The 103,652-nt window shown below is 42.5% G+C and carries 91 protein-coding genes, 16 tRNA genes and 1 pseudogene (1 of these 108 running past the window's edge); 95 read left to right on the top strand and 13 right to left on the bottom strand.

What is annotated here, in order from left to right:
• Positions 1-44: 44 nt before the first annotated feature.
• From MHZ95_RS05750 to fni, 28 genes are all read left to right on the top strand, one after another.
• A tRNA-Thr gene (locus tag MHZ95_RS05750) sits at positions 45-120 on the top strand.
• Positions 121-125: 5 nt separating this feature from the next.
• Positions 126-201 (top strand) — tRNA-Lys (locus MHZ95_RS05745).
• 32 nt (positions 202-233) lie between these two features.
• Positions 234-315, top strand: a tRNA-Leu gene (locus tag MHZ95_RS05740).
• A gap of 16 nt (positions 316-331) precedes the next feature.
• Positions 332-408 (top strand) — tRNA-Arg (locus MHZ95_RS05735).
• A 100-nt stretch (positions 409-508) separates the two neighbouring features.
• Positions 509-584: transfer RNA gene (locus MHZ95_RS05730), tRNA-Ala, on the top strand.
• Between the two features lie 22 nt (positions 585-606).
• Positions 607-680, top strand: a tRNA-Met gene (locus MHZ95_RS05725).
• A gap of 7 nt (positions 681-687) precedes the next feature.
• Positions 688-765 (top strand) — tRNA-OTHER (locus tag MHZ95_RS05720).
• Positions 766-780: 15 nt separating this feature from the next.
• Positions 781-873, top strand: a tRNA-Ser gene (locus tag MHZ95_RS05715).
• Between the two features lie 42 nt (positions 874-915).
• Positions 916-990 (top strand) — tRNA-Met (locus MHZ95_RS05710).
• 3 nt (positions 991-993) lie between these two features.
• Positions 994-1,069, top strand: a tRNA-Asp gene (locus tag MHZ95_RS05705).
• A gap of 22 nt (positions 1,070-1,091) precedes the next feature.
• Positions 1,092-1,167, top strand: a tRNA-Phe gene (locus tag MHZ95_RS05700).
• Between the two features lie 7 nt (positions 1,168-1,174).
• A tRNA-Gly gene (locus MHZ95_RS05695) sits at positions 1,175-1,248 on the top strand.
• A 1-nt stretch (position 1,249) separates the two neighbouring features.
• Positions 1,250-1,326 (top strand) — tRNA-Ile (locus MHZ95_RS05690).
• Position 1,327: 1 nt separating this feature from the next.
• Positions 1,328-1,402: transfer RNA gene (locus tag MHZ95_RS05685), tRNA-Asn, on the top strand.
• Between the two features lie 5 nt (positions 1,403-1,407).
• Positions 1,408-1,498, top strand: a tRNA-Ser gene (locus tag MHZ95_RS05680).
• A 9-nt stretch (positions 1,499-1,507) separates the two neighbouring features.
• A tRNA-Glu gene (locus MHZ95_RS05675) sits at positions 1,508-1,579 on the top strand.
• 493 nt (positions 1,580-2,072) lie between these two features.
• Positions 2,073-3,563, top strand: coding sequence for an aldehyde dehydrogenase family protein (locus MHZ95_RS05670; RefSeq protein ID WP_239389555.1), 1,491 nt, complete (start codon positions 2,073-2,075; stop codon positions 3,561-3,563).
• A 47-nt stretch (positions 3,564-3,610) separates the two neighbouring features.
• Positions 3,611-4,516, top strand: a complete 906-nt coding sequence (dapA, locus tag MHZ95_RS05665; protein ID WP_239389554.1) for a 4-hydroxy-tetrahydrodipicolinate synthase — start codon at positions 3,611-3,613, stop codon at positions 4,514-4,516.
• Between the two features lie 30 nt (positions 4,517-4,546).
• Positions 4,547-5,938 (top strand): flavin monoamine oxidase family protein, encoded by a 1,392-nt coding sequence (locus MHZ95_RS05660; RefSeq protein WP_239389553.1) that lies wholly within the window; start codon positions 4,547-4,549, stop codon positions 5,936-5,938.
• 428 nt (positions 5,939-6,366) lie between these two features.
• The gene (locus tag MHZ95_RS05655; protein ID WP_239389552.1) at positions 6,367-7,791 is read left to right on the top strand and encodes an MFS transporter; all 1,425 of its coding nucleotides are present in this window, start codon (positions 6,367-6,369) and stop codon (positions 7,789-7,791) included.
• A 196-nt stretch (positions 7,792-7,987) separates the two neighbouring features.
• Entirely contained in the window at positions 7,988-8,890 is a 903-nt protein-coding gene (locus tag MHZ95_RS05650) for a DMT family transporter (protein WP_239389551.1), read from the top strand.
• Between the two features lie 403 nt (positions 8,891-9,293).
• Positions 9,294-10,163: a MurR/RpiR family transcriptional regulator gene (locus tag MHZ95_RS05645; RefSeq protein ID WP_239389550.1), complete on the top strand. Its 870-nt coding sequence runs from the start codon at positions 9,294-9,296 to the stop codon at positions 10,161-10,163.
• Between the two features lie 158 nt (positions 10,164-10,321).
• Positions 10,322-10,555 carry a hypothetical protein gene (locus MHZ95_RS05640; RefSeq protein WP_239389549.1) on the top strand — a complete coding sequence of 78 codons (234 nt, stop codon included), beginning with the start codon at positions 10,322-10,324 and terminating at the stop codon, positions 10,553-10,555.
• 282 nt (positions 10,556-10,837) lie between these two features.
• The gene (locus MHZ95_RS05635) at positions 10,838-11,206 is read left to right on the top strand and encodes a hypothetical protein (protein WP_239389548.1); all 369 of its coding nucleotides are present in this window, start codon (positions 10,838-10,840) and stop codon (positions 11,204-11,206) included.
• A 173-nt stretch (positions 11,207-11,379) separates the two neighbouring features.
• The gene (locus MHZ95_RS05630) at positions 11,380-11,523 is read left to right on the top strand and encodes a hypothetical protein (protein WP_239389547.1); all 144 of its coding nucleotides are present in this window, start codon (positions 11,380-11,382) and stop codon (positions 11,521-11,523) included.
• 185 nt (positions 11,524-11,708) lie between these two features.
• Entirely contained in the window at positions 11,709-11,951 is a 243-nt protein-coding gene (locus tag MHZ95_RS05625; RefSeq protein ID WP_239389546.1) for a hypothetical protein, read from the top strand.
• Between the two features lie 525 nt (positions 11,952-12,476).
• Positions 12,477-13,289: a squalene/phytoene synthase family protein gene (locus MHZ95_RS05620; protein ID WP_239389545.1), complete on the top strand. Its 813-nt coding sequence runs from the start codon at positions 12,477-12,479 to the stop codon at positions 13,287-13,289.
• Between the two features lie 101 nt (positions 13,290-13,390).
• Positions 13,391-14,419 carry a type 2 isopentenyl-diphosphate Delta-isomerase gene (fni, locus tag MHZ95_RS05615; RefSeq protein ID WP_239389544.1) on the top strand — a complete coding sequence of 343 codons (1,029 nt, stop codon included), beginning with the start codon at positions 13,391-13,393 and terminating at the stop codon, positions 14,417-14,419.
• Positions 14,420-14,547: 128 nt separating this feature from the next.
• Here the strand turns inward: fni and MHZ95_RS05610 are convergent, their stop codons facing one another.
• Complete coding sequence (locus MHZ95_RS05610) at positions 14,548-14,931, bottom strand: RidA family protein (protein ID WP_239389543.1); 384 nt, start codon at positions 14,929-14,931, stop codon at positions 14,548-14,550.
• Positions 14,932-15,067: 136 nt separating this feature from the next.
• Complete coding sequence (locus tag MHZ95_RS05605; protein ID WP_239389542.1) at positions 15,068-15,388, bottom strand: winged helix-turn-helix transcriptional regulator; 321 nt, start codon at positions 15,386-15,388, stop codon at positions 15,068-15,070.
• A 1,011-nt stretch (positions 15,389-16,399) separates the two neighbouring features.
• On the opposite strand from MHZ95_RS05605, the gene allW reads away from it, so the two are divergent.
• The 4 genes from allW (at position 16,400) to allC (ending at position 22,034) form a co-directional block, all read left to right on the top strand.
• Positions 16,400-17,848 carry an allantoin permease gene (gene allW / locus MHZ95_RS05600; RefSeq protein ID WP_239389541.1) on the top strand — a complete coding sequence of 483 codons (1,449 nt, stop codon included), beginning with the start codon at positions 16,400-16,402 and terminating at the stop codon, positions 17,846-17,848.
• 186 nt (positions 17,849-18,034) lie between these two features.
• Positions 18,035-19,363, top strand: a complete 1,329-nt coding sequence (locus tag MHZ95_RS05595; RefSeq protein WP_239389540.1) for an allantoinase — start codon at positions 18,035-18,037, stop codon at positions 19,361-19,363.
• A 57-nt stretch (positions 19,364-19,420) separates the two neighbouring features.
• Positions 19,421-20,689, top strand: coding sequence for an MFS transporter (locus MHZ95_RS05590; RefSeq protein ID WP_239389539.1), 1,269 nt, complete (start codon positions 19,421-19,423; stop codon positions 20,687-20,689).
• A gap of 112 nt (positions 20,690-20,801) precedes the next feature.
• The gene (gene allC / locus MHZ95_RS05585; RefSeq protein WP_239389538.1) at positions 20,802-22,034 is read left to right on the top strand and encodes an allantoate deiminase; all 1,233 of its coding nucleotides are present in this window, start codon (positions 20,802-20,804) and stop codon (positions 22,032-22,034) included.
• 185 nt (positions 22,035-22,219) lie between these two features.
• On the opposite strand, the gene MHZ95_RS05580 is transcribed toward allC, so the two are convergent.
• Positions 22,220-23,131, bottom strand: coding sequence for a LysR family transcriptional regulator (locus MHZ95_RS05580; protein WP_239389537.1), 912 nt, complete (start codon positions 23,129-23,131; stop codon positions 22,220-22,222).
• Between the two features lie 180 nt (positions 23,132-23,311).
• Here MHZ95_RS05580 and MHZ95_RS05575 point away from each other — a divergent pair, with 180 nt between their 5' ends.
• The 8 genes and pseudogenes from MHZ95_RS05575 to MHZ95_RS05540 all read left to right on the top strand — a co-directional run bounded on the left by MHZ95_RS05575 (position 23,312) and on the right by MHZ95_RS05540 (position 33,188).
• On the top strand, positions 23,312-24,691 hold the full coding sequence (locus MHZ95_RS05575) for an aminotransferase family protein (protein ID WP_239389536.1): 1,380 nt from the start codon (positions 23,312-23,314) through the stop codon (positions 24,689-24,691).
• Positions 24,692-24,726: 35 nt separating this feature from the next.
• Entirely contained in the window at positions 24,727-26,148 is a 1,422-nt protein-coding gene (locus MHZ95_RS05570) for an NAD-dependent succinate-semialdehyde dehydrogenase (RefSeq protein ID WP_239389535.1), read from the top strand.
• Between the two features lie 143 nt (positions 26,149-26,291).
• On the top strand, positions 26,292-26,753 hold the full coding sequence (locus MHZ95_RS05565; RefSeq protein ID WP_239389534.1) for a GNAT family N-acetyltransferase: 462 nt from the start codon (positions 26,292-26,294) through the stop codon (positions 26,751-26,753).
• 3 nt (positions 26,754-26,756) lie between these two features.
• Positions 26,757-26,939 carry a hypothetical protein gene (locus MHZ95_RS05560; protein ID WP_239389533.1) on the top strand — a complete coding sequence of 61 codons (183 nt, stop codon included), beginning with the start codon at positions 26,757-26,759 and terminating at the stop codon, positions 26,937-26,939.
• Between the two features lie 165 nt (positions 26,940-27,104).
• Positions 27,105-28,799: an amidohydrolase gene (locus MHZ95_RS05555; RefSeq protein ID WP_239389532.1), complete on the top strand. Its 1,695-nt coding sequence runs from the start codon at positions 27,105-27,107 to the stop codon at positions 28,797-28,799.
• A gap of 163 nt (positions 28,800-28,962) precedes the next feature.
• Positions 28,963-30,303: an APC family permease gene (locus MHZ95_RS05550; RefSeq protein WP_239389531.1), complete on the top strand. Its 1,341-nt coding sequence runs from the start codon at positions 28,963-28,965 to the stop codon at positions 30,301-30,303.
• A gap of 107 nt (positions 30,304-30,410) precedes the next feature.
• A pseudogene (locus tag MHZ95_RS05545) lies at positions 30,411-31,706 on the top strand (APC family permease); the annotation flags it as partial.
• A 228-nt stretch (positions 31,707-31,934) separates the two neighbouring features.
• Positions 31,935-33,188, top strand: coding sequence for an ArgE/DapE family deacylase (locus tag MHZ95_RS05540; protein WP_239389530.1), 1,254 nt, complete (start codon positions 31,935-31,937; stop codon positions 33,186-33,188).
• Between the two features lie 156 nt (positions 33,189-33,344).
• Here the strand turns inward: MHZ95_RS05540 and gabR are convergent, their stop codons facing one another.
• Positions 33,345-34,760: a MocR-like transcriptional regulator GabR gene (gene gabR / locus MHZ95_RS05535; RefSeq protein WP_239389529.1), complete on the bottom strand. Its 1,416-nt coding sequence runs from the start codon at positions 34,758-34,760 to the stop codon at positions 33,345-33,347.
• 108 nt (positions 34,761-34,868) lie between these two features.
• On the opposite strand from gabR, the gene gabT reads away from it, so the two are divergent.
• Together gabT and MHZ95_RS05525 are read left to right on the top strand one after the other, a co-directional pair.
• Complete coding sequence (gene gabT, locus MHZ95_RS05530; protein ID WP_239389528.1) at positions 34,869-36,170, top strand: 4-aminobutyrate--2-oxoglutarate transaminase; 1,302 nt, start codon at positions 34,869-34,871, stop codon at positions 36,168-36,170.
• A 96-nt stretch (positions 36,171-36,266) separates the two neighbouring features.
• On the top strand, positions 36,267-37,676 hold the full coding sequence (locus tag MHZ95_RS05525; RefSeq protein ID WP_239389527.1) for an NAD-dependent succinate-semialdehyde dehydrogenase: 1,410 nt from the start codon (positions 36,267-36,269) through the stop codon (positions 37,674-37,676).
• 113 nt (positions 37,677-37,789) lie between these two features.
• On the opposite strand, the gene MHZ95_RS05520 is transcribed toward MHZ95_RS05525, so the two are convergent.
• A complete protein-coding gene (locus MHZ95_RS05520; RefSeq protein ID WP_239389526.1) occupies positions 37,790-38,944 on the bottom strand; it encodes an IscS subfamily cysteine desulfurase in 1,155 nt (384 codons plus the stop codon).
• 224 nt (positions 38,945-39,168) lie between these two features.
• Between MHZ95_RS05520 and nadB the strand changes: the two genes are divergently transcribed.
• From nadB to ypfJ, 4 genes are all read left to right on the top strand, one after another.
• Positions 39,169-40,761 (top strand): L-aspartate oxidase, encoded by a 1,593-nt coding sequence (gene nadB / locus MHZ95_RS05515; protein WP_239389525.1) that lies wholly within the window; start codon positions 39,169-39,171, stop codon positions 40,759-40,761.
• Complete coding sequence (nadC, locus tag MHZ95_RS05510; RefSeq protein ID WP_239389524.1) at positions 40,730-41,572, top strand: carboxylating nicotinate-nucleotide diphosphorylase; 843 nt, start codon at positions 40,730-40,732, stop codon at positions 41,570-41,572. Before nadB ends, nadC begins: the two co-directional genes overlap by 32 nt.
• Positions 41,573-41,585: 13 nt before the next feature.
• Entirely contained in the window at positions 41,586-42,695 is a 1,110-nt protein-coding gene (gene nadA / locus MHZ95_RS05505) for a quinolinate synthase NadA (protein ID WP_239389523.1), read from the top strand.
• A gap of 232 nt (positions 42,696-42,927) precedes the next feature.
• Complete coding sequence (gene ypfJ / locus MHZ95_RS05500; RefSeq protein ID WP_239389522.1) at positions 42,928-43,776, top strand: KPN_02809 family neutral zinc metallopeptidase; 849 nt, start codon at positions 42,928-42,930, stop codon at positions 43,774-43,776.
• A gap of 113 nt (positions 43,777-43,889) precedes the next feature.
• Here the strand turns inward: ypfJ and MHZ95_RS05495 are convergent, their stop codons facing one another.
• Together MHZ95_RS05495 and MHZ95_RS05490 are read right to left on the bottom strand one after the other, a co-directional pair.
• Positions 43,890-44,978: an isocitrate/isopropylmalate dehydrogenase family protein gene (locus tag MHZ95_RS05495; protein ID WP_239389521.1), complete on the bottom strand. Its 1,089-nt coding sequence runs from the start codon at positions 44,976-44,978 to the stop codon at positions 43,890-43,892.
• Between the two features lie 130 nt (positions 44,979-45,108).
• Positions 45,109-45,993: a LysR family transcriptional regulator gene (locus tag MHZ95_RS05490; RefSeq protein WP_239389520.1), complete on the bottom strand. Its 885-nt coding sequence runs from the start codon at positions 45,991-45,993 to the stop codon at positions 45,109-45,111.
• 124 nt (positions 45,994-46,117) lie between these two features.
• Between MHZ95_RS05490 and MHZ95_RS05485 the strand changes: the two genes are divergently transcribed.
• From MHZ95_RS05485 to MHZ95_RS05460, 6 genes are all read left to right on the top strand, one after another.
• The gene (locus tag MHZ95_RS05485) at positions 46,118-46,783 is read left to right on the top strand and encodes a class II aldolase/adducin family protein (protein WP_239389519.1); all 666 of its coding nucleotides are present in this window, start codon (positions 46,118-46,120) and stop codon (positions 46,781-46,783) included.
• A gap of 24 nt (positions 46,784-46,807) precedes the next feature.
• Complete coding sequence (locus tag MHZ95_RS05480) at positions 46,808-48,094, top strand: four-carbon acid sugar kinase family protein (protein ID WP_239389518.1); 1,287 nt, start codon at positions 46,808-46,810, stop codon at positions 48,092-48,094.
• A 42-nt stretch (positions 48,095-48,136) separates the two neighbouring features.
• Positions 48,137-48,916: a class I SAM-dependent methyltransferase gene (locus tag MHZ95_RS05475; RefSeq protein ID WP_239389517.1), complete on the top strand. Its 780-nt coding sequence runs from the start codon at positions 48,137-48,139 to the stop codon at positions 48,914-48,916.
• A 225-nt stretch (positions 48,917-49,141) separates the two neighbouring features.
• Positions 49,142-50,167: a Bug family tripartite tricarboxylate transporter substrate binding protein gene (locus MHZ95_RS05470; RefSeq protein WP_239389516.1), complete on the top strand. Its 1,026-nt coding sequence runs from the start codon at positions 49,142-49,144 to the stop codon at positions 50,165-50,167.
• 73 nt (positions 50,168-50,240) lie between these two features.
• Entirely contained in the window at positions 50,241-50,699 is a 459-nt protein-coding gene (locus tag MHZ95_RS05465) for a tripartite tricarboxylate transporter TctB family protein (protein WP_239389515.1), read from the top strand.
• Positions 50,700-50,710: 11 nt separating this feature from the next.
• A complete protein-coding gene (locus MHZ95_RS05460) occupies positions 50,711-52,237 on the top strand; it encodes a tripartite tricarboxylate transporter permease (protein ID WP_239389514.1) in 1,527 nt (508 codons plus the stop codon).
• 379 nt (positions 52,238-52,616) lie between these two features.
• Here MHZ95_RS05460 and MHZ95_RS20975 read toward each other — a convergent pair whose 3' ends face one another.
• Positions 52,617-52,673, bottom strand: coding sequence for a hypothetical protein (locus MHZ95_RS20975; RefSeq protein WP_370642918.1), 57 nt, complete (start codon positions 52,671-52,673; stop codon positions 52,617-52,619).
• Between the two features lie 234 nt (positions 52,674-52,907).
• Here MHZ95_RS20975 and MHZ95_RS05455 point away from each other — a divergent pair, with 234 nt between their 5' ends.
• From MHZ95_RS05455 to hemL, 20 genes are all read left to right on the top strand, one after another.
• On the top strand, positions 52,908-53,594 hold the full coding sequence (locus MHZ95_RS05455; protein ID WP_239389513.1) for an aspartate/glutamate racemase family protein: 687 nt from the start codon (positions 52,908-52,910) through the stop codon (positions 53,592-53,594).
• Positions 53,591-54,784 (top strand): iron-containing alcohol dehydrogenase, encoded by a 1,194-nt coding sequence (locus MHZ95_RS05450; RefSeq protein WP_239389512.1) that lies wholly within the window; start codon positions 53,591-53,593, stop codon positions 54,782-54,784. Before MHZ95_RS05455 ends, MHZ95_RS05450 begins: the two co-directional genes overlap by 4 nt.
• An 11-nt stretch (positions 54,785-54,795) precedes the next feature.
• On the top strand, positions 54,796-55,602 hold the full coding sequence (locus MHZ95_RS05445; RefSeq protein ID WP_370642917.1) for an SDR family NAD(P)-dependent oxidoreductase: 807 nt from the start codon (positions 54,796-54,798) through the stop codon (positions 55,600-55,602).
• An 89-nt stretch (positions 55,603-55,691) separates the two neighbouring features.
• The gene (locus MHZ95_RS05440; protein WP_239389510.1) at positions 55,692-56,681 is read left to right on the top strand and encodes a quinone oxidoreductase family protein; all 990 of its coding nucleotides are present in this window, start codon (positions 55,692-55,694) and stop codon (positions 56,679-56,681) included.
• A gap of 36 nt (positions 56,682-56,717) precedes the next feature.
• Positions 56,718-57,791, top strand: coding sequence for an Ldh family oxidoreductase (locus tag MHZ95_RS05435; RefSeq protein ID WP_239389509.1), 1,074 nt, complete (start codon positions 56,718-56,720; stop codon positions 57,789-57,791).
• 79 nt (positions 57,792-57,870) lie between these two features.
• Positions 57,871-58,677: a sugar phosphate isomerase/epimerase family protein gene (locus tag MHZ95_RS05430; protein WP_239389508.1), complete on the top strand. Its 807-nt coding sequence runs from the start codon at positions 57,871-57,873 to the stop codon at positions 58,675-58,677.
• 325 nt (positions 58,678-59,002) lie between these two features.
• Positions 59,003-59,752, top strand: a complete 750-nt coding sequence (locus MHZ95_RS05425) for a GTP cyclohydrolase II (RefSeq protein WP_239389507.1) — start codon at positions 59,003-59,005, stop codon at positions 59,750-59,752.
• Positions 59,749-60,852 (top strand): bifunctional diaminohydroxyphosphoribosylaminopyrimidine deaminase/5-amino-6-(5-phosphoribosylamino)uracil reductase RibD, encoded by a 1,104-nt coding sequence (ribD, locus tag MHZ95_RS05420; protein WP_239389506.1) that lies wholly within the window; start codon positions 59,749-59,751, stop codon positions 60,850-60,852. Before MHZ95_RS05425 ends, ribD begins: the two co-directional genes overlap by 4 nt.
• 12 nt (positions 60,853-60,864) lie before the next feature.
• Positions 60,865-61,434 carry a 5' nucleotidase, NT5C type gene (locus MHZ95_RS05415; RefSeq protein WP_239389505.1) on the top strand — a complete coding sequence of 190 codons (570 nt, stop codon included), beginning with the start codon at positions 60,865-60,867 and terminating at the stop codon, positions 61,432-61,434.
• A gap of 55 nt (positions 61,435-61,489) precedes the next feature.
• Entirely contained in the window at positions 61,490-62,464 is a 975-nt protein-coding gene (locus MHZ95_RS05410; RefSeq protein ID WP_239389504.1) for a tetratricopeptide repeat protein, read from the top strand.
• A gap of 110 nt (positions 62,465-62,574) precedes the next feature.
• A complete protein-coding gene (gene tig / locus MHZ95_RS05405) occupies positions 62,575-63,861 on the top strand; it encodes a trigger factor (protein WP_239389503.1) in 1,287 nt (428 codons plus the stop codon).
• A gap of 148 nt (positions 63,862-64,009) precedes the next feature.
• A complete protein-coding gene (clpX, locus tag MHZ95_RS05400; RefSeq protein ID WP_239389502.1) occupies positions 64,010-65,275 on the top strand; it encodes an ATP-dependent protease ATP-binding subunit ClpX in 1,266 nt (421 codons plus the stop codon).
• Positions 65,276-65,398: 123 nt separating this feature from the next.
• Positions 65,399-67,723 (top strand): endopeptidase La, encoded by a 2,325-nt coding sequence (gene lon / locus MHZ95_RS05395; protein WP_239389501.1) that lies wholly within the window; start codon positions 65,399-65,401, stop codon positions 67,721-67,723.
• Entirely contained in the window at positions 67,720-68,301 is a 582-nt protein-coding gene (yihA, locus tag MHZ95_RS05390) for a ribosome biogenesis GTP-binding protein YihA/YsxC (protein WP_239389500.1), read from the top strand. Before lon ends, yihA begins: the two co-directional genes overlap by 4 nt.
• Positions 68,302-68,572: 271 nt before the next feature.
• The gene (gene hemA / locus MHZ95_RS05385; protein WP_239389499.1) at positions 68,573-69,937 is read left to right on the top strand and encodes a glutamyl-tRNA reductase; all 1,365 of its coding nucleotides are present in this window, start codon (positions 68,573-68,575) and stop codon (positions 69,935-69,937) included.
• Positions 69,938-70,059: 122 nt separating this feature from the next.
• Complete coding sequence (locus MHZ95_RS05380; RefSeq protein WP_239389498.1) at positions 70,060-70,890, top strand: cytochrome c biogenesis protein; 831 nt, start codon at positions 70,060-70,062, stop codon at positions 70,888-70,890.
• A gap of 175 nt (positions 70,891-71,065) precedes the next feature.
• Positions 71,066-71,995 (top strand): hydroxymethylbilane synthase, encoded by a 930-nt coding sequence (hemC, locus tag MHZ95_RS05375; protein ID WP_239389497.1) that lies wholly within the window; start codon positions 71,066-71,068, stop codon positions 71,993-71,995.
• Positions 71,988-72,746 carry a uroporphyrinogen-III synthase gene (locus MHZ95_RS05370; RefSeq protein WP_239389496.1) on the top strand — a complete coding sequence of 253 codons (759 nt, stop codon included), beginning with the start codon at positions 71,988-71,990 and terminating at the stop codon, positions 72,744-72,746. Before hemC ends, MHZ95_RS05370 begins: the two co-directional genes overlap by 8 nt.
• A gap of 2 nt (positions 72,747-72,748) precedes the next feature.
• A complete protein-coding gene (gene hemB / locus MHZ95_RS05365) occupies positions 72,749-73,729 on the top strand; it encodes a porphobilinogen synthase (protein ID WP_239389495.1) in 981 nt (326 codons plus the stop codon).
• Positions 73,730-75,022 (top strand): glutamate-1-semialdehyde 2,1-aminomutase, encoded by a 1,293-nt coding sequence (gene hemL / locus MHZ95_RS05360; protein WP_239389494.1) that lies wholly within the window; start codon positions 73,730-73,732, stop codon positions 75,020-75,022. It abuts the gene before it with no gap.
• Between the two features lie 60 nt (positions 75,023-75,082).
• Here the strand turns inward: hemL and MHZ95_RS05355 are convergent, their stop codons facing one another.
• Positions 75,083-76,561, bottom strand: a complete 1,479-nt coding sequence (locus MHZ95_RS05355) for a protein adenylyltransferase SelO (RefSeq protein WP_239389493.1) — start codon at positions 76,559-76,561, stop codon at positions 75,083-75,085.
• Between the two features lie 244 nt (positions 76,562-76,805).
• On the opposite strand from MHZ95_RS05355, the gene MHZ95_RS05350 reads away from it, so the two are divergent.
• From MHZ95_RS05350 to MHZ95_RS05250, 21 genes are all read left to right on the top strand, one after another.
• The gene (locus MHZ95_RS05350) at positions 76,806-78,206 is read left to right on the top strand and encodes a plasmid pRiA4b ORF-3 family protein (protein ID WP_239389492.1); all 1,401 of its coding nucleotides are present in this window, start codon (positions 76,806-76,808) and stop codon (positions 78,204-78,206) included.
• Positions 78,207-78,494: 288 nt separating this feature from the next.
• Positions 78,495-79,055 carry an integrase gene (locus MHZ95_RS05345; RefSeq protein WP_239389491.1) on the top strand — a complete coding sequence of 187 codons (561 nt, stop codon included), beginning with the start codon at positions 78,495-78,497 and terminating at the stop codon, positions 79,053-79,055.
• Positions 79,056-79,186: 131 nt separating this feature from the next.
• Positions 79,187-79,756 carry a manganese efflux pump MntP gene (locus MHZ95_RS05340; protein WP_239389490.1) on the top strand — a complete coding sequence of 190 codons (570 nt, stop codon included), beginning with the start codon at positions 79,187-79,189 and terminating at the stop codon, positions 79,754-79,756.
• Positions 79,757-79,892: 136 nt separating this feature from the next.
• A complete protein-coding gene (locus MHZ95_RS05335) occupies positions 79,893-80,714 on the top strand; it encodes an alpha/beta fold hydrolase (protein ID WP_239389489.1) in 822 nt (273 codons plus the stop codon).
• A 451-nt stretch (positions 80,715-81,165) separates the two neighbouring features.
• Positions 81,166-82,035, top strand: coding sequence for a 5-oxoprolinase subunit B family protein (locus MHZ95_RS05330; RefSeq protein ID WP_239389488.1), 870 nt, complete (start codon positions 81,166-81,168; stop codon positions 82,033-82,035).
• The gene (locus MHZ95_RS05325; protein WP_239389487.1) at positions 82,032-83,030 is read left to right on the top strand and encodes a 5-oxoprolinase subunit C family protein; all 999 of its coding nucleotides are present in this window, start codon (positions 82,032-82,034) and stop codon (positions 83,028-83,030) included. Before MHZ95_RS05330 ends, MHZ95_RS05325 begins: the two co-directional genes overlap by 4 nt.
• Positions 83,023-83,277, top strand: a complete 255-nt coding sequence (locus MHZ95_RS05320) for an acetyl-CoA carboxylase (RefSeq protein WP_239389486.1) — start codon at positions 83,023-83,025, stop codon at positions 83,275-83,277. Before MHZ95_RS05325 ends, MHZ95_RS05320 begins: the two co-directional genes overlap by 8 nt.
• A gap of 27 nt (positions 83,278-83,304) precedes the next feature.
• Entirely contained in the window at positions 83,305-84,075 is a 771-nt protein-coding gene (locus MHZ95_RS05315; RefSeq protein WP_239389485.1) for a LamB/YcsF family protein, read from the top strand.
• A 19-nt stretch (positions 84,076-84,094) separates the two neighbouring features.
• On the top strand, positions 84,095-84,547 hold the full coding sequence (locus MHZ95_RS05310; RefSeq protein WP_239389484.1) for an SRPBCC family protein: 453 nt from the start codon (positions 84,095-84,097) through the stop codon (positions 84,545-84,547).
• Positions 84,548-84,646: 99 nt separating this feature from the next.
• Complete coding sequence (locus tag MHZ95_RS05305) at positions 84,647-85,156, top strand: (2Fe-2S)-binding protein (protein WP_239389483.1); 510 nt, start codon at positions 84,647-84,649, stop codon at positions 85,154-85,156.
• Positions 85,156-87,501 carry a xanthine dehydrogenase family protein molybdopterin-binding subunit gene (locus MHZ95_RS05300; protein ID WP_239389482.1) on the top strand — a complete coding sequence of 782 codons (2,346 nt, stop codon included), beginning with the start codon at positions 85,156-85,158 and terminating at the stop codon, positions 87,499-87,501. The genes MHZ95_RS05305 and MHZ95_RS05300 overlap by 1 nt, the downstream gene beginning before the upstream one ends.
• Positions 87,502-88,359 carry an FAD binding domain-containing protein gene (locus tag MHZ95_RS05295; protein WP_239389481.1) on the top strand — a complete coding sequence of 286 codons (858 nt, stop codon included), beginning with the start codon at positions 87,502-87,504 and terminating at the stop codon, positions 88,357-88,359. It begins immediately after the preceding gene.
• Positions 88,360-88,460: 101 nt separating this feature from the next.
• The gene (locus MHZ95_RS05290) at positions 88,461-88,781 is read left to right on the top strand and encodes an XdhC family protein (RefSeq protein WP_239389480.1); all 321 of its coding nucleotides are present in this window, start codon (positions 88,461-88,463) and stop codon (positions 88,779-88,781) included.
• A 75-nt stretch (positions 88,782-88,856) separates the two neighbouring features.
• Positions 88,857-89,666 (top strand): XdhC family protein, encoded by an 810-nt coding sequence (locus tag MHZ95_RS05285; RefSeq protein WP_239389479.1) that lies wholly within the window; start codon positions 88,857-88,859, stop codon positions 89,664-89,666.
• 40 nt (positions 89,667-89,706) lie between these two features.
• Positions 89,707-90,330, top strand: coding sequence for a nucleotidyltransferase family protein (locus MHZ95_RS05280; protein WP_239389478.1), 624 nt, complete (start codon positions 89,707-89,709; stop codon positions 90,328-90,330).
• Between the two features lie 225 nt (positions 90,331-90,555).
• Complete coding sequence (locus MHZ95_RS05275; protein ID WP_239389477.1) at positions 90,556-91,809, top strand: flavin-dependent oxidoreductase; 1,254 nt, start codon at positions 90,556-90,558, stop codon at positions 91,807-91,809.
• The gene (locus MHZ95_RS05270) at positions 91,802-92,095 is read left to right on the top strand and encodes a Dabb family protein (RefSeq protein ID WP_239389476.1); all 294 of its coding nucleotides are present in this window, start codon (positions 91,802-91,804) and stop codon (positions 92,093-92,095) included. Before MHZ95_RS05275 ends, MHZ95_RS05270 begins: the two co-directional genes overlap by 8 nt.
• 376 nt (positions 92,096-92,471) lie before the next feature.
• Complete coding sequence (locus MHZ95_RS05265) at positions 92,472-92,795, top strand: PadR family transcriptional regulator (RefSeq protein WP_239389475.1); 324 nt, start codon at positions 92,472-92,474, stop codon at positions 92,793-92,795.
• The gene (locus MHZ95_RS05260) at positions 92,792-93,664 is read left to right on the top strand and encodes a permease prefix domain 1-containing protein (RefSeq protein ID WP_239389474.1); all 873 of its coding nucleotides are present in this window, start codon (positions 92,792-92,794) and stop codon (positions 93,662-93,664) included. Before MHZ95_RS05265 ends, MHZ95_RS05260 begins: the two co-directional genes overlap by 4 nt.
• Complete coding sequence (locus tag MHZ95_RS05255) at positions 93,664-94,722, top strand: TolB-like translocation protein (protein WP_239389473.1); 1,059 nt, start codon at positions 93,664-93,666, stop codon at positions 94,720-94,722. Before MHZ95_RS05260 ends, MHZ95_RS05255 begins: the two co-directional genes overlap by 1 nt.
• A gap of 393 nt (positions 94,723-95,115) precedes the next feature.
• Positions 95,116-95,430: a DUF3870 domain-containing protein gene (locus MHZ95_RS05250; protein ID WP_239389472.1), complete on the top strand. Its 315-nt coding sequence runs from the start codon at positions 95,116-95,118 to the stop codon at positions 95,428-95,430.
• Positions 95,431-95,559: 129 nt separating this feature from the next.
• On the opposite strand, the gene MHZ95_RS05245 is transcribed toward MHZ95_RS05250, so the two are convergent.
• Together MHZ95_RS05245 and MHZ95_RS05240 are read right to left on the bottom strand one after the other, a co-directional pair.
• Positions 95,560-96,369, bottom strand: a complete 810-nt coding sequence (locus tag MHZ95_RS05245) for a S1C family serine protease (RefSeq protein WP_239389471.1) — start codon at positions 96,367-96,369, stop codon at positions 95,560-95,562.
• Positions 96,370-96,496: 127 nt separating this feature from the next.
• Positions 96,497-98,161, bottom strand: coding sequence for a ribonuclease J (locus tag MHZ95_RS05240; protein ID WP_239389470.1), 1,665 nt, complete (start codon positions 98,159-98,161; stop codon positions 96,497-96,499).
• Positions 98,162-98,334: 173 nt separating this feature from the next.
• Here MHZ95_RS05240 and sspL point away from each other — a divergent pair, with 173 nt between their 5' ends.
• Positions 98,335-98,469: a small, acid-soluble spore protein L gene (sspL, locus tag MHZ95_RS05235; RefSeq protein WP_239389469.1), complete on the top strand. Its 135-nt coding sequence runs from the start codon at positions 98,335-98,337 to the stop codon at positions 98,467-98,469.
• A gap of 69 nt (positions 98,470-98,538) precedes the next feature.
• Here the strand turns inward: sspL and MHZ95_RS05230 are convergent, their stop codons facing one another.
• Both MHZ95_RS05230 and MHZ95_RS05225 read right to left on the bottom strand, forming a co-directional pair.
• Complete coding sequence (locus MHZ95_RS05230; protein ID WP_239389468.1) at positions 98,539-99,186, bottom strand: hypothetical protein; 648 nt, start codon at positions 99,184-99,186, stop codon at positions 98,539-98,541.
• Between the two features lie 115 nt (positions 99,187-99,301).
• On the bottom strand, positions 99,302-100,219 hold the full coding sequence (locus tag MHZ95_RS05225; protein WP_239389467.1) for a Na/Pi symporter: 918 nt from the start codon (positions 100,217-100,219) through the stop codon (positions 99,302-99,304).
• Between the two features lie 173 nt (positions 100,220-100,392).
• On the opposite strand from MHZ95_RS05225, the gene MHZ95_RS05220 reads away from it, so the two are divergent.
• Positions 100,393-103,652 carry the 5' portion of an AAA domain-containing protein gene (locus MHZ95_RS05220; RefSeq protein ID WP_239389466.1) on the top strand. 601 nt of this gene lie beyond the right edge of the window, so 3,260 of the gene's 3,861 nt are visible here — the first part of the coding sequence; the start codon lies at positions 100,393-100,395; the stop codon falls past the right edge of the window.

The following is a 103,652-nucleotide window of genomic DNA, read 5'->3' as shown; positions in this document are numbered from 1 at the left end:
CAGGGGGTCGGCGGTTCGAGCCCGTCATCCTCCACCATTTATTTGCCGGTGTAGCTCAATTGGTAGAGCAACTGACTTGTAATCAGTAGGTTGAGGGTTCAAGTCCTTTCGCCGGCACCATTTTCGAGCCATTAGCTCAGTCGGTAGAGCATCTGACTTTTAATCAGAGGGTCGCAGGTTCGAATCCTGCATGGCTCACCATTTTCACGACTTGTTAAGTTGTGGCAAACAATGCGGGTGTGGTGGAACTGGCAGACACGCTAGACTTAGGATCTAGTGCCTTCGGGCGTGGGGGTTCGACTCCCTTCACCCGCACTTTCATTATTGTATAGCGCCCGTAGCTCAATTGGATAGAGCGTCTGACTACGGATCAGAAGGTTATGGGTTCGACTCCTGTCGGGCGCGCCATCAATATTATTTCGGGAAGTAGCTCAGCTTGGTAGAACACTCGGTTTGAAACCAAGAGGGCACAGAGGCAAAATCATTCTATATCACGACCATTTCTCATGGGGCCTTAGCTCAGCTGGGAGAGCGCCTGCCTTGCACGCAGGAGGTCAGCGGTTCGATCCCGCTAGGCTCCACCAACAAAATTTATATAAAAATCCTGGCGGCGTAGCTCAGCTGGCTAGAGCGTACGGTTCATACCCGTAAGGTCGGGGGTTCGATCCCCTCTGCCGCCACCTTAAAGAATCTTTAGCTTAATTCTTTAGAGCAGACGGTTCATAAACCGTCCGGTCGTAGGTTTGAGTTCTGCAAGGTCCACCAGTAACTATATTTCACGGAGGAATACCCAAGCCTGGCTGAAGGGATCGGTCTTGAAAACCGACAGGGGTGTTAAAGCCCGCGGGGGTTCGAATCCCTCTTCCTCCGCCATTTAAGTTAAATGGTGAATCTGAACAAACGAATTAATATTATCGCGGGGTGGAGCAGTGGTAGCTCGTCGGGCTCATAACCCGAAGGTCGCAGGTTCAAATCCTGCCCCCGCAACCAAATGGTCCCGTGGTGTAGCGGTTAACATGCCTGCCTGTCACGCAGGAGATCGCCGGTTCGATCCCGGTCGGGACCGCCATTTTTAAAAAATACATACATGTGGCTCAGTAGCTCAGTCGGTAGAGCAAAGGACTGAAAATCCTTGTGTCGGCGGTTCGATTCCGTCCTGAGCCACCATGATAATGCGGGTGTAGTTTAGTGGTAAAACCTCAGCCTTCCAAGCTGATGATGAGGGTTCGATTCCCTTCACCCGCTCCAAGGGCCTATAGCTCAGCTGGTTAGAGCGCACGCCTGATAAGCGTGAGGTCGGTGGTTCGAGTCCACTTAGGCCCACCATTCCGCAGTAGCTCAGTGGTAGAGCAATCGGCTGTTAACCGATCGGTCGTAGGTTCGAATCCTACCTGCGGAGCCAATCTCGGGGAAGTACTCAAGTGGCTCAAGAGGTGCCCCTGCTAAGGGCATAGATCGCGTAAGCGGTGCGAGGGTTCGAATCCCTCCTTCTCCGCCATGTTTTTATGGCCCCTTGGTCAAGCGGTTAAGACACCGCCCTTTCACGGCGGTAACACGGGTTCGAATCCCGTAGGGGTCATACAAGAAAAAATATCCTATCAAGTTATTCATAAACTTGATAGGATATTTTTTTATTTTTACAAAGTAAGAATATATCTTGTCGAACCCCGTCAATAGGTTTGTGAGGGAAAATGTCGCGACAATAAAGGTCATCTAAAACTTTGTTGAATGTTTTAGGTGTTTTTTTATTGTAGAGAAACTGGTTGAATTGATTTTGAAAAATAATTTTATGCACATTTATCTCCTTTGACATAGCAGTCAACACATGCGTAGAAAAGCAGGGTATCCCTTCATAGACAAGGTTTTCTATTTCGCTTGAAATCTTCTTCTACCCAGAATATCAGTATTAAGAATATTGGTTAAATGAATTATTTTGTTCCCTTTTATAAAAAATGGTTTACAACAATTCGTTTTTATGCTAATATTCAATTTAATAAATAGTTAGAAAAAATAGAACTATTTATCGTTTTGAAATTGAAAATATCAAAGATTGAAAAGGGGCGATAAATAAAATGGAGGCAACTGATTTTCGATTAAAACCGAAAGTGGAAAAGTTCTTGGATGAATGTATAGGTCTTTATATTAACGGGGAATACGTGCCAGCGATTAGTGGGAAAACATTCGATGTCATTAATCCTGCTACCGAAGAAGTCATTGCACAAGTGAGTGAAGCGCAAACGGAAGATATCGATATTGCCGTTCAAGCTGCAAGAAAAGCGTTTGACGAAGGTGAATGGTCAGAAATGGAAGCGGCTACACGATCACGTCTTCTTTACAAGTTTGCTGATCTTTTGGAGGAGAACCGTGAAGAGCTTGCACAACTTGAGACACTAGATAACGGGAAGCCCTATCATGTCGCTTTAACAGATGATATTGAAGGGTCCATCCAACATTTCAGATATTATTCGGGTTTTGCAACGAAAATACAAGGAAAAACGACACAAGTATCACCGGATTATGTGTGTTACACGACGCATGAACCTGTCGGGGTTGTAGGACAAATCATTCCATGGAATTTCCCTCTCTTGATGGCTGCTTGGAAGCTAGGCTCCGCCTTAGCCGTTGGTTGTACAGTTGTGATTAAACCGGCAAGTGAAACACCGCTTACGCTACTTTATATAGCAAAACTATTTAAAGAAGCTGGCTTTCCTGACGGTGTTGTTAACATCACACCTGGTGCTGGTCGTGTAATTGGAGATGCAATTGTCACGCATGAGCAAGTGGACAAAGTGTCATTCACAGGATCAACAGCTGTCGGAAAAGAAGTCATGAAGAAAGCTGCGGATCAAATCAAAGGCGTCACGCTCGAACTAGGTGGTAAATCACCTGCAATCATCTTAGAAGACGCCAATTTAGAGGAAGCAATTGAAGGGGCATTTAACGGCACAATGTACAACCATGGACAAAACTGTAGTGCATGTACACGAATCTACGTTCACCGCAAACATTATGAACGAGTAGTACAAGCATTGGCGGAACGTGTGAACAAGTTGAAACTAGGTCTAGGTTTGGATCCGGAAACAGAGATGGGTCCTCTCGTTTCGGCGAAACAGCAACAAGCAGTTCTTCGCTACATTGAGCAAGGAAAAAAAGAAGGTGCGCGTCTTGTGACAGATGAAAAAACATTTGATAAAGGTTATTTCGTCCAACCAACGATCTTTGCAGATGTAGAAGATGACATGACGATCGCACGTGAAGAGATCTTCGGCCCAGTTATGTCTATTTTGGTTTTTGATACGGTTGAAGAAGTCATTAAAAGGGCTAATGATAGCGATTATGGTTTAGCTGCTAGTGTTTGGACAGAGAATATAAAAACGGGTCATTATATTACTCATAAACTACAAGCGGGAACGGTTTGGATTAACGACGTTGGTCTTGAGTGGGAGACGATGCCGTTCGGCGGATACAAACAATCAGGTATTGGACGCGAAATGGGCGGAGAATATGGCTTGGAGAACTATACAGAAGTGAAAAGTGTCTATGTAAATATTAAACGAAAGTAATTTTTGAATTTTTTATACATTTAATCACAATTATGAGGGGGATAACTATGTATAAACCATTTGGAATGATTCCGGCTTTACCAACACCTTTGAATGAAGATAACAGTATTGACTTTAAGGGGCTTGAACAACTGATCGAACACTTGATAGATGGGGGCATGCACGGTCTCTTAGTGGGAGGAAGTACTGGAGAATACTCACTAATGAGCATGGAAGAACGAAAAGAAGTCATTAAATTTGTGTGTGAAACAGCAAACGGTAGAGTACCGGTTATGGCGGGAACAGGATGTCATCGTACAGCAGATACAATCAACCTGACGCAATATGCGGTTGAAGTGGGTGCGACTTCTGCTTTGGTTATTAATCCTTATTACATGACAACAAGTAGACAAGGAATTATTGATCATTACAAGGCGGTAGCTGAAAGCACAAACATTGGAATTGTTATTTATCATTATCCGGATGCGACGGGCGTTGAACTTGATCCGGAATTGATTCATGAAATCAGTCAAATAGAGGGCATTGTCGGCATTAAAAATACGGCGGACGGACAGCACACTTCCAAACTGCTTGCATTGACAAAAGATAATCCAAACTTTGCGGTATTGACAGGATTTGAACATTTAATCCTACCTACATTGGCATTAGGGGGACAAGGTGCTATTGGAGTGGTCCATAACTTGGCTCCGAAGAAACTGGCAAAACTCTATGATCTGATCGTGAATGAAAACAATTTAAAAGAAGCAACTACATTAAATCAGGAACTGATGGCTTTATATAATGTCATTGAAGAAGAAACGATTCCGGGAACAGTGAAGGCTGGCCTGGAAGCACTAGGATTACCAGGTGGATCGAGTAGATTGCCACTCGTATCTGCTTCCGAAAATTACAAATCAAAGATTAAAGCAGTCTTAAGTGAATTAGGGGAACTAAGATTGAAACAACTCAACTAAGTAAATGCACAAGGGATGGGAGGAAATCGAATGAAAGATGTCATTATCATAGGCGGCGGACTGGCTGGTTTGTCTGCTGCCTGGCGCCTGAAACACCATGATATTTTACTTTTAGAATCCGATAATCGGGTAGGTGGGCGTGTACGATCTGAACGCCGGGGAGATTATTGGTTAAATTGGGGCGGACATCTCTATGCGGGAGCTGGTTCAGCTACAGATGAATTATTTCAATCGGTTGGGACAACTGCATTACCTGTACCCGGAATTTTATCCGCCATGCATCTGAATGGAAAGTTGCTGTTAGGGGGGCGAGTTGAATTCTATCCATTTAGGGTCCCGATGTCATGGAAGTCTAGATTTGCGATGATACGCGCAGGTGCTAAAGTGCGTGCAGCTGTCGTCAAGTATAGCAAAATAGCAAAAAAACGTCCGGCGGAAGACTACCGAGTTCAACAACAACGAGTGTTAGAATTTATGAGTGATCGAACGTTTGCCGAATTTACGGGTAAATTACCGCCAGACGCAGATGCGATTTTTAGACCAACCGTCAGCCGTTCGACTGGCAGTCCGGAGACAATGACAGCTGGATCTGGTGTGGGATACTTCAACTTGATATGGGACAAGAGTGAAGGGTTATCGAGAAATATTGTTGGGGGTCCTTCGACGCTGACGAACACGATTGCAACAACATTAGGTGAACGAGTTCAACTCAATGCACAAGTGGTAGAGGTTCTTCAGAGAGAAGATTCAGTTGCCGTACGCTATCTACAACACGGCGTGGAGCACGTGGAGGAAGCGCATTATGCGGTCCTTGCAACGCCTGCTCCAATTACCAAAAAAATAGCGGTAAACATTGACCCAGAAATCGCAGATGCTCTTGGTCAAGTTACCTATGGTCCACATGTCAGTGCTGCATTTTTAACGAATGAAATAGGGCCTCAAGTTTGGGATGATGTATATGCCTTTGCTACGCCTAAAAGGTCATTCGACATTATTCTTCATCAATCTAATCTAGTCCGTTCAATGGAAACGAAGAGGCAACCAGGCAGCAGTATAATGACTTTTTCACCGGGGGAAAGTGGGCGACGACTACTTGATAAAACGGATGAGGAAATTATCCAAGTATATTTGAAAGATTTAAATGAAATTTTTCCTGGTTTTAGTGATCATGTAGTGGAGGCTCAAGTCAATAAATTTCCACTAGGATCCGCTTATATTTTTCCAGGACGTGAAAAAATACAGCCCATTTTAACAAAATCTGCGGGGCGGTTGTTCTTAGCAGGCGATTATTTAGGCACGCTATATACTGAAACAGCCATTCAAACAGGATTCACCGCAGCCCAAAATATTAACAGCCTACTAGATTTTGAATTTGACGGATCACAAAAAGAGAGGAAACTCGAGGTCTTGATTTCTAGTTAAGTTGATTCAGCAGAAGTCCCCACTTCCATAAGTGGTGAGATGAATGCCAGAATGCATTTCTAAAGGGGAGTCCAAACTTCCTGCTGATTAGAGGAACTCAGGCTAAGGCACCAGCCATGAGAAAGCGCAATTCAAAATCTGGACGCAATTACGCCAAGGCGTAATTGATTAAGCATAGTTTACTCTTCATTCAGCAAATGTTTTGTACTGAAAGCGAAGCGGCAGCTACAGAGAACTCCCGCTAATTGAATAGGATAAGGCAACCGTTGCCAATCGAACCATTCGCTATTCGATCGGCAACGGTTGCCTGTACCATCTCCTGTAGGCTGGCGGATGTCGTATGGAAAAAGACTGTAACCTCAAATAATGTAAACGCTTACCAATAAGCTGAATCGAAAAAATCACTTTAATAATTGGGGGAGAAGTTTATGAATAAGGTTCGAACAATGGAAGATCTGCCCATAAACAGATTCCATTATAAAATATTTGCCTACGCCAGTGGAAGTACATTCATAGATGGGTATATTATCGGGATTATAGCGGTAGCACTTTCTGTCATGCATACCCAGTTTGATTTATCTGTGACCATGACGGGCCTAATAGGGATGGCAACTCTAGCGGGTATGTTTGTAGGTGGGATAATAGGCGGCTATCTCACAGACATTATTGGTCGGAAAACAATGTTTCTCATTGATATGCTTGTCATGCTTATTGTGTCTATTCTTCAGTTTTATATCAATGATCCTAGTCAGTTGGTACTTTTACGATTTATTTTAGGGATTGCAATCGGGGCAGATTACCCAATTGCAGGAGCATTGATGGCAGAATTTTCACCGAAAAAAAATCGAGGTTCTTTACTTGGAGGACTTAATGGATTTTGGTATGTCGGTTACGCCAGTTCCTTTTTGGTCGGTTACTTGTTGCTCTCGTTAGGTGATACGAGCTGGAGATGGATGCTTGCAAGCAGTGCGGTTCCAGTAGCCATCATGCTTTTGGCACGTTTAAATATGCCGGAATCTCCGCTTTGGCTGGCTAGCAAAGGAAAAGAAAAAGAAGCAAACGCTCTTGTTCAGAAAATATTCGGGGAACATGTCATCATGTCGAACGAACCAAAGGCACAGAAGAAAACCACCTTTTTGGATATGTTCCGAAATGGATATGGAAAATGGATATTTTTTGTGTCGGCTTTCTGGTCGCTTTCAGTCATACCTACTTTTGGTATAGGAACCTATATCCCTGAAATCCTTGCACAATTTGGTTTTGCTGATGGTTCCAGAGAATATCTTGGATCAGCAATCATTAATATAGTCTATCTTATCGGCTTACTTCCTGCTCTTTATTTAGTTGAAAAATATGGAAGGAGACCTACGCTCATCTTGCCATTTTTAATATCTGGAATCGCTTTAATCGTACTTGGAGCAACCTCTGGATTGAATACACCATTTAGTCTAATCCTATTGCTCTTTATAGTCTATGGGACGTTTAATACGGCGATGGGAGCCCATCAATGGATCTATCCGAATGAGCTCTTTCCAACTCATATTCGCGGTACAGCAATGGGTTTTATCACAGGAGTGACTCGTTTTGCCTCTGCGATTGGAACGTTTGTCTTTCCGTTCTTTTTGGGGAATTTTGGTTTGGCCGCTACGCTATATATTTGTGGTGGTTTGCTTTTCCTAGGATTTTTAATTTCTCTTTTCATGGCTCCGGAAACTAAGAATATGAGCTTGGCACAATCCAGTTCCATCAACAAATCCGGACCTTTAAAGCAAGGTAGCTTTGTATCGAACAAAACTGCTAATGGTATAGGGGGAACTCTTAGTGCATCGGAAACGAGATTAAGAGAAAAATAATCGACATGTACTAAGGAGTAGTCATCTACCGGCTCATCGGATAGGTGACTTTCATTTTGTAGGACTGGTTATGACGCAAAACAATGAAAGATGAAAATGTTGTCTTGCTTTATTCATAATTATCCGGAAAAATAAATAAAATCATAACGTTTTGAGGAATGGATCTAGCGCATAACTGAATAGGGAAGTGAATGATATGGAAAAACTGTCGAGTTTGAAAGTTTATATCATGACAATTGCTGGTGCGGCATGTTGGGGGCTAATTGGTTTATTTATTGTGCCACTATATGATCGGGGTTTCACGGCTTGGGACGTGGTCGCCGTTCGGGCCATTTTCACCTTTGCAATCTTAATTATAATAATGGCTATATTTTATCGTGCTCAGTTGCGTACCAGATTAAAAGATCATATTTTCTTCGCGGGTGCGGGGATTTTTAGTATCGCTTTCTTTAATTTTTTTTACTTTGAAGTTTTTTCTCAATCGAGTATATCCCTCGCAGTAACGCTTTTATATACAGGTCCTTTGTTTGTAACCCTGCTATCGAGGCTCTTTTTTAAAGAACCGTTGACTATTCGTAAAGGTTGGGCACTTGCTCTTGCGATTGCAGGCTGTGCATTTGTTGTTGGTCTACTGCCACTCGGCCAAGAAAGTATACCTATGAAAACTTTATTAATAGGGATTTTATCTGGATTTTGTTATGCGTTGTACAGTATTTTTAGTAAACCTGTAACGAAACGGTATTCTGCTTTGACAATTACTACGTACACATTTCTTTATACGAGTGTTTTCATGTTATTAACAAGTGACATTGCCAGAAAGACTGATCAATTTCAATATGTTGACGTTTGGATATCAGCAGTATTGTTAGCGTTAGTTTCAACGGTTGCGGCTTTTGTGTTATACACTTCTGGACTAAAATATTTAGAAGCTAGTAAGGCTTCCATTCTAGCAACGATAGAACCTATCGTTGCAGTAGTCACTGGCGTACTTTTTTTGGGGGAACATTTGCTGGCGTGGCAGGTATTGGGAATCGCATTAGTTTTGTATTCCGCAATTCTTGTCGCAGGAGGAGGGTCTAAAAATAAGCTGATTAGATGAACGGATTAACCTTTTCATATGAACATTCACCATGTAGGAACATTGATTTTGAATCCGCAATGTTCTTAAATATAAGATATAATGGACCTTAGGTAGATTAACTTGCTTCAGCAGAAGTCCCCCAATTTTATAAATGGCGGGATGAATGCTAAATATGCATTCAATTCAGTGGGGGTTTCAACTCCGGCTGAATCAAGTTAAAGCCTCCGGCGGATGTCACAGATTTTGAAGGGAGTTAATTGCGCTTATCTAAGTGCCTTAATTTCTGCAAAAAACGCAGAAATTAAGGCAAATCGAACCCTTCGCTGTTCGATTCGCAATTCAAAATCTGGACGCAATTACGCCGAGGCGTAATTGATTTTTGTGGGATCATCTATATCTTGAAGGTGAGAAGGGGATTTAAATGAGTTTATCTAATGAAACAACAACCATTCATAAAATCGTTACGATCAAAGATTCTTTACCCAAAAAACAAAGACAGTTATGCGACTATATCTTGAAAAATTATCAGTCGATCGGCTTGATCACCGTTAAAGAACTTGCTGACAATGCCAAAGTTGGCATTTCAACTGTCATGCGAACGCTGGATGCTTTAGGATATGAAAATTTTAATAACTTACGAAAAGATCTTTATGATGAATCGGTTCCATCCGTCTCGAAATGGGCATTGAAGAAGTCTTTTACAGAAATACGAAATGAAGAAGGAAAGGTTCCAACTTTAGTGCAGGTTTGGAAAGAATCGGTTAACCTATTAAACAAATCACTAGACACAAATTTAGTGGAAAGTTTTGATAGTGCAATTGATTGCCTTTTAGAATCAAGTTATATCAATGTTTTAGGAACACGACCATATAAAGCGACAGCATTATATTTTGAACAGTTGCTTGGAGAATTCTACCCTAAGATCAGGCAACTAAGCCATGACACGGAAGTGATGTATGACAGGATTTTGCAATTAGAAAAGGATGAGACGTTAGTGGTTTTTGCATTTGAACCCTACACTGTTAGCATTATCGAAGCTGTTAAGTTGGCCCATGAATTAGGCAATCGCATCCTATTGATAACCGACCATATTTCATGTCCAATTATTTCATATGCATCAGTAACGTTAAAAGTGGAAGTTAGTAAAGAACAATTTTCAGTCATACCGATTATGGCATTGATAGATGCATTGGTCATCGAGATTGGGAAGCGGACAGCAGAACAATCGATTGAGAAGTTGAAAAGGCTTGAAAAAACACTTGCAGAAAAGAATATTACATTTACTTATTAATCCTAATAAGCATAATGAAAACATTTATTACCGACAAAAAATAATAAATAGCAGGCAATCTAAGTTCGCCAAAGTGTAATCGATATGGAGTAGTTTTTTTATGTCTCTACACAAGATGACATGCACCACCTGTTATTACTAGAAAAGTTGGTGAATCAATGGAACAAGTAATAAGAGAAATATGGTCTCCGAGTCATCAATATAAAGTACAAATTATCAAACGCAAAGATGGTCTTTTTACAACAGTAGTTTATAGGTGGACGTCAAACTGCGGATACGAATATTGGAATCCTATAAAAAAAGGATTATCGTTGATAGAGACAGAAGAAAATGCCGTGACGTTAGCTATAGAGCATTTAAGAGAGTATTCTGGTGAAAATAGCTGCCTCTGATAACGGGGTAGCTATACTAAGCTCAATGCCGACAAATATCTTATTGACAAAGGCAATGCCATGGAAAGTAGGCAAGGGTCAGGTAATCTATTTTTAGCAATCATATCGCAAAGCATGGATTATATAAAGGATAAATAATTACATACGTTTAGAAATTATTAGAGGAACGTCCATCCGGATGTTCTTTTTTATTTAGTTCTAAAATCCTTATTGCCTATTGAATATAGTTCTTTTTATCGTATACTAGTATAGTGTGATTAATAGGTCTAAGGAGATATTTAAATGGAGTTTCAAGAGTTATTGAATAAGATTCAACAAAGTATAGATAAAATGGACTTAGTTTCGGCTAGAAAATATATCGAGGGGAATATAGAGGAATTATCAGCTAACAGGCATAAACTTCGAAGAAATGCGAGAGAGCTGTTAGATTTTCTCTTAAGTAATTCGGGAGGAGAGGCTGAACCTTTAGGTCGTCAGGATCTGCATGCAATTAACATAATTAATACATATGCTACTAGATTCGACATCAGAAGTTTGAAGCGATCAGTCGAAAATAACCCAAATTTACTAATGAGGGAAGATATTAAATATTACTTGAATACAGACGCTAAAATTTTGCTAGAGGGAATGAATGCGATTCAGGTAAGCTAATAATTTTCTCATTTTAGCTCATTCAAATGTATTGGTTCTAGAGGTTTTGTTCCCATAAATCCGAACTGTTTCTGAGTTATTTCCACGCTGAAGAAAATAATAACGATGAATAAATTCCTGTGCTTAAGAGATAATAATACTGTTAGCAATATCATCCATTGGGGGTTTCTCAAATGAAAGGAAAATATTTAGCTTTGCCATTGGCGGTATTATTACTATTAGGCGCTTGTGGAAAAGGCGATGACGGGGATAATAATGACAGGGAAGTGCAGGATCCATTGTTGCAAGACGGCGGGGAGAATGATGTAGGCACATGACAATATTGGATTTTGTGACTCAGAAGATTGTTTAACAATATTGCAGTTCAGAACGTCCACTTGGGCGTTCTTTTTACTTTTAGGTTGAAGAAATTGATAAGTAGCAGGAGAAGGTTGAGGCGAAGTAATTGTAGGATTCTCTTCACTTTTGTAGAATAAAAAAAAGAAGGAGGGGGGGATTACTAATGATGAATGAAGAAGTAAATAAAATATCGGTTATGCTGTTACAAAGCCTTTACGACTATCACTTTGCAAATAACGGAGGAAGTTACACTTTACCCAAAGCAATGCTGAATGCCGATGCAAATAGCAAAGTAGCTATTGAATATCTTCTTGAAAAAGGCTATGCCGAGGATAGTGGGCAAGGGTCGGATAATTTAGTTCTAGCAATAACGCCGCAAGGCATGGATTATATAACGAATAAATAACTGCATATGTTAAGAGATAATTAGAGGAACATCCACCCGGGTGTTCCTTTTTATTGTGCGTTTCTAAAGGATTGTTAATTGATCAAAGGATGTATCGGAACCGAATTACGTATTAATTAAATGATATTCATCAAAGTGTAGATAAGATGTCTTTAGTTTCGGCTAGGTGGAACCGTATACTTAAATACGCTTACATCATAAATTATGGTATACTATAAGTACACAAACAGCTTTTGGAGCTTCGACAAAACCCTTATTTAAACATGAACGCTTGGTACAGATAACGATTTGGTGAGAATTGGTTTGGAAACGTCTGGAACCCTTTCAACTCGAGGTTTCAGACGTTTTTGTTTTGAAACTTTGTTAAATGGCTAAGTAGCCAAAACTTAGATCAAGGGAAAGCGGAATTGCTTGTCATCAAATGCTCGTTTGTTTACCCAATATTTTTTGTTTTTAGTGTCACTATTTAAAAAATTGAGTTACGATGAGTATAGCCAGATTTAGATTGGGAGGTACGTATTTAGAATGAGTAATTTTCCGAAAGACGCAATGCGTATGTTAAAAGAGACGAGTCGTACGTTTTATATTCCGATCACTTTTTTGCAGAAGGAATTAAAGTATTCGGTTGCATCCGCTTATTTAGTGTTTCGGGCAATCGATGAGATTGAAGATCATGAGGGATTGGATAATAACGTAAAATATACAATTTTAATGCAAGTAAGCGAATTATTTAACAAACCTTTCGATAACGAAACGTATTTAAAAATTCTGGGGCAAACTAAAGAACAATTGCCAGCAGTTACAATTCGCTTAGCAGAATGGTTACAAGCTTGTCCAGAAGATGTGCTGCCGATCGTGACGAATGCTGCACGTGAAATGGCAAGTGGGATGGCGAAGTGGTCAAAAGCAAATTGGGAAATCCATACGCGTGAAGACTTGGATGATTATACATACTACGTTGCTGGGCTCGTTGGGGTTATGCTTTCGGACCTTTGGGAGCATTATGGAGAAGCGAAAACCGATCGGGAACTGGCCATCGGTTATGGACGTGGACTTCAGGCCGTAAACATTCTGCGTAATCAGCAGGAAGACTTGGATGAGCGCGGGGTAAGCTTTGTCCCTGATGGATGGAATCGTGCAGACCTATTCGAATATGCAGAGGAAAACTTGTCAAAAGCGGATGAATATATGAAGTCTCTCAGTAAGAAAAACATTATATTGTTCTGTCGTCTGCCGCTCGCTCTTGCGCATAAAACATTAGCCGCGATGAAAGAAGGACGCGAAAAAATGACACGTGCAGAAGTCGAACAAACAGTGGAGGAAGTTCAAGTCAAATAAAACGATCGATATGTTGTGGGGATAAAGAGTTTGAACATTGTTAAACAGTCATCTGCAACAGAAAGCTATAAGAATATTGAGGGTAAGGGCAGGTGTTGGCATTGACCAATTCAATCGAGCAAAGAAAGTCGGAACATATTCAAATTTCGTTGAACGAAAAGGTTACAGGTGAGTCGATTTCCACAGGGTTGGAGTCGTATGTGTTTCTCCATAATGCACTTCCAGAAATCGCATTTGACGAAATTTCGATTGAAACCACGTTTCTCGACTTTACATGCAAAGCACCGTTTCTCATCAGTTCCATGACAGGCGGGACAGCCCTTGCCGAGACAATTAACCGGAATCTGGCAGTAGCGGCGGAAGAAAGGGGCTGGGCACTTGCACTCGGTTCAACCCGGGCGTTGCTCGATAATGATGGCCATGCCTCCTCATTTTTGATGAGGCAGTATGCCCCAAGCGTCCCGATCATTGCCAACTTGGGCGCAGTACAGCTCAATTATGGATACGGTGGCGACGAATGTAGGGAAATTGTAGAGAAAACTGAAGCGGATATGCTTGTCCTCCATTTGAACAGCATTCAAGAAGTCATTCAGGAAAATGGAGATACAAATTTTAAAGGTCTATTGAAAAAGATTGAACAGCTGTGCCGTACACTAGAGATTCCAGTTGGTGTGAAGGAAGTGGGATGGGGAATCGATGGTCACATCGCTGAAAAGTTAGTTGAGGCTGGCGTGGCGTTCATCGATGTAGCCGGAGCGGGAGGCACTTCCTGGAGTCAGGTGGAAAAGTTCCGAGCGAAAGACCGGATCCGTCGTGTTGCCGCCGAAGCATTCAGCGATTGGGGCATTCCGACGACAGAATCCATTAGGTTGGTTCGCGGAAAGATTGGGAATCGTCCGCTTATTGCTAGCGGCGGAATGCAGACAGGACTGGATGGTGCCAAAACGATTGCGTTGGGAGCAGATTTTGTAGGATTTGGACGAGCCATCCTGAAAGAAGCAACCCAAAGCCCTGAAGCTGTCCTAGAGATGATGCAAATCCGAGAAATGGAACTTCGGATGGCGATGTTCGGTATTGGAACGAAGACGATTCAGGAACTAAAGGATACTCTTCGTTTGCAGGAACGATGATAACAAATTTTTGATGGACGCGTTCTATTCATTAAACAGACAAACAGCAGTAGCACAAATCGAGAACACGGTTTGTGCTACTGCTGTTTTTAAAAAGAAAAAGGCGTCCTCAAAAATTAAGTTTCACTTTAGTTCGATCTTTTGGCAATCATTTCGATTTCAACGTCTGCTCCAAGTGGTAAAGCTAAAACGGCAACACATGTTCTTGCAGGGAATGGTTCCGAAAACTGCGTTGCGTATACTTCGTTCATTGCGGAAAAATTATTCATATCCGTTAGGTATACATTTACTTTTACGACATCATCCGGTGTCAGGTTAGCTGCTTCTAGCGCCTCGAACAAATGAGTGAAGCACTGTTTTGTCTGGAACCCGATGTCACCTGCCATATTATTCTCCGAAACGGAATTCATTGCAGTCTGACCTGATAGATAAACTAAATCACCTGCGTCTACCGCGTGTGAATAGGGACCTGATGCCGTTGCACCCTTTATGTTATAAGCCTTTCTTGCCATTGTTATTCCTCCTTTTATAGATAAGCTGATTGTTCAATGTGTGAAATGAATTTGAACAATCCAGCAATCCAAGATTAATAGAAAGCATTAATTTTGGATTGCTGGATTGTTCTGGAGGGGGGAGCCCCTTGATGACTTAAAGCCATTTTTCAGCCCATGATTCCACAGCTTTGAGAGCTTTCCCTAATTCATTTCCTTTCCTTGTTAAGGAATATTCGATACGCACGGGTCGATCTGCAATCACATTTCGAAAAATGATGCCCGATTCCTCTAATTCTTTGATGCGTTCATTGAGCACACGCTTACTTAAATCTGGAATATAAGCGTGAATCTCACTAAAGCGTTTTGGTTCCTCGAGAAGCGAATGAATGATAAGGCCTATCCATTTCTTACCGATTAATTGATAAGAATGTTCCACTTTATTACATAAAGGCGGCCGTTGCATTTCTTCTCCCATTTTTTCACTCCATTCCTTTTTAGAGTATATACATTTCATTTGTAACCTTTTCACTTTTAGTAGCAATAATACTGATAGCATCCAAAAAAAAATTTATATATTTAAATTTATCATACCATAAAAATGTGTCTATTGAATATGCTTTGAATGTTTTCTCAGCGATCTAAACTTTCATGTTGTCTTATCCAAGTATCTATTTTGGTTTCATGACATGAATTTATGGCAAAGACAATGAATGACGGAGCACTTTTGAAAGTATTCATGATCTTAAAATTCAGCGAAATAGGCGTTTTGATTGGAAAGGCTTATGTGTGGAGAAATTGGGGTAAAGGATATGGAAGAATATTTGGCACACCCAGCATGAACAACAGTAGTTGTGATAGGTGAATGTATAGCATTTTTAACAAAATCGCCGCATTTATATTGACCGATGGTAATCGAAGGTATCCCATTTTTATGTAAAGTCTATTTGTTACTAAAAGTAACCTAATTATTTGAAATGGAGAAAGGAGAATGAAGCCTTGTGTTTGTCCAAATAAAGAAGTGCATTGAGTTATCCGATATGGAAATATCGTTTGAACAAGTTATCGTTTGGGGAAATAGAGAAGTAAGAAAAACAGTCCCCTAAATTAGTCCAAAAAAGGAGAAATGGGAGAAATCTTCATGCTGAATGTAAAGGTTCAAAGGACTTTGAATAATTAAAAGCGGATCGGTTAACATACGAGTGCTCGATGGTTTGGTTTAACTTAATTCAGCAAATCTTTTTGTACTGAAAGCGAAGCGTCAGCTACAGAAGTCCTCCATTCCCATAAGTGGCGGATGAATGCCAGCATGCATTTCAATTTAGAGGGAGTCCAAACTCTCGCTGATTCAAGTTAAGCCTCCGGCGAATATCACAGATTGTAAAGGGAGTGAATTGAGCTTTGCCCAATTCAAGATCTGGACGCAATTACGCCAAGGCGCAATTGATTGAACGAAAGGCTAATTCGACATAATCAAGGAGGGTTTCGATTGAAACAAATCAATCGAGAACAACTAAAAAAAGAGGGTTTTAACGAAGATATATTGCCGACGAAGCCGGAAGCTAGAAATTGGAACGTCGGAAACTATGCAACCGTATGGATGGGGTCAGTGCATAATATCCCGAACTATATTGCAATTGGTGGATTGTTTGCTTTAGGGATGTCTGTTGGACAAGTTTTCGCCGTCATTATGGCAGCTTCCGTTGTATTAGCAATCGTGATGGTTCTGAATGGTCATGCGGGATCTAAATATGGATTACCTTTTGCGATGCTGATACGCTCCTCTTACGGTACGAAAGGTGCAATGATTCCGGGGATTTTACGAGGGGTTATTGCAGCGATTATGTGGTTTGGGTTTCAAACCTATGCAGGAAGCCAAGCGTTAATCATTCTCATCGGAAAGCTTTGGCCGACGTTTTTAACGTTAGGTGGAGATTGGAACCTTTTGGGATTAACATTACCCGCGTTAATATCGTTTTTATTATTTTGGTTATTTAATGTTGCTTTAATTTATGGTGGATTGGAATTCCTGGGGAAATTTACAAATATCCTTTCTCCACTTGTTTACATTGTTTTTGGTGGTATGGCGATTTGGGCCATTCGGTTAGCTGGAGGGATTGGTCCAATCTTAGCTTATACAGGTACAGGAACGAGCGAAAATCAAATCGTTTTCTTTGTAGCTGGTATGACCGCAGTAATTGCTGCTTGGGCCGCCCCAATTGTCAACGTATCTGATTTTACAAGATTGGCCCGTTCTACGAAGGCTCAGGCTATCGGACAAACTGTAGGTTTGGTTGTGACGTATTTATTGTTTGCCATCGCTAGTATTGCGATTATTGTAGGCTCTGAAATTGCCTTTGGGACACCCATTTGGAATGTATTGGATGTGGTAGCTCGATTTGATAGTGCTTTTGCAATCGGAATATCTGTACTTACACTTTGTTTAACCACATTATCGGTGAACGTGACAGGTAATATTGTTCCTGCTGGTTACCAATTAGCATCACTTTTTCCGAAGAAACTAACGTTTAAATCGGGTGCAATGATTGCTGCTGTCATCGGAATTCTTGTCATGCCTTGGAAACTGATGGAGAACTCGACAAGTATTTTCACATTCCTAAGTATCGTTGGTGGGATATTAGCTCCTGTAGCAGGTGTTATGCTCGCTCATTATTTTGTCGTGTCGAAAACAGAAATTGACTTGAGTGAATTGTATTCCAAGAAAGGAAAATACAATTATAAGAATGGTTTTAATGTCAATGCCCTCATTACAACAGCCGTCGCGGGTGTACTAAGCCTAATTGGTAATTTCGTCCCATTCTTTGAACCACTTTACGATATGTCATGGTTTGTAGGGATTATTACAGCGTTTGTTCTTTATAGTGTCCTGGAAATGCGGAACATTAAAAATGCTCAGTTCACGAGTGAAGAAAAATAGCCGGGCAATATTGAGGAAAATTTCGGTTTCGAGTTTTTATCGAATTTTTATCAGGGAGGGTTTGGTCATGATTTGAGAAAGGGATGAAAAAGTTAGCGCAAAGCAAGAGCCTATTGGGCATCGCGTCCGATTTTTAAAAAGTGGACGTTTGTAGAATTAGGAAAATATCTAACGGAGGGATAAAACATGACTACTTTCGATTTAATAATAAAAAACGGAACGATCGTTACAGCGGATTCAATTGTTCAAGGAAATATTGCTATCAAGGACGGAAAGATTAAGGAAGTATCTGTCGATAAACCTTTGGAGGGGACAGCAGAGAAAGAGATCGATGCAGTAGGGCTTCATGTTTTCCCAGGAGTAATTGACTCACATGTCCATTTTAACGAGCCGGGCAGAACAGAGTGGGAAGGCTTGGAGACAGGAAGCAGAAGCTTGGCGGCAGGTGGAGCGACATCATTTTTTGATATGCCGCTGAATAGTACACCCCCTACCATCAATAAAGCGAATTTAGAACTGAAGCGTTCAGCTGCCGAGGAAAAGTCTGTCGTAAATCCGTATTACTGGGGCGGGCTTGTACCGGAAAACTTAGCTGATTTAAAGGATCTTCACGAAAATGGTGTCATCGGATTCAAGGCATTTATGTCACCGAGTGGCATTGATGATTTCCATAATGTCGATGATGAAACGATTTACAAGGGAATGAGAGAAATTGCATCTTTAGGATCTCTATTAGCCGTTCATGCTGAAAGTACGGTCATGTGTGAACAGCTTGCAGAGGAAAGAATAGGTCAAGGTAAAGTGACGGCAAGAGACTACGTTGAATCACGACCAGTCATTTCGGAAATTGAAGCGGTGCGAAGAATACTTTCCTATGCAGAGCTGACGGGTTGTAAACTTCATATTGTGCATGCAAGCAGCCGGAAAGTCGTGGAAGTGATCAATGATGCGAAACAAAGAGGCGTCGATATAACAGTTGAAACATGCCCGCATTATTTGTCTTTGACCGTCAAAGACTTAGAAGAGCAAGGCGTCATCGCCAAATGTGCGCCTCCATTAAGAGATCAAGAAGAAGTGGATGATTTATGGACGGCGGTTGCGAACGGAGAAATCGACACCATTGGCTCCGATCACTCCCCGGCACCGGCATCGATGAAAGTGATTAGCGACAATATTTTTGATGGATGGGGAGGAATTTCGGGAGCCCAATCCATGTTAAATATTCTTTTGACAGAAGGGCATTTCAAACGAAATCTCCCGTTGGAGAAAATTGTTGAGCTAACGGCAACAAATCCTGCTAAGATATTCGGACTGACAACAAAAGGAACGATCGCAGCTGATTATGATGCGGATTTGACGCTTGTTGATTTGAACGAAAGTTTTGAATTAAAGAAGGAGGATCTGTTCTACCGTCATCAACATTCACCTTATGTCGGTATGACATTCAAAGGGAACGTGAAGACGACAATTGTCGGCGGAAAAGCAGTGTTCGAAAATGGACAAATACAAGAATAAAAAAATAAAAATTGTCCGTTCCTGCAGTTATTATAAAGGGGAAGGGGAATTGGTAGTATGGCGCCAAGGGAAGCACAGCCTCAATTTCAACGGCAAAATAAATTCATGATTCCATATTGGTGGAAGGTAGTTTTTGCATTTACATTAGGATGGATGTTTATCAATGCGAATAAATATTTCTTGAACCCGATTTTGGATAACATCGGCTTGGAATATAATCTGAATAATTCTCAGCTGGGGCTCGTCAACAGTATATTCTTCCTGACGTACACGATCGCACAAATCCCAGCCGGAGCGTTCAGTGATAAATTCGGCAGGAAAAAACTACTTGTCGTCGGGTTCATCTTATATGGGATTTTGACGGGCGTCAGCGGTCTCATGGCCGGTTTCACTGGCTTTTTGGTAGCACGTGCAATGGCCGGACTATCCTCGGCAACCTATTACGGTCCCCAATTCGCCCTTTCATCCGAAGCGATTCCAGAAAAGCATAGAACGGTTGGCAGTGCAATCATTAACAGTGGATCAGGGATCGGGATTGCTTTCGGGTTTATCTTATCAAGCACATTAGTTTTGGATATGGGAATGAAATGGACCATTCCTTTTTATATCTTCGGCATACTGACAGTTCTTGTCGGAATTCTAATTGCCGCACTAGTTAAAGAAAAAAATCCCGATGCAGTGAAAGAAAGGGAACAACTTGAGAAGACTTCCGTTCATGAAGAAAAAGTGTCAGTCGTATCTTTACTTAAAAACCGTAATCTACTGGTTACTTTTCTCGTGTTATTTTGTTCCATTTACGGCTTTACGGTAGTTGTCACATGGTTGCCAAAGTTTTTGGAGACCGAAAGAGGCTTTCACGGTAGTCAAGTCGGTTTGATAGCAGCTTTGGTTCCATTGGCTTCAATACCGGGAGCGCTCGTTGCAAGTTATATATCCGATCGCTTAGGTAGGAAGAAACCTTTCGCATTTGTGCTCATTCCCATTGCAGCGATCGCATTATGGGCAACTGTTTATGTGCATAGTACAGCGCTGTTGATCACTGCATTATTGATTTATGGGCTATTTGGTAAGATTGCCCTGGACCCGCTTCTAATCGCATCTGTTTCTGAAAACGTTCACCAATCAGCATATGGAGTTGCCTTCAGTCTTTATAATTTTATCGGGATGATCTCATCGGTTATCGCCCCTTGGTTCGTGGGCTATCTTGCCGATAAAACAGGTAGCATGACTGCTGGATTTTACTCAGCGGTAATTGTTCTTGTTGTAGGGTTGGTCATTATGATGTTCTTTAAAGAAGGCCCAAAAGTAAAAGTGAAAGATGTATAAATAGCGTCTAGGGAATCGAACAGCATTCAGGATATATAGGTTACATAAAGAATTTTGAAAAATAAAAAGTAACCGTGGTAATTTAGAATCGAAATCGAAAGGGTAGATGAATATGAAAGACTTAACAAGTGAGGTTGCTCACCTCGTGGATTGGCTAGGTGGATTCGGGAAAGATCCCGAAGGCGGTGTTACGCGATTACTCTATACAAACGAGTGGGTTGAGGCGCAAAAAGCGTTAGAAAAACAGATGCAAGAAGATGGATTGACGACTCGATTTGATGAAATCGGCAACTTATTCGGACGTTTAGAAGGAAGTAAGTATAATGATGAAACCATTTTAACGGGCTCTCATGTCGATACTGTTAAAAATGGCGGAAAATTAGACGGTGCATTCGGGATTTTAGCTGGGATTTTAGCACTTCGGCATTTACAAGCCGAATATGGACAACCTCTTCGTAATCTTGAAGTCGTATCGTTTGCTGAAGAAGAAGGAAGCCGTTTTCCATATGCTTTTTGGGGCTCGAAAAACCTTGTTGGAATTGCAAAAAAGGAAGACGTTGAAAATATTGAGGATTTCGATGGCGTTCCCTTCGTCGACGCGATGAGAAAAGCTGGATTTAATTTTAGGGATGAGTCGAAGCCGATGCGTAATGATGTAAAAGGCTTCGTTGAAATTCATATTGAACAAGGGAATGTGTTGGAAAACGAAGGGAAGAGCATTGGGGTTGTCCATAGCATTGTCGGGCAAAGACGTTTTACAATTGAGGTGACAGGAGTAGCAAACCATGCGGGCACAACGCCGATGGGATATCGTAAGGATGCTGTGTATGCAGCAAGCCAAATGATTCAAGGTGTGATTGACAAGGCAATTGAATATGGCGATCCACTTGTTGCGACGGTAGGAAAAATCGAAGTCAAACCGAACATTGTCAACGTTGTTCCGGGACATGCCTTATTTACACTGGATGTACGGCATACAGAAAAAGAAATACTTGTAAAGTTCACTGATGAACTCACTGCGATTATCAATCGTATTTCCACTGCCTCCGGTGTAGAGACGACGATCGATATGTGGATGGACGAGGATCCGATTCCAATGGATCGACAAATTGTCGAAGCCATTGAGAAACAAACGAAAGAAAAAGGATTGAATTATAAAATGATGCACAGTGGTGCCGGTCATGATTCTCAAATTATCGCGCCGATTGTGCCGACAGCGATGATCTTTGTCCCAAGCCGTGACGGGATTAGTCATAATCCTTTAGAGTATACAAGCCCGGAAGAATTAGCAACAGGTGTTCAAGCATTGATGGAATCACTTTATGTTTTAGCCTATCAAGAGTAAATAACAGTAAAGGGAAGGATATTGTTAGTCTCGTCAGGTAAAAATTAATCCAGATATGTCGCGATATTTGCCGTATAGCTAGATTATTACGGAAAAGAAATCACCAAGCTATTTTCAATAGTTTGGTGATTTCTTTCTTTAAGTATAGGGGTGGCGGGAAGTAGATGACATCGTAACATGAATTATCAGTCATTGAGTATACTCATCATCTCCTCAGCAATCTCTTCGGTAAGCGCTAAAAATCGTTTGGAGACCGATGACATATAACGGTTCCGAAGTGTAATGATACTCAGTTTTGTTTGGAGTAACGGGGATGCGATAGGATACAGTTTAGGTAAATCAGGGGAATTGAAACGGTTGTAACAACTTGGAACAAAACAAATCCCTGCCCCTTTCATGACCATCAAGAGCATCGGTAATATTTCCGTTCCCCGATAAACGATATTAGGCGTAAAACCGCTATTTTGGCATGCCTCGATCACATCATCTGCAATCCCAAGTCCTTGTGAAGTAGTGGGCAAAAGAAAGCGCTCGTCTTGAAGATCTGCTATTTCAATAGAGTCTTTTTCACATAGATGATGATTCGGAGGAAGAGCCAAAAGCAAAGGTTCATCGAGTAATGTTGATGTATGGATATCTTCCGCTCTAACCGATGTCCGAACGATTCCTATATCAATAGAAAGACTCCTTAGTTCGTTAAGAATATAAGAAGAGTTGCCTTCCTTTACATGCGTGACAATATGAGGGGTATCTTCTTGAATTCTCTTTATGACATTAGGGATGATAAATAAATTTGCGGATGTAATGCAGCCTATTTTTACGGTACCTCTGATTCCTTCGTGATACTCGACCAATTGCCTTGCTGTATTATCCGACACGTCAAGCAATTCCTTTCCCTGTTCGTATAAAAACTTGCCGCTGGCCGTTAACTCTAGATTTTTCCCCGAACGATTAAATAAATCAACCTCTAACTCCTCTTCAAATTTTCTTATTAAAATACTTAAAGGCGGTTGTGTCATCTGAAGCGCAGCGGCCGCTTTTGTAATACTTCCTTCCTCTACGACTTTAATAAAACAACGTAGACGATGTAGATTCATTCGAACATCCCCCACTCCTTGTATTCACAAAATATATGGTAAATATATATATTATATATTTTACATTATATAAAGGTAAAGATATACTATTTACACAATTAAGAATATCAAGAAAAAAGTAGTTGTTTTTTCTTTCTTTTCAGTTTGGATAATTAAAAAATTATAATGGGGGTTTTCTCAATGACTACTAAAAATACGCACCAATCGTCTAAAACTACGAAACTAGCTGAACTGGACAAAAAACATTTTCTTCACCCAGCTTCGAATCCGAAAGCTGTTGTTGACAACGGACCGGCTGTTATTTTTGCAGAAGGGGAGGGCGTGACGGTTACGAGTACGGACGGTATCGAGTACATCGATGGAATGTCCATGCTTTGGAATGTCAACTTAGGTCATGGAAATCAAGAGCTTGCTGAAGCAGGAAGTCATCAATTGTCGACACTGGCTTGTACCTCCCAATTTAAAGCATTTTCCAATGAACCGGCAATTCTTCTGGCGGAAAAGTTGGCCTCATTAGCGCCTGGAGACTTAAATAGTGTTTTCTATACTTCAGGCGGGTCGGAATCAAATGATACAGCGATTAAACTTGCACGCTTTTATTGGGAGCTAAAAGGTAAGCCGACTAAAAGAAAGTTTATTGCACTCAATAATGCCTATCACGGTGTAACGGTAGCTGCCCAAACAGCAACGGGACTTTCGGCATATCATCAATTCTCGGGATCCAATATTGAGGGGGTTGTTCGTGCAACAGCTTATCTATTGGAGAGTGAAAAAGGCGATAAAAACGCCCCGAATTATGAACTTTCTATAAGAGCGACGATTGAACGGGAAGGGGCAGATTCGATTGCAGGCATTATGATCGAACCTATTCAAGGAGCAGGCGGGGTGAACATCCCACCAGAAGGTTATTTGCAAGCTGTTCGTCAACTATGTGATGAGTTTAATATTCTATTTCTTGCAGACGAAGTGATTTGTGGTTTTGGGCGTACCGGAAAAATGTTTGGGGTAAATAACTGGGATGTTGTTCCTGATATGATGTCGATTGCCAAGGGATTGACAAGTGGATATGGTCAACTTGGCGGCGTGATGATGAATGATGAAATCAAACAGACCATTTCCAACTTTGACGCGGTTGTACCCCATGGTTTCACGTATAGCGGACATCCGACAGCCTGTGCCATCGCATTGAAAAACTTGGAAATCATAGAACGTGATGAAATCATTGGAAATGTACAAAACATGGAACTTGAATTGAAAAAAGGATTAAAGTATTTGGAAGAAAAGCATAGCATCGTTACAAATTGTAGAGCGATCGGTTTGTTGGCCGCATTTGAACTTTATGAGGATCCGGCTAGCAGAAAACTGTTTGATCCGACTGTCTTCCCGGCAAATGCAGTGGTCGATGCGTGTTTTGATCGGCAATTGATTTTAAGAGCACTTGGAGCACATAACCAAATTATTGCGATTGCTCCACCACTAATCATTAATAAAGAAGAAATCAAAAAAATGATTCAAATTATTGACGATGCGATTACCGCTTTTAAAGAAACACTGAACTGATCAATCAAGTAAATTCCGATAGGAGGTTTTAAACCGTGCTTTATATAAACGGTGAATGGCGTGAGACAGAGAACAAATTGGATGTGATCAATCCGGCAACTGGCAAAGTGATACGAACTGTTGCGACAGGTGGAAAAGTCGAAACAAAAGAAGCGATCGAAAGCGCCAAAGAGGCGTTCAAATCATGGGGAAAGACGACCGGGAACGTGCGGAGCAACTATTTGTCCAAAACGGTTCAATTGATGAAAGAGAAGTCTGAGGAATTAGCTGAAACAATTACACTTGAAAATGGTAAACCGCTGCCGGATGCGACTCGTGAAGTGGCGGGCGCCATCGCTTTTCTGGAGTGGTATGCAGAGGAAGCGAAGCGGATATATGGAGATACGATTCCGGCCTCCGATCCGGATAAACATTTAATGGTGCTTCGTGAGCCTGTAGGAGTATGTGCAGCCATTACTCCATGGAATTTCCCATTATCGATGATTACAAGAAAAATCGCACCTGCTCTCGCTGCCGGATGTACAGTTGTTTTGAAACCGGCCGATGTAACGCCGCTTTCTGCAATTAAAGTATTCGAATGCTTCCATGAAGCTGGATTGCCTGCGGGAGTGGCCAATCTTGTTATCGGGCCAGCTGAAGAAATCGGGAATGAGATGACGAGCAATCCGGATGTTCGTAAAATTACATTCACAGGTTCGACAAGAGTCGGTAAGCAACTGATTCGTGATTCAGCGGATACTGTCAAGAAAATATCGATGGAACTTGGTGGCCATGCACCTTATATCGTATTTGAAGATGCTGATATTGAAGCAGCAGTTGATGGCGTCCTAACTTCAAAATTTGTCAACGCAGGTCAAACCTGCATCAGTACAAACCGAATTTACGTTGCGGAAGCAGTGACGGAAGAATTTTCAGCAAAATTAGCCGAAAAAGTATCGAAGTTGGTCGTAGGGAATGGCCTAGAAAATGGTGTGAATGTCGGTCCTTTAATTAATAAAGCAGCCCTCGAAAAAGTGGAGAATCATGTAGAGAATGCAGTGGAACAGGGTGGGAAACTCATCTCAGGCGGCAATGTCTTCACACATGAAAATGACAGCGGTTACTTCTTTGAACCTACTGTTATTCAATATGCAAACGATCAAATGCAAATTACGACAGAAGAGACATTTGGACCGGTCGCTCCCATTTACACATTTAAAACGGAAGATGAGGTTGTCGAAAGAGCCAATCATGCTGAATATGGCTTGGCCGCTTATTGCTATACAAAAGATCTAAGCCGGGGATTACGGATGATGCGTGCATTAGAGTATGGAATTGTCGGTATTAATGACCCGGCTCCGGCAGTCGTACAAGCTCCTTTTGGTGGTGTGAAAGAAAGTGGTATGGGGAAAGAAGGCGGCAAATATGGCCTTGAAGACTATTTGGATGAGAAATATGTATCCATCAATATGAAATGAACAGAAAAAAGACGAACCATTTTGTTGACCATAAATAGACTGCAGTAGACTTATTTACTTCAACGAAGACCTCCCAATAGAATAGCAGTTTTATGGAGAATAAGTCTACTCAGTTATTCCTCAAGAGAAAGGAAGTATTTAGAATGATACAAGCACACTCGACAAATCATCAACAGGAAATTGTTGTTCGCAATATTGTAAAAGAAGATTTAGATGCTGCTGCAGCCCTTTCGATGAAGTGTTTTGGACCCGATATGTCATTGAAACGTGAACATATTGAAAGTCAGTTAGAAATATTTCCGGAAGGTCAAATTTGTGTGGAATATAAAGGGGAAATTGTAGGAACGGCTTTAAGTTTAATTGTGAATTTTGACGATTACGGAGAAAAGCATACTTATTATGAAATCTGTGACCAAGGATTTATTCGTAATCATAATTCGAATGGGCGCAATCTATATGGCATTGAAGTCGGTGTCAATGAAAAGTTTAGAGGAATGCAGTTGGGCCGACGTCTCTATGAGGGGCGTAGAAGGATTTGTAAAGAATTGAACTTGGATAGTATTTTGATCGGAGGTCGGATGCCATTCTTCTATAAATATGCGTAGCAGATGAGTGCAACCGAATACGCACAAGAGGTTATGAAAGGGAATCTCTACGATCCCGTTTTAACATTTCAAAGGAAAAACGGATTTGAGTTGAATAAAGTGATCGCAAATTATTTACCCGGGGATGAAGAATCGTTGGAATATGCCGCATTGATGGAATGGAAAAATAATGACTGTACACCTTAATTCGTGTATGTTGTTATATCGCCGATTATAGAAGTTTGGATAAATAGGCATGAAGCTAAACCGTTCATCTACAATTGTAATGGACTTAGGAGTGAAAGCGTTTTCTTTTTGAATGCATTACAATTTGAATAAGCGATGAAACTGGACGAAAAGGAGCGCTTGATAATGGAGATAGCAGATAAAATAATTTCGAGCGAGGCAGTGTTTACAGGTTTAGAAAATGAAGCAAAACCAGCTGCTCTTGCCATTAAAGGCAACAAAATACTAGCAGTAGGTGCAAAAGAGGAAATTCTATCATATATCGGTTCAGAAACGAAAGAGTATCATTTTGGGAATCAATTGATTATGCCTGGATTTCATGATGCGCATCTTCATCTAATGCTCGGTAGTCTTTTTACGCATGCAAGTGTTGATTTATCGGGCGCTCGTTCTTCTGAAGAAGTGGTTACCCTTGTCAAGCGATTTGCTGATGAGAGGCAAGGAGAGAAGTGGATTTTTGGTTATGGTTGGGATCAAACAAAGTGGGCTGTAAAAGAATTTCCGAAAAGGTTTCTATTAGATAAAGCCATTCATGACCGGCCTGTGATTCTCTTTCATGCAGAAGGTCATTACACATGGGTGAATAGCAAAGCATTGCAAGTTAGCGGTGTAACGAAGAAGACGGCGAATCCGGATTATGGAGTGATCGAGAAAGATGATGAAGGAGAATTAACGGGGATTCTCATTGAAACGGCTACTAATCTAGTAGCAGATATCGCACTTGCGCTGCCTGAGGAAAAGCAACGAGAACTTTTCGAGGCATTTTTAAAACAGGCCGCGAGATTAGGTGTGACATCGGTTAATGATTTATATGCGAGCAGTTTCGACCGCTTGAAAAATTTGAACATGTATCACGAATATGATAAAAATGGAAAATTAACAACAAGGATTCATCTTTATCCTGCTTTAAGTGGGAATATCGAAGAGGCTAAAGCGACGCGTGATACGTATAGATCAGAAAAATTAAGATTTACAGGGCTTAAGCAATTTATTGACGGCGTAGTGACAGGGCATACCGCTTACATGCTCGATCCTTATTTAGATCGTCCGGAAACGAAAGGAGGCCCTGCTTTTCCCGAAGAAACAATTAGAAATTGGGTGTTAACCGCTGATAGGGAAGGATTTCAAATTCGTTTTCATGCGATTGGGGATGGAGCGGTAAGACTTGGTTTAGACCTTTTCGAGGAAGCGCAACAAATAAATGGAATAAGAGATTCCCGCCATGCGCTAGAGCATATCGAAGTGATTCACCCAACGGATATTCCAAGATTTAAGGAAATAGGTGTCATTCCATCTGTGCAACCTTCGCATTTAGCACTCATGCCAAAAGAAAGTCATACATTGCGTGTTGGCAAAGAAAAAGCTCCCTATACTTATCTTTGTAGAACTTTAAAAGACGCTGTAGATCATATTGCTTTTGGTACGGACTATCCGATTACAACGCTGAATCCGTTTAAGGAAATTTATTATGCTGTAACGAGAGTAGACTTCACAGGGGAATCTAAATGGAATAAAAAAGAGCAAGTGACATTAGCAGACGCGTTAAGGGCTTATACACAAGGGGCAGCCTATAGTTCTTTCAGAGAGAATGAACTTGGAACCTTAGAAGGAGGGAAACTCGCAGATATCATTGTGTTAGATTGCAATCTATTTGATATTTCAGTAGATCAGATACCTACAATACAAGTGGAATTAACGATGATGGACGGAGAAGTTATTTATCTTTCTTCGGCAGAAGATTCCCCCCTCCATAGGTGTCGGGATGAGCGTAGTTTGGTTTCCTGTTCAGAAGGTGTCCAAACGCCTGCTGAACAAAGATAAAGCCTCCTGCGGGTGTCACAGATTTTGAATTGCGTTATATGCAATTCAAAATCTGAACGCAATGCGCTCTGTTATATATTCCGAATATTCGGTTTTTAGTAGATTTAAAAGTTATTTTACGATAGCTATTTTGTTCAGCGCCTATATATGAGGAGTTGGTTGAATGAACGAAAACATTAAATTGTCGAGATCACTTTCACTGACCGCTGTAGTTGTATATGGAATGGCTTTTATGGCTTTAACTACGGTATTTAGCACATATGGTATAGCATCTCAAATATCTCACGGGATGGTTGCCGGATCGTATGTTCTAGCCTTGGTAGTAATGATGTTTACGGCTTATAGTTATGGTCAAATGGCAAAAGCATACCCTGTTTCCGGATCAGCCTATACGTATGCACAGAAAGCGTTGCACCCTTATGCGGGCTTCTTAGTAGGCTGGGCTATTTTAATGGATTATTTGTTTATTCCGATGGTCAACTTTTTATTATTTGGGATATTTTTCTCTGCGGCGATCCCTGAGGTTCCATCCTATGTGTGGATACTCCTTTTAATCATTGTTGTCACGTTTGTAAATATTAGAGGTGTCAAGCTAGGTGCCAGCATCAATATGCTAGTGATTGGTTTGTCATTATTATTTCTTGCCGTTTTTTGTCTATTATCGATTAAATCAATCTTGCAGGGAGAGGGAACAGGCGTATTAGTTAACTTGGAACCATTCTTCAATACCGATGAATCGTTCAAATATATTGTTGCTGGTGCTGCCTTGTTGTGTTTTTCTTTCCTAGGATTTGACTCGGTTTCTACTTTTTCTGAAGAGGTGAAGAACCCGGAAAAAAATATACCGCGTGCAATTTTTCTAGTAACGATTATTGGTGGGTTATGTTTTGTCGTTGTATCTTATGTGGCACATAATGTCTGGCCAAATTATATGGGTTTTAAAGATCCAGATTCTGCTGCTTATGAAATCATCTTGCTGATTGGTGGAAATGCGTTACAAGCGGCATTTTTAGCAATAACTGCATTGGTTGTCTTTGGTTCTGCTTCTGCATCGCAGGCAAGTGCTGCACGTGTTTTATATGCAATGGGTCGAGATGGACAATTACCTACTGGCTTTTTTGGAAAGCTACATGAAAAAACTAGAACACCAGTTAACAACATTTTACTAATTGGCGTGTTATCGTTATCGGCTTTGTTTTTAAGTTTAACTTTTGTTGCATCTTTTATTAATTTTGGCGCACTGCTTGCGTTTACGGCCGTTAATTTATCGGTTGTTGCATTATATTTTGTGAAAAGAAAAGAACGTTCATTTAAAGGGGTTTTCTGTTATTTGCTAATTCCTTTAATTGGCGCATTAATGACCACCTGGCTACTTTTAAATTTGGATGGATATTCCAAAGTTCTTGGGGGAGTTTGGTTTTTAATTGGTGTTGTCTACCTATATTACATGACGAAAGGATTTAAAAAACAGCCTCTCCTGGTAAATTCCGATGAGCTTGTCTAACTTACTATCTCAAACCAGTAGATAATATGGAGAAAGAGTTTCAAAGAGTGAAAGTGGTTACACTAAACTGCAAAATAGTACTGAAAGATCCGGGGGTGGGGTGGAGGATGGAGAAAACGACGTTGAAGCGTTCGCTCGGTGTTTGGGCCCTTGTTGCACTGGGGCTAGGCTACATGACACCGACAATTGTCTTCGATACATTTGGAATTGTCTCGAAACTGACAAATGGAGTTGTACCGGTAGCATATCTTGTTGCACTGGCTGTCATGGCATTAACGGCTATCAGTTATGGAAAAATGGTGCGGGCGTTTCCGCAGGCGGGTTCAGCCTACACATATGCGCGGGAAACAATGGGACCTCGATTAGGGTTTCTGGTTGGCTGGGCTTCGTTACTAGATTATTTATTGCTGCCAATGGTGAATGCCTTAATTATTCGGATATATATGGAGTCCCTTTTTCCAAGTGTTCCGGTATGGATCTGGGTTCTGTCTTATGTACTTGTCGTTACGGCCATTAATGTTTACAGTATGGAATCGACATCAGGCTTAAATATGATACTTGTTGTTTTCACACTTGTCCTCATTGTCATGTTCCTTATCCTTGCAACTGTTCAGTTTACAAATGGAATGGGGGAAGGCACTCTATTTACCATTAATCCGTTGACGAATGCGAATGTAGAGTTGGTAGCCATCTTTACCGGAGCAACCGTCGTTGCGTTTTCGTTTATCGGGTTTGATGCCATCACGATGTATACAGAAGAAGCGAAAGACGCATCGACGGTTCCAAGAGCGATCCTATTGACCGTGACGATTGGTGGCTTGATTTTCTTCATCGCTTCTTATTTCACGCAAGCATTATTTCCGGATTTGTCGAGGTTCAACATGTTGGATGATACATTACCCGAAATCGGACTATATGTTGGTGGAAAGGTATTCCAATTGATCTTCATTGCAGGGGCATTCGGGGCTACAGTCGCTTCAGGGTTAGCTTCGCATGCGAGTGTATCACGTTTACTATTTGTCATGGGAAGAAACGGTGTTTTGCCGAAAAAATCGTTCGGTTACTTACATCCCAAATTTAGAACACCTGTTTTTACGATTGTTTTCACAGGAGTCGTATCATTATTTGCAATTGGACCGGATTTGGAATTAATAGCTTCAGTCATTAACTTCGGTGCATTAATCGCGTTTACATTCGTTAACTTATCGGTCATTGTCCACTTCTATATTAGACAAAGAAGGCGATCAGGCAAGGACACGCTCAAATACCTAATTATGCCTTCGTTAGGTGCTTTGAGTACAGGAATTCTCTGGTCACATCTGCATGCCGATGCATTTATTGGCGGTCTCATTTGGATTGTAGTGGGAATCGTCTACATGCTATTCATTACAAAATTCTTTAGAAAAGAACTTGGCAGTATGGACACTATTGAAAGTGTTGAGCCGCTGGATGAAGAGCCGATTAACTCAAGTGAACTTGGCGGATTGGAAGCAATTGAAGGAGTTGAGTTCGTAGATAATGGGGTGATAAAAACTAGATAAGGGCAAAGAGTGAAATAGGAGTGTAGGGGAAGATTACCCATAAGTAAATTTCCCTCTTTTTAGCACCAAAGAATACGAGGAGAGATTATTTTGAAAGAAAAAATCCGACAGTATATTGATGAACATAAAGAAGAATTATTTACAACCATTCAAGAAGTTGTCCGTATCAAAAGCATTGTTGGGAATGAACAGGAAATGCAGGCGTATATGAAGAGGAAATATGAGGAACTCAATTTGACCGTGTATGAAATTGAACCGGTGTATGAGAAAATTTCTTGTCATGAAGCCTTTATCGACTCGGGTATTCCGTATGTGAGTCGGAAAAATGTGGTTGGAATCTATAATGGTAATAAAAATGGGAAGTCCTTAACGATTCATGGGCATGTAGATGTTGTTTCTCCAGAACCTTTTTCAAATTGGACGATGGATCCGTGGAGCGGAGATATTATCGGCAATAAATTATATGGCCGGGGCTCTGCCGATATGAAAGCAGGGCTGATCTCCAATTGGTTCGCATTGAAAACGCTGATCGATTTAGGCTATCCAATTGCTGGGGATGTTCATTTGCATTCCGTACTTGAGGAAGAGGCTGGAGGAGGCGGTGGGGCTTTAGCTTGCTTAGAAGAGGGTTTCGTTACAGACGGTTATATTTCAACAGAGCCACATAATTTAAATGTGACGATTTCACATGCAGGAATCATGTATTTTCGGGTTCTTGTAAAAGGAAGGATTGCGCATGCGGGCTTGGCTCATGAAGGCGTTAATGCGATCTCCAAAATGATGAAAATCATCAGTGCATTGGAAGCGTTAAACGAATGGCGCGCTAAAAACGTGAAATTTGAGTTGTATGAGAAAGGATCTGGTCAATCTGTTCACTTGAATTTAGGTGTACTGAATGCCGGAGATTGGGCCTCCACCGTTCCAGGGGAAGCGGTGCTGGAAGCGCGGATCGGATTTATCCCTGGAGAAACGCGCCAAGAAATTAAAAAACTGATACATGATACGATCAAGAAAGCAGTGGAAGGGGATAAGTGGATGGAGGAAAATCCACCAATTCTCGAATGGTTTGGTTGGTCCACAGATCCATGGTATCAAGACCCGGAAGATCCTTTTGTGCAACTGTTCCTTGAGAATGCGGAGAGTGTGATGGATCGTAAAGTCAATATCATTGGACGGGCTTCTGCAAATGATGCCAGGTTTACCCAATATTATGGTAAAAAAGGCCTTTGTTTCGGACCAATCGGTGAAAATATGCACGGACCAGATGAGTGTGTCCATTTGGATAGCGTCGTGGAAGTGACGAATGTATTGGCGAATTATATAATTCGTTGGACTGAGAGTTAACCGTGAGACTTTTCGCATATGAAATCAGTCATGATTCTATTTACAAGATTTAGATAGTCATCCACAAACGTTGTTGTCTTAACGTTTGTGGGTGACTTTATTTCCCTGGAAATAAGGGGAAATATGATTGGGAAGACAAGCTAAACTTTAGCCATTTCAGTCTAAGATTTTAGACAGTCGTTCCACAGCTTCAAGTATTTGATCTTCCTGAATGTTTGCAAAGCCGATGACTAAACCGATGCTACCATTAGCGTTTTCTTTTTTAGACAGCATGAATCGCTTCATCGAATAGATTTCCAGTTTCTCTCGTGCTGCCCTCTTCATAATTTCCTCATAGCTTCGTGATGTATGAAAATATGCAAGAAAGTGGAGGCCTGCCGGGATGTCCTCGATGTCGACGGAGTTGCCGAACGTAGTTTGCAGCTGTTTGATCAGCAACTTTCTTTTCAATTCATACTGATGATTCATCCTTTTCACATGTCTGTTATAATCCCCGTTTTCGATGAAATAATGTAGTGTGTATAAGCCTAACGTGTTACTGTCCTGGATGAGGTCTGCATTGTGGTCGCGGTACTCCCTCAACATTTCTGGGGGCAATACCATATAGCTGATTCGCAAACCGGGTAACATCGTTTTTGAAAAAGTGCCTGTGTAAATGACCCGTTGGTTGCGATCCAAGCTTTGTAGTGAAGGGATATTATCCGTTTCATATTTGAATTCACTATCGTAATCATCCTCAACAATATAGCGATCTTCCTGTTGGACGGACCAATTGAGCAGCTCGATACGCCTTGAAATCGGCATGATTTTTCCGGTCGGAAATTGATGGGAAGGTGTTACGAAGACGAATCTCGCTTGAGAATCTTCAATTAGCTGAATGTCAATGCCTTCATCATCCAATGGAATCGGATGGACATCGAATTCCATTTTCTTTAACATCTTGTAAAAACGAGAGTATCCAGGATTCTCGATGCCAACAATCGTTTCGGCGTTTTGCATGCTCATGACATTTCGGATTAATGATTGGGTTCCTGCTCCAATGACAATTTGTTCGGGTTCACAAAGAATTCCACGCGTTAGTTTAATTAAGCGGGCAATGGATTTTCTAACGAGATAAGGTCCTTGCGGGTGTGTAATTTCGCTCAATTCGATTTTATGGTTTTTGATTGCTTTCTCTTGATATTTCATCCACTCTTTAAAAGGGAATGAGGAGATGTCGGCTGTCATATGGGAAAGAGAGAGCCATCCTTCTTTATCGACCATCTTTTCTTTTAAATCTGGTGGTAATTTGTTTTGCTGTTGATCATCTTTAATGATGAATTGGGCAATGTTTTCAACGTAATATCCTTTTCTTTCCAACGAATAAATATATCCTTCGGCAAGTAATTGTTCATACGCATTTGTGACGGAATTCACACTGACATCCAACTCTTTTGCCAAGTTTCTCTTTGAAGGCAATTTTTCATTTGACTGCAACTCGCCTGCGAAAATGGCGTTCTTGATACTTCCATATATCTGCTGGTAAATATATTTTTCTTCCCCTTTACTCTTGTCCAACGTTAATAAGAACATAATACCCCTCCTTAATCTGGTACCTAAAGAAACTATAATCTGGTTCTTTTTATTGTACCAGATAAACAGGATACTAAATATATAATTCTGACAAAAGGAGTGGTAGTGATGGTACTAACAACTGGATTGACTGAGGAATTGCAAGCAAAGAGGAAAAAATACGTTCCACAAGGTGTGAGTAATGGAAATCTCAATATTGCACATTCTGCCTCTGGTGCGACAATTACAGATATCAATCAAAAAGAATGGATTGACTTTGCGGCTGCCATCGGGACGTTGAATGTGGGGCATAGCCACCCGAAAGTGACGGCTGCTGTCAACAAGCAGATTGAAAAGTTTTTGCATCCCGGATTTAACGTTATGATGTATGAAGGTTATATTCAATTGGCGGAAAAATTATGTGCAATCACACCAGGGACGTTTGAGAAACAGGCGCTTCTATTGAACTCAGGAGCAGAAGCAGTCGAAAATGCTATTAAAGTTTCACGCAAATATACAGGAAGGCAAGCAGTCGTCTCATTTGTGCGTGGGTTCCACGGCCGTACGAACTTGACAATGGGGATGACAAGTAAAGTGAAGCCGTATAAATTTGGATTCGGACCTTTTGCGCCAGAGATTTACCAAGCTCCTTATCCTTACGTGTATCACAAACCGAGTGAAATGACAGAAGAAGCATACGTAGACCGCGTGATCCAAGAGTTCAAAGACTTTTTTGTTGCAACGGTTGCACCGGAAACGGTTGCTTGTGTTGTGATGGAACCTGTTCAAGGTGAGGGAGGTTTCGTTGTCCCGCCGAAGAAATTTGTGCAGGCGGTAAGCGAATTCTGTAAAGAACATGGTATTGTTTTTGTAGCCGATGAAATTCAAACAGGTTTTGGACGAACGGGTACAATGTTTGCGATGGAACAATTTGACGTTGTCCCGGATTTGGTCACGGTATCAAAATCTTTGGCTGCAGGTTTGCCATTGAGCGGTGTGGTCGGAAGAACTGAAATTTTAAACGCTGCATCGCCGGGGGAGTTGGGCGGTACCTATGCGGGTAGTCCCGTTGCATGTGCAGCTGCGCTGGCAGTCATCGATATTATCGAAGAAGAAAACCTGTTAACAAAATCGGAAATCCTTGGGCAAAAGATCGAGTCAAAATTGATTGAACTGGCTGAGAAGCATAGTTATGTCGGAGAAATTCGTCGTTTAGGCTCAATGGTCGCAGTTGAAATTGTTAATAACCGGGCGGAAAAGCTTCCGAACAAAGAAAAAACGAGTGAGATTGTCCAATATGCAAATGCGAACGGTCTGCTGCTTCTTTCAGCAGGATTAAAAGGAAATGTCATCCGCTTTTTGGCGCCACTTGTCATTACGGATGAGGAGCTATCGAAAGGACTGGAGATTTTGGAAGAAGCATTTAATTAAAGTACGTTCAGGCCTTCTACTAGTTATTTGCTAAATTTTATGGCACCTTTAAGATAAGGCACGACTAACATCAAACGATTAAAGGAGTGTTACCAAATGTCAACAACTTTTAAAACGGCTTTTACAGTAAATAATCCGGCTACAGGTGAGCTCATCCAAGAGATCACGAGACACACGGAAGAAGAAATTAACGCGGCGCTGGAGAAGGGGCACAAAGGTTTCAAAACATGGGCAAAAGTCCATGCACATGAGCGTTCACGTCTGTTGAAGGCTTGGTCCCGGAAGATTCAAGACAAGAAAGAAGAAATCGCAAAAGTGATGACGATGGAAAACGGAAAGCCTTTGCGTGAATCATTGGGCGAGGTGGACTATGCAACGAGTTATATCGATTGGTATGCGGAAGAAGCGATCCGCATTTATGGACGGACCATTCCGGCATCTTCCGAAACGAAACGAATTGTTGTGAGCCGTCAACCGATCGGCTTAGTTGCGGCCATCACACCTTGGAATTTCCCGGCAGCGATGATGACTCGAAAGGCGGCTCCTGCGTTGGCTGCCGGTTGTACATTCATCGTAAAAGCGGCAGAAGAAACGCCGTTAACGACAATGACACTTGTAGACCTGGCGCATGAAGTGGGCATTCCAAAAGACGCCATCCAATATGTGAATGGGAAAGGGTCTATCGTCGGGAGATTATTCACGGAAAGTCCATTTGTGCGGAAAATTACATTTACAGGTTCTACTCCTGTCGGGAAAGAGCTGATCAAAGGTAGCGCTGATACGATAAAACATGTGACGATGGAATTAGGCGGGCACGCTCCACTGATCATTGCGGAAGACGCTGATCTTGATTGGGCTGTTGCTCAAACGATCATATCCAAATTTAGAAATGCGGGCCAAACTTGTGTCTGCGTCAACCGCATTCTTGTGCATGAAAATGTCGTGGATACCTTTGCGGAGAAGTTTACAGTGGCCGTTTCCAAGCTGAAGGTCGGAAACGGATTGGATGAATCTACAGATGTAGGACCGGTAATCAATGAAAAAGGGTATGACAAAATTGTCGCTCAAGTACAAGATGCGATTGACAAGGGGGCGGAAGTGCTAACTGGGAACGAATATGAAGCCGATCGGGAAAAAGGGTATTTCTTTGTCCAGCCGACCGTCTTGAAAAATGTCGATGCAAGCATGGAAATCATGCAGGAGGAAACATTCGGCCCGATTGCACCGATCACCAGCTTCAAGACACTTGAAGAGGCGGTTGAAATCGCGAATAATACGCCATATGGCTTGGCAGCCTATTTCTTTACGAATGATTATCGGACTGGAACGTACTTACATGACAATCTGGACTTCGGCATCATCGGTTGGAATGACGGTGCTCCATCCGCCGCACATGCCCCGTTTGGCGGGATGAAGGAAAGTGGAATTGGCCGTGAAGGCGGCATCGAAGGCATTGAGCCTTATTTGGAGACGAAGTATTTGTCGATTGGAAATTTAACTGAATAATTATCTTGTGTTGAAAACAAAACATTATTTACAGAAGCCGTCCGCTTTTTGACCATTGTGGTTAGGAAGTGGACGGCTTTTCCTATAGCTTAGGAATGCTGTTGCGACACCGGTTACAATTTTATCATTTTTACGGGGCAGACTTGCTGTGCAATTTGTATTAATTGATCGACTAACTGCTGGACGCTTACCATCGTTGTGCTTTGGCCAAATGAAATGCGAATAAATTCTTTCGCTCGTTGGGGGTCGACTTGTAATGCGAGCATTGCTTTCGCTGAATGCTGTTGTCCGACTTGGCATGCGCTGCCTGTAGAAATTGCGAAGCCGTGGCGATTTAATTCCAGCATCATGAGCTGGCCTTCCACATTGTTCACGCCGAGCCCGATGATTTGAGGAAGTTGTGTTTCCGCCGTACTTGCTTCATAGACAGTGAACAGTTCAGGGTACTTGTTCAACTCATCCAAAAAAATGGAACGGAGTGCTTTATATTTTTCGGTATCGTAACTATTCTCTGCACATAATGTAGCGGCGGTTACAAAGGACGCAAGACCAGGAACGTTTACCGTGCCCCCTCTGAAGCCTGCTTCATGCACAAAGCCGGGAAAGACGGGAATAATTCGGTGACGTGGATGGATGTAGGCGGCACCGACTCCTTTGGGTCCGTACACTTTATGGCCGGATACGGTTAAGCTATCGACGATTTTTGCTATTGGTTTCAAGTCCATCTTCCCAAAAGATTGGACGCAGTCGCTATGCAAAAGAATCTGGCGACCTTTCAGCAATTTCGCGATTTCCTCCAGCGGTTGGATCACTCCGATTTCCGGGTTAATATGCTGGACACTCGCTAAAATCGTATCTTCTCGCAGCGCCCTTTGGAAAAGCTGAAGATTGACCTGACCGGATGGATCGAATGGCACTACTGTGACAGTGAAGCCATCTTGCTGTAAATATTTCAATGCTGAATCAATGGAAGGATGTTCCCCCGCTGTTGTAACAATGTGTTTGCCACGATGACGATTCGCTTTTGCAAGCGAAATGATGGACAGCAAGTTGCTTTCGGTTCCCCCAGAAGTGAAATACACGCCCGCTGTTTGTACCCCAAGCAGATCGGCAAATTCTTGGCGACAAAGTGCCAGCATATTTTGAGCCTCTCCTCCCACATCATGCAAACTACTTGTATTCCCATAACATTGTTCCGAAAGCGTAGCGAATACATGGGAAGCCTTAGGATGAAGCGGTGTCGATGCCGCATAATCAAAATAATGCATGATTTTTTCCTCCAATCAATTACGCCTCGGCGTAATTGCGTCCAGATTTTGAATTGAGAAAGCTCAATTAACTCCTTTCAAAATCTGTGACATCCGCCGGAGGCTTTATCTTCATTCAGCGGGCTTTGCTGAATGAAGATAAAAAATGTAAATCTATCTTGTCATATTTTAAGTTTTATGTAAAGATAGGTGTCAAGACAACCATGAAGCTAAGGAGGATACCTTTGAAAACATATCGGTGCATTATCGTTGGAAGCGGCATTGCCGCACTGCAGCTCGCCACTCATCTCAGCACTCGGTTTCCCGTACTTCTCATTACAAAATCTAGTTTACGTTCCAGCAATTCGTATCGTGCACAGGGAGGTATTGCTGCAGCTATTGGAGGAAACGACGCACCATCCCTGCATTATGAGGATACGATTCATGCAGGATGTGATTTTCATAATGAAAAAGAAGTCCGTGATCTTGTAGAAAAGGGACCTTCGCTCATTAATGAGTTGACGCAAAGTGGACTCCGATTTGACGAAAATCCTACTGGACAATTTTCCTTAGGGATGGAAGGTGCGCATAGTCAAAACCGAATTGTGCATTGCGGCGGAGATGCAACGGGAAAACATGTCATAGATCATCTAATGACAACGCTCAGTTCCCACATTGATGTGTTGGAAAATCGGCTGGTCTATGAGTTGGTCATTCATCCGTTAACGAAAAAGTGCATTGGCGTGAAGGTGAAAGATAATTTTGGCAATAACGAGGTCTATTGGAGTGACCATGTTGTGTTAGCCACTGGCGGTGTAGGCGGTTTGTACTCGTTTACCTCAAACGATCCCTCCATCACGGGGGATGGAATCGCACTTGCATACCAGGTAGGTGCGGAAATTGTAGATATGGAATTTATCCAATTTCATCCGACTTTACTGTATGTCAATGGACAAACTGCGGGATTGATTTCTGAAGCGGTTAGGGGAGAAGGTGCAAGACTAGTTGACGCTCAGGGTAACGCAATTATGGAAGACGTGCATCCGCTTGGCGATTTGGCACCGCGCCATATTGTTGCAGGGGAAATATTTAGGAAAAAATCAATGGGGAGAGATGTCTATCTGGATATTTCGATGATTAATGCATTTGAAGAGAAATTCCCGACGATTACGGCCATTTGTCAAGCACAAGCGATCTCGATTGAAGATGGCAAAATTCCTGTGGCTCCTGGGTGCCATTTTTTAATGGGGGGCATTGCAGTTGATACGGTTGGTCGCACTTCCGTTGAAGGCTTATATGCAATTGGTGAAACGGCGGCAACAGGCGTCCACGGTGCCAATCGCCTTGCGAGCAATTCCTTATTGGAGGGGCTACACTACGGCAAGAAACTGGCAGCTTATTTAAATGAACAAATGCTGCACAGTCAGCCGGAACCGATGAAAATCGATTTGACAAAGCGGACAGCTATCACCAACTATTCATTACCTGATAAACAGCAACTAAGGGGAAAAATGATGGCGTATGCGGGAATCATCCGCTGTCAGTCGGAGCTTGAACAGTTGAGAGCATGGTTAAACGACTATGACTCTGTTAGGCGTATGGATTGTTCTTTAGACGAGAGTAGCAGCGAGGACATTCAATTGTTGTTCATGGTTCAAACGGCAAAACTGATTGCCCATGCGGCTTTGTTGCGTGAGGAAAGTAGGGGAGCGCATAAGCGGGAAGACTTCCCGGAGGAAGATGAGCGTTTGGGGAAAATTCATATTGTCCAATCAAAAAAGGGAATAGAAATGAGGGAACGGCATTGTGAATACGATCAAGTTGAAGTCCATGCTTGAGCAGTTTTACATAGAGGATATCGGTGACAATGATATATCGAGCGACTTTTTATTTCCCAAGGAAGTAACGGGGGAATTGCAGATTGTCGCTAAAAAGGAAGGTGTTTTTTGTGGCAGGAAAGTGATTGAAGAAGGGCTATATGTCGTTGATTCATCCACTAAAGTTGTCTGTCACATAGAAGATGGCGGAAAGATTAAAAGAGGTACCTTGATTGCAACGGCGACAGGATCGGTTTGCAGTCTATTGAAAAGTGAACGTGTGATTTTGAATTTGATTCAACGGATGAGCGGTATTGCAACGGAGACAAATCGTGTAGTGCAAAAAATCGAAGGAACCCGAACGAAAGTGTGCGATACGAGGAAGACGGCTCCAGGTTTGCGCATGCTCGACAAATATGCCGTTCGTACTGGTGGTGGTGTTAATCACCGCAATGGCTTATATGACGCGGTGATGTTAAAGGATAATCATCTCGCTTTTGCAGGCTCTATCTCAAAAGCGGTTGAAAAGGTACGGGCGGCGCTCGGACATACCGTTAAAATTGAAGTGGAAATTGAAACGTTTGAGCAGTTGCAACAAGCGATTGCTGCAAATGCCGATATCATCATGTTCGACAATTGTACGCCTGAAACAATCAAGGAGTGGCGGCAAATTGTTCCGGATACGATCATTACCGAGGCATCCGGCATGATTACGAATGAGACGATCCGTGCCTATGCGGAAGCGGGTGTCGACTATATTTCGCTTGGTTACTTGACACATTCTGTGAAGGCGCTTGATATCAGCGCCCTTGTAAAGGTTAGCGAATCATAATGGAGGGGTCTGCATGTCTATTTTACAGTATTTTGAAGAAAATAAGAGTGGTACATTGCCGGAGCATTACAGGCAGCTCATACGTGAGCAAATGGAAGCGCGTATTCGGGAAATTAAAGAGCAGCTTGGGGAAAAGCTATTCATCCCCGGGCATCACTATCAGAAAGATGAAGTCATCCAATTTGCCGATGCGACCGGCGACTCGTTACAACTCGCTCAACTTTGTGCAGCGAATGAAAAGGCCGAGCATATCGTTTTCTGTGGTGTCCACTTCATGGCGGAAACTGCAGATATTTTAACGAATGATCGGCAAAAAGTGTATTTGCCAGATATGCGTGCAGGCTGTTCGATGGCCGATATGGCGGACATTTTTCAGACGGATCGAGCATGGGATGCACTTATGGAAATGTTTGACGAAACAATTGTGCCGCTCACATATGTCAACTCAACGGCGGCCATCAAAGCGTTCGTCGGGATAAACGGCGGAGCGACGGTGACGTCATCGAATGCGCATGCGATGGTCAAATGGGCATTCACGCAAAAAGAGCGGATTCTGTTTTTGCCAGATCAACATCTTGGTCGCAATACGGCATTCGATATCGGCATTCCACTTGAACAGATGGCTGTTTGGGATCCTATTCAGGATAAGCTTGTCTATGAAGGGGCGCTGGAAGACGTCAAAGTGATTTTATGGAAAGGCCATTGTTCCGTCCATGAAAACTTCACGGTGAAGAATATTGTGGACATCCGTCAACAGCACCCGGATATGCAAATTATCGTTCATCCAGAATGTTCCCGTGAAGTCGTCGCATTGGCTGACGACAACGGTTCAACTAAATATATAATCGATACGATTGAAAAAGCACCATCAGGTAGTAAATGGGCGATCGGAACAGAAATGAACTTGGTGAACAGGCTTATTCAGCACCATCCGGATAAACAGATTATTTCCTTGAATCCAAGCATGTGCCCATGTTTGACCATGAACCGCATTGACTTGCCCCATTTGTTATGGAGTTTAGAAAGTATTGTGAACGGGGAAAAAGTGAATGTTATTACGGTTGACGAAGACACGACAAAAGAGGCGATCAACGCATTGGAACGGATGTTGTTGCGGGCGTGAGAACGTAAGTACCTAAATATTTAACAATTCGCTGATAAGTTGAGATATCATTTACAGAAGCCGTCTGCTTCTTGACCATTGAGGTTAAGAAAGCGGACGGCTTTTACTATAGGGGTGGAAAATCTTCAAGGAGCCAAGATGAATTAGACATCCGAAAATTTGGGTATACAACAACTAGTGAGACGTCATTCAAGATAATCATTATTGTGTATTGTAATATGGAGGGATTTATATGGAGTGGAAAGGGCGAAAAGGTAGTGCCAATGTTGAAGACCGAAGAGGGAACAGGAAAGGCGGAGTCGCAATTGCGGGAGGCGGGATCGGGGGAATCATCCTTATCTTGCTGTTTACATTTCTTGGAGGAGATCCGGGAGAATTGTTAAATGGCTCGCAAATCGGTGGGAATGGCAACACCGTTCCTTACGAAGAAACGGCTGAGGAAAAAGAAATGGCTGAATTTGTATCGGTTGTTCTTGCAGATACGGAAGCCATTTGGTCTGAATTGTTTCAAGAACAAGGGATGACCTACGAAAATCCAAAATTGGTGTTATATACGGACATTGTTCAATCCGCTTGCGGGACGGCCAATTCGGCAGTTGGCCCTTTTTATTGCCCGGGAGATCATAAATTGTATATCGATTTGAGTTTCTTTGAGGAACTTCGTGATCGATTCCAGGCACCGGGCGATTTCGCGATGGCCTACGTCATTGCCCATGAAGTGGGGCATCATGTCCAAACTCTTTTAGGAACGAGTGATAAAGTGAATGCGCTCCGCTCTAAGTTAAGTGAAAAGGAATTCAATCAATACTCGGTCCGATTGGAATTACAAGCCGATTATTTTGCAGGAGTATGGGCACATCATGAAAAAGAGTTGAATGTTCTAGATGAAGGGGATATCGAAGAAGCGATCAATGCTGCAAGTGCTGTCGGTGATGACCGTCTTCAAAGACAAGCTCAAGGCCGTGTCGTCCCTGACAGTTTCACACACGGAACTTCCGAACAAAGAAAACGATGGTTTTCGAAAGGCTTTGAAAAAGGAACAATCAACGAAGGCGATACCTTCAACGCAACGAATTTATAGTTTAACTGTTGGGGGACTCGAATAAGAACTAAAAAGAAAGACTGCCACACGCTGGACCACGTTGAAAAAACCGCTATGAACATTATTCATTCAATGTTCATAGCGGTTTTTTATTAAGCTATGGGGGTTATAACCGTTTTCTCGATTCTTTCCGAAATAGCCTGTGCAAATTCAGATGTAGAGGCAGTACCGCCTAAATCTTTTGTTTTTATACCGTCTTTCAGTGATTGGTACAGACCCTGTTCCACCAATTTACCTACTTCTTCAAGCTGTTCATCACGATGCCTTTCGGCTAGCCATTCCATTAGCATTACCGTTGAAAGCATAATTCCTGTCGGGTTTCCTATATCGAGGCCTGCAATATCCGGAGCAGAACCATGAGCTGCCTGGGACATGGCCAGATTTTCGTTTGTATTGATAGAAGGGGCTAGTCCTAGACTTCCAACAAGTTCACCTGCTAAATCAGAAAGAATATCCCCGTACATATTTTCCGTTACAATTACGTCAAAATCTTTTGCTCTTCGAACTAGGTGGGCAGCCATTGCATCGATATGATAGTCATCTACCTCAACTTCTGGATATTGTTCAGCGACTTCCCGGCAAACTTTTAAAAATAAGCCCATACTTAAATGGAGGACATTTGCTTTATGGACAATTGTTACTTTTTTACGGCGCTTCATGGCCATTTTGAAAGCTGAATGAGCAATTCGTTCTATGGCTTGTCTTGTAAAAACACCCGATGTGACAACGACATCCTCCGTAATTTGCCATTCCCCGTGACCCGCAAACATGTTGCGATCTGCGTAAAACCCTTCTGTATTTTCGCGGAAGATGATCAAATCAGCTTCTCCCGCTACGCTTTTGATACCTGGCATTGTTTTGGCTGGACGAATATTGGCAAACAGATCAAGTGTATGGCGAAGTGCGCCACTTGGGTTACGTTTCCCTTGATGTTCAGGCGGATAAGCGACAGAATCATGGGGCCCGAGTATCCATCCATGTGTGTTTTCCAATGCATCTGTCGTTACCTTTGGTAGAGGATCGTTGTGTCGTTTGATGCCATCCCATCCCATAGGCAAATCAATCCACTCAATCTCAAGCCCCACTTTGGAGGCAGCCGTTTTAAATACTTCCACTGTAGCGCTTACAATTTCCGGACCAATCCCATCACCTGCTAGTACACCAAGACGATAAATAGTCATTTCTTAACAATCCTCTCTCTTGTGAAATATGGGGAGTGCTTGAACTTTCTATAATTACTGTATTACAAAGTTAGAAATTAAGAAAATATGTTTTTTCTATACTTATCGATTGGTTTTTTCTATAACTTAATCATTCAATCTCGTTTTCAAAGTAAGTACGGTGATAATCTTGAATAAAATCGACGAACTCTCTTACCATATCCAATTCCAGAAGTTCTTCCCGATATAAAATGCGTGTTCTCCATACGATTGGGGAGCCCGTCGTATCCCGAAGATATATTTTGTGCAGCTTATCATTTGGCTCTAAGACAATACTAGGTACGATACAATAACCTAATCCGTTTAACACCATTCTTTTGGCGATTTCGACGTTATCGACATTCATATTGCTGATGGACGGTTTAGAAAAATTGTCCTTCCACCAGGTGTCGATGACCATTTCCAAGGTAGGATCTGTCTGATAACTGATTCTTCGCATGGAGGGAAGTTCTGTTAAGTCAATTTCTTTGGATGAAAGGATTGTAATATGTTCTTCTGAAAACGTACGATTGCTACTTGGCCAGTTATGCTCACCTCTCACAATACCGATATGTGCATCTTGCTTATAGATGGATTGAATGACATCTATGTTTACTCCTGTATTCACATGGAATTCAACTTTAGGGAATTTCTCATTAAAAGCTTTTAGCATTTGTGGTAGCCGATAAAAAGCAAATGTTCTTGAAACACTTAATCGTAGTGTCCCACGCACTTCATTTCTGGAATTCCATAATAATTCAAGTAGATCTTGTTCCCGGTGTAGCATCTCTTCCGCGTAGGCAGCTATTAACTCTCCTTGTTCTGTAAAAACAACGCCCCTTCTTCCTCTAGAAAAAAGTTTAATGTCAAACTCTTTTTCTATTTGTTGTAAGCGATACGTTAAAGTCGGCTGCGAAATATAGAGGAGTTCTGCTGCCTTCGTAATATTTTTTTCAGCGTAAACTTTCTGCAAAATGAGCCAGTCTTTTTTATCCATGTAAGAATCCCTCCCTCAAAATAGAAAATCTCTATTGAATTTTATAGAAAATCAATATTTTGTTTATCTCTACAATTATCATACACTGATTTTACAATAATAAAAGAAGGCGGTGGGGGTTTTTATGGATGCAAGGCAACAACTAATTTATACGGGTCAGTACCTTATTTCAAATCAATTAGCTTGGGGAACATCAGGAAATATGAGTGCTCGAATTGATGAAAATCGAATGGTCATTACAGCCTCTGGAACATACATGGCAAATTTGAGCATGGAGGATTTCGTGGAATATCAGATTGGTACTGGCGAAAAAGAAAGTAAAAGAAAAGCTTCTAAAGAAACACCGATGCATCTTGGAATCTACCGTGAACGTGAAGATGTCAATGCTATTTTACATTCCTCGCCCTTTTATATAACCTTGTTTGCATGTAGTAATGAGCCAATCCTTTCTGAACTATTTATAGAAACAATGTATTATCTCGAAACTATCGCTTATGTAGATTATCATCATCCCGGCTCACAAGAGTTAGCAGATGCGGTGAGCGAAAAAGCGCAAAACGCAAATATTATTATGATGCGAAATCATGGAGTTGTTGTATGTGATGATAGTGTTCCAGAAGCGCAGATGAGACTAGAAACATTAGAGATGGCTTGCCGCATGATTTTAAAAGCCAAGAAGTCAGAGGTTCAATTAAGTGTAATTCCAGAAAAAACTGTCCAAAGTTTTTTGGAAGATTCTTTCTACAAACCGAGGAAAAGATTAGTCGGAAAGTCTACTAATCGAAGTTGAAAAACTGTGAAAAGAGGGATTGATATGATAAAACCAATAGGTGTTGTAGCAGACGATACAACAGGGGCCAATGATATTGGCTTGATGTTCAGCCATAATCAATATTCCGCAAAAGTTGTCACTTATGGTGAAGATGAAAGTTTGGAAGTGGATTCTAATGTCATGATTATTGATACGGACAGTAGGTTAGATTCGCCTGATCTTAGTTATGAAAAAGTCTATAAAGCGACCAAAGCATTGCAGGGGATCGGCTGTTCCTTATTCTTTAATAAGACATGTTCCGTCTTTCGCGGAAATATAGGAAAGGAATTTGATGCCATGCTGGATGCTCTTGGGGAGGAATTTGCGATTATTAGTTTAGCATTTCCTAAAAATGGGAGGCAAACAAAGAATGCTGTCCATACAGTACATGGTAAATTATTGGAGGACTCCGAGTTTTCTCGTGATCCCGTGCACCCTATGTATCAATCTAATCTAGTAGATATTTTACAAGGACAAACAAAGAGAAAAGTAACCTTTATAGACATAGAGACTGTTAGACGGGGAGCATCCGTTTTACGAACAGCAATCGAGGAAAGACGGAAAGAATTCAACTACTGTTTAATTGATAGCGAAACACAGGCAGATCTAACAATTGTAGCAGAGGCAGTTCATGATTATAAAGTTCTTGGTGGTAGTTCGGCCATTGCTGAAGAGCTACCTAAGTTTTTACAAGTACAACCCATAAGTCATTCCTTCATGAATTTAGATCTAACTGATGATCTTGGTGTTTTAGTCGTCTCTGGAAGTTTAACGCCACAGACTAGAGCACAGACCGCTTATCTTATTTCTTCTGGGGTCCCTAGTATTGTACTGGATTCTCGTAAAATATTTGTTCATACTGAACGTGAAAAAGAAGTAAGGCGTGTTTTTGAGGCAGCTCAACTCCTTTTAAGACAAGGAAAAGATGTATTAATGATGGCTAATAACGAAGAAGAAGTGGTTTTAGAAACGAAGGAAATGGGTTTGAAACTAAATATCGACCCGCTCCTTATAAGTAAAATGGTTTCAGCAACGTTAGCTGATATTACAGGGCAGATTGAAAATGCTACAAGTCTAAAGAAATTAGTGATAGCGGGTGGAAACACTTCTGGAACTGTCAGTAGAAAATTAGGTATAAAAGGAAATTATATTCTGGAAGAAATCGAGACTGGAGTACCGTCTGGATTGGCTTTAGGGCGTCATATGTTAATTGTCTTAAAATCAGGTAGTTTTGGTAAACCTGATTTCTTAGTTCGTGCTGTTGCACATTTAAAAGATCTTTCGTATTAAGGTAGAAACACTCTGTTTTGATCAATAGGGGGAGGGGACAGGATGAGTAATAAAGAGAATGTCATTCACCAATTTGGAAAGAATGCTAGGAAATATGTAACGAGTGAAGGGCATGCAAAAGGAAAAGACCTTGATATGCTGGTTGAAATAGCAAAGGAAAGTAAAAAAGAAAAACTTCTCGATATTGCTACAGGGGGAGGTCATGTGGCGAACGCTGTGGCCCCCATCTTTGAAAAAGTGACGGCGCTAGATTTGACTCCTGGAATGTTGAAAAAGGCAAAAGAATTTATCGAAGGAAATGGCCATACAAATGTTTCTTTTGTTCAAGGAGACGCCGAATCATTGCCTTTTCCAGACAAAGTATTTGACACTGTATCCTGCAGAATAGCTCCGCATCATTTTCCTAATATAGACCGCTTTGTAATCGAAGTGCATCGTGTGTTAGAAGCAAATGGTTTATTCATCTTAATTGACAACATTGCCCCAGAATTAGACGAATACGATCAATTTTATAATTTTATCGAAAAGAAAAGAGATCCTAGTCACTATCGGGCCTACAAGAAATCAGAGTGGATTTCCTTACTAGAACGAAAAGGATTTCGAATGGAAGGTCTTACGAGTTTCAAGAAGAGGTTTTTATTTGAAGCATGGTGTGAAATGATGGATCTCCCTGAAAAGGACAAAACGGAATTAAATGAATTTATCATTTCATCTTCAGAGGATCTCGTTAAATTCTTTTCTATTGATATAAAAGATAACGACGTTCAGTCGTTTCAGGTAGAGGCGATGGTAATAGCCGTTAGAAAAGAAGAAGAACAATAATCTTGCTGTGTACAGAGTTATTCGAAAATTGAATCTCTTCTTATGAATTATCGCTATTTTTCTGATACCGAATCATCAGGTACACTTTTTTAGTAAGGTGTAGATTCTTTATTAAAGCGTTTTGAAAGCGCTGTCTAGATTGAAAGGTGTGATTGGAAAAGTCAATGTTGTACTAAAGAACGATTGAACGGATTACCCAAAACAACTATTACGAGGGGGATTTTGATGAAGAAATTATTGTTTATATCTCTATTGGCCATGTTAGCTACAGTGATAGCTGCATGTAGTTCTTCAGAAAATTTGACTGGAGACGGGGAGCAAAGTGCATCCGCTAGCGAGTATCCGGATAAACCTATCACGTTCACTGTCCCATCTGGGGCGGGAGGTGGAATTGATACGATGGCTAGGGTCTTAAGTAATGTTCTGTCAAAAGAAGAGCTCTTGAAAACAGCGGCTACAGTCGAAAATAAACCGGGTGGAGGTCAAGTTGTAGGTATTGTTGATTTTGCCAATATGAACAAAAACAACGATTATAGGATACTCGCCACTTCAACGCCATTTATTTTAAATTACATCAAAAAGGATGGAAATAGCCCGGTCTCATTCCGAGATGTGGAACCAATCGCAAGGCTCGTTACGGAATATGATGTCTTAGCCGTTCCTGTAGATTCAAAATACGATACGTTGGAGACATTATTTGCCGATTTGAAGGACAATCCTTCCTCTATCTCCTTTTCCGGCGGTTCCGGACCGGGATCGTTTGATCATTTGAATGCGATTTATCCTGCGAGTAAAGCTGGAGTCGATATTAACAAACTTAAATATATTTCGTATGACGGAGGCGGAGAAGCTTTGACTGCTCTATTGGGAGGTAACGCAGATGTAATTAGTTCAGATGTTTCCTCGGTCTATGAATATGTGAAAGCGGGAAAAGTGAAGATTCTTGGCATTTCTTCTTCCGAAAGGTTAGAAGGGGAGTTTGCTGACATTCCTACCTATAAAGAACAAGGCATCGATGCTGAATTGACCAACTGGCGCGGAATTTATGGTCCGAAAGGGATGTCAAAAGAGGCTAAAGCATTTTGGGAAGCGACCATAGCCGAACTTGTTAAAACGGAAGGATGGACTACTGAAATTGAAAAACACGGTTGGCAAGATGGTTATGTCGCTTCAGATGAGTTCACCAAACTGATGGAAGAAGAAGAGGCGATGTACACGGAAATTTATGAGGATCTTGGTATGGCAAAGTAGTCTTTTCGTAGTAAGGTAGGCAGCTGGTTTACACCCCAAAGCTGCCTTCTTTAATAAGAGAGGAGGGAAAGACATGAGTAAAGCCTTTGACCGCTACACAGGTATTTTATTTCTTGCTGTTGGGGCAATATTTATGGTTGAAAGTTTTAAACTTTCTCAGAATGCATATGGAAGTGCAGTTGGCCCTAATGTTTTTCCGATGGCTTTAGGGATGGTGCTGATTTTATTAAGTTTCCGCCTTGTCTTTGAAACATTCCGTTATTCGGATACGGGAAAAAATAAAATTAAGCTTGATTACAAGCGATTTGCTATTATTTTAGCAGCTGCCATTCTGTATGCGTTACTTTTAGAAACGCTTGGTTATGTAATCACTACTTTCCTCTTCTTATTAGTTGGATTCCAAACGATGCAGAGAGGGAGAATATGGGTGTCACTTTTGGTGGCTGGCGGTTTCTCCACTAGTGTTTATTATTTATTTGTCATTCTATTGAAAGGTACACTTCCACCATTTCCAGAGTGGATTAGTCTTTAGGAGGGGGTTATATGGGGACGATCGATTATCTATTTCAAGGTTTTGCAACAGCATTTCAATGGCAAAACCTATTATTTGCCTTTTTTGGTGTGCTAATCGGTACGGCCGTGGGTGTTCTACCTGGTATTGGACCTATGAGTGGAATAGCGCTGTTAATGCCGATCACGGCCTCTATTACAGGGGGGCTCCCTGCTGAACAAGCGGCTACCAGTTCGATTATTCTTCTGGCAGGGGTTTATTACGGTGCAATGTATGGTGGTTCTACAACTTCCATTTTATTAAATACACCCGGTGAATCTTCTTCTGTCGTTACGACATTGGATGGGCATCAAATGGCCAAGAAAGGACGAGCTGGTGTGGCGCTGGCTATTTGTGCAATCGGGTCCTTTGCTGCCGGAATCGTGGCGTTGCTCGGTCTTGTTCTTTTGGCCACTCCGCTGGCTAGCGTTGCTCTGAAGTTTGGACCGGCCGAATATACCGCATTGATGCTCCTTGGTCTGCTCGCTGTCAGCAGTCTAGGAGGAAAATCAATGACGAAAGCGTTGATGATGACAGTCTTGGGCCTACTGCTTGCCACGATTGGAATCGATGCAGTCTCTGGAGTCGCCCGATTTACGTACGATATCCCCACACTTTATTCGGGATTGGAATTTCTAACAATTGCAGTCGGACTTTTTGCGGTGGGGGAAGTCTTTAAAACTATATTAGAAAGAGAGCAAAATGATGGAGAAATTGCCAAGATTACAAGAATCCTTCCTTCGAAACAAGAATTAAAGGATAGTTCTATGCCGATTGCTCGAGGATCTATTCTTGGATTCTTTGTAGGAGTTCTTCCCGGCGCGGGAGCGACACTTGCTTCATTTTTCTCATACATTATGGAGAAAAAAGTGAGCAAAGATCCTAAGAAATTTGGAACGGGTGCCATTGAAGGGGTAGCCGCCCCGGAATCTGCGAATAACGCGGCAGCAGGAGGCGCCATGGTACCTTTGCTGACGTTGGGCATACCTGGATCGGGGTCGACTGCCATTTTAATGAGTGCGTTTATTATGTTTAATATTACACCAGGTCCGCTATTATTCGAGGAGCACCCGAGTGTTGCTTGGGGATTGATTGCTAGTATGTTTGTGGGAAATGCCATTTTACTAATTTTGAATTTGCCGATGGTGAAAGTGTTCGCCAAAGTAGTGGAAACACCTACAAAATACTTAATTCCACTCATTGTAGCGTTTTCGTTTTTTGGCGTATATGCTGTCCAGCTTTCCGTTTTTGATTTAATACTGTTAATTATATGTGGGGTAGCTGGTTATTTTCTTTCGAAAAATGATTTCCCGATTGCACCTCTTGTGCTCGGAATAGTCCTTGGACCGATGATTGAAAACAATCTAAGAAGAGCATTAACGCTATCCGATGGTAGTGTCTCGATTTTCTTTGAAAAGCCCATTGCCCTCACTTTCATCATCGCTGGGCTGCTGTGGATTTCAATCCCGCTTCTTTTAAAGCTAAGAGGGAAAAAACTGATTGTTAGTGAGGAAGCATAAAGAAGATTTTAACTTGATTCAGCAGAAGTCCCCCACTTCCATAAGTGGCGGGATGAATGCCAGAAGGCATTTGAATCAGAGGGAGTCCAAACTCCCTGCTGATTCAAGTTAAGCCTCCGGCGGATGTCACAGATTTTGAAAGGAGTTAATCGAGCAAGCTCGATTCAAAATCTGGACGCAATTACGCCGAGGCGTAATTGATCGTAACTTCATCAATTATTATCATTAACTCAGGCCGGGATTCTGGTCTGAGTTAATGATTCGTAAAAGGCGATGTTTCCGTTTTTAGTGATTTCTACATTATCGACATTCATAATAGGCAACTAATAGCTTTCCTTACTATATGAAAACAACGCCCCTTCTTCTTCTGGAAAAGAGCTTAATTCAAATTTATTTCAATTTGTTGCAAGCGATACGTTAAAGTTGACTTCGAAATATAAAGAAGTTCAGCTACCTTCGAAATATTTTTTCAGCATAAACTTTCTGCAACATGAGCCAGTCTTTTCTATCCATATAATAACCCTGCCCTTGAAATAGAAAATATCTATTGAATTTTATAGAAAATAGGTATTTTTCTTATTTCTATAAATATCATACACTGATTTTACACCAATAATAGCTCAAATTTTTAATTGGAAGTGAATTCAATAGGTAGTCAGGAGGTAATAAATTGTCTGGTCAAGATTATAGAATTGGGCTGATCCATGCAACGATGAACTCAGTGCAGCCAATTTTAGAGGCTTTTCAAGCTCATGCACCACAAGTTACCTTGGTGAATTTTATGGATGAAAGTCTTATTTTTGAATTAAATGAAACAGGAATTGTCACAAAAGGGATGGCTCGCCGTTTGTTGCATTTAGTAGAAAAAGCGGAGATGAGTGGAGTAGATGGAATTCTACTGACTTGTTCATCTTTTACGCCAGTCATTGTAGAGAATAGCCACTTATTTGAGGTACCTGTACTCAGTGCAGATTTTAGTATGTTGGAAAAAGCGGTAGAAACAGGCACACGGATTGGTGTCATTGCGACTGTAGAAGCAGCAGGGCCGACAACAACGAAGTTACTTGAAAGAATCTCCTTAGAAAGACAGAAGGAACTTTCGATTCAAACAGTGATCATCCCAGAAGCCTTCCAAGCATTACAAAATGGAGATCGTACGAAACACGATGCGCTCATTCATCGGAAGGTAAAAGAGTTGACGACTGAATGTGACGTCATTCTGTTCGCTCAATTCAGTATGGCGAGAGCATTGGTGACACTTGACATGATGACAATAAATAGACCTATCCTAACAAGTCCTGAAATTAGCGTGAAATCGATCATCACTGAAATAGCGAAAAGGGAGGCTAATTTGTGAGTATTTCTTACTTTCGAACAGCTGAAACGTTGATTACTGGGTCAGGTTCTATTGCACAAATCGGCGAACAAGCTAAAAAGTTGAACGCATCTAAAATCATCATCGTGACAGATAAGGTGATTCGTCAAACGGGATTACTGTCAAAAGTGTTAGAGCCGCTTAAAGCTGCTGAAATTGAAGTTGATCTGATTGATGATGTCGTTCCAGAGCCGCCTTTTGAAAATCTGGAAGAAATGATAATTAAAATAGAAGGAAAAGGATACGATTTACTTGTCGGTGTCGGGGGTGGAAGTGCTCTTGATATTACGAAAGTCCTTTCTATCATGTTAACGAATAAAGGGGATATTCGTGACAAAGTCGGCATCGAAAAAGTAGAGAAACCTGGAGTTCCTACGATTCTAGTTCCAACAACTGCTGGTACAGGGTCGGAAGTTACCTTTAATGCTATTTTTACGGATACCCGTGATCAGGTCAAAAAAGGGATTGTCAGTCCTTATTTGCTTCCCAAGGTGGCGATTGTCGATCCTGAATTGACCTTAACAGTTCCTCCAGCAGTAACAGCAGCAACTGGGATGGATGCGCTTGTTCATGCCGTAGAATCCTACACGGCAATTCGTGCGGATGAATTGACAGATGGAATTGCCTTGCAAGCTATTAAGCTCATCTCCCGTTCTTTACGGACAGCTGTTTATAATGGCAAGGATTTAAAAGCGCGGGAAGATATGGTGATGGGGAGCTTATTGGCTGGGATTTCACTTGGAAATGCAGGAGTGGGAGCCGTTCATGCGCTTGCATATCCACTAGGCGGAAAATACAAAGTCCCCCATGGTGTAGCCAATTCTTTGCTGTTGCCATTTGTTATGAAATACAATGCGGTCGCTGATTTGGAGAAATTTGCTGAAGTGGCGAAAGCGATGGGTGAAAATGTAAATGGACTATCTTTGCGCGAAGTTGCAAATTGTGCTGTGCAAGCATTGGCACAATTATCTGAGGACGTAGGTATCCCAGCAAGTCTGAAGGATGTAGGGGTTGCTTTCTCTGATATCCCTGCACTTGCTGAAGAGGCTAGTAAAGTTGAACGTTTGCTTTCGAATAATCCGAGATGGTTAAGTGTCAAAGAAATTCAAAAGATTTATGAAGAAGCATACGGGACAGTGGAAACAACAACTCTTATACCCGTCCAGGCTTAACTGTTTTTAAGATCTTTTTTCAGGCGGACAAGCAACAGAAAGAAGGGGAAATAATGAGTGATTTTTCCGAACTAGAAGGGAAAAAAGTTCTTATCGTTGGTGGGGGCAAAGGGATTGGGAAAGATATCGCATTTGCATTTGCCAGACGCGGCTCTAATGTAATCATTACAGGCAGGAACGAAGACGATCTTAGAAAAACGACGGAAGAGTTGCGAGAAATTAAGCCCAACTGTTCCTATCTAACGGCTGATATACAAAACGTCCATGAAATTTACACGATGATCGACGCTGCTGTTTCTCGGCTTGGCCAAATTGATGTGTTGATCAACAATGCGGGTATCAACATACCGAAACCGGCACTGGAAGTTACAGAAGAGGATTGGGATCGTGTGCTGGATACCAATTTAAAAGGCAGTTTCTTCTGTTCGCAACGGGCTGGGAAATATATGATCGAGCAACAGATTCCGGGGAAGATCATCAACATCGTCTCGCAGATGGCTTTCGTCGGTTATATCAAACGTGTGGCTTATTGTTCGAGTAAAGGCGGTGCCGTACAGATGACAAAAGCATTGGCCATTGAATGGGCTCCCCATCAAATCAAGGTGAATGCCGTTGCGCCGACTTTTATCGAAACGGATTTCACTAAACAGATGTTTGACGATGAAGATTTTTATCAGGATGTCATCAGCCGCATTCCATTGGGAACATTGGCTAAACCGAGTGATGTTACGGGCGCTGTACTATTTTTGGCCTCTAATATGGCGAATTTCATTACAGGTGAAACCATTCGTGTAGATGGTGGGTGGACAGCTATCTAACAATCTATCATTGACAGGCAGTAAGTAAGTTTTTTGCTGTATACTTACAAGTGAATTAGAAGGTAGAAAACACGAAGGGAGCTTGTATGATGTATGCAGTCACTGTTTCTGAATTTGGAGGTCCTGAAGTATTAAAGTATGTTGAAGTTTCGATGCCGCTCGTAAAAACTGATCATTTATTAATAAAAGTAGAAGCCACCAGCGTTAATTTTGCAGATGTCAAAGCTCGTTACGGAAATAAAGATCGTCAGCCGCCTTTTATACCGGGGCTCGATGTTGCAGGCACAATCGTGGAGGTTGGAGAAGGGGTCGAAGACTTTCAAGTGGGTCAACGAGTGATTGCATTTCCACAAGGCGGATCGTATGCAGAATATGTCGTTGCCCATACGAATCTGACATTCGAAATACCAGCGAATGTTGATTTTACAACGGCGGCAGCGTGCCCGATCGTTTCATTTACTTCTTATAAGTTGCTGGCAGATGTAGGACGAATGACACGTGGGGATGCAGTACTCGTTCACGCGGCAGCGGGTGGAATCGGTACGACGGCTATACAACTTGCGAAGCTTCTTGGTGCTAGTACAGTCATCGGAACTGTCAGCAAGGAAGAAAAAGTGGCTACTACCCTTGAAGCAGGGGCCGACTTTGTCATCAATACTTCCAAAGAAAATTTTGTGGCGAAGGTTCTCGAAATCACCCAAGAAAAGGGAGTAGATTTGATATTAGATTCCATAGCGGGGAGAGTAACCGAACAAAGTTTATTATGTTTGGCGAAATACGGCAGATTGGTTAACTTTGGAAATGCAAGTGGAGAAACAGCTACGATTCAAACAGCAGATTTGACTGCTAGTTGTCGATCTATATTGGGATTTAGTTTTGGAACCACTCGAAAGCATCGGCCGGAGACCGTACGTGATACGGCGAACAAAGTCTTCGAGTTTCTGGAAAACGGGAGTTTAAAGATTGTGATCGGGGAAAAGTTTCCGCTGGAAGAAGCGGGCAAGGCGCACAAGTTGATGGAAGATAGAGGGAGTAAAGGTAAGATTCTTTTAATTCCGCCGACTTCTACGATCGTTTAAGCGCTGATTCCCTGTTAGATGAAGGGAGAAGATGTTGTGGAGAAGTCTGAAATTACTATTGATTATAAGGATTTAACGGATGCCGCTACCCGTCTGTTGGAAGGGGGCGGTTTACGGAGTGAAGATGCGGCAATTGTGGCGCGTGATCTTGTTGCTGCGAATTTACGCGGACTGGATTCCCATGGCGTCTCACGCATCCCCATGTATCTTGAGCGGATTAGACGTAAAGTCGTCAATCCGCAGCCAACTATTAAGGTACAAAAAGTGACTTCGGCTGTTTCCCTTATTGACGGAGATGACGGGATGGGCTTCCTTGCCGGCCATCAGGCGATGGACGAGGCGATTCAATTGGCAAAAGAAAACGGGATTGGTCTTGTAGGGGTTCGGCGGAGCACACATTATGGGATGGCAGCTCTTTACGTGAAGCAAGCAATTGATGCGGGCTATATTTCCCTGGCTTATACAAATTCATCCCCAGCGATACCGGTTTGGGGTGGACGGGAAGCTTTTCTGGGAGCGAGCCCATTCGCTGCTGGTGTTCCAGGAGGGAAAGAAGCCCCGTACGTTTTAGATATGGCCATGACCGTCATCGCGCGGGGGAAAATTCGACTTGCCGCGACTCATGATGAACCGATCCCTCTCGGCTTGGCGCTTGATTCGGATGGGGTACCGACGACCGATGCAAAAAAAGCATTCGAAGGCGTCTGTCTACCATTTGGCGGTGCAAAGGGCTCTGCGCTTGCGATGTTGATGGATTTACTGGCAGGCGTTCTTACAGGAGCGAACTTTGGAGGAGAGGTAAAGAGCCTTTATTTTGATCATACGGAACCTCAAAATGTCGGACATCTTTTTATCGCTATACGTCCTGATCTATTCGTTTCCAAGGACGAGTTTGCCGATCGGATGGATACGTTTGTCAATCGGGCAAAGGAAGTTCCGTTAGCACAGGGGTTTGAGGAAATTCTTATTCCTGGAGAACCGGAGGAACGGACGGCTATGAAGCGGTTGGAATCGGGCATACCTATTACGCAAGAAGTGATACAAAGTTTAACGGAAGAGGGAGAACGGCAAGGGACTGATCTAACTCATTTTTTCGAACTGACCAATTAAGTGGATTGCCTAAATGCTCTGCGCGAATATAGAAACTAGAAATGAGCGTCAACTACTTAATATGCAAGGGTGATGATCGTTGAAATTAGCCTATCCATTTTTAACGGAGGAAACTGAAAATCCGTCGCTCGGTTTTCGCGGTGATCCAGAAGAAATCTTCCCGTTGCTAAAAGAGCTAGGGTATGACGGGATAGAGCCACTGGTTCGTAATCCGAACAAAATCCATACATCTTCTTTTGAAAAGTTCATTCATCACTTCGATCTGGATGTTGCGGCAATTGGAACGGGGCCGGTCGTAAGCGACGACAAGCTGACTTTTACTGCAAAAGATGACAGTGTGAGAAAGGAAGCCCAAAAGAGGGCAAGGGGAATTGTGGAATTTGCTTCGCTGTTTGGTTGTCCCGTCAATATCGGTAAATTAAGGGGAGATATTGATGGCGATCAGTCTGAACAATCGTGGCAATGGTTACGGCAAGGCATTGAGCAAGTATGTGAACACGCAGAGAAATACGGAATCCGGATTGCACTGGAACCTCAGTCTAAAAAGGTGATTAACAACTTGAACAGTACCCAGCAAGGTCTTGCATTTATCCGGGAGATGGATTTTGAAAATCTTTTCCTTATGCTCGATGTGTACCATATGAATCTAGAAGACGAATCGATTGAAACAAGCTTTAGAGAGGCGAACGGCAGCTTCATTTATATCCATATGGCTGATAGTAACCGTCAGGCTCCTGGCAAAGGAAATCTTAACTTCCAAAAAATAATCCAGCTACTCAATGAATTGAATTATCAAGGTTTTATGACACCTGAAATTATGCAAGCCCCGGATAGCTACAGGGAAGCGAAAGCCGCCATTGACCATTTGAGATTATGTGGTTTGTGAACTAAATAATAGCTGTCAGATCGGTTACCCGAACTGACGGCTTTTTTTTGATAGAGGTGACTGTAGATGTGCAATTCCTCATTGCACATCCAATAATTCTGTAAGATAGGCAAAGTGATGTGGTTAGTGAATAGAAAACTCATACGTATACAATATAAGTCGAGTGTGTCAAGAGTTTGACGAAACATGGGGTGTTTCGAGCAAAATCAATGAATCGTAAAACGCATATCCCTATGCTATTATGGAAATGTCGCACTTGGATTTTAGATATAAATTGAATTGATTTATAAAATTAACCACATTTAACTATAGAAGGAATGATTGTATGTTACATGCAAAATTGGAGACAAAAGTATTAGATGTCTTGAAGGAAAAAATACAAATGATCGAGACGGATGAGGGTGCCATCTATTTAGTGGGACCTATCAAACTCCCCGTCAATTTGCACGGAGAAACGGTCGTCTTTCAATGGTATTGCTGGCTGAACCGTTGTCAGGCGACGGAAGATTATCAAGAAATCATCGATCAGCTATCATCTGCTAATTTGGCGGAATACCAACAGTCAAGCGTACTCGTTTACGGGGACTTTGCAGAAGCGGATGATGCGTTGATTCGGATGCACTCGATTTGTCATACGGGGGATATCTTCGGAAGTAAAAGATGCGATTGCGGTTATCAGTTGAAGCAGTCCATGCAAAATATTGTCGATCATGGGACGGGAGCGCTTTTCTATTTAGCCAATCATGAAGGACGCGGGATCGGTTTGTTCAGCAAGGCGATGGCCTATGTATTGCAAGAAAATGGTTACGATACAGTGGAAGCGAATGAAAGTCTTGGATTTGTCGACGATTCAAGAAATTATGAAGATGCCATCCGTGTGCTAAAGACTTTGCGGACCAAACCTGTCAAACTGATGACGAATAATCCAAAGAAACTGGAAGCACTCCAAAAAGCCGGCCTTCCGGTATCCGGGCGTGAACCGCTATGGGGCGATAAATCTGAGTACAATGAGAAATACTTACAGACGAAAATATTGCGGTCCGGACATTTGGGGGAAGAAGGGACACCCGAATGACTAACCATGAATTTTACATGAACTTAGCTTTGGAAAATGCACGTGCCATGAAGGGACAGACAGATCCGAATCCACTTGTCGGGTCTGTAATTGTCAATGAGAACCGCATCGTCGGAATCGGTACGCATTTGAAGGCTGGAGAGCCGCATGCTGAGGTCCATGCCATCCAGATGGCCGGAGAGAAAGCGAAAGGCGGCACCATCTATGTGACGCTAGAGCCGTGTTCACATTATGGACGAACCGGTCCTTGTGCGATGGCAATTGTGGAGGCTGGACTTCAAAAAGTAGTCATTGCGACATTAGATCCGAATCCGATTGTCGCCGGCAATGGCGTGAAGATTTTAGAAGACGCGGGAATAGAAGTGGTCGTTGGCGTCATGGAAGAAGAGTCACGGAAGATGAATGAAGTGTTCAACAAATTTATTGTTGAACAGAAGCCATTTATGACAATGAAAGCCGGTAGCTCATTAGATGGGAAGATTGCGACGCACACCGCTGACAGCAAGTGGATAACGTCCGCCGAAGCAAGGGAAGATGTCCATCATCTGCGTAATGAACATATGGGCATTTTAGTCGGCGTCAATACGGTTATCGAGGACAATCCAGAATTGACGACAAGGATTCCGAATGGGAGGAATCCGATTCGCATCATTTTGGACTCCACTTTACGCATTCCACTAGCCTCGAAAGTGGTGCGAGATGGACAGGCAGCAACGTGGATATTCACTGCGCAGACGTATGACCAAAAGGCTAAGGATGAACTGGAGAAAAAAGGGATTTCCGTTTATCATACATCAGGCATCACACATGTGGATCCGAAAGATGTCGTCCGCATCCTTGGGGAAAAGCAAGTCTCCTCTGTCCTGATTGAAGGAGGAGGTACAATACACGCTGCTTTCTTGGAAAATCAGCTCGTCGATAAGGTGGAAATCTATATCGCGCCTAAGCTGGTCGGAGGCACACAGGCTCCTACATTTTTGGAAGGTGCGGGCGTCAATCTCATGCGAGATGCTGTCGATTTGGAAAATCTTCAGATTACGCAAATAGGGAAAGATTTCAAGTTCACGGGCTATCCGAAATACAACAGAGAACTAGATTGAAGGTGCAGAGTAATGAAATTCGGTTTTGATATTGATGATACATTGATCAATTTGAGGGAACATGCTTTTCATATTTACAACCGGAAGTTAAATCGGAATGTTGAGGTCGATCTTTTTCATAAGCTAGATAAAGTTGAAATCCATGAGCTCTTTGACATGACAGCCAAACAAGGGAGTGAAATGTGGAACAGTTCATTGGAAGAGATCTACTTTACATCATGTCCAGCGTATCCGGATGCGGTGGAGACTTTGCAAAGATTGGAAAGCGAAGGCCATGAAATCTATTATATTACGGCAAGGCCAAAAGAACATGGCGAGCGTACCATGCAATGGATGATCGACAATCAGTTTCCCGTCGATCAGGATCGTTTTTATTATGGCATGAATGATGAGGATAAAGTTCATATTATCAAAGAGTTGGAACTGGATTATTATTTTGATGACAAGCCGATTATTATAGAAACGTTAAGAAATCTCCCTTTAAAAGTGTTCACGAAGACCCAATCCTATAATCAGCATTTAGATATCCCTCGGATTACTAATTGGTCGGAATTAGACGACTTACTTAAGATCGGGGATTAATTTCAATATGGGAAGGGCTATGTTATAGTAGGGATGATGAAAGAAGGTGTGCGTATTGCGGAGGAAATACGGAAGGCTGCGAAAAAAAGCGAATGTTGTCGTCTTCCCTGGAACATTTGAAAAACTTGTAGAAAAAGGGTTGACCTCCGTTGAAAAAGGGGAGTTTGAGCAGGCAGTCAAAGCTTTTGACCAGGCGATTGTTTATGAACCTGACTTTCCAGAATTTCTCGGTCCTTACGCGGTAGCCCTTTACGAGACGAAAGATTTTGAACGCGCAAAAGAAATCGCCGCAAGGCTATTACAGAGCGGCACGGCCAATTACATCGATGTGATGGAGCTCTATTTGACAATCAGCATCCAGTTGCAGCAATACGATGAGGTTGAAATGACCATCGGGACCTTGATCGATGAAGGTGTTGTACCGGATGCCCTGCTGAGCAAATTCCATTATTTAAGGGAGCTGAACGGCAGACTTTCGGAGCGTTATGCGCAGAATGAGCCGGAAATTCAAACAAAGCCGCTAACTCTCGGTGAATTTATGGAATTGGATACGCTAACTCAGCAATACGCATTGGCAGCGCTAGAAGGAACGGACCTGAATGACATGATTCCATTGTTAAAAGGAATTGTGGAGCTTCCCGATGTTGCACCGCTTATTTTAACTTTCGCGTTGACATTATTACATCAAGCGGGTTATGAGGAAAAAGTGACCGTTCGAAAGTTCGATCGTGAACGGGTTGTGATCCCTGCCGAATTGACGATGCCAGGACAGGACAGCATGACATTGAAAGTTTTGGATGAGATTGAACGGTTACTGTTCAAGGAACCATCTCGGCTGGAAATGGCAAAAGGTTTAATCGAAAAGTTTACCATCACGTCTTTTCCGTTCGGTTGGGGGGACTACGAACCGAAGGAAGTAGCAGAAGCTTACTTGGATTACATAGAATACTTATTCTCAGGGGAAAGATTTGCCGAAACGGAACTGTCCTGTTACATTCAGCAAATCGACAATGATTCGGACCTCTTGTGATGAAGGAAATCAGTTGAAAGATGAAGAGACTGTGATATACTAAAATGGTTGTCAATTAAGTATATACGTACGAAAAGATATTGGCCAAAATGATTCGGAGGTATTTGATTATGTCAGTAAAATGGGAAAAACAAGAAGGAAACACTGGAACGCTCACAGTGGAAGTTCCTGCAGAAGAAGTAACAGCAGGTCTTGATAAAGCGTTTAAAAAAGTAGTAAAACAAGTACAGGCTCCAGGCTTCCGTAAAGGGAAAATGCCTCGTCAGCTGTTCGAGAAAATGTATGGCGTAGAATCACTTTACAATGATGCGCTTGACTTCATTCTTCCGGAAGCATATGCAAATGCGGTTGATGAAGCTGGCATCGAGCCGATTGATCGTCCGGAAATCGATATCGAACAAATGGAAAAAGGGAAAACGCTCATCTTCAAAGCGGTCGTTACGCTAAAACCTGAAGTGAAACTTGGGGATTACAAAGGTCTTGAAGTGACACGTCAAGAAACGGAAGTAACGGATGAGGAAATTGAAGAGCAATTGAAAGATCGCCAAAAAGCATTTGCTGAAATGGTCGTTAAAGAAGACGGCGCTGTTGAAAACGGCGATACAGTGAAACTGGACTTCGAAGGATTTGTTGATGGCGAAGCATTCGAAGGTGGAAAAGCCGAGCAGTATGACCTTGAAATCGGTTCAGGTTCATTCATCCCAGGTTTTGAAGAGCAATTGGTCGGTCTGAAGCAAGGTGAGGAAAAAGACGTTGAAGTCACATTCCCAGAAGAATACCATGCTGCTGAACTAGCTGGCAAACCGGCTGTTTTCAAAGTGAAAATCCATGAAATCAAAGCAAAAGAAGTTCCAGAACTTGACGATGAACTCGCAAAAGAAATTGACGAGGAAGTTGAAAGCCTAGAGGCACTTCGCGTGAAATTGAAAGAGAAAACTGCTGAAGAGAAGAAATCAGCTTCTGAAACAGCTCTACGTGATGACCTTGTAGAAGCGGCTGCACGAAACGCTGAAGTTGATATCCCTGAAGTGATGATTGACACAGAAGTGGATCGGATGTTGGGTGAATTTGAACAACGTCTTCAAATGCAAGGCATGAACTTGGAATTATACTTCCAATTCTCTGGTCAAGATGAAGCAGCTCTTCGCGCGCAAATGAAAGACGACGCACAAAACCGCGTACGTGTATCATTGGTACTTGAAGCAATCGGCAAAGCTGAAAATGTTGAAGTATCCGAAGAAGAGATTAATGCAGAGCTTGAAAAAATGTCTGAACAATTCGGTATGGACATCGAGCAAATCAAGCAAACGCTTGGCGGTACGGCAATGCTTGAAAATGATCTTCGCTTCACAAAAACAGTTGAACTTCTTGTTGAAAACGCGAAAATCACTGAATAATAATAAGCAATATGGACAAGGTACGGAGACCGTACCTTGTTTTTCATAACATAAGGTAGGAACAATTACGCAAAGGTTACATAGTACTAATTAGTTGATAAAAATCGGGGAATCTTGTAAGATTGTCACTTGAATAGGGGTGAGCATGATGTTCAAATTTAATGATGAAAACGATAACTTTAACTGTTCATTTTGTGGGAAATCCCAGGAACAGGTCCGGAAATTAGTCGCAGGGCAAGGTGTTTATATTTGCGACGAGTGTGTTGAACTTTGTGCTGAAATCGTAGAAGAGGAAGTCGGACTTGAAGAAGGATTCGAGTTAAAAGACGTTCCGAAACCGAAAGAAATACAAAGTATCCTTGATGAATATTTAATCGGGCAGGATCGGGCGAAAAAATCACTTGCCGTTGCTGTCTATAACCATTATAAACGTGTGAATTCGAACAGTAAGATTGATGACGTCGAATTGTCAAAATCGAATATTGTTCTCATCGGACCTACTGGTAGCGGGAAAACATTACTCGCTCAAACGCTTGCACGTATTCTCGATGTTCCGTTTGCGATCGCGGATGCGACATCACTTACAGAAGCTGGTTATGTCGGTGAAGATGTTGAAAACATCTTGCTGAAGCTGATCCAAGCTGCAGATTATGATGTGGAACGCGCAGAAAAAGGTATTATTTATATTGATGAAATCGATAAAGTTGCACGTAAATCCGAAAATGCGTCCATCACACGTGACGTATCTGGAGAAGGTGTTCAACAAGCATTATTGAAAATTCTTGAAGGAACCGTTGCGAGTGTGCCACCGCAAGGCGGTCGTAAACATCCGCATCAGGAATTCATCCAAATCGACACGACGAATATCCTCTTTATCGTAGGTGGCGCTTTTGACGGGATTGAAGAAATCATCAAACGTCGTATCGGGCAGAAGGTGATTGGCTTTGGAGCAGAACCGAATGCGGTTTCTGAAAAGGAATCCTACCTCGCTAGATTAATTCCAGAAGACCTTCAAAGCTTTGGACTTATTCCAGAATTTATTGGTCGACTACCCGTTCTTGCAAGTCTTGAACAACTCGATGAAGAAACGCTCTATCTAATATTGACTAAACCGAAAAACGCAATTGTTAAACAATATCAGAAGATGCTTGAGCTTGACAATGTAACGCTTCGATTTGAAGATGATGCGCTGATTGAAATTGCGAAGGAAGCGATTGAACGGAAAACAGGTGCACGTGGGCTCCGTTCAATTATCGAAAATATTATGTTAGATGTCATGTACGAATTGCCGTCACTTGATGAAGTGACAGAATGTATCATTACAAAAGCATCCGTCAAAGGAGAGGCAAGTCCAATCCTCTTGAGGGAAGATGGTACTTCAGTTGACTTGGATACTGAGAAGAATTCGGCGTAACGCCTGAAGGATGAAGCTGACTCCGACGACGCGCGTACAAATGCGCTTATCGGTTGTCAGCTTTTTTACATAATCGAACCGGTTATGAAGCAGAATACATACTTAATTGGAGGTGACTTCCGCATGCCGGCGAGTACAAAGAAAAATATACCTTTACTTCCATTGCGCGGTCTACTGGTTTATCCAACCATGATTTTACATATAGATGTTGGAAGAGAGCGATCCGTCTTTGCGATTGAGCATGCCATTGCGCAAGATAACCTCATCTTCCTTGCAACGCAACAAGAAATTGAAAATGAGAATCCGGAGTCGGAAGATCTATACCGCATCGGTACGCTGGCAATGGTGAAATCGTTGACGCAACTCCCGAACGGTACGTATCGTGTTCTCATTGAAGGGCTTGAAAGGGCGGAATGGTCGAATTATCAAGAGGCAGATCTCTATCCGGTCGTCGACGTGGTGACTTATCCGGACGATGAAAAAAGGGATGCGGAAACCGAGGCATTATCCCGTACATTGCTCACCTATTTCAAAAAGTACTCGAAAGTTTCGAAAAAAGTGACGAAAGAAACGTACGATTCAGTTGCAGCCATTTCAGAACCTGGAAGACTGGCGGATATGATCGCTTCTTACTTACCGCTTAAACTCCTTGCAAAGCAGGAAATCTTGGAAACCCTAAATGTTAACGAACGGCTTGAATGGCTAATCAGCCGCCTCTACAATGAACAAGAAGTCTTGAAGTTAGAACGTAAAATCAATGAACGTGTCAAAGAAGCGATGGAGAGAACTCAAAAAGAGTTTTACTTGCGGGAGCAGATGAAAGCGATTCAAACTGAACTCGGAGATAAAGACGGAAAAGGCATAGAAGTTGCCGAGCTAACGGAGCGTATCGAAGAAGCCTCTATGCCTGAAGGTGTGAAGGAAGCCGCAATGCGGGAACTTGGCAGATATGAAAAAATTCCATCTGCTGCCGCGGAGAGTGGAGTGATTCGCAATTATATTGAGTGGCTTGTGACGTTGCCTTGGTCGGATGCGACAAAAGACCAATTGGATATCAAACGTTCAGCAGCAATATTAAATCGCGATCATGATGGTTTGGATACGGTGAAAGAACGCGTTCTGGAATATTTAGCTGTCCGACAACTCACAAATTCTTTGCGTGGTCCGATTCTTTGTCTGGAAGGACCGCCGGGTGTCGGAAAGACATCGTTAGCGCGTTCCATCGCAGAATCTCTCGGTAGGAAATTTGTCCGTATTTCCCTTGGAGGCGTGCGCGACGAATCGGAAATCCGTGGTCATCGACGAACTTATGTCGGAGCGATGCCGGGACGGATCATACAAGGCATGAAAAAAGCCGGGAAGATCAATCCAGTATTCCTTCTTGACGAAATCGATAAAATGTCCAATGATTTTCGCGGTGATCCATCTGCCGCCATGCTAGAAGTGCTGGATCCGGAACAAAACCATTCTTTCAGTGATCATTACATCGAAGAACCTTATAATTTGTCGAATGTACTGTTCATCGCAACAGCAAACGATCCAAGTGCAATTCCAGGACCACTTCGCGACCGGATGGAGATCATCTCGATTTCTGGATATACCGAAATCGAGAAGAATACCATTGCAAAAAATCACCTAATTCCGAAGCAGTTGAAGGAACATGGTTTAACTAAGTCCCAAGCTCGCTTTAACGATGCAGCCATCATGGACATCGTTCGATATTATACGCGTGAAGCAGGTGTACGTGGCTTGGAGCGTGAAATTGCCGGTATTTGCCGGAAAGTCGCCAAGCAGATTGTCACTGGGGATAAGAAAAGTGTAACGATTAGCCCGGGAACACTTGAATCGCTGATCGGAAAAAGGAAATTCCGATACGGGCAGGCCGAAACGACCAACCAAATCGGCGTTGCTACCGGATTAGCCTATACACAAGTTGGTGGCGATACATTACAAATTGAAGTTTCGTTATCACCTGGAAAAGGAAAACTCATCTTGACAGGTAAATTGGGGGACGTAATGAAGGAATCCGCACAGACGGCGTTATCGTATGTTCGTTCAAAGACCGAAGAATTTGGGATTGACCCGGAATTTCATGAAACCTGCGACATCCATATACATGTACCCGAAGGGGCAATTCCAAAGGACGGTCCATCTGCAGGGGTAACCATTGCAACGGCCCTTGTGTCAGCTTTGACGAAGCGACCGATTCGACGGGAAGTCGGCATGACAGGCGAAATCACTCTTCGTGGTCGCGTGTTGCCGATTGGTGGGGTTAAAGAAAAAACATTGAGCGCACATCGAGCAGGCTTGACGACGATTATCTTGCCGATTGAAAATGAGCGCGACATCGAAGATATTCCGGAAAGCGTCCGGGAAGAATTGACATTCAAACTTGTTTCCGACGCGGAAGAAGTGCTGGACATTGCATTGGAGGCCGCAATAAAATGAAAGTTCATAATGTAGAAATGATCATGAGTGCCGTACGACCGGAACAATATCCTGAAGAGGGCTACCCTGAGTTTGCACTTGCAGGGCGATCCAATGTAGGAAAATCCTCTTTTATCAATAAAATGATCGGGAGAAAAAGTTTAGCGCGCACTTCATCGAAACCTGGAAAGACACAGACACTAAATTTTTATAAAATTGAAGAACAGCTCTTTTTCGTCGATGTACCGGGATATGGCTATGCTAAAGTTTCAAAATCATCTCGTGAAGCATGGGGAAAATTCATCCAGCAATATATGACCGAGCGGGAACATTTACGGGCAGTCATTCAAATCGTGGACTTACGTCATCCACCTACTGCTGATGACTGCACGATGTATGATTTCTTGGTACATTACCAAATCCCTACCATTGTCATTGCGACAAAAGCGGATAAAATCCCACGCGGAAAATGGGAAAAACATAAGAAAATTGTACGGGAAACGCTTGAAATGCGAAGCGATGATCCACTTCTGATCTTTTCTTCGGAAAAGGGGATTGGTGTCGAAGAAGCATGGAAAGAGATCGAAAGTAGAATGTAACCCGCTTTACCAAAAACCCGGAGACAAAAGTGTTCTACCGGGTTTTTGCACTGGAGAAACTTGGTGCTTTATTAAAAAAATACATCCTGTTGTACGGATGCAAATCCATTGCATTGTTTTGGTGAAAGGCTTAGAATTACATTATAATAATTCTAAAAAGGCATGCTCAACCGTTCATAGTCATATGTTGTTCACAAATTGACCATAATGAAGTGAAAGCCGTATGTTATAATGGAAGCATGAAATAGAACGTGAGAGGTGTGAACACCTGATGCATACTATCGTAGTCGGTGTCAATCACCGGACGGCTCCGGTCGAAATAAGAGAGAAATTGTCTTTTATTGAATCGGAATTGCCGCAGGCGATGCAAACATTGCAACAGCAAAAAAGTATATTGGAAAATGTCATTATCTCGACATGTAATCGGACTGAAATTTACGCGGTAGTCGACCAGCTACATACAGGCCGTTACTATGTCAAAAAGTTTTTAGCGGAATGGTTTAATATGCCGATTGAGTCGTTCTCATCTCATTTGATCATTCATGAGCATGACGGTGCAATTGAACATTTAATGCGGGTTTCTGCAGGAATCGATTCCATGGTGCTTGGTGAGACGCAAATTTTGGGGCAGGTCCGGAATAGCTTCTTGGGAGGCCAATCGATCGGAACGACTGGTACAGTTTTCAATGAACTATTTAAGCAAGCGATCACGTTTTCAAAACGCGCCCATACTGAGACGGCAATTGGTGAGAATGCTGTCTCGGTTTCCTATGCAGCTGTCGAATTGGGGAAAAAGATCTTCGGTTCGTTGGATGATAAGCATATCGCTATTCTTGGCGCTGGAAAAATGGGCGAGCTGGCCGTAAAAAACTTGAATGGCAGCGGAGCTGGAAAAGTGACGGTTATCAACCGGACAGTGTCCAAAGCGGAAGAGCTTGCGGGTAAATTCGGCGGAGTGGCAAAACCGATGAGCGAGTTGCAATGCGCACTTCTTGAGGCCGATATCCTCATCAGTTCAACGGGGGCAAATGGATTTGTCATCGATGTGGAATTGATGAAGCTTGTCGACAGAATGCGCAAAGGTAAACCGATCTTCATGGTCGATATCGCAGTGCCACGCGATCTGGATCCGCGCATTGGCGATTTGCCGAATGTCTTCCTTTACGATATCGATGATTTACAAGGGATTGTTGAAGCGAACCTTGCGGAAAGGAAACGTGCGGCTGAAGAGATTGGTGTAATGATTGAAAAAGAAGTGGTACAGTTCAAAGAATGGGTCACAACGCTCGGTGTCGTACCTGTCATCTCTGCACTCCGTCAAAAGGCGAATCTTATCCAAACGGAAACGATGACAAGTATTGAAAACAAAATGCCGAACTTAACAGAACGTGAGAAAAAAGTTTTGAATAAGCATACAAAATCAATCATCAATCAATTGCTGAAAGATCCGATTTTGCAAGTGAAGGAATTGGCAATGGATGCGAATGGGGCAGAAAAACTGCAATTATTCCAGCAAATTTTCGGTATCGATGAGGATGTCGTGAAAGAAAAAGAAGTACTTGCGAAACAGGCGAAAGAGCGGCTAAAAAGCAGAGCGGATAGAAAAACGGTAATGCAACCGGACCTGACTTATTAGGAGCTTGTCGATGAGGTGTTTCCGCATCAGTGTGATACACTAAGGATGCAAGGGAACACCTTTTTTCATTAATAGAAATAAGCAGGCCTTCGCTTTTGCTTTTAGAAAGGCAGAGGTTTATCATGGCTGATATGGCGATGGCGAGGCTGCACGAATTGATGGTTGTACTTTACGCCGTGAGCCTCGTCTTTTACTTTATTGATTATTTGAATAAAGACAAGATTGTACATCGATGTGCCTTTTGGATATTGTTTATCGTCTATCTATTACAGACTACTTTTTTAATCATGAATATTATTGAAAAGCAAAGGTTCCCGGTTCTTACACTCTTTGAGGGCATTTACTTTTATGCATGGCTGTTAATTACGGTGTCTATTATTCTACACTTATTTTACAAAATCGGACACGCAGTATTCTTCCTAAATGTTATCGGTTTTATTTTTATGACGATTCATACATTTGCGCCGACGCAAATAGAACAATCTCCAATTGGAGAGGCACTCATTTCAGAACTTTTGATTATTCATATCACATTTGCAATACTATCGTATGCTGCATTTGCGCTCTCTTTTGTTTTTTCGATTCTCTATTTACTTGTCTATAAAATATTAAAGAAGAAGAAATGGTCAAAACAGTTTGGCAGATTACCATCCTTACACCAGACGACAATCAGCACGAAAGTGGCAATCTATACAGGGATTCCTTTGTTGCTCGTCAGTTTGATCTTAGGTATGCAATGGGCGCATGTAGCGTTGCAGGAATGGTCATTTTTCGATATGAAAATCATAGGTTCGTTTTTCTTGCTTGCAGTTTATAGTTCTGTATTATTTTTCATGCGGAGTGGTAAGCTGACAGGAAACGACTTTGCATGGGCGAATGTATTCGCTTTTCTTTTTGTAATCATTAACTTTTTCTTAGGAAGCAGGTTGTCAGAGTTCCATTTTTGGATCTAAAACCAAAAGCGCAAGCGCCTGTTCAGCCCCGACAAGCGCTGGAAGGTTTGAAGGTAAAGGCGCCCTTTGCCTTTGTCAGCAAGACTGAAGCGACGCGAGGGGTTAGGCGCTGGAGTCTAGACGTAACCAAAAGCGCAAACACTTAGGAATAGACAATTCGAAAGGTTGGATAAGATTGAGAAAAATCATCGTAGGTTCAAGAAGAAGTAAACTGGCATTAACGCAAACAAACTGGTTCATCGATCAGATGAAAGCTGCCGGTGTGCCTTTTGAATTTGAAGTGAAGGAAATCGTGACAAAAGGCGATCAAATTTTAGATGTCATGTTATCGAAAGTAGGGGGGAAAGGCTTGTTCGTTAAAGAAATTCAACAAGCCCTTTACAATAAGGAAATCGACTTTGCTGTCCATAGTATGAAAGATATGCCGGGTGTCCTTCCAGAAGGTCTTGTGATCGGTTGCATTCCTGCGCGTGAAGATGCGCGTGATGCGTTCATTTCGAATGGACATGTAAAATTCATGGATCTTCCAGCGGGTGCAATCGTAGGGACATCGAGTTTGCGTCGAAGTTCACAACTTCAACTCCTTCGTCCAGATTTGGAAATCAAGTGGATTCGCGGTAATATCGATACACGTCTGAAGAAATTGCATGATGGGGAGTATGATGCCATTCTACTTGCAGCTGCAGGCATGAAACGGATGGGCTGGAGTGAAGAGGTCATTACGGAATACATGTCAGTGGATGAATGTATCCCGGCAGTAGGGCAAGGGGCGCTAGCAATTGAGTGCCGTTCGGATGATGAGGAATTGCTTGCTGAACTGGCAAAATTAACAGATGAAAAAACATGGAAAGAAGTCGAGGCGGAGCGTACGTTCCTGACAGAAATGGATGGCTCTTGTCAAGTGCCGATTGCCGGTTTTGCAACATACGATGGCAAAGAAGTAGAAATGACTGGTTATATCGCAACACCGGATGCGAAACAAATCTTTAAGAAGACGGTCAAAAGTGTAGATCCTGTTGCTGTAGGGACAGAAGTGGCGCAAGCATTACGTGCGGAAGGTGCTTCCGAAGTCATTGAGAAAGTGAAGGCGGAAATGGATGCGTGATGGTCAACCCTTACAAGGAAAAACCGTCATTTTTACGGGGACACCCAAGTCGGAAGAAGTGTTCGACCTTGTAAAGCAATATGGAGGAACACCAATTTCTTTACCGCTTATTCAAGTGAAGGAATGTATCGACCCGACAGACGAGCTCCGATTGAAAACTTGTCCGACATATGATTGGCTTATTTTCACTAGTCAAAGTGCGGTTGCGGCAATTGCGGCTAAACTCGATCGGCATCATATTCCAGCGAAGTCGATTCAAACGAGAATTGCAGCTGTAGGAACTAAAACGGCAGAAGCGCTTGAAAAGCTCGGGCTAACAGTAGACTTCATCCCGACTATATTTAGTGCAGATACATTCGTTCAGGAATTCAATCCATCTGGAACGTCTATCCGCCGTATTTTGTTTTTACGCGGTTCCATTGCAGGTCCGACGATCAAAGAAGGTTTGCCTTTTGAAGTGGATGAGTGGACAGTCTATTCAACTGAACGGGCAACCGATTCCATTGGTGTGCTGATTGAGCAATTGCAACGAAAGCAGCAAAAGACGATTCTTTTTGCAAGTCCCTCCGCTGTGAAAGTGTTTGCTGAGGAAGTTGCGCCAATAGCAGGATGGGATGGTTATACGATCGGTGTCATCGGACATGTGACGGAAAAGGCGCTGATCGATGTAGGAGGAGTCGCCCATGTCCGTCCTGATACATACACATTGTTGAATCTTGTCGAAGCATTAGCGAAGCGAAAGGATGGATAATTTTGGAGAAATTACAATTCAGACGAAATAGACGTCTACGCAATACACATGCATTACGTTCAATGGTGAGAGAAACGGTCTTGCGGAAAGAAGACTTTATCTATCCGATATTCGTCGTCGAAGGGGAGAATGTGAAAAATCCGGTATCTTCCATGCCGGGTGTATATCAGTTCTCTTTGGATCGTCTAGCGGAAGAAATCGATGAAGTCGTTGAGCTTGGCATACCTTCTGTCATTCTATTTGGCGTACCGGAAGAGAAAGATGCAATGGGCACAGGTGCTTATCATGATCACGGAATCGTTCAACAAGGGATTCGATTTGTAAAAGAACGCCATCCGGAATTGGTTGTTATTGCGGATACATGCTTATGTGAATATACCGACCATGGACATTGTGGAGTTGTCGAAGGGGAAAAAGTATTAAATGACCCATCACTAGAATTGCTTGCCCGAACAGCGGTCAGTCAAGCAGAAGCTGGTGCAGATATCATCGCTCCGTCAAACATGATGGACGGCTTTGTTGCGGCCATCCGTCAAGGGCTTGATGCGGCAGGATTTACCGATATTCCAATCATGTCTTACGCCGTGAAATACGCTTCGGCTTATTACGGACCTTTCCGGGAAGCGGCGGATTCGACTCCACAATTTGGCGATCGTAAAACCTATCAGATGGATCCCGCGAACCGCTTAGAAGCGATGCGCGAAGCCGAATCGGATGAAGCTGAAGGGGCAGATTTCTTAATTGTCAAACCTGCCTTGTCTTACTTGGATATCATTCGAGACGTCAAAAATAACTTTGTTTTACCGATTGTCGCGTATAATGTCAGCGGTGAATATGCGATGGTCAAAGCAGCGGCACAAAATGGTTGGATTGACGAACAGCAAGTTGTTCTGGAGACGTTGACAAGTATGAAGCGTGCAGGTGCAGATATCATCATGACCTATCATGCAAAAGATGCAGCGCGCTGGTTGGAGGGAAAGTAAATGGGTAGAAATTATGAGAAATCTAAACAGGCATTCAGTGAAGCTGTCAATCTGATGCCAGGAGGGGTAAACTCACCCGTTCGTGCATTTAAATCGGTCAATATGGATCCGATTTTCATGGAAAGTGGAAAAGGCGCAACAATCACGGATATCGATGGCAATGAATACATCGATTATGTCCTATCATGGGGACCGCTTATTCTTGGGCATACAGATCCGGATGTAGTGGCAGGTATTAAACGAGTAGCGGAAACAGGCACAAGTTTCGGCGCATCGACACTTGTTGAAAATGAATTGGCGAAAATTGTCATTGAACGTGTGCCGTCCATCGAAATGGTACGTATGGTGTCATCCGGAACGGAAGCGACGATGAGTGCATTGCGTTTGGCGCGTGGCTATACGGGGCGCAATAAGATTTTGAAATTCGAAGGTTGCTATCATGGCCATGGGGACTCCTTGCTGATCAAAGCAGGTTCAGGTGTTGCGACACTCGGTCTTCCGGATAGCCCTGGGGTACCGGAGTCAATTGCGAAAAATACCATTACCGTTGCATATAATGACTTAGAAAGCGTCAAGGTGGCATTTGAACAATACGGTGATGACTTGGCGGCTGTTATTGTTGAACCGGTTGCAGGCAATATGGGCGTCGTACCTCCTGAGCCAGGATTCTTGGAAGGATTACGTGAACTGACTGAGAACAACGGAACATTGCTCATTTTTGATGAAGTGATGACAGGCTTCCGTGTCGGCTATAATTGTGCACAAGGATATTTTAGCATCACGCCGGATATTACCTGCCTTGGAAAAGTGATCGGGGGAGGCTTGCCTGTCGGTGCGTACGGTGGTAAACGTGAAATTATAGAAAAAATCGCGCCAGCAGGGACAGTGTATCAAGCAGGAACCCTTTCAGGTAACCCACTTGCTATGACGGCTGGTATCGAAACGTTGAAGAAATTGACGCCAGAATCCTATGATCATTTCATGAAACTGGGCGATCAGCTAGAAGCCGGTTTCCGAGCGGCAGCAGAAAAATATAATATTCCGCATACGGTCAATCGTGCCGGTTCAATGATCGGCTTCTTCTTCACGAACGAAAAAGTGTCGAATTATGATCAAGCGAAGACGTCCGATCTTGAATTATTTGCAGATTATTATCGTCTCATGGCGGAAGAAGGGATCTTCCTACCGCCTTCTCAATTTGAAGGCATGTTCTTATCAACGGCCCATACGGAAGAACATATTGCGAAAACAGTTAAAGCATTCCATACGGTATTTGCACAACTCGCTCGGTAATTGATCGGAAAAGGCTTTCCTGAACTTGCTAATCAGGAAAGCCTTTTTCTACTATGCAGATCATGTACCGCAAAAAGTGCGGTATGGGGTTGTTGATAGAGATTCTGGCAGCATGGCATATTCAGCTTGTACATCTGTATGGTCGTATGGGTTCGAAAGAGCATCGAGAAGCCTATGCATAACAGTGAGGTCATCCCGTTCGACCGCTGCTTCAAGTGCGGCTTCCACCAAATGATTACGAGGAATGATCGCCGGATTATTGTCTCGCATCAATTGTTGACTAAACGCAGTGGTTTCATGCTGTCTGCTTCGTCGAGCTTCCCATCTTTTATTCCATTCTGTGAATTCTACAGTGTGGAAAAATCCCAGTTCTTCGGGCTTGTTAAACGTTAAGGCAAGAAAAGTGTTCGTATAATCTGCATGATGAGTTTGCATGATATTCAAAAAGTCTCTAATAAGCTCCCTGTCTTCGGTCTCTTCATTATATAGGCCTAATTTTGCTCGCATTCCCGAGAACCAATAGGAATCATAACGCTCTGGGAATTGTGAAAGAGCTTTTTCAGCAATTTCAACGGCTTTTTCCTGTTCTGTGTGGAACAATGGTAGTAACGCCTCAGCAAATCGAGCGAGATTCCAACCAATAATCGGGGGTTGGTTACCATAAGCATAGCGCCCTTGAACGTCTATCGAACTAAAGACTGTTTTAGGATCATACGTATCCATAAAAGCACAAGGACCATAATCAATAGTTTCCCCGCTAATCGTCATATTGTCCGTATTCATCACCCCGTGAATGAAACCGGCAAGTTGCCATTTTGCAACGAGCAATGCTTGACGTTCCAAAACCCGTTGAAAAAATGTAAGATAGCGGCTGTCGTCCGATTCAATTTCAGGGTAATGCCGCTGGATGGCATAGTCAGCCAGCGTACGAAGTTCCTCTATTGTGCCCCAATTGGCAACATATTGGAAAGTGCCAAACCGTAGATGACTGGCGGCAACGCGGGTGAGGATGGCGCCTGGCAACTCCTTTTCGCGGATTATCGACTCACCGGTAGTCACGACAGCTAAACTGCGCGTTGTGGGGATCCGAAGCGCATGCATCGCTTCGCTGATGATATACTCCCGCAACATCGGTCCTAATGTCGCTCGTCCATCCCCTCCGCGCGAAAAAGGGGTGCGTCCCGAACCTTTCAACTGAATATCAACTCGTTCACCTGAAGGCGTGATTTGTTCGCCAATAAGCATCGCACGACCGTCCCCCAGCATCGTAAAATTCCCGAATTGATGGCCCGCATATGCTTGCGTCAGCGGTAATGAGCCTTTAGGCATCCGATTGCCGGAAAAAACCGCGATGTTCTCTTCGCTTTTCAAGCCTTCAGCATTCAAGCCGATAGACGTTGCCAAAGAATCATTCAAGATGACCAACTTCGGTTCCGGTACGGGATTTGGCTCAAGCACAGAAAAAAAGGATTGCGGTAGACGTGCATAACTATTATCAAAATTCCATCCTGTTGAAGTGGAAGCATTGTTTTTTGTCATTGAATCTCCCATCTGCTATTGTTTATTTATAGCGTTTAATTTGTTCATTTGTACATTTATTATACGCATTTTGCTATATAAATACTTCTTTCAGGATTTTGATGTTTCCGTCATAATATGAAAAGAAGGTTTACTAAAATCACTCAATATGGAATAATTAAGGATACAATGTATGGAAATAAAGCCAAAGGTCGATTAAAAAGACAATATGGCGTATGATTAGAGGAAAAGATGTAGGTGACATATGAAAGCATATATTCTAAAAATAACCTTTGAAGACATTTCTCCACTTGTGTGGCGACGTGTGATTTTACCAGCGGATGTGACCGTGAATCGAATACATGAAACCATTCAGCGTGTTACCAATTTCCAAAGTGCTGGAGATCCTTATCATTCCTTTGCAGTAGAGACAGAGGAAGATTATATTACAAATAATGAATTTATTTCAGAGGAATACAAAGGAAAGACATATTTCGGTAAGGCGGTCAAACAACCGACACGTATGAAAATCGATTCGTATCTTCAAAAACATGGGGAGTTTATTTATAATTATGATTTTGGAGATGGTTGGAAAATTCGTGTGTCGCTTGAAGAAACGGTAGAGGATTATTATTTTGGCTATCCGACGCTATTGGATGGAGAAGGTATGGCGCCACCGGAGGATGTGGGCGGTCCACCAGGATTTGCGGCGTTTCTAGAAGTGTATGGTGATCCAACCCATCCTGATAACGAAACGACTGTCGCATGGGCTGAAAGTCAATTGTATAGGCCTTTGAACCTTGCGATGGTGAACGAGATCTTAAAAGCAGTCAAATATAAAAAGACGGAATGGGCATTCATTGACCATGAAAATTACAACGTGAAATCGGATAAATACCGTATGCCGAATCAAGTGGAATCAAGTCCAAAGCCAAATCAATTGAAGACGAGTCCGATACCAAACGCTGAGCGGATCATTCAATATGCTATCGCCTGCGGAAATTTATATGGCTATCTCGAATATCCACAATTTCTGGAAATTTATAATGGCCAAAATGAGCCAAACATATCCAGTCAAGATATCAAAGCTCTTCTAGCGGATCCTCGATATGCTAAATTGCTAAAGAAAGCACAAATTACTGTACAACCTAAAGCATTGGCACATCAAGCAGCAGATGACGGACTCTTACAAAAAACGGCTGGGAAACCCTTCTATGTGCCTGAAAAAGAGGAGCTTTTACGCTACGTAGACGGCGAATATTATGAAATGACGGATTTTCACGAACAGTTTATGGGAAAACTTGCGGAAGATTTTTTCGGTGGCAGTACAATCATGGTGAAAGGGATATTGGATGACTTGATCACTAAACTGCAAGCCGCAGAAAATTATTCCCAAATCGTGACGCAACAGTTTATTAGACGATTCGCCATGAAAGATGTCATGCAGATGAATGAATATGCCTATATGATCTCTATGATCGCTAATACTACGCGTATTTGGGAGAATAGAGGGCATACGCCGTCTGAGCTTTCCGCCATGGAAAAAAATTATTTGAAATCAATCCAAGATCCAGCATCAAATGGCATTTCCGATAAAAAGATTGGCCGAAATGATCCATGCCTATGCGGAAGTGGCAAGAAATATAAGAAGTGTTGCGGAAAATAACAAAGGAATCCGATCTATCGAGTTCATGGATAGCAACAACCTCTCGCGGAGGCCCCTTGGAAAAGGGAGCCTCCGTTTTCCTGTATTTATCCTTCAATCCTTCCGAACAAATCCGAAACACATAATGTTATCGTGGGGAAGATTGTTTTCTTGAAAAAGTATTCTATTTTCTGTAAAATAAAATGGTTGGATAATATTTCTTTATAAGGCGTAATCTACCCTTGTACCACTATATTACCCACATCCTCAAACGATAAACTTAAAATTACTAGAAAGCTAGGGGAACGAATGACGGAAAGAACGAAAAATAAAAGCATTAAGCAATTGATTCAGTCGACCGTTGCAGCTGTCCAGATGGATATTCGTTTAAAGCCTGATAGCTCTGGAGTGAATATGAGCTATAATTTTATACTCGATTATGTGGGATTTGATACACAGCGTTTGCAGCAAGCAAGAAACGAAATGCAGACCCATATCCCACTTCATGAATATATCAAGATATTGACGCTACATGAGCTAGGCCATGCAGTGGATAGAGAGGCATTGATGGATTCTTTGCCGCGAACAATGGAAATATACGAAATGAAAAAAAAACATCCATTTCATCAACAATATGAGAATCTCGAATTGCTAGAGATGATCATTGAAGAACATAAGATGAATATCCTTTTCGAGGAAACGGCATGGATAAACGCAGAAGAGTTGAATCGGATTTATCGGATTGTTGATTGGCACAGCTTTGAAAAAGTGAAAACGCATAGTTTGTCAACGTATCAAGAACTTTATGAACAGGATTTAGCACTTTATGATCGACTTGTGGCGGAAAGCGGTGAACCTGCTGCATCTTAAGCATTTCGAATGCTTGTTGTCCAAACAATCCAGAAGCGAAAAATACCTAGTCTGTCGGCGATTGTCCAGACCCCAAAAATCCCTCTGCATATGATTCAAGATAGGATTGAATTGTAGGTAGGGGGATAACTATGCAGTGGATAACGATTATACTATTGGGCATTGCCGCCAATTTGGATAACCTTGTCGTCAGTCTTGCTTATAGCGTGAAGCAGACCAAAATTCCGTTTGTATCGAACTTGACGATTGCAGGCGTATCGATGACTGTCACTTATGTTTCAGTAATCGCAGGGAATAGGATCATCGAGTATATATCGCCAGATACTGCTAGCCTGATTGGAAGCTTGTTACTTTGTGCGATAGGATTATGGACGATTATACCTCATCAGTCAAATGGGGATGCGCCTGAAAAAAATCCGGCATTGATTGATAGAAACGGAGATAAAATTGTTTCGTTTCGGGAGGCATTGATGCTTGGAGTCATCCTTTCTGCAAATTGTTTAGCCACTGGAATAGGAATCGGTGCAAATGGGATTTCAGCATTAGGGGCTGTGCTCTCGATCGGTTTCTTCTCCCTTGTGACGATAGGCGCGAGTAACCATTGTGGAAAATTGCTCTCCCGAACGCCAATCGGGAAATATCCCTCAACGATTGCCGGTGGATTACTCATTTTCATCGGCATTTTTGAGATTTTCGTCTAAAAGAATGATTTCTCCGTATTGAGACAGTAGAGTATAAGACACTTCCAATTGTCAATTTAAATATCGATTAATTCGGAATACTCATTTGTTTCTACTTTTAAGTATGGTAGCCTTAACTAAGAAGGGGGGATTCCGATTGGCGTATTTTCGTACGGAAGATCATGTCGACTTATATTTCGAGGAAGAAGGAAAAGGAAAACCGGTTGTACTAATCCATGGTTGGTCCGCATCTCGAAAGCATTTCAAGAAGCAAATTAACGAGCTGGCAAAACATCATCGTGTCATCCGTTATGATCTCCGTGGGCATGGGGACTCCAGTAGAGTCGAACAGGGTTTGACGATGGCCCAATTTGCAAAAGACTTAAGGGATTTGATAACTTACCTGAAATTGGAAGATGTCTCTTTGGTAGGTTGGTCGATGGGCACACATATCATTTGGGAGTATGTGAAAAATTATGGATGCGACAATATAGAAAGTCTCTGCTATATCGATATGACACCGAAGCTGTTGACTGATGAGGAATGGGAGCTTGGGTTATTTGGGGATTTCCAGCATGAGAAAAACTTATGGACATTGGCGAGCATTGCAACAGACTGGAAAGTGCACACACAAGGTTTTGTTCCTGCGATGTTTGCGCCGACTTTCGACGATCCAGAAATGCTACAGTGGTGTTTTGAAGAAGCGGAGAAAAATACCCCTCATGTGATGCTTGCCATGTGGATAGCGATGGCACTCCAAGATTATAGAGAGATATTGCCGAAGATATCCGTTCCTTGTCTCATCACATATGGAGCTAAAAGTTTCTATCGTAAAGAAACGAGTGATTATTTGCAAGCGCAGATTCCAGATGCAACATTGGTTAGATTCGAACAGAGCGGCCATGCACCACAAATCGAAGAAGCCGAAAAATTTAACGATACGCTGCTCAAATTTCTAGGTAAGGTGAAAGCAGTATAATATAAAAAGATAATTGTTCCTTTTAAATAGCGGTATCAGGTTCTAATACAGTGTACAATCGTGTTAGAACCGGATGCCGCTTATAAATTTAGTTGACATTGGGCGATAGGAGCCCAGGCAAAAGTGGATTTATAGAATAACCTCTTTCTCTTTGAATGAGCAAAGTAGATAATAAGTGAAGAATTTTCTTGTTCGATTCTTTACTGAAATTTATAAAACAAGCTCTGTATTCGATATCGAATACAGGGCTTGTTTTTGTAATGCTTAATTGGCAATCTATAAGATCTTTCGTCATAAGCTGTCGAAATTATAACTTTATTTTGACTATTGTAATCTTCGATAGTAGGATAGTTCTTGAATGATTGAAAAGGTAATATGGTACGTCTATGCGTTTAAGTCTGCACAACACTAGTTCTATCAAAAAAGAGATCAATCGTGAGGTGAAGTGGAAATGGCTCGTTATGAATATGGCGGAGATGAGTTTATTTTTGTGGAATTATCCGAGGAAATGGGATTGGAAGTCAATTTCCAAGCAATGGCGATTACTGAAAAACTGAAAGAAGAGGAACTACCAGGAATCGTGGATATTTGTCCTTCAAACGCATCTTATATGGTCCGTTTTAATCCGGATGAAATTCATCCCGACGTGCTCATTGCAAAACTGCAGCATTTAGAGGAAACGGTCTCTATCGATGATATTGAAATTTCTTCAAGGATTGTCGATGTTCCGATTTTGTTTGATGATCCATGGACAAATGAGGCGTTAATGCGCTTCAGGGATCGCCATCAAGATCCAAATTCGACCGACTTGGAATATGCGGCTCACATCAATGGATTTGACTCAAAAGAAGAACTGATAAAAGCAATCACAGATTCCCCTTACCTCGTATCAATGATCGGCTTTGTTCCAGGGTTGCCTTGGTGCTACCAAATGGTTCCGAGAGAACGGCAAATCGAAGTGCCGAAGTATGTTCGTCCACGAACGTATACGCCAGAAAGAGCGTTCGGTTTTGGCGGAGCATTTGCAGTTATCTATCCAGTGGAAGGGGCTGGAGGATACCAGTTATTCGGAACAGCAGCAGCGCCAATTTTCGAAAAAGAGCAACGTTCCCCTGACTTCAAAGATTCGTTAACATTCCCAAGACAAGGGGATATTTTCAGATATCGCAGTATCGAGATGGACGAGTATGAGAAAATCCGCGAAACGGTTGAAAAGGGAACTTTCCGTTATTTAACGAAAGATATTACCTTCAAACCGAAAAACGTACTGGATGATCCAAAAGGCTTCTCCGAAGATGTATTAGGGAGGTTGTATGCATGATCAAAGTTATTAGTCCCGGTTTGCAGACGACAGTTCAAGACGGGGGACGTATCGGATTTTATGAAGTTGGTATGCCTCCGTCCGGGGCGATGGACAAATACTCCTATACTGTCAGTAACTTGCTTGTCGGCAATAATGAAAACGCTGCCACTTTAGAAATTACGTATTTGGGGCCTGTTCTGGAATTTCAGGAAGATGCGCTTATCGCACTCACTGGTGGCGAAATTCCTCCGAAAATAAATGGGGAAGCCGTACCGATGTGGGAAGCTTTGTCCGTCAAGGCAGGTGATCGGCTAAGCTTTGACTTTGTTAAACAGGGCGCCAGAGTGTATCTTGCGGTAGCGGGCGGGATTGATGTTCCCGTAATTATGGGATCCCGTTCTACATATACATTATGTGGAATTGGTGGTTTGGAAGGCAGACCCCTCCAAGCGAATGATCAACTGGTCATCGGCGCAGATCGTCTTCATTCGGTACAAGCTGGCGCGCGGGTTGCAGATGAGTTGATCCCGCTTTTTTCGAAAAAGCATGAAATTCGAGTGGTGTTAGGTCTTTGCAGCTATCGATTAACCGAAGAAAGTAAGGAACGTTTTTTCTCAATCGATTGGAGCGTAACACCGGAAGCCAATCGGGTCGGTTATCGGTTCAAAGGGGAACGTTTGAATTTTGTTGAACGTGAACAGCCGTTTGGTGCAGGGAGCAACCCGTCCAATGTAGTTGACCTTGGTTACCCGATCGGATCGATTCAAGTACCGGATGGTGTCGAGCCGATTGCCTTGTTGAATGACGCTGTAACAGGCGGAGGATATGCCACGATAGCGACAATCATCAGTACAGATTTAAATAAAATGGGGCAAATCAAGACGAACGAAACTGTAAAATTCGTTTCAGTAAGTATCGAGGAAGCACTTGCAGCAAGGAAAGAGGAAAAAGATAAATTGAATGCAATAAAAGAACAACTTTACTTAGGAACAGGAGGGGTTATCAATGAGTAATCATCAGAAAATACTTGCAGCAATACCCGGCATTTTTTTTCGTAAACCTTCACCGGAAGAAGCCGACTATGTGAATGAAGGAGACGTGGTAAACGAAGGGGATACGATCGGTTTGATTGAAGTGATGAAAACCTTTTATGAGGTGAAAGCAGAATCTGCAGGAGTCATTGAAAGCTTTTTAATCTCAAATGAAGAAATTGTGGAAGCAGGACAAGAGCTTGCCGTACTGAATGGACAAAGTAAATGACAATTGTGTAAAAGTGAGGTTTTGCAAATGCTCCGAGTAGATTTAAATTGCGATATGGGTGAGAGCTTCGGTTTGTACGATCAAGGGAATGACGAGGAAATGATGCAATACATCACTTCTGCGAACATTGCATGCGGTTTTCATGCAGGGGATCCACATGTGATGAGAAAGACGATTGAACTGGCAAAAAAGTACGAAGTAGGCATAGGGGTACATCCTGGTTTTCCTGATTTACTAGGATTCGGAAGACGGGATCTTGCATGTACCCCGTCTGAAGTGAAGGATTACGTAACGTATCAGATGGGTGCATTGAGGGAATTTGCCAAAGCATACGATGTGAAACTCCAGCATTGTAAACCACACGGTGCCTTATTCATGAAAGCGATGGAAGACAAGCAAATCGCACGGGCGATTCTGGAAGCCATTCATGACGTTCAATCCGATATGATCGTATTTTCTTTAAATAACTCCGTATTCATGGAAGAGTCGATGAAAATGGGCATTCCGGTTGCAAAGGAAGCCTATGCCGATCGGGAACATACGAAGGATGGTTCGATTGTTTTAACGAGGAAAGGTTCAGTGATTACAGACTATGCCCAAATGGCTGACCGTGTCGTGCGCATGATTAAAGAAAAGAAAGTACAGACGCATGACGGAAAAGATGCTTCTATCGAGGCCGAAACGATTTGCATTCATGGAGATACACCCGGTGCACCACAATTAGCGAAAGCCATTGTGGAAGCTCTGACGAACAACGATATAAAAATCGTTCCGGTCAAGCATATTATTCAAAAATGAGAAATGGAGGTGACGATTGATGAAGATGGAGCATTCTTATTCGTTTAAAGGGATTTCGAGAGAGACGTTATGGAAAACGATTCAAGATAAAGAAGTTTTACGAAAGGCTTTGCCGGGTTGTAAAGTATTCGAAGAAGTTGAGGACAATGTGTTTCATAGTATTCTAGGTATTAATATCGGTCCGATAAAAGGCGAATTTACAGCGGATGTTCAACAAGTAGATAAGCAAGAACCGGAAAGCTATCGCTTGCTTGTTCATGCAAAAGGGAAACCTGGTGAAATTGAAGCGGATGCGGCTATGCATATGGAAGAGACTGAAGATGGGGTGACACTTACTTGCAATGCAGATGTGGAAGTAACGGGTCTTCTTGCCTCGATTGGTCAGCGTATCGTAGGGGGCGTTGCAAAAGTGGTAATCGGACAATTTTTTAAAGATATAGAAAAAGAGACAAAACAAATGGCTGAAATGTGACAGCTATACAAGCATTACATTCAGCGGAAAAAGGATAAAGGTATAAGGGTTTCCCAACAGGTACTATCCAGTTCTTTTACTATTATGGAGGTGTAATAGATGGGCATTCAAGATGTATCTGTAGGCGTGATAGTGAACGGGAAAGAAAGATGTGCTGAAGTGGAACCACGAACTTTGTTAGTTCACTATCTCCGAGATGGACTAGGGTTGAAGGGGACTCATATCGGCTGTGATACGAGCCAATGCGGAGCCTGTACGGTGATGCTGGATGAGGCTGCGGTGAAATCTTGTACGATGTTGGCGGTCCAGGCTGACGGAACGGAGATAACGACAGTTGAAGGGTTAGGCACTATAAAAAATCTGCATCCGATTCAGCAAGGTTTTTGGGAAGAACATGGCTTACAATGTGGCTATTGTACGCCGGGTGTCATGGTGGCCATGGTAGCACTGTTAAAAGAAAATCCAAATCCGACAGATGAGGAAATCCGTATAGGCCTAGAAGGTGTCATTTGCCGTTGCACTGGCTATCAGTTTATCGTCAATGCGGTCAAACATGCGGCAAAATTGATGGCTGAACAAAATATTGAAATCGAGGAGGTGCTGTCGTAATGGTTAAACATGTAGGTGCACGGTTGAAAAGGAAAGAGGATCCAAAGCTTCTAACCGGCAATGGGAATTTTGCGGATGATATTCAATTACCTGGACTTTTGCATGCAGCCATTTTACGCAGTCCTCACGCACATGCACTCATCCGAAAGATTAATATTGAAAAGGCTTTACAGGCACCAGGCGTTGTAGCCATCTATACCGGAAAAGACCTAGAAGGGAAAATCGGAAGGATTCCATCGTCATGGTTAGTACCAGATGCCAATTTAAAAGAAGCACCTCAATATCCACTGGCCATCGACCGGGCTCGGTATGTCGGAGACGGGATAGCCCTTGTCATTGCCGAAGGACGTTATGCCGTACGGGATGTGTTGGATCTCATTGAAGTGGAATATGAGACGCTTCCCGTAGCTGTCAACCAGAAAGAAGCAATGGCCGAGCATGCACCTCTTGTCCATGATGATATTGAAAATAATATCGCTTTACATTGGAAAGCAGGAGAAGTGGACGACGCGGATATTGATGGGGCGGAAGTGGTTGTCCGTGCGAGTTTTAATGTGCAACGAGTTGCACCGAGCGCGATGGAAACAAGGGCCGCAATTGGTCAGTACAATCCAGGTAGCGGGGAATTGACACTCTGGTGCACTTCACAAAACCCGCATATTCACCGGATGGTGTTATCGGAAGTTCTCAATATATCCGAGTCGAAACTCCAAATCATCGTGCCGGATATGGGGGGAGGTTTCGGCGGCAAGATCGGCGTGTATCCGGATGAGGCGCTCATCGGCTATGCTGCACGTGATTTAGGTAGACCCGTCAAATGGGTTGAAGAGCGAAATGAGCATTTCTCCGCCTCGAACCATGGACGGGATGAAATTATTGACGTTGAATTGGCAGGAAAATCAGATGGTACATTAACCGCAATACGTGTAAGGAATACGGCGAATTTGGGTGCCTATCTATCCACAATGGGACCCGGAGTTGCCACCATCGACTTTGGTTTAATGATTACAGGTGCCTATGCAATTCCAAAGGCCTCATGTGAAACATTCGGAGTCTATACGAACACCACACCGACAGATGCATACCGGGGTGCCGGAAAACCGGAGTCCACGTATCAGATTGAACGGGCGATTGACCTATTTGCTAAAAAGATCGGCATGGATCCGATTGAAATAAGGCGAAAAAACTTCGCGAAAAAGGAAGATTTTCCATATACGAATGCACAAGGGCTTGTTTATGATAGCGGCGACTATGAAAAACCGCTGAATAAGGCGCTCGAGATGATAGATTATAAAAAGTTGCGTGAAGAACAAGCGAACCAACGGAAAAAAGGTAAACTGATCGGCATCGGGATTTCCACGTATGTGGAACTATGCGGATTCGGACCTTCGGCTGTTGCAGGGGCAATCGGATTTCAGGGTGGTGTTTGGGAGAATTCGACTGTGCGGGTCCACCCGTCAGGTAAAGTAAATGTCTACACAGGAACTTCTCCACATGGACAAGGTCATGACACGACATTTTCACAAGTTGTCGCAGACAAACTGGGTATTCCAATGGAAGATATCGATTTTGTCTTTAACGACACGAAGGCCATTTCGATGGGATGGGGGACGTATGGTTCACGTTCAGTAGCGGTTGGCGGAGGGGCTGTCTCAATGGCTGCTGATCGGATTGTCGACAAAGCGAAGAAAATCGCTGCCCATGAACTCGAAGTATCTGTAGACGAGATTGATTTTTCGAATGGAGTCTTTCAAGTGAAAGGCGCTCCAAGCAAGCGACGTACATTCAAAGAAATTGCCAAATCTGCAAATATGGCTTGGAATCTACCAGCAGATATGGAACCATCGCTCGAAAAACAGGCATTTTTTGACCCTTCAAATTTTGTTTATCCTTTTGGTACACATATTGTAATTGTCGAAGTTGACAAAGATACAGGCGAAATAGAGATAAAGCGCTATATAGCGGTCGATGATGTCGGACGTGTCATTAACCCGCTCACAGCTGAAGGCCAAGTGCATGGGGGAATCGCTCAAGGGGTCGGGCAAGCTCTTTGGGAAGGGATTGTCTATAATGATGCTGGTCAACTTCTGTCAGGTTCGTTCATGGATTATGCGATGCCAAAAGCACGCTTTTTCCCGCGAATAGAAACCGCGTTTACCGAAACGCTCAGTCCCGTTAATCCGCTTGGCGCTAAAGGGATCGGAGAAACCGGGACAACCGCATCGATTCCAGCCGTCATGAATGCGGTTATCGATGCATTAGAGCCATACGGAGTGAAGGACATTGAAATGCCGCTCACCCCTGAAAAGGTTTGGCGAGCCATTCAAAATGGGGAGGGGAACTAATTGATACCCGCAAAATTCGATTATGTTCGTGCAGACTCAGTAGACCAGGCTATCCAATTATTACAGCAAAGTGATGGCGAAGGCAAAATCATGGCTGGTGGCCATAGTTTACTTCCACTTATGAAATTCAGAGTGACTGAACCGGGCAAAATCATCGATATTAGTCGTATTGCCGAACTAAAAGGGGTGCGAATTGAAGGAAACCGGATAATTGTCGGAGCATTAACAACGCATCATGAATTGGCAACTCATCCGATCGCTCAAGAATTGGTTCCTGTATTGGCTGATGCCGCGAGCCAAATCGGGGATATCCAAATTCGGAACCGTGGGACGATCGGTGGCAATATTGCCCATGGCGATCCAGTTGCAGATTTGCCTGCACCTGCGCTTGCTTTGGAAGCAGAGCTGCAAATCCAAGGGGATGAGGGGCAAGAGGTAATGAGTGTAGATGGGTTCATTCTTGGTCCGCTCATTACACTATTACCTGAAAATAGTGTCGTAACGAGTGTCAGTTTCAAAATCCCTCCATCACATACAAAATCGACATATCTCAAGTTTTTCCATCACGCTTCCGGGTATCCCGTTGTAGGGGTTGCGGTTGTGGCAGGGGTGGATAAGAAAGGTTTCATCGATTTTGTCAGAGTGGGAATCACCGGTGTAGGTGAAGTTTCCTATCGGGCATCGTCTGTAGAAAAGCAACTTTTGGGACAACGACCAACTGAAACGACTATTCAATCTGCAGCGGAATTGGCAATCGAAGATGGAGAAATGGGCAGTGATCTATTCGCTTCGGCAGAATACCGGGCGAATATTTGTAAAGTATATACTGCGCGTGCTTTGAAAACTGTCCTTCTATAAATACGCATGATAAGGAAGTGAAAAGGCTTGAGACTTTTATAGTGCTCGGTCTTTTCATTTCTTCAATCCGTTCCACCAAGTCAAATTCGGGGGTGATTGTTATGCATGAAAATGCATTAGTATTGAAGGCTTTACATAAAGCGAGAGAAGCACAAAAAAAGTCAGCATTGGCGACAGTTGTACGAGTGTTTGGGTCGGCCTATCGACGGGAAGGTGCGAAGATGCTCATTGACGAAGACGAAAATAGAACGGGAATGATTTCTGGAGGGTGTCTTGAAGCAGATGTAGCGGAAGTTGCAATAGAAGTGATCGAATCCGGGACACCCATATTGAGAATGTATGACATGGACGAAGATCTTGTATGGGGCCTGGGTCTAGGTTGCCCTGGCAAAGTGGAAATTTACATTGAACCAGTTTCCTAACGTAGTATTAATTATGAATCTTATTTGCTTATGCGTATATGTTGTTAATACGCATGGCTGAAAGGAAGGCAAAACATGTCTAAACAATCAGCATTTGAGGCTTGGTTAGCTTGTATAGAAGCCGAACAAGCCGGGGTACTGGCAACGATTTTGCAAACTGGTTCCCCTTTGACGGACCCGGAATCCGGTCGTCTATTCATTTCCGGTGAGGCTGAGCCGATGGGTGACCTGGGCGGGGCAGAGATTAATGAACAGATCATTAAAATTGCTTCTCAAAAATTAAAAGAAAACAATCCAAAGTCAGAAACTGTCATCCTTATATTATCCGATGGCAGGGAATTTCCTATTTTTATAGATGTCTATATGCCCCCCATTGAACTGATGATCTTCGGGGCAGGTCATGATGCGATTCCTGTTGCCAATTATAGTGTCTCCTTAGGTTTAAAGACGACAATTGTCGACTCAAGGTCATTTTATAATAGTGAAGAACGCTTTCCTGGAACACATCGAATTGTGACAGGTGAAGATACATTTCAGGATAAATTAACAATAGGAAATCGCACCTATATTATTGTCATGAACCACCATTTAGAAAAAGATCAACAAACATTAAAGTTCGTCTTAAACTCTTCTTCACCATATGTAGGGTTACTTGGGCCACGCTCTCGGAGAATGAGGATGCTGGATGGATTGAAAGAACAAGGCATCGTTTTTTCTGAACAGCAACTTTCACGTTTATATAGTCCGATTGGTTTGGACATTGGCGCCCAAACTTCGGAAGAAATCGCCATCAGTATATTGGCAGAAGTGATTGCGGTCAAAAATGGACATACAGGAGGTTTTCTACAAGGTTCTGAAGTCATTCACCACCATACATTGAACTAGCAAAATAGGAATACTATGTTGAACTATGAAAGGAAGCGCAATGAATCCATCTATTTGTGCAATTATTCTTGCTGCTGGAACTTCGAGCAGAATGGGAAAGACGAAACAAATGCTTTCTTTAGGAAATGATCCAATTTTGGAGCATGTGATAAATTGCTCATTACATGAGAATTTTTCTGAAGTCATTGCGGTGATTGGACATGAGGCAAATACGATTAAAGAAAATATTTTGATTGATAGTGAGCGTTTTCGCTGGGTAGTAAACGAATCCTATCTTTCAGGACAAAGTTCATCCTTAAAAGTGGGCATAGAAAGTTTAAAGGAAGTTCATCCGAATTTAATGGTGTTTCTTGGAGATTTACCGTTTCTTTCAACCAAAACCATTCGTACAATCTACCAACACGGAGCAAAGCGGTTGGAGGAAACAGATGCGCCATTTATGATTCGACCGATGTATAACGGGGAAGTGGGACATCCCGTATTTTTCGGGAATATCGACAGGCATTTATTTGCCCGATTGCAAGGTGATACGGGTGGGAAAGCGATTATGCATCAAATTTCTGATCGTATCTTTTTGAAAGTAGAAGACGAAGGGATTCTATTTGATGTGGACACACTTGCTGACTACCAGAAAGCGAAAATAATTGCCAAGCATCTCTTCTGACCAGGAATTATTTCAAGCGATTCCTGCTCACAAGGAAGAGATGCTTTTTTATTTTTATAGAAAGTGATCTGAATATCTGATATGCACATAATTTGAAGAAATGTCGGAAGTATTCGTCTTAACTGAAAATTAGAATGGATTCTAGATCAAGAATGCTCTAAAATGAACAAAGAGGAAACCGCTTTCTATACATAGAAATGAAATGATCGAATGGAGGAAGAGACAATGACGAGAAATGCAATGATCATAGGAGGGGGAATCGGGGGTCTCATTACGGCTCTCACACTTCACCGGACAGGCATGTCAGTGAAAGTTTTTGAAAGTGTTTCCGAGATTAAACCACTCGGTGTCGGGATTAATCTCTTACCACATGCTGTCCGAATTTTGACAAATTTAGGGCTTGAAAAGGAACTGTCGGAAATTGGGTTGCCGACTGGGGAACTATTGTATGTCAATAAATACGGCCAGAGAATCTGGCAGGAAGCGAGAGGGTTGGAAGCAGGCTATCTTTGGCCGCAATATTCCATTCACCGTGGCCGATTGCAAATGATGCTGTTGCAGGCGGTAATAGATCGTATCGGCGAAGAATCCGTTATCACGGGACATCATCTCGAATCATTCCAATCGACAGATGATGGTGTGGAGGCGCACTTTATCAATCGGAAAACGAATGAAAAGCTAGGTTCATATCAAGCAGATGTGATGATTGGTGCGGACGGTATCCATTCAAATGTGCGAAAGCACTTCTATCCGGACGAAGGCTTACCAAAGTTTAGTGGAAGAATTTTATGGAGAGGCATTACAGAAGACGAGCCATTTCTAACGGAGCGTTCGATGATCATGGCCGGTTTTCAAGATCAAAAATTTGTAGCGTATCCTGTCACACCGAAAACTAGTCACACGGGCGAGGCGTTGATTAACTGGATTGCCGAACTGCATGTCGGGGGAGATGTACCACCCAAAAGTGACTGGAACGAAAAAGTCGATAAAGCAATATTTGCACCGTCCTTTTCGGAATGGGATTTTGGTTGGTTGAATGTTCCGGAACTCATTGAGAAAACAGAGACCGTCTATGCCTTTCCGATGATTGACCGTGATCCATTGCCTCAATGGACGTTTGGAAAAATAACACTCCTTGGTGATGCGGCCCATCCGATGTATCCAATTGGCTCGAATGGCGCATCTCAGGCAATTCTCGATGCCGATGCGTTAGGAGAGGCATTTCAACAAGAAAAGGATGTGGAACTTGCACTGCGTGCCTATGAAGAAGCACGTCTTCAACCGACTGCTTCCATTGTGGAAAGCAATCGGAAAAACGGGCCGGAAGTCGTTATGCAAATCGCGGAGGAGCGTGCACCCCTGGGATTTGATCATGTCCATGACATTATTTCACAACAGGAGTTGGAAGATATTTCCGATCAATACAAACAGATTGCTGGATTCCATCAGCAAACGTTAAATAGGCATCAACATGCTTGAGCATATCGTTCTGCTGAAATTTTCAACTGGAACGAAGCTGGAGCAAATCGATGAGCTTATTTATAGAACGAAAAGATTGAGAGAGTGGATCCCGGGAATTGTAGATATCCAACAGGGGCATAATTTCTCCAAGCGAAATCAAGGCTATCAAGTCGGCTTAACCGTTCGTTTTGAAAGTGGGTATGCTTTGGAACAATACGGTCCACACCCGATGCACCAAGAGGTTTTGGCCTATGCAAAAGAAATCGGTTTAGTCGATAGTATAATTGTGGATTTTGAGCTTTAACTTGATTCAGCAGAAGTCCCCCACTTCCATAAGTGGCGGGATGAATGCCAGAAGACATTTGAATCAGAGGGAGTCCAAACTCCCTGCTGATTCAAGTTAAGCCTCCGGCGGATGTCACAGATTTTGAAAGGAGTTAATCGAGCAAGCTCGATTCAAAATCTGGACGCAATTACGCCGAGGCGTAATTGATAAAATGAACCTATCATGATTGAAAATGTTGGCATAGTAGGCACGGGAAAACCACCTTCGTGATATGCACCCCGAAAGTTAGAGTCAAAATCTAACTTTTGGGGTGTTTTATTATGGCTTTCTATAACCCTTGTAATACGAGGTACATCGTAGTAAGCTATAGCTAACAAGAATATGGAGGGGTTGGATGGATAAGGAAATGATGAAAGGGAGTATCGATCTTCTGTTACTATCCCTTATACAACAGCGTGATATGTATGGGTACGAGATGATTCAGATCATGAAACAGTTGAGTGAGGACACGTATGAGATGAGCGAAGGCACTCTCTATGCCGCCTTGAAAAGGTTGGAGAAAAAAGAGTGGATCGAATCTTATTGGCATCTGACGGACAGCGGAAGGAGGAAGTATTATCATATTACGGATGCGGGCAAACAAGCGCTTGATCACAAACGTGAAAATTGGAAATGGATGGATGCGCTCGTCCGCAGAAGTTCGGAGGGATTGATATGAATTCGGCATTTCACCGTTTCGTCGATAATATCGTACAGCAAACTGATGCACCATTGGATGAAAAAGAAGATTTATATGAGGAATTACTTGTTCACTTGGAATTATCCTATGCAGCATTGCTGAGGGAAGGCTATTCCGAACAAGAGGCGGAGTGCAAGGCTATGGCCAGTTTTGGCGATGAAAAACAGATTGGTAGCCAAATTCAGCAGGCGATGTTTCCATACCGTAAACAGATGTTGTTGGCATTAGTGATTGCCTCGCTTCTTTTTTCGTTTGCGGTTTATATTAGTCAATTAGTGGTGGAAGGGGATGCTTTGATCACTTGGCTTCTTCTATCCGTATCTGTCAGTGTTTGCTTATTGGTTTTTTCCTTGCAACCGATATCTTTTTTGAATAGACGTGCTTGGATCAATAGCCTTCTGCTTATTCATCTGTTCATCTATCTACTAGGCGCCGGATTCGCCTCCAGTGTAGATGCTGCGATTGCGGCCCCTTTGACCTTTTTGGCATGGGGAATTTTACTGCTGACGATTGCCCTTGTTTATCGCACAACGATTTTTGATTACCGAACGAGGAAGCAAAAGTTAAAGAAGCAAGTGATGATTATTCATGCGTTGAATATAACGTGGGGGATTTTCATCACTAGTGCAACATTGTTTTTTCTTTGGGCATTTCTTGCATTTTCAACGGGCGAATTTAATCCGCGTATCCTGCTTTTCCTTTTGCCTTTACTCATTTGGATCATTGCTTATATCGTTCAAATAATCTTATTATCTAAGGAAAAGAAGAAAAGTGCGTATATGGTAGCGCTGCTTCCTTTTATCGTCGTCTTGGCGTTAGTGTTTTGGTGGTTTGGAGGGATCATTTGATGAATAAAATTAAAATACGGAAGCCCATCGTTTTGCTCCTGATCCCGATCTTGGCAATCACGGTTCTTCTCATTCTTCTCGGTTTTGTTTTCCAAAAGTCTGAAGATGAAAAGCAACAAGGACTTACGCCGATCTTTGATGTTTCTGCTAACGGTACAATCGCTTATGTCGCATATGATAAGGGAAAAGCAGGCATCTATCTGAAGCATGCTGAAGAAACATTTGATAATCCGGTCTTGCAGTTGGATACAGAACAATCGATACTCGATATCGTCTTTAAGCCGGACGGTTCTTCGCTTGCGTTCGTATCGGCAAATAAAGACGTCCAATCGGACATGGAAAGTTCAGTCCATCTGTTGTCCCTTGTAACACTGACATCCGAAAAACTTTTTACAGATCTTGCGCTTCTGACTGAACTTGCCTTTGATCCGCAAAACGAAGATATGTTGTTTTATTTGCGTGCCGGGACTTTTGAAAATTATTCCCCGATTGCAAGTGCACATCCTCATGAGTTCGATCTGTTTAGTTATCGGATTTCCAATCAATCGCGTCAGCAGTTCACGGAGTTGTCCAAATACTCAATGCGCTCGTTGAAAATTTCACCGGACGGGAAAATGGCCTATGTGCAAATGCCTGATGATGCGCATGTAGAAACGGCGGAGGATACGTTTGAGATGAAGCAAAAAGTTTTTCAAATTCCATTGGATGCCCCTGATGACCTATCGGTTGTGAGCAACAATGACTGGGAGAAGGATATTTATGATTTTGTGATCATGCCGGATCGCCATTCCATGATTTTTCAATCGGTGAGTCAAACAGGGTCAGAAGGCATCTATGAGTATGAATTGTTTTATTACGATTGGAATAATGGTGAGGAAAAACAACTGACCTATTTAAAACAACATACAAGTCACCCCATGATCAGTCCACAAAATGGCAAAGTCTATTTTATGGTCGATAAACAATTCGGGAAACGGAAGGCGGATTATCAACTCTATCAAATGGATGCAGATGGCGAAAATTTAGAAAGCATTCCTTTCAATCTAGAGAAGCATTAAATGATTGTATGTTTGCAACCACAATGAAATAATTCCCGTATATTATCCGCCTTTCTCCAATAAACTGTACTACCAACCACTAGAAAGGATGGAGGATTGAAACGGGGAATTTACTATGCGGCTGCGATTGTCGTCGGGATTGGATTGGGCATTCTGATCACCACCATTATGATTTAAAAGCAAAAAAACTTACAAATGAAACAAATCAGTCATAGATGAAAATGACTGGTTTGTTTTTTATTATTAATCAGGGAGTGACTTCTAACTGTCAAATTATGCTATAATCTTCTTGTGCACGCAATATTCGAAAGAAGGGTTATATTTAGTTTTGTGGAAATAGTAATTTAAACGTAATGTTGTGAAAGAACTTGAAGAAAAGGGGGATGAGGAGCGATGAACACAATTTTTTTAGCGGGGCATTCAAGACTGCCGTCCGGAATGGCAGCACAAAATATGTACGAAACATTGACCATTACTGCAGAGATCGATAAGCAGTATGCTGTAATCGTTTCCGCAAGCTGTACGCTAGCAACGGTCCATGGACAAGAGTTTGTGCAGCAATTATTGAAAGGGCATAGCTTACAAAATGGCATTGAAGGGCCGGTGGAGAGTGTGCGGCATCATTATTTGGGGAAAGCGGGAAATGCTATTATTGCGGCTTTGAAGGATTTACATAAACAATATGAAACCTCTATCGTCCTGAAGTGAGAACAATCTTGGAAGCGCAATGCAAACAGAAAAGACTGGTACCGAAGAGCGGGAATGCCATCCTGTTACTTCAAAAACGATTTAATGCTTAAAGACCAGCAACGGACCTCAAGATGCTGGTCTTTTCCTTTATCTTTTGTACGAATGTTGCTGTTCGTAAAATAAGTCGATAGGCACAAATAATCCGACGCGTCCGTGTGCTTCGTGATCCAATGTAGCAAATACGACACCGATCACTTGGCCTTCACTATTCAAGAGCGGGCTCCCACTATTGCCTCGGTATACAGGCGCTTCCATCATCCGAACAGGTTCTTCCCAATTTTTTAACTGGATCTCTCCCAAAAGGGTTCCTTCATTGGCGATGCCGGAGAAGCGCAAGGGATTACCGATAAAGATAACCGGATCATCGGCTGTCATATGCGTATCCTCAGCCAGTTGCAATGAAGGGAGATCCTGCCCATTCACTTCCAACACGGCTAAATCGATGGACGGATACGTTTCGACCACTTTGGCTGTAAATCGTCCGTCTTCTGGGAACGAGACCGTGACGGAGTTATTTCCTTCAATCACATGATAGTTTGTCAGGATCGTCCCTTCACTGGAAATAGCAAACCCTGTTCCTTTACTGCCGTCTGTGTTGACGACAACAACGGATTTTTTATAGGAAGCGATGTCATCTTGTGCAGATAATCGTGTGGAAGTTTTGACAAATTCAATGGCAGGAATCGAATATACTTCGAACAGCACGACAAATGTATTTACTACCATGACAATGGCAATCAACCAAAATAGCCATTTGGGAAATGGCCGTCTGGATTTGTTCTCCATTTTTTTACGGCCTTCCGGAGAAAGAGCCTCTTGTTGTGCCTCTAACACCAACGCTTGGAGTTCTTCATCATCCAGTACTTCCAGTTCCTGTTGTTTTTCTTTTGAATCCATAAGCCACATCCTCATTCAGAAGATCATTCTCACACTATTAGTATACACAATTGCAAGAATAGGAGGGCCATTGAAAAAAAAACGGGGAGGGTGAAATTTCACCTTACCCGTTTTTCCAACTTAACAGTTAGATTTGAATAATGAATGGAAGGATCATTGGTCTTCTTTTTGTGCGGGCATACAACATCTTCTCCACCGCATTTTTGATCTTTCGTTTCAAATTTCGGGAGTTAGCTTCCGTATCTCGCCATTCGGCAGCGGTTGTCATGACTAACTGATTGACTTCGTTGATGAGATCCGCTGAATCGGGATCGAAGACAAATCCGCGGGAAATGGTATCCGGGTCTGTAATCAGTTGGCGATTCGATTTGTTCAATGTCACCATGATGACGAGCATCCCTTCTTCGGATAGCAGTTTACGATCCCGCAAGACGATTTTTCCTACGTCGCCAATTCCTAATCCGTCAACAAAAACTTCTCCAGCTTCAACACTGCGGGTTTGGCGAGCGACAGCCTGTTGAATATCGACGACATCCCCGTTGTTGATGATGAAAATATTATCGCTATCAACGCCTACCGATTCGGCCAATAATTTATGCATGTACAGCATTCGGTATTCCCCGTGAATAGGAATGAAATAAGTAGGTTTCATCAATGTGAGCATCAGTTTCAGTTCTTCCTGATGCGCGTGTCCGGAAACGTGCATGCCCGTTGTCTGTCCGGATCCATAAACGACTTTAGCTCCCAAACGATATAAGTTATCGATGATACGCGCAACATCTTTTTCATTTCCAGGTATTGGACCCGCAGCAACGATAATCGTATCTCCAGGTAAAACGGAAACGCCACGAAAAGCGGAACTGGCCAAACGTGACAGTGCCGCCATCGGTTCACCTTGACTTCCCGTACAAAGAATGGCAACCCTCTCCGGTGCTAATCGGTTGATTTCCTGCGCTTCGATCAACATGCCTTCAGGAATCGTCAAATAGCCGAGTTCTTCCGCAACCGATACGACATTGACCATACTCCTGCCAAGCAATGCCAGCTTTCGATTCGTCTTTTGCGCGGCATCGACAACTTGTTGTACACGATGGACGTTGGAAGCGAACGTCGAGATGAATATTTTCTGATCGGCTTTACGGAAAGCATCTTCGATATGGTCGCCGACTACGCGTTCAGATTGGGTGAAACCTGGCCGTTCCGCATTCGTGCTTTCCGATAAAAGAAGCAAAACGCCTTTTTTTCCGATTTCAGCCATTTTATGAATATCGGGATATTCATCATTCATCGGCGTTAAGTCGAACTTAAAATCGCCGGTATGGACGACCGTACCTACGGGTGTTTGAAACGCGATTCCTAAACAATCGGGAATACTATGATTGACTTTGAAAAAGGTGGTGTTAATCGTGCCGAGCTCTATATCCGAATCGGCATTAAGCTGTACAAGTTCCGTACTTCTAAGCAGCCCATGCTCTTTTAGTTTTATTTGGATTAAGCCGAGTGTCAATCTGGTTGCGTACACGGGCATCGGCAGTCGTTTCAGCAAATAGGGGATGCCGCCGATATGGTCTTCATGTCCATGTGTCACAATCAATGCCCGGATTTTTTCCCTGTTTTCCTGTAAATACGATATATCTTGGATGATCAAATCGACGCCTAATGTACTTTCATCTGGAAACTTAGAACCGCAGTCGATGACGATGATATCATCCGCGTATTGTAACACATACATATTTTTTCCGATTTCATTGATGCCGCCTAATGCGAAAACCGATAATGTATTGTCCGCCATGTTTAACGTAATACTCCTCTCACCTTCACAATTTGTTTTAAGTATTCCCTTTGTGTTGATTTTTATGTTGGATGAATTGATGAATTTCCATTGTTTATGAAATCAATGATGAGGAATTGCTTTGCGATGATCGGGACACACTACAATGCGAAGATAACTGGAGGTGGAGAGAAATGTCGAAGAAGAATAATCAGAACAAAGGAAGAAACGCGTCGAGTGTGACGCCCCAAGGCAATATGAATACGGAATTTGCAACAGAGCCGAAATCCAAACTGGAAAATGCGGCTAAAAAGAAAAACACAAAATAGAAATTTATTACCCAGAGAGAAAACCAGCCTGTCCACACTGGATCAGGCTGGTTTTCATATCGATACTATTCAATTGATCGTTGGGAACGTAATTACTAATTGACCGTCCATGTTGATCACTTCAATTATTTCGTCGTTAAATAAGTAGGGCGTGTCATTCTTATCTTGGGCTGTCACTTTTTCATAAATGTTGTTGACAGATAATACCGGAAATGTCACGGGAATATAGCGGCCTTTGCTGAGTGTTTTCATATTGCCCATTAAAAACACTTCTTTGCTGGAGGCGGCAAAACCTAAATGGCCAATTGCCCGATTCGAATTTTCGGAACGCAAAGAAATTCCTTGCAGTAATGAAATGATACATAAGATGAAATCATTGATGACTTCAGTCGGCAACTTTTCGAATCCAAATTGTAAAAACAATGCATTGAACCCATTTCTAAATTCTTTAAATGAAAATAGATTTTCAATTTTTCTACGCTTCTTTTCTTTTTCGAGATTACGGATAATATCCGTGCAATCGTCAAAATAGGATTTTACATAGCCTGTCATCTTATCTCGATGGATGAGAAGATGGCTTAGTTCATGGATGACCTTATTGTCATTTGTCTTTTCCTTAACGAATAGTAAGAAACTGAAAAGATCTTTCTCATCAAAATCTCTTTCAGAGAACTTATTATAATAGTATTCAAGTAATTGTTTTTCTTTTTTGTCCAACTGAATTCTCTCCTAACGATATTGACACACAATCAAGTCTATAAAGATGCGATACTCTCACTACTATCATAACATGTCCAGACTAAGAAGTTAAAATGCAATGATTTTCTAATTGTCATTTATGCACCCAAGCAATCAATTGTCCGAAACGCTCGGCAAACGGCAAGACAATAAGGGAAGAGACGCAATTGAAAATAACACTTGCATGCGCCAATTGTACATCGGATTGGTCTGAGAGGAGGCCGCTCAACAGCGCCAAATAGGAAATGAAAGGCCATACAAGTAAGACGCCCCCTATATTGAGCCATAAATGAGCGAAAGCTGTCAGTCTTGCTTCTTGGCCTGCCCCGATGCTTGCCATTAATGCAGTGGCACATGTACCGATATTCGCGCCGAGCATAATGAGAATACCTGTTTCTAAAGGGAAAATGCCGGCACTTAAAAAACTCATTGCAATTCCGGTGACGACAGTGCTCGATTGAATAATGGCTGTAATGACGATGCCGAGGATGAAAGCGTACAAGACATGTTCGCCCATCATTAGCAAAAGTTTTTGCATAAGCGGGATGTCCATCAAAGGGCCTGCTAGCCTTTCAAACCCATTCATAGCAGCGAAAATGCTGGCAAGTCCGATCAAGATGAAACCTAAGCTCTTGACCCATGAGACCTTAAAGAACAGACAAATGAGACCAATCCCTACGAAAGGAATGATGAAGCTCGTCAAATTGAAAGTGATGAATTGTAAAGTGAGCGTCGTTCCGATATTGCTGCCCAAAATGATTCCAATTGTTTGTGGAAAGAGTAAAAGCCTTGTCGAGACAAGGCCGATCATGATAACCATGACGGCGGAACTGCTTTGTAATACGCCTGTCATGGCAATTCCGGCAAACATGCCTTTCATCGGTGTATTGGTCATTTTTTTTAACCATTGCTCCATTTTTTTGCTACCGAGAATAAATAGACCAGCACGCATTAGCGTAATCCCGAGTAAAAACACGGCGACGAGTATTATAAAAGCACCTAAGAAAAGCATGTCCTTCACCTCTATGACTACTCTATGGTTGGCGAGTCCGAACAATGCGTAAAACGTAAAGGAAGAATTTAACCCTACAGCTACTCTCTTTGTAAAGTACGGGACATCGAGATGGAAATGGACTACAATGAAAAGATGTGAACTTGATGAGTTTGTAGAAAGAAGGCAAGAAAATGGCACAACAAACATCCACCCAAAACGTTTTACGATGCGGACTGGGTGTGACGGAAAATGCACGAAAAGGTATTACGAAATTTGCGAAGGATGAGCATGCATTTTTTTCAATGCAAGATGCCTTCGATGTACATATCGAAAAACGTCCGGAAAACAGACAAGGTAATCAGTCGTTTTCCTTTTTCTTTGACAACCAAACGAATGACGCATTAGCCAAACGGCTCGATGATCGCGTGGCGGTCATGGAATGTGTTTATAAGCCTGATGGTTTTCTGGCAACCGGTTTTCACGTTAGAGGTAAAAGGGAGCCGGTTCGGACAAACCGCCGTTTAGCGGTACGGCTGAAGTTTCAAACAGGACGTAATTCGGGTGCCTCCATGCCTGTTGAATTGTATACAGGTTTACGGGAGCTGCCGATTGCCGAAGAACGGTCAGAGTATGTAAAGAAACGGATTGCCAGTTGGGAAGGATATTTGCGCATCCAAGAGCGGAATGCAGATGTTGAAGATGTGGTGGCTACGATTACACATGCAAGTCTCAATGAAAACTTCAGTAAGGTCCGTCTTGTCTGTAAAGGGTTGAAAGGCGAGGATTGGCAGGCGATTAAAGGGTTTAGTGCCAAAAAGAAAGGGACTTCACAAGATATAGGGAATGTGAGTAAAGTCGATCGGTCCAAAAGTGTTATTGAAATTGAATTGAATCGACCTTATCAAGAGTTGGCAAGAAAGAACCAATGGCATCCCAAAGCACTTAAGGAAGTTATTTTCAGCAATTTTGCTGAACTGAGCCAAGTAAGGCGATTACGAAAAGGATTTAAAGATCTGCAAGATGGACTTGCAGCGAATCCGAATTTAGAAAAAGTGCTTTTTGAAGAGCGGCCCGTTGTTCGTATTGCGAAGACGAAGAAAAACCTCGAATTCCATAATAATTTGAATGAATTCCAACAAGAGGCGGTCGTTGGTGCAATGACTGCCAATGATCTCTATGTTATTCAAGGACCACCGGGAACAGGAAAAACAACGGTCATTTCGGAAATTTGCTATCAAAATGTCAAAGCGGGATTACGTACACTCGTTGCCTCCCAAGCGAATCTGGCGGTCGATAATGCGCTTGGCCGTTTGTTTTCTCACCAAGACATCCGGATTTTACGATATGGACGGACGGAGAGCATAGAGGAAGAGGGCAAAAAGTTTATCGAAGAAAATGTCGCTTTGAATTGGAAAGAACAGACATTACAGGCAGTCCATGAACAACTTGAAGCCCATACACAAAGGGAGTCACAGTTGGAAAACGAACTAAAAGATCATGAAAAGCAATTACAAGCACTTCAAGTAAGATTGTCCTCGCTGGAAGAGCAAGTGAAATTGAAAAAAGCGGCGGAGGGAGAATATAGTGAACGTTCCACTGAAATCGATAAGCTAACGAAAAATGTGGAGCTCTCAATGGACGAGCGTAATCAAACGATCGATAGCCAAGAGAAATTGCAACAAACGGTCAATGAGTGGATGGAACGGATCGACCATCTCGAACGGGAAATCGAGTCAAAGTCTATGCGCCAAGAAACGGTTGAACAAATGGAAGAACTTGCGCGAGACATCGAAAGACTCCGACAACTCGTCACCTATCGTCAAACATTGCAACAGATTGGAGAGACGGTCCATACGCTTGCAACAATTCAACAAACACTCGAACGGAATCAGCGTCAAACCGCCGATTTGAATAGATTAGGGCAAGAACTCCAATCGGTTAGCAAATTGACCGTCTTACAGGAGAAATTGGAGTTGGCATCATTTCTACCTCCATTTGCCACCGCACAAAAAATTACCGAGTTGACCCAGCTGATTCAGAGTATTAAAACCGATGCCTCAACCGGGACGTATGCAGAGTGGAGGGAACTGACGAACCGTTTGGAAATCGCAATTGAACGTCTGCAGCTTCTGCTCAATCAAAATGGTTTTAGAAGTCCGGCGACGCGACGACCCCCTAACCAAAAATATACGACTGTGAAGGATATTCATCAGTTGATTGACCAAACAGGACGATTTTTAGTCAACCCGTCAACAAAGCACATTTTGGCGACCCGCAATTACTCTGCGGAAAAATACGACACACTTGAAAAAATCGCGATTGCACGAGATATTTTGCATGAACGAATGAGTTACGCTAAAACGACAGGTGCCGGTTTTCAGCATGTGCATCACATGATTGAGGACTCAAAAAAACGGTATGCGATCATTCATGCAGAAACAATCGCGTCCGTGAAGGAATCCGTCTATACAATTGAAAAAGAAAGCAACACTTTGCAAAAAGATACCGAACACTTGCAAATGGAACTGACCGACCTTCAGCAACAGAGCTCCAAACTGCTTGTGCAACTTGGAATAGTCGATGAAAAAACGTCGATCGACAATCTGAAAGAAGAGTTGGTTGAAAAAGAGCAGGTTTATGCAGCCTATCAAGAAACGAAAGCGATGCTCGCACAATATACGTTAGAACTCGAACAGAAGAAGCACAAAGTCGAAGAACTCAACGAACAAATCAATAGCCATTCGGCTGACGTTGATGAATTGAACAAAGAAATTGAAAAAGGGAGCGCAGAAATCGAGGAACAAAAACTGCATCTTGCGAGTCTGAAAGAAATCATTGCACAGCAACCCGAAGTGCAACGTCAAGAAACGCTGACGGAAATCGATACACTTACCCAAACAGTCGAACAGTTGGAACTTGAAAAAGCCCGTTTACCGATGACGCAGGCCTTGCAGCAAGAATGGCTTACCCTTCTCGAGGGTGCCAATGACTATGATCTCGATGAAATCCGGAAATTGTATGTACGACATGCCAATGTCATCGGTACAACTTGTGTCGCCTCGGCTCGGCGTGACTTCATGGAAGAATATCCAACATTTGATGTTGTCATTATCGACGAAGTATCGAAAGCGACACCGCCAGAATTATTGCTGCCGATGTTAAAAGGGAAAAAAATCATTTTAGTCGGCGATCATCATCAGTTGCCACCTCTTGTCGGACAAGAAACGATGGAGGAATTCCTGGAAGAAATTGACGATCGTGAAGAGAAGCAGGAATTGGCGAAGCTGTTGAATGAATCGCTATTCGAACGGCTATTCAGAACGTTGCCGAAGCAAAACAAAACGATGCTTGCCATCCAATACCGGATGCATGAAAGCATTATGGAAACCATTACGCCTTTTTATGCGGAAGGAGATTATCGCCTTCGATGCGGATTGACAGATTCCGATAC

Origin of the sequence: Sporosarcina sp. ACRSM, from assembly GCF_022346545.1 — a bacterium.
Classification (GTDB): domain Bacteria; phylum Bacillota; class Bacilli; order Bacillales_A; family Planococcaceae; genus Sporosarcina.
This window is presented reverse-complemented; position numbering and strand designations above follow the sequence as displayed.

Excerpts from the sequence above, each read along its gene's own strand:
- hemL (WP_239389494.1), top strand. The coding sequence starts at position 73,730 with ATGGGTAGAAATTATGAGAAATCTAAACAGGCATTCAGTGAAGCTGTC.
- MHZ95_RS05565 (WP_239389534.1), top strand. The coding sequence starts at position 26,292 with ATGATACAAGCACACTCGACAAATCATCAACAGGAAATTGTTGTTCGC.
- MHZ95_RS05270 (WP_239389476.1), top strand. The coding sequence starts at position 91,802 with ATGCTTGAGCATATCGTTCTGCTGAAATTTTCAACTGGAACGAAGCTG.
- MHZ95_RS05620 (WP_239389545.1), top strand. The coding sequence starts at position 12,477 with ATGAGTAATTTTCCGAAAGACGCAATGCGTATGTTAAAAGAGACGAGT.
- MHZ95_RS05525 (WP_239389527.1), top strand. The coding sequence starts at position 36,267 with ATGTCAACAACTTTTAAAACGGCTTTTACAGTAAATAATCCGGCTACA.
- MHZ95_RS05495 (WP_239389521.1), bottom strand. The coding sequence starts at position 44,978 with ATGACTATTTATCGTCTTGGTGTACTAGCAGGTGATGGGATTGGTCCG.
- MHZ95_RS05460 (WP_239389514.1), top strand. The coding sequence starts at position 50,711 with ATGGGGACGATCGATTATCTATTTCAAGGTTTTGCAACAGCATTTCAA.
- MHZ95_RS05310 (WP_239389484.1), top strand. The coding sequence starts at position 84,095 with ATGAAGATGGAGCATTCTTATTCGTTTAAAGGGATTTCGAGAGAGACG.
- MHZ95_RS05280 (WP_239389478.1), top strand. The coding sequence starts at position 89,707 with ATGAATCCATCTATTTGTGCAATTATTCTTGCTGCTGGAACTTCGAGC.
- MHZ95_RS05350 (WP_239389492.1), top strand. The coding sequence starts at position 76,806 with ATGAAAGCATATATTCTAAAAATAACCTTTGAAGACATTTCTCCACTT.
- allC (WP_239389538.1), top strand. The coding sequence starts at position 20,802 with ATGAAAGACTTAACAAGTGAGGTTGCTCACCTCGTGGATTGGCTAGGT.
- MHZ95_RS05655 (WP_239389552.1), top strand. The coding sequence starts at position 6,367 with ATGAATAAGGTTCGAACAATGGAAGATCTGCCCATAAACAGATTCCAT.
- sspL (WP_239389469.1), top strand. The coding sequence starts at position 98,335 with ATGTCGAAGAAGAATAATCAGAACAAAGGAAGAAACGCGTCGAGTGTG.
- MHZ95_RS05315 (WP_239389485.1), top strand. The coding sequence starts at position 83,305 with ATGCTCCGAGTAGATTTAAATTGCGATATGGGTGAGAGCTTCGGTTTG.
- ypfJ (WP_239389522.1), top strand. The coding sequence starts at position 42,928 with ATGGAGTGGAAAGGGCGAAAAGGTAGTGCCAATGTTGAAGACCGAAGA.
- MHZ95_RS05610 (WP_239389543.1), bottom strand. The coding sequence starts at position 14,931 with ATGGCAAGAAAGGCTTATAACATAAAGGGTGCAACGGCATCAGGTCCC.
- MHZ95_RS05265 (WP_239389475.1), top strand. The coding sequence starts at position 92,472 with ATGGATAAGGAAATGATGAAAGGGAGTATCGATCTTCTGTTACTATCC.
- MHZ95_RS05305 (WP_239389483.1), top strand. The coding sequence starts at position 84,647 with ATGGGCATTCAAGATGTATCTGTAGGCGTGATAGTGAACGGGAAAGAA.
- MHZ95_RS05480 (WP_239389518.1), top strand. The coding sequence starts at position 46,808 with ATGATAAAACCAATAGGTGTTGTAGCAGACGATACAACAGGGGCCAAT.
- MHZ95_RS05630 (WP_239389547.1), top strand. The coding sequence starts at position 11,380 with ATGAAAGGAAAATATTTAGCTTTGCCATTGGCGGTATTATTACTATTA.
- MHZ95_RS05255 (WP_239389473.1), top strand. The coding sequence starts at position 93,664 with ATGAATAAAATTAAAATACGGAAGCCCATCGTTTTGCTCCTGATCCCG.
- hemA (WP_239389499.1), top strand. The coding sequence starts at position 68,573 with ATGCATACTATCGTAGTCGGTGTCAATCACCGGACGGCTCCGGTCGAA.
- MHZ95_RS05555 (WP_239389532.1), top strand. The coding sequence starts at position 27,105 with ATGGAGATAGCAGATAAAATAATTTCGAGCGAGGCAGTGTTTACAGGT.
- yihA (WP_239389500.1), top strand. The coding sequence starts at position 67,720 with ATGAAAGTTCATAATGTAGAAATGATCATGAGTGCCGTACGACCGGAA.
- MHZ95_RS05260 (WP_239389474.1), top strand. The coding sequence starts at position 92,792 with ATGAATTCGGCATTTCACCGTTTCGTCGATAATATCGTACAGCAAACT.
- MHZ95_RS05485 (WP_239389519.1), top strand. The coding sequence starts at position 46,118 with ATGGATGCAAGGCAACAACTAATTTATACGGGTCAGTACCTTATTTCA.
- MHZ95_RS05605 (WP_239389542.1), bottom strand. The coding sequence starts at position 15,388 with ATGGGAGAAGAAATGCAACGGCCGCCTTTATGTAATAAAGTGGAACAT.
- MHZ95_RS05285 (WP_239389479.1), top strand. The coding sequence starts at position 88,857 with ATGTCTAAACAATCAGCATTTGAGGCTTGGTTAGCTTGTATAGAAGCC.
- MHZ95_RS05415 (WP_239389505.1), top strand. The coding sequence starts at position 60,865 with ATGAAATTCGGTTTTGATATTGATGATACATTGATCAATTTGAGGGAA.
- MHZ95_RS05560 (WP_239389533.1), top strand. The coding sequence starts at position 26,757 with ATGAGTGCAACCGAATACGCACAAGAGGTTATGAAAGGGAATCTCTAC.
- gabR (WP_239389529.1), bottom strand. The coding sequence starts at position 34,760 with ATGTTCTTATTAACGTTGGACAAGAGTAAAGGGGAAGAAAAATATATT.
- MHZ95_RS05490 (WP_239389520.1), bottom strand. The coding sequence starts at position 45,993 with ATGGATAAAAAAGACTGGCTCATTTTGCAGAAAGTTTACGCTGAAAAA.
- MHZ95_RS05250 (WP_239389472.1), top strand. The coding sequence starts at position 95,116 with ATGAACACAATTTTTTTAGCGGGGCATTCAAGACTGCCGTCCGGAATG.
- nadA (WP_239389523.1), top strand. The coding sequence starts at position 41,586 with ATGTCTATTTTACAGTATTTTGAAGAAAATAAGAGTGGTACATTGCCG.
- tig (WP_239389503.1), top strand. The coding sequence starts at position 62,575 with ATGTCAGTAAAATGGGAAAAACAAGAAGGAAACACTGGAACGCTCACA.
- MHZ95_RS05575 (WP_239389536.1), top strand. The coding sequence starts at position 23,312 with ATGACTACTAAAAATACGCACCAATCGTCTAAAACTACGAAACTAGCT.
- MHZ95_RS05465 (WP_239389515.1), top strand. The coding sequence starts at position 50,241 with ATGAGTAAAGCCTTTGACCGCTACACAGGTATTTTATTTCTTGCTGTT.
- lon (WP_239389501.1), top strand. The coding sequence starts at position 65,399 with ATGCCGGCGAGTACAAAGAAAAATATACCTTTACTTCCATTGCGCGGT.
- MHZ95_RS05640 (WP_239389549.1), top strand. The coding sequence starts at position 10,322 with ATGGAACAAGTAATAAGAGAAATATGGTCTCCGAGTCATCAATATAAA.
- MHZ95_RS05660 (WP_239389553.1), top strand. The coding sequence starts at position 4,547 with ATGAAAGATGTCATTATCATAGGCGGCGGACTGGCTGGTTTGTCTGCT.
- MHZ95_RS05380 (WP_239389498.1), top strand. The coding sequence starts at position 70,060 with ATGGCTGATATGGCGATGGCGAGGCTGCACGAATTGATGGTTGTACTT.
- MHZ95_RS05340 (WP_239389490.1), top strand. The coding sequence starts at position 79,187 with ATGCAGTGGATAACGATTATACTATTGGGCATTGCCGCCAATTTGGAT.
- MHZ95_RS05625 (WP_239389546.1), top strand. The coding sequence starts at position 11,709 with ATGATGAATGAAGAAGTAAATAAAATATCGGTTATGCTGTTACAAAGC.
- gabT (WP_239389528.1), top strand. The coding sequence starts at position 34,869 with ATGGTACTAACAACTGGATTGACTGAGGAATTGCAAGCAAAGAGGAAA.
- dapA (WP_239389554.1), top strand. The coding sequence starts at position 3,611 with ATGTATAAACCATTTGGAATGATTCCGGCTTTACCAACACCTTTGAAT.
- clpX (WP_239389502.1), top strand. The coding sequence starts at position 64,010 with ATGTTCAAATTTAATGATGAAAACGATAACTTTAACTGTTCATTTTGT.
- MHZ95_RS05275 (WP_239389477.1), top strand. The coding sequence starts at position 90,556 with ATGACGAGAAATGCAATGATCATAGGAGGGGGAATCGGGGGTCTCATT.
- MHZ95_RS05440 (WP_239389510.1), top strand. The coding sequence starts at position 55,692 with ATGTATGCAGTCACTGTTTCTGAATTTGGAGGTCCTGAAGTATTAAAG.
- MHZ95_RS05225 (WP_239389467.1), bottom strand. The coding sequence starts at position 100,219 with ATGCTTTTCTTAGGTGCTTTTATAATACTCGTCGCCGTGTTTTTACTC.
- MHZ95_RS05635 (WP_239389548.1), top strand. The coding sequence starts at position 10,838 with ATGGAGTTTCAAGAGTTATTGAATAAGATTCAACAAAGTATAGATAAA.
- MHZ95_RS05240 (WP_239389470.1), bottom strand. The coding sequence starts at position 98,161 with ATGGCGGACAATACATTATCGGTTTTCGCATTAGGCGGCATCAATGAA.
- MHZ95_RS05670 (WP_239389555.1), top strand. The coding sequence starts at position 2,073 with ATGGAGGCAACTGATTTTCGATTAAAACCGAAAGTGGAAAAGTTCTTG.
- MHZ95_RS05645 (WP_239389550.1), top strand. The coding sequence starts at position 9,294 with ATGAGTTTATCTAATGAAACAACAACCATTCATAAAATCGTTACGATC.
- MHZ95_RS05300 (WP_239389482.1), top strand. The coding sequence starts at position 85,156 with ATGGTTAAACATGTAGGTGCACGGTTGAAAAGGAAAGAGGATCCAAAG.
- MHZ95_RS05550 (WP_239389531.1), top strand. The coding sequence starts at position 28,963 with ATGAACGAAAACATTAAATTGTCGAGATCACTTTCACTGACCGCTGTA.
- MHZ95_RS05370 (WP_239389496.1), top strand. The coding sequence starts at position 71,988 with ATGCGTGATGGTCAACCCTTACAAGGAAAAACCGTCATTTTTACGGGG.
- MHZ95_RS05650 (WP_239389551.1), top strand. The coding sequence starts at position 7,988 with ATGGAAAAACTGTCGAGTTTGAAAGTTTATATCATGACAATTGCTGGT.
- MHZ95_RS05345 (WP_239389491.1), top strand. The coding sequence starts at position 78,495 with ATGACGGAAAGAACGAAAAATAAAAGCATTAAGCAATTGATTCAGTCG.
- MHZ95_RS05595 (WP_239389540.1), top strand. The coding sequence starts at position 18,035 with ATGACTACTTTCGATTTAATAATAAAAAACGGAACGATCGTTACAGCG.
- MHZ95_RS05325 (WP_239389487.1), top strand. The coding sequence starts at position 82,032 with ATGATCAAAGTTATTAGTCCCGGTTTGCAGACGACAGTTCAAGACGGG.
- MHZ95_RS05475 (WP_239389517.1), top strand. The coding sequence starts at position 48,137 with ATGAGTAATAAAGAGAATGTCATTCACCAATTTGGAAAGAATGCTAGG.
- MHZ95_RS05330 (WP_239389488.1), top strand. The coding sequence starts at position 81,166 with ATGGCTCGTTATGAATATGGCGGAGATGAGTTTATTTTTGTGGAATTA.
- MHZ95_RS05580 (WP_239389537.1), bottom strand. The coding sequence starts at position 23,131 with ATGAATCTACATCGTCTACGTTGTTTTATTAAAGTCGTAGAGGAAGGA.
- MHZ95_RS05320 (WP_239389486.1), top strand. The coding sequence starts at position 83,023 with ATGAGTAATCATCAGAAAATACTTGCAGCAATACCCGGCATTTTTTTT.
- MHZ95_RS05470 (WP_239389516.1), top strand. The coding sequence starts at position 49,142 with ATGAAGAAATTATTGTTTATATCTCTATTGGCCATGTTAGCTACAGTG.
- MHZ95_RS05590 (WP_239389539.1), top strand. The coding sequence starts at position 19,421 with ATGGCGCCAAGGGAAGCACAGCCTCAATTTCAACGGCAAAATAAATTC.
- MHZ95_RS05355 (WP_239389493.1), bottom strand. The coding sequence starts at position 76,561 with ATGACAAAAAACAATGCTTCCACTTCAACAGGATGGAATTTTGATAAT.
- ribD (WP_239389506.1), top strand. The coding sequence starts at position 59,749 with ATGACTAACCATGAATTTTACATGAACTTAGCTTTGGAAAATGCACGT.
- MHZ95_RS05425 (WP_239389507.1), top strand. The coding sequence starts at position 59,003 with ATGTTACATGCAAAATTGGAGACAAAAGTATTAGATGTCTTGAAGGAA.
- MHZ95_RS05245 (WP_239389471.1), bottom strand. The coding sequence starts at position 96,369 with ATGGATTCAAAAGAAAAACAACAGGAACTGGAAGTACTGGATGATGAA.
- MHZ95_RS05290 (WP_239389480.1), top strand. The coding sequence starts at position 88,461 with ATGCATGAAAATGCATTAGTATTGAAGGCTTTACATAAAGCGAGAGAA.
- MHZ95_RS05520 (WP_239389526.1), bottom strand. The coding sequence starts at position 38,944 with ATGCATTATTTTGATTATGCGGCATCGACACCGCTTCATCCTAAGGCT.